This window comes from Streptomyces sp. NBC_01306 (genome assembly GCF_026340465.1).
In the GTDB taxonomy this organism is placed as follows: domain Bacteria; phylum Actinomycetota; class Actinomycetes; order Streptomycetales; family Streptomycetaceae; genus Streptomyces.
In genome coordinates, this window is record NZ_JAPEPC010000001.1 from 3,830,001 (window position 1) to 3,940,836 (window position 110,836).

Sequence of the window (110,836 nt, forward strand, 5' to 3'; positions counted from 1 at the left end):
GAACCAAGGTGGTAGTAGGTAAGCGATGGGGTGACGCAGGAAGGTAGTCCAGCCCGGGCGGTGGTTGTCCCGGGGTAAGGGTGTAGCCCGTTATCCAGGTAAATCCGGATGACATGTGGGTGAGACCTGATGCCGAGCCGATTGTGGTGAAGTGGATGATCCTATGCTGTCGAGAAAAGCCTCTAGCGAGTTTCATGGCGGCCCGTACCCTAAACCGACTCAGGTGGTCAGGTAGAGAATACCGAGGCGTTCGGGTGAACTATGGTTAAGGAACTCGGCAAAATGCCCCCGTAACTTCGGGAGAAGGGGGCCATTCTTGGTGATTGGATTTACTCCATGAGCTGGGGGTGGCCGCAGAGACCAGCGAGAAGCGACTGTTTACTAAAAACACAGGTCCGTGCGAAGCCGTAAGGCGATGTATACGGACTGACGCCTGCCCGGTGCTGGAACGTTAAGGGGACCGGTTAGTGATCTTTCGGGGTTGCGAAGCTGAGAACTTAAGCGCCAGTAAACGGCGGTGGTAACTATAACCATCCTAAGGTAGCGAAATTCCTTGTCGGGTAAGTTCCGACCTGCACGAATGGCGTAACGACTTCTCGACTGTCTCAACCATAGGCCCGGTGAAATTGCACTACGAGTAAAGATGCTCGTTTCGCGCAGAAGGACGGAAAGACCCCGGGACCTTTACTACAGTTTGATATTGGTGTTCGGTTCGGCTTGTGTAGGATAGGTGGGAGACTTTGAAGCGGCCACGCCAGTGGTTGTGGAGTCGTCGTTGAAATACCACTCTGGTCGTGCTGGATGTCTAACCTCGGTCCGTGATCCGGATCAGGGACAGTGTCTGATGGGTAGTTTAACTGGGGCGGTTGCCTCCTAAAGAGTAACGGAGGCGCCCAAAGGTTCCCTCAGCCTGGTTGGCAATCAGGTGTTGAGTGTAAGTGCACAAGGGAGCTTGACTGTGAGACCGACGGGTCGAGCAGGGACGAAAGTCGGGACTAGTGATCCGGCAGTGGCTTGTGGAAGCGCTGTCGCTCAACGGATAAAAGGTACCCCGGGGATAACAGGCTGATCTTCCCCAAGAGTCCATATCGACGGGATGGTTTGGCACCTCGATGTCGGCTCGTCGCATCCTGGGGCTGGAGTCGGTCCCAAGGGTTGGGCTGTTCGCCCATTAAAGCGGTACGCGAGCTGGGTTTAGAACGTCGTGAGACAGTTCGGTCCCTATCCTCTGCGCGCGTAGGAATATTGAGAAGGGCTGTCCCTAGTACGAGAGGACCGGGACGGACGAACCTCTGGTGTGCCAGTTGTCCTGCCAAGGGCATGGCTGGTTGGCTACGTTCGGAAAGGATAACCGCTGAAAGCATCTAAGCGGGAAGCCTGCTTCGAGATGAGTATTCCCACCCCCTTTGAGGGGTTAAGGCTCCCAGTAGACGACTGGGTTGATAGGCCAGATGTGGAAGCCCGGTAACGGGTGGAGCTGACTGGTACTAATAGGCCGAGGGCTTGTCCTCAGTTGCTCGCGTCCACTGTGTTAGTTCTGAAATAACGAACGACCGTGTTGTATCCGGTGTTGGTTAATTTCATAGTGTTTCGGTGGTCATTGCGTTAGGGAAACGCCCGGTTACATTCCGAACCCGGAAGCTAAGCCTTTCAGCGCCGATGGTACTGCAGGGGGGACCCTGTGGGAGAGTAGGACGCCGCCGAACAATTTTTAGCCTCAGCCCCGGACCGTTATGGTCCGGGGCTGAGGCATTTTTGCGTCCACGTGCAGTTCAAATTCGTGTGCAGTCCTGCGGGTCTGTCTGGCAGGATCCCGGCATGGAAGACGTCATACGGCCTGTGCGGGCTGATGAGTGGCTCAAGGTCAAGGAGCTGCGGCTGGTCGCGCTCCAGGATCCCGCAGCGCCCATTGCCTATCTCGAAACCTATGAAGCGGCCACCGCCCGCCCGGATTCCTTCTGGCAGGACCGGGCGGCCGGGGCCTCGCACGGTGGTACCGCACGGCAGTTCATCGCGGAGGGGCCCGACGGGTCGTGGTCCGGTACCGTGGTCGTGCTGGTCGAACCCGTCGGGACCGAGGGGATCTTCGGGGAAGTGAACTCCGTATCGCAGGCACATCTGGTCGGTGTGTACGTGCGGCCCGAGTTCCGTGGAGCGGGTCTCACCCAGGAGCTCTTCCGGGCGGCGATGGAGTGGGCCTGGTCGCTGGACGAGCCGCGGATCGAGCGGGTGCGGCTCTTCGTGCACCAGGCCAACGGCCGGGCTGCCGGCTTCTACCGCAAGATCGGTTTCGTACCGACCGGTTACTCCGTCCCGGCCCCCGGCGACGCGGGGGACCGTGAGCTGGAGATGGTGGTCGACCGGCCGGTGTGACGGGCCGTGCGGCGTACGAACAGGGCGCCGAGTCCCAGTATCAGGGCCCCCGCCCCGCCCGCCATCAGCGACGTCCCGGCCGAGCCGGGTGTCGAGCCGGCGGACCCGGCGGCCGCGGTGGCGCGGGTCGCGGTGTGGTGGGTGCCGGTGCTGTCGGCGTAGCCTCCCGCCTCGCCCTTCTTCGCGTACTGCGAGCCCGGCAGCTTGTCGCCGTACGCCTTGTGTACTCGGTGCCGGTACGCGGCGAGTGTCGTTCCGCGGGCGCCGACCGCGTGTACGGCCTCGGTGTCCAGGGGCAGGATCCGCGTCCCCTTCATGACGTACCAGGCGTTGATCTGCGGCTCACGGAAGACGGTGCCGCCGGGCAGTTTCGCGGCGCCCTTCGCCGCGTAGTGCGTCTCGTCGTCGCCGGTGGCGATGTTCACGACCTGCCAGGAGGCCCCCTGCGGGACGGTCCACACCGATGCCTTCCGGCCGTCGGCGGAGACCGCGGTACTGGCCAGGAAGTCCAGCCGCGCGACAGGGGCGCCGGAGCGGGCTGCGACGAAGTCCGGGGAGAGTGTGTAGACGGGCACGGCCGGGCCCTTGATCTGCGGGGCCGGGCCGGAGGCCGCCGACGGCGTTGCGGGGTGAGTGCCCGAGTCTGCGAAGAAGCGTGCCAGCGTGTGCAGAGTGGCGGGGGATGCCGCTGCGTGCTGTGCGGCGCTGCGGCCGGCCGCGGAATCGGTGAGGTGCGCGGTGGGGCCGGTGGAGTGGTCGGCCGCGGAGGCCCCGGGGGCGAGGGCGAGTGCCGCGGTGGCCGCGGCTCCGGCGAGGGCCGCTCGCAGGAGGGTGCGGCCGTACGGGGCGGGGCGTGTGAGGCGTCTCTGCATGGTGGTCACGCCCCGATCCGGTAGAGCGAGTGGGTCCAGGAGAACTCGTTGTTGCTGACGTACCAGTCGTGGGCGGCCCAGTTGTAGCGGTTGTCCGACGGCCAGGGGTCGCCCCAGTAGACCCAGTCGCCGGCCGTGTCGTACCCGTAGACGACATTCATGTGCCCGCCGCCGCTCGACCACTGGATGCGGTCGGCGATGGGGCGGCCGGCGTTGATCTCGGTCTGTACGGTGGACGACTGGAGCCAGCCGGTGACATAGGAACCCGGGCTGATACCAGCCCAGTTGAGGCCGTCCTGGACGTTGGCGAGGGTGGCCTGGTCGTTGGGGCAGTTGCCGTTCTGGCTGCGGCCGAACGCGGCGTTGCAGAACTGGTTCTGGCTGTAGTCGCGGCCGTACCAGCCGGCGATGGTGTTACCCGTCGCGGCCCAGCACCAGTTGGTCTGCTGCTGCTCCTGCATGGTGATGTTGAGGCGTTTTGCTCCCGCCGCCGCTGGCACGGTCGTGGGGGTGGCTGCCGCCGTGGTGATGGGCAGGGCGAACAGGGCTGCCGCGGTGGCGATGGCGGCAAGGGACAGCCGTCTCCTGTGGGTGCGCATCGTGTTCCTCCCGGGGTGGGGGTGGATTGGAGGAGCGCGTCCGGACGCTGTGGTGAGCATCGGGTGTTGTTGCGTGCCGGTCAACGCGGTTGAATACGCGACGGCACGGCACTGTGAATGGCGCGTGGCCGGTTGTGAACGGCCCCCTTCTCCACCTGCACGGTCGGCTCCGTCCGCTGCGCTGCTCCGCTGTCCGCCGTGAATGTTCACCGGAACCGGAGGGGCACTGATGGAACGGATCACGGGGCGGGATCCGGTGGCCGCCGCCGGTTCGGAACTCGACCTGGCCCTGCACACCGGCCCTTTCCATCTCGCGCTGCGTACTGCTCTCGCCGTGCGGGGGCTGCCGCTGCACCGGGTCCAGCATCATCTGGCGAGCCGGGGGATCAAAGTCGGTGTAACGAGCCTCAGTTACTGGCAACAGGGGGTGCGGCGGCCCCGGCGGGCCGAGTCGCTGCGGGCGGTGAGCGCACTGGAGGAGGTGCTGCGGCTGCCCGCCGGTTCATTGGTACGGCTGCTTGCTGACGGGGGCGGCGGGCCTGCGGGTGGTGGGCCACGCGGTACGAGTGAACGGCCGGCCGGTCGTTCGTACCGTTCGCTGGTCGCGGGTGCCGCTGTGCTGGAGGGGCTGCTCGCCGGGATGGGGAGCCCGGCGGACGGCGGGCTCCACACAGTGGGTCACCACGAGTCGGTGCGGATCGGGGCCGACCGGCGGCTGGTCGGCCGCTCGTCGCAGCATGTCGTCCGCGCCCACCGGGACGGGGTGGACCGCTATGTGGCCATCCACCACGGGGATCCTGGATGCGACCCCGGGCGGGTGGAGGTCCTGGCCGGGGAGAACTGCCGTACGGGGCGGGTGCGGTGGGAGCGGGAGACCGGGGTGGTCGTCGCGGAGCTGCTGTTCGACGCCCGGCTGCGGGCCGGGGAGACCTATGTGTTCAGGTACGGGTTCGAGGACGGCACCGGGGGGCCGAGCAGCGAGTATGTGCGCGGATTCAGTTTCGCCGGTGGGCAGTACGTCCTGCAGGTCCGCTTCGACGAACATGCGCTTCCGGTGCGGTGCCGGCGCTTCGCGCAGGCCACGGCGGGGACGGTACGGGGAGCCCGGCGGGATCTGACGCTCAGCGGTCTGTACCGGTCCGTCCATACCGTGGAGCAGGAGGTACGGCCGGGGCGGGTGGGGATCGACTGGGACTGGGAGTAGCGCCCCTCGCGCCGGCGCCTTCGGATGGCGCCTCCCTCTGGCGCCTTCCCCGCTCCTTCCGGCGTCTCCCGTACGGAGGTTGAGCGCCGTCAGAAGGGTGTGGCGTCGGGCAGTTCCTGGTGGGGCCAGCGGTTGCGCGCCTGTTCGCGGGAGCGGAGCAGTGCCAGCGGGTGCAGACCCTGCTCGTGGCCGGATGTGAGCAGCTCCGGCAGATACGGGAACGGGGCCACCGCGGCGACATCGTCCAGGACGAGCGTCATTGGTGGGTCGAGCCGACCGTCAGTTGACCGTGCGGCCAAGCGGCGGCCGTGCTCGACCACGCTGGAGGCGAGTGCGGTGAGAAACGGCATGGCGCCGGGGCGCGTGCGCGGGTCCTCGATTGCTTCACCCACCACATAGAGAGTGCCCCCCTCGTGGATGAATGATTCCAGCGTGACCGTATCGGTTCGGTTCGGTGTGCAGGCTTCGCGGATGTGGATCGAGGAGAGTGCGCTCAGTGCACGGGCCGTCAGCTCCTGGGCGACCTCGCGGCGTTCGGGGTGGGCGGTGAGCGCCGACTCCAGCAGGCCCGCTGATCCGGAGCGCGCCCGTGCGTGGGTGCGCAGGATGCGTACCGCCTCCTGGGCCTGGCCGGCGCCCTGGGCCCAGCGGTGGACCTGCCGGAACGGGCGGCCGTCCACGGCTGCGGCGTGCAGCCAGCTGCTCAGGAGCGTCTCGGCGGTGTCGGCCATGGTCGTGTCGATGCGGGCGGTCGGACGGACCGGTGCGAGCAACGCGACGGCGCGGGCTGCGGCGGTGTCGGCGTCCTCGCAGCCGCTGGTGGGGGACCAGTGGAGGCGGGCGGGGGTGTCGCAGAGGTGGCCGGGGTCGTAGACGAGTACGGGTCCGAGCTTGGCCCGGGCGTCCTTCGTCTCCGACCAGACAGCGGGTGAGGAGGTGACGACGAGTGCGGGGCCGGCAGCGTCGCTCACGGCCTGGACAGCGGCGGCCCGGCGTACCGGGGCGGGCCCGAAGCGGACCAGGGGCACCGGGAGGAGGGCGTCGGCGGCAGCCGGGGCTGGGGCGATCGGGTCGGGGGTGGCTGTGGGGGCCGGTGCGGGGGTGGCCGGCGCTGTTCCGGCGGGGCGGTCGGTGGCGCCTGTGGGGGTGGCAGCAGCCTCGGCCAGCAGGCCGGGCTGCATGAACTGGTCGGTGTGCTCGACCTGTTGGGGATGCTGAGGCTGTTGAGCTTGTTGAGGCTGTTGGGTCTGCTCGGTGGGGACGGTCTGGTCGGTGCTCTGTGGCGCGGTCCGCTCCGGTGACCTCGGGGGCGCGACGCGTGGTGTGCCGGCTGTGGCTGTCCGGCGGGCGTTGCGTACCGCGCGCCAGCGGGTGAGCGTGCCGAGGACGAAGACGGTCAGCACCAGCAGGACCAGGACTTCGCTGATGAGCAGGCCCCAGAACAACCCGTACCCGGAGAGCCGGCCCGGTGGGGTGTCCGGCCAGGCGGCGGCGAGGTCGTGCGGGGACGCGGCCAGTTCGCGCATGGCCACCGGGGTGTGTGTCACGGTCACGCCGTCCGGCCAGGCGCCGTGGGCGAAGACGGCGGCGAGGCCCGTGGCCAGCCAGACCAGGAGGGTCAGGCCGAGCAGGAAGACGATCAGCGCGATCAGCAGCCCGTCCGGGATACCGCGTGACTGTGGCTGGGACGGCTGCTGGTGCGCTGGGTGGTGCCGGTTGTGGTGCTCGTGCTGCTGGTGGTGCCCATGGTGCGGGGTGTCGTGCATATCAGGCCACCGTCGACTCTGAGGACTCGTTCAGCTGCCGCTCGATCCTGGCCGCTCGTTCCTCCGCCTCCGTCTCCAGTTGGAGGGTCAGCGCGTCGTCGGCTTCCGGGGTGGACGACTCGGTCATGGCGCGGTCGGTGAAGACGAGGGGGCGTTCGGCCTCGGTGATCAGGTGTTTGACGACCTGGACGTTGCCGTTGACGTCCCAGACCGCGATGCCCGGGGTCAGGGTCGGGATGATCTCGACGGCCCAGCGCGGCAGGCCCAGGACGCGGCCCGTCGCCCGTGCCTCGTCGGCCTTCTGGGCGTAGATGGTCCGGGTCGACGCCATCTTCAGGATGGCCGCCGCTTCCCGGGCGGCGGCGCCGTCCACCACGTCCGAGAGGTGGTGGACCACCGCGACGAACGACAGGCCCAGGCGCCGGCCGAACTTCAGCAGGCGCTGGAAGAGCTGTGCCACGAAGGGGCTGTTGATGATGTGCCAGGCCTCTTCGACGAGGAAGATGCGCTTCTTGCGGTCGGGGCGGATCCAGGTGTGTTCCAGCCAGACACCGACGATCGCCATCAGGATGGGCATGGCGATGGAGTTGCGGTCGATGTGCGACAGGTCGAAGACGATCAGCGGGGCGTCCAGGTCGATACCGACCGAGGTCGGGCCGTCGAACATGCCGCGCAGGTCACCGTCCACCAGGCGGTCCAGGACGAGGGCGACGTCCAGGCCCCAGGCCCGTACATCGTCTATACCGACGTTCATCGCCTCCGCCGACTCCGGTTCGGGGTGGCGGAGCTGCTCGACGATGTCGGTGAGGACCGGCTGGCGGTCGGTGATGGTCTCGTTGACGTACGCGTGCGCCACCTTGAGCGCGAAGCCCGAGCGTTCGTCCAGGCCGTGGCCCATGGCGACTTCGATGATCGTACGGAGCAGGGCCAGCTGGCCCGTGGTGGCGATGGCCGGATCCAGCGGGTTGAGCCGGATGCCGTGGTCGAGCGCGGCCATCGCGTCCAGCCGGATGGGGGTTATACCCAGCTGCTGGGCGATGAGGGCCCATTCACCGGCGCCGTCCTCGCCCTGGGCGTCGAGGACGACGACCTGGCGGTCCTTGAAGCGCAGTTGGCGCAGGACGTAGGTCTTCTCCAGGGAGGATTTGCCGTTGCCGGATTCGCCGAGCACCAGCCAGTGCGGGGCGGGCAGCTGCTGTCCGTACAGCTGGAAGGGGTCGTAGATGTACCCCTTGCCCGAGTAGACCTCGCGGCCGATGATCACGCCGGAGTCGCCGAGGCCGGGGGCGGCCGTCGGCAGGTAGACCGCCTGGGCCTGGCCCGTCGACGTACGGACGGGGAGGCGCGTCGTCTCGACCTTGCCGAAGAGGAACGCGGCGAAGGCGTCGGTGACGGCTGACATCGGATCTCGCATCACAGGGCCCCTATCGGCGGATGCCGGTCGCGAACGGCAGCGTATTCACAAAGGCGCGGTGGTGCTCGCGGTCGCACCATTCGAGCTTGAGATACGACTTGCCGGCCGATGCGCGGATGGTCCGCTTGTCGCGGGCCAGTGCTTCGGGTGAGCGGGACGAGACCGTGATGTACCCGACCAGGTTGACGCCTGCCGCACCGCTGGCGAGGTCTTCGCCGCGCTGGTCGAGGCGGCCGTGGGTGGCGACGTCGCGTGGGTCGACGGTCCGGTTCATCTTGGCGGCGCGGGATGCTTCGGCCTCGTCGTTGGTCTTCTCGGTGAGCATGCGCTCGATGGCGACTTCGGTCGGTTCGAGGTCCATGCAGACCGCGACCGTACGGATCACGTCCGGGGTGTGGACGAGCAGCGGGGCGAGGAAGTTGACGCCGACGGGGGTCATCGGCCACTCCTTCACCCAGGCGGTGGCGTGGCACCAGGGTGCGCGGGTGGAGGACTCGCGGGTCTTGGCCTGGAGGTAGGTGGGTTCGACGGCGTCGAGCTCGGCGGGCCAGGCGTTGCGCTTCGTCATGGCCTGGATGTGGTCGATGGGGTGGTCCGGGTCGTACATGGAGTGCACGAGTGAGGAGAGCCGTCCCTGGCCGAGGGGCTGGCGTACCCGGATGTCCGCCTCGGCGAGGCGGGCGCAGATGTCGGTGAGTTCGCGGGCCATGACGACGGCGAGGCCGGCGTCCTTGTCGAGGCGGCGGCCTGCGGCGGGCCGGGCTGCGCGGGCCATGGCGTGGGCTTCGGAGGCCAGTTCGCGGGTGAAGTGCATACAGGCCACCAGGTACGCGCGGTGCTGCTCGCTGGAGGTGGAGACCATGGAGGCGAGCTGGTCGTACGAGTCCTGGAGCCAGCCGGGGGCGCGGGGGTCGCCGCGCTGGGCGACGTCCTTGGCGTGTGCGTCCGGGTCGGCGGGGAGGGTGCGGGCGAGGATCTGCAGGCGGGTGACGAATCCGTCGCCGTTGGCCACGTGCTTGAGCAGGGTGCCGAACCGGTCCACCAGGGCTTCCTGGTCCTCCGAGTCGCGCAGGCCGACGCCGGGGCCCTCGATCTCGATGGCGGCGGTGACGGTGCGCCGGTCGGCGTGCAGGAGTACGGCGATCTCGTCGGGGCCGAAGGGGGCCGCCAGCCAGTTGATGCGGCCGATGCCGGGCGGCGGGCCGATCTCGACCTCGCGGCCGTCGAGTGCGATGCCCGCTTCCATGGTGGGGGAGCGGTAGGCGGTGCCGCGGCGCAGGGAGCGTTTGTAGCTGCGGTTGATCTCGAACCACTTGTAGAACGTGCGGTGCTTGTACGGGACGTACACCGCGGCGAGTGCCAGCATCGGGAAGCCGGTCAGCGTCACGATGCGCAGGGGCAGGACGGGGACGAGGAGTCCGCACATCATGCCGAGGAAGGCGCCCGCGATGATCAGTGCGATCTCGCCCGTCTCGCGGTTCTTGCCGACGATCGCCGATGGCCGGGCGCGGCCGATCAGATACGTGCGGCGGGGCGCGACCGGCTGGGACTGGGTCGTCAACGCCCTCCTCCTCCTGTGCCGTTGTTGCGTGTGCTGTGGGTTCCGGAGCTGCTCGGCTTGTTACGGGGCGGGGACGCGGCGTTGGGGATCTTTCCGCCGGTTCCGCCGCCCTGGCCGCCCTGGCCGCTCTGTCCGCTGGAGCCGCCGCGGCTGCTGTGGGCCGCCACGCCTCCGGAGATGGGGTTGGCGGGGCGTCCGCCGCCGCCTCCGCCGCTCCCGCTGTCGTTTCCGCCGCCCCCGCCGCGGCTGCTGTGGGTCTTGATGCCCTGGGACACGAGCGCGGCGGGCGAGCTGATCATGGCGGCGGCCTGGGCGCCGTCGGTCGCGGACTTGCGGTTGGTGCGGGAGGCGGCGACCTCGTCACCGAAGCCGGGGACGAAGCGGTAGATCATGCCGCTGGCGAAGATGGCGAGCAGGATGATCGCGAGGCCGGAGACGACGGCGGAGAAGGAGTCGGGGCCCTTGCCGGAGGAGAGCGCGCCGGCGAGGCCGAGCACGATCACGATGACCGGTTTGACCATGATCACCGCGATCATGATGCCGGCCCAGCGGCGGACGTGGCCCCACATGTTCTTGTCGACGAGGCCCGCGTAGACGACGGTGCCGAGGAGGGCGCCGGCGTACAGGAGAGCGGCCCTGATGACGAGTTCGAGCCAGAGGACGCCGGCGGCGAGGATCGACACCAGGGAGGTGACGATCAGCATGATGGGGCCGCCGCCGATGTCGGAGCCCTTCTTGAGCGCCTCGGCGAAGGCCCCGAAGAAGACGTCGTTCTTGCCGCCGGTGGCCGATGCGATGACCTCGGTGACGCTGTCGGTCGCCGAGACCAGTGTGTAGAGGATCAGCGGGGTGAACGCGGAGGCGATGACGGTTAGCCAGAGGAAGCCGATGGCCTCGGAGAGCGCGGTGGTGAGGGGGACGCCGCGGACGGCGCGCTTGGCCACTGCGAGGAGCCAGAGGACGAGCGTGAGGATGGTGGAGGCGGCGAAGACGACGGCGTACTGGCGGAGGAAGGAGCTGTTGGTGAAGTCGACGTTGGCCGTGCTCTTCACCGCGTCGGAGAGCTTGCCGACGATCCAGGCGGCGGCGTCGGCGCAGCCCTTGGCCAGGGAGGAGAGGGGGTCCAGGGAGTCGGCAGGGGGGGTGTTGCTGGCTCCGCCGCCCGCGGTGCCTTCGCAGCGGTCACGGACGGGGCCGATGAGGAGGCTGCAGTCGTCCTTGCCCGACGACGACGGTGAAGGCGTCGGTGAGGGGGCGGCGAACGCGCGGGCGGAGAGCAGCACCGCCGCTGTCTGTACGGCGGCGAGGGCTCCCGCGACGGTGAGCGCGCGGCGTGGGTTAGCGGGCATAGGTGAACCCTCCGTACTGCTCGACTGCCTTGGCGATCTCGTCGGCGGTGGAGGCCTTGCTGTCGGTGTTCACCGGGGCCGGGCCGTCCTTCTGGGTGAAGCTCTGGACCTTCCAGTTGTCGCTCACCCACTGGAGCTTGAGCGTCATGGTGAACCAGTCGCTGGTCACCGGGCTGGTCGAGCCCACGCCGGCTGTGCCGAACACTCCCGTGCACCAGACCGCGACGGTCGCGGTGTCGCCGGACTGCTGCGTGACTTTGGTGCCGACGGGTGCGGTGCGTGAGACATAGGTCAGGCCCTTGCCGGCGTTGCCGTTGGCGTCGAGCCCGATCTTGTCCAGGAGCTGCTTGTCATAGGCCTTGTCGAGCTTGTTCTTGAACGCGTCGACCTGGTCGGGCACGAACACCTTGTTCACGATGTCCCCGCGGCGGGCGGGCTTCATGATGTCGGCCGACACCAGCACCACCGCATAGTTCGCCGCAGCGCTCTGCGCCCCCTGGCTCGTGTGGGCGAAGCCGGATGCGATGCCGCTGTTGCTGCCCGTGACCGGTTTGACGCCGGAGGCCGCTGTGGCGTTCGAGCCGGGCCGCTTCGCTCCGTTGCTGTCGTCGTCCGACGAGTCGCTGCTGCTGCCGTTGCCGCGGTTGGCGAAGGCGATGGCGGCGATGAGCAGCACCACGACGCCCACGACCGTGATGAGGGAGCGTGAGGCGCGTACGGGGCGTCTGGCGCCGCCGTACGGGTCGCCCTCGCCCTCGGGCAGGCGTGTACGGGTCTGGCCCGAGCCGCCCATGCCGTCGGAGCGGCCCGCGTCGCTGCCGTAGTTGTTCTCGTCTCCGAGACTCATGCCGCGGACGCCCCCTCAACCGTTTGCCGTGTCGTCGTGCAGTACGACGGTAACTGTGCTGGTTCCCGCGCGGGCGGGCTGTGGTGACTCGACATCAGGGATGCGCAACCTCTGGGTGGGCCGGGCACGCCCGGGGAGTGCGGGACGGATGATGCGGGGTCAGACGGCCATCCCGTACACGATGGTGAAGACGGTTCCCAGCGAGCCGATGATGAATACGCCGGTGAGCCCGGCGACGATCAGGCCCTTGCCCTGTTCCGCGCTGAAGGTGTCCCGCAGCGCGGTGGCGCCGATACGCTGCTTGGCCGCACCCCAGATCGCGATGCCGAGGCAGAGCAGGATGGCGACCGCCATCACGACCTCGACCATGATCCGTGCCTCGTTGCCGAGGCTGCCGAACGGCCCCCAGTTGGGGGCGATTCCGCCGATGATGGTGCTGATGTCGCCCTTGTCGGCTGCCAGGTTCATGTAACTCACCGCCCCTATCGGGTAGTTCGTGCCCATGCTCCAGTGCACGGGTCACGTCCTATCTTCGCTGATGAAACAGCCCCCGTGTGTAACCCGGCGGCTCTCTTTACGCACATGCCCGCGCATTTGTCCGAACATGCTGCTCTGACCTGCGACGCGGACTCGTGCTCGGTCGAACATGCATGGTTACTCTGTGTATCACGGGGGGTGACGCCGGGCAATGATGCGGCTGTCGGGGAAGAGGAGCCGTCCTGTTTGCGCCCGGCACAACGGCTGACGGCCCGTCTATTCCCTCCCGGGGCTGTTCTTCGGCCGTGCGGGTGCAGGCGTCCCGGTCCGGCCGTGTGCCTCGCACCGTGCCGTACGGGGGTGTGCTGAGGTGCCCGCGGGGCTGCCCCGCTGACCGGTCCGGCGGCCCTGGTGCCGCGGCACTCGTCACCGCGAGACTCGGAGGACATCCCATGGCTGAGCAGTCCCGGCGCACCTTTCTCCGGCAGGTTTCCGCGGGCGGCGCGGTAGTGGGTGCCGCCGCCCTGGTGCCCGCGCTGCTGCGCCGGGCGGAGGGGGCTGTGTCCGAACGGCCTGCCCGGCCCGCACGCCCCGTCCCGCACGCCGGGCCGGCCCGCAGCGCGGCGCACCGGTTCGCCGCTCCCGGTGTGCGGTACGCAGTACGGGTCAACATGCCTGCCGGGACGGTGCGTCAGCTGACTGCTTCCGGCCACCGGCTGCTGATGTTCAAGGCCGTGCAGAGCGAGCAGAGCACCGGGGGGCTGCCCGTCCTGTGGAGCTCCACGAGCACGTACACGACCCGGACCGAACTGGCCTGGACCGAGCAGTACTACGCCTTCGTCACGCCCGGTGATACCCCGGACGGTGCCCGGCTCGCGGGGGTGGACCTCACCCGGGTCTCGCCGGGGCAGACCCTCGATGTCGGTGCGGGTGCGCGCTCCACCGTCATCGGCGGGGGTACGCCCGGGGCTGTCACCATCTCGGACACCACCGCGACACCGCTCTCGTGCGGTCTGGCGCAGCCCGCCCCGGAGGGGGGCGCTCCGGTGCCGGTCTGTGCGCTGCCGCTGGCCGGACAGGGGCAGAACGTCGTCTTCCCGCTGGGGCAGGTGGTCCTGGCCTTCGCCGCCGGCCCGTCGGCGCCGGGGTCGGTGGTGGAGTCCGCTCCCGGGCCGGCGGTCCAGGTGGACCTGGACCGGATGAGCCCGGCCGACCTGTCGTACGACGTCGAGTCCGGCTGGTCCTGGGACGGTGACTTCGCCGCGGTGGTCCCGGGCGACGGATTCGTCGCCGCCCTCGTCCACCCCGCGCCCGGCGGCCGGCTGGGCGGCGGTACGGGCAGCGGTACGCGGGTCAGCGGCATCGTGCTCCGGGCGGTGCGGGAGCCGGTGGCCGCGCCGGGGGCCGAGCCGGGCTCCACCAAGGACGTGGCCGCGGCCGGCCCGCCGGCCGCCGCCGCCAGGACGGGCACCGAGACCGGTACGACGCTCACCTGCTCACTGGACCCGGACAGCCATGTCGTCCTGCACGGCACGTACGTGGTCGAGTACCGGCGGCCCGGCCGGAGCGCCGGCCGGGCGGGCGGTGAGCGGTTGCTGGTCAGGTGCACCTCTGTGCCGGCCGCGCGGGGTGGCGCGTACACCTTCAAGAAGCTGCGGCAGGGCGGCGCGGGCGGCCGGTGACGGGCAGCCCTGTTGCCGGTGTGCGGGTGCGGCGGTGACGGGGCGTTCGTGACGGCCGTGAGGTCCAACGCCCCTTGATTGGCGCCGGGTCGGCTGAAACAGTGGGCCCAGTGGACGCACTCAGACCTCACGACCCGCCGCGGATAGGCGCGCACGCACTGCTCGCCAGGCTCGGAGCGGGCGGCATGGGCCAGGTCCATCTGGGGTGTTCGCCCGGTGGGCGGCTGGTCGCGATCAAGGTCATCCGGGACGAGATCACCGACCATCCCGAGGCGCTCGGCCGCTTCCGCCGTGAGGTCGAGACCGTACGGGCGGTGCGCAGCGCGTACACCGCGAACCTGATCGACGCCTCGCTGGCCGAGCCGCCGTACTGGCTGGCGACCGAGTATGTGTCGGGCCCGACGCTCAGTCATGCCGTACGCCGTCGTGGGCCGTTCCCGGTGGCGACCTGCCGCGGAGTGTTCGCCGCGCTCGCCGAGGGGCTGGCGAGTGTCCATGCGTACGGAGTGACGCACCGGGATCTCAAGCCGCAGAACATCATCCTGTCCGCGCAGGGTCCGCAGCTGATCGACTTCGGGATCGCCCGCGGCACGGGGGACGCGGCGCTCACCGAGACGGGGCTCGCGCCCGGGACCCCCGGTTTCGCCGCGCCCGAGGTCCTGATGGCGCATCAGGTCGGACCGGCGGCGGATGTCTTCGCGCTGGGCTCGACGATGGCGTACGCGGCGACCGGGCGGGCGCCGTTCGGGGGCGGGCAGCCCGCCGGGATCGGCTACCGGGTGGTGCACGAGGAGATCGACCTGGGCGGCGTCGAGCCGGAGCTGGCCGGGCTGATCGGCCGCTGCGTGGCGAAGGACCCGGCGGCCCGCCCCTCGCTCACCGAGGTCATCGCGGCCTGCTCGGTGCGGGCGGCGCTGGTGGACGACGCGTTCTACGGGGCGCTGGCGGGGCTGGGCGAGGCGGCGCCTTCCGGGCCGGTGGATCCGGTGGTTCCGGTCGGGCCGGTGGAGCCGATCACGTCAAATCAACCCCAACGGACTACGCCAGCATCAGCTGTTCGGGTTTCCGAGTGAAGTAGGCAGTGAACCGGGGCCGAATGGGGGAGGGTTGAGGGATGCGCAAAGTCTTGGTCATGGGTGGGATCGGGTTCGGGGCGAGTCTGGGCTTCATCGGCCTGCTCGTCGTCGGAACGTACTCCGCCGCGGCCGGAATCGACAGGACCGGTTCCACCGTCGCGCTGGCCAAGGGCGCCGTGCCGGCCGCCTACCAGGCGACCGTGCAGAAGTGGGGCAACCTCTGTCCCGCGCTCAACCCCGCACTGCTCGCGGCGCAGTTGTACCAGGAGAGCGGCTGGGATCCGACGGCCAAGAGCCCGGCGAACGCGCAGGGGATGGCCCAGTTCATTCCCGGCACCTGGGCGACGCACGGTGTCGACGGCAACGGCGACGGCAAGAAGGACATCTGGGATCCGGCCGACGCGATTCCGTCAGCCGCGTCGTACGACTGCGAACTGGCCAAGTACGTGAAGAACGTGCCGGGCGATCAGAGCGACAACATGCTCGCCGCGTACAACGCGGGGTCGTACGCCGTCATCCAGCACGGCGGGGTCCCGCCGTACCGGGAGACGCAGAACTACGTCAAGGTCATCCGCACCCTGGAGAAGAGCTTCGCCAGGCCGGTCAACGGGGTGGCTCCGTCGCAGCAGGCCGCCGCGGCCATTTACTACGCGCAGCAGAAGCTCGGTACTCCGTATCTCTGGGGCGGGACCGGCACCGCGAGTCAGGGCGGGCGGTTCGACTGCTCGGGGCTGACGCAGGCCGCGTACCACAGCGTCGGGATCACGCTGCCGCGGGTGGCCAACGACCAGTACAACGCCGGGGAGCATCCGTCCCGCGATCAGCTGCTGCCGGGGGATCTGGTGTTCTTCTCGAACGACCTCTCCAACTCCCGTGCCATCCACCACGTGGGGCTGTACGTGGGCGGCGGTTACATGATCGACGCGCCGTACACCGGGTCGGTGATCCGCTTCGACAAGATCGACTCGCCGGACTACTTCGGGGCCACGCGCGTCACTCAGGATGGCGCAAATGCACTGCCCAAAAACGGATCGAAGGCCTGAGACGGTCCGTCGCCTGGCTTGAACTCGCTGTGACTCCGGCCCCTCTGAGCTGCGACGATGAGTCACTCTTCGATAACGGCCTGGTGATCATTCGGTAGAGAGCGGAACGCCGCGGGTGTGCCGGGCGTTCCCTTGTCCGGGACACCTACAAGAGTGCGCACTGACCGCGGGGGTTGGTACAGCGGCTTACACGGACGTACGCCGCGCAGTGGAGCGAAGGCAAAGGCAAGGGGCAGCGAATGGCTGGGCTCACCAACGATGGGTCGAACCTTGATGTCCAGCTGCTCTACGACATCAACGGCCTCGCGAAGTCGGCCCCCGGCTGGGCGGACCGGACCATGGAGTTCATCGGCGAGTACGGGATCCTGCTCGCGGTGGTGCTGCTGGTGCTGGGGTGCTGGTGGAGCGTGCGCAGGCGGCCGGACACCGAGTCGGCCGTGACGGCCGTCGCCGGGATCATCTGGGCGCCGCTGGCCGCCGGGATCGCTGTTCTGGTGAACGTACCGATCCGCGGATTCGTCCACCGGGCCCGGCCGTTCGTCGAGCATCAGGGGCTCGACGTCCTGGTGAAGGGCAAGACTGACTTCTCGTTCGTGAGCGATCACGCGACGCTCGCGATGGCGGTCGGGGCCGGACTCTTCGTGGCGCACCGGAAGTTCGGGCTCGCCGCGATCGGGCTCGCGCTGGCCGAGGGGTTCTGCCGGATCTTCATGGGCGTGCACTATCCGACGGATGTGGTCGGCGGGTTCGCGCTGGGGACGGCGGTGACGCTGCTGCTCTCGCCGTTCGCGATGGCGCTGCTGACCCCGGTGGTGCGGGCCGTCGCCCGGTCCGAGCGGGCGTGGATGCTGGTGCGGTCGCGGCGGACGCGGACGGTGGCGGCTGCCGCGGTGGAGATTCCGGAGGCGCGGTCGGAGTCGGGGCGGAACGATCTGGCCGCGTGACAGGTTCCGGTGCGGGGTGCGGGGTGCCGGTTGGCTGCGGGTTTTCGGGGCTCTGCCCCGGGCCCCGGTCCTCAATCGCCGGACGGGCTTGGTTTCGCCGGGCTTGAGTTTGCCCGGCTTGAGTTTGCCGGGCTTGAGTTTGGCGCGCGGGTATCCCTTGTCAGTTCCGCGTTGAACTGGGCTCCTGCCAGCAGGGCCAGGTTGGAGAGCCAGAGCCAGACCAGGAACACGACGACGCCGGCCAGCGATCCGTACAGCCTGCTGTACGTGCCGAACCCCGCCGCGTACGCCGTGAAGCCCGCCGACGCCATGAGCCAGAGCAGCGCCGCGAGTACGCCGCCGGGCAGGCCGCGGTGGGAGGTCCGGGCCGCGGGTGGTCCGGAGCGGAAGAGGAGCAGGACCAGCAGGGCCACACAGCAGAGCAGGGCCGGCCATTTGAGCAGGTTCCAGACGTCGGTTCCCGCGTTGCCCAGGCCCAGCGCGTGGCCCAGCGAGGCGGCCAGGGAGCCGCTGAGCACCAGGGCGAGCGCGCTCACCACCAGCAGCCCGAGCAGGGCCACGGCCGTCAGCAGGATGCGGTGCGCCTTGCGCAGGACGGGGCGCTCGTCCTTGACCTCGTACATGGAGTGCAGGGCGCGCCGGAAGACCGCGAGGTAGCTGGAGGCGGACCACAGCGCGCTGAACGAGCCGCCGATCAGGACGGTCAGAGCGGCGGAGCGCTGGCCCGCGACATGGCTGAGCGCCTGGTGCAGAGCGGTGCCGGATTCGGCGGGGGCCCAGGCGGTGACGTCGGCGATGAGTTCGTCGGTGGTCGTGGGGGCGACGAGGCTGATGACCGAAATGGTGACCAGGAGCGCGGGGACCAGCGCGAGGATCGCGTAGTAGGTGAGGGCGGCGGCCCAGTCGGACACGTCGTCGTTCCACAGGGAGACGGGGGTGCGGCGCAGCGCCGTCCCTCCACGTGACCAGGCGTCGGACACCGGGCGTGGGTCAGGTGCGCGGCGGCCGGGGCGGGGGATCCACGGAAGGGCGGGACTCTCGCCGGGCTCCGGTGCGGCCCGTCGCTCCATGCCCATGCATGCCTCTCCGCCGTCCGGTGCCGGTACCGGTGTTGATCCTGGTGCTGACAGTGGTGCCTACCGCTGACTCCTGCCCCCGGCCTGGGGGTTTACCCCGATCCGGCGTGGCCGGGTCAGTCGGCACAGCACAGCACAGCACAACACAACACAACACGGCACAGCGCAGCACGGCACAGCGCAGCACGGCGGGCCCGGCGCCGGGGGCGCCCCTGTCAGAGCGCCTGCGGGAAGTCGAACAGCCGCTGCGGGTCGTACTGCTTCTTCAGCCCGGCGAGTTTCGGCGCCCCCGCCCCGTAGTACGCCGACCGCCAGTCCGTCAGCTTCGGGTCGATGTAGTTCTGGTAGGCGCCCCCCGACGCGTACGGGCCCATCGCCCGGTGCGTGTCCTTGAGCCAGGCCTGCTGGGTGGTGCCCGCGGTGCCGGGCTGCCAGGACGCTATGTACTGGGCCAGCATCCGTGAACGCCGGTGCACGAACGCGGTGGCCGAGGGGGAGACCCGGTTGATCGCACCGCCGAGCGCGGTCAGCGCGACCGAGCCCGCGCCCTGGGTGGTGCCCGGACCGGCGACGGCCCGGGTCCTGGAGAGCAGGGCGTCGATGCCGTCCGCGGGGAGGATCCGGTCGTAGAAGTCCGAAGCGGCGGCGTACGTTTCGCGCCGCAGCGTTCCCGCGGTCCGGCGGCCGGGCGTCGGACCCGGCAGATGGCACTGGTCCTCGCTGAGGCTCGCGCAGCCCGCGTAGACGAGCATCGCGTCCTCGTAGCCACGCCTGCGCAGTGATACGGAACTGGCCGGGGCGCCCACCTGGTCGGCGAGGCGGTCGACCGCGTTCTGGAGGTCTCCGTACGTGCCCAGCGAGAACGCCGCGACGGAGACGCTCGGGGTACCTCCGCCCGAAGCGGCTTCCAGATGTGCCGACGACCAGATCTCGTCGGCCTGGTCGGGGCCCCACTTCTGCCAGGCGTCGATGACCGCGTGCGCCTTCGACCAGGGCCAGGACATATAGGCGGAGACGGTCCGCGGTGCCGCGTGCGTACGGAAGGTCATGGAGGTGACGACGCCGAAGTTGCCGTTGCCCGCGCCGCGCAGCGCCCAGAACAGGTCCTTGTTCTCCTTGGCGCTTGCCGTCAGGCGCTTGCCGTCGGCCGTGATCAGGGTGGCGGAGGTGAGGCTGTCGCAGGTCAGGCCGTACGCACGGGAGGCGACACCGTGGCCGCCGCCGAGGGTGAGTCCCGAGATGCCGACCGTGGGGCAGGAGCCGCCGGGGATGGCGCGGGAACTCCTGCCGAGGGTCTCGTACACGTCGACCAGCTTGGCGCCCGCGCCGATCGTGCCGTCGGCCGATATATGGGACAGCTTCGACACGTCGATGACGAGGCGGCCGTTGCCGGACGACCAGCCGGCGTAGGAGTGGCCGCCGTTGCGTATCGAGACGGGTATGTGGTGCGCACGCGCGTAGGCGAGGCACTCACGGATGTCGTCCTCGCCCGCGATGTACGCGACGGCTGCGGGCTTCAGGCTGTCGTACCGGGTGTTGTAGAGCTGACGGGCCGTGGGGTAGTCGGCGTCGCCGGGGCGGATGAGTTTGCCGTCGAGCCCGTGGGCGAGTGCGGTCCAGTCGGCGGCCGCGCGCGGCATGGAGCCGGAGCCGGTCGTGCCGGGCGGGGTGCTGCCGGGTGTGGTCCTGGTGGTGGTGGAACCGGTCGTGGAGCCCGGCGGCTTCTGGTCTGAACTGCCCGTATTGCCCGAACTGTTCGTGTTGCGGCAGGCAGCTGCGGTGGCCAGGACGGGTACGGCGGCGAGCAGAGTGCGACGTTGCATGAGTGAACCTCCCGGCGTACGAGACGAGTACCCCGGGTGTACGGGTTCCATGACGCGACCGTCCGTTCGGTCACCGGGCGGTGGGGGCGGGGTGGGAGCGGACGGGCCGACGGTGTCTCAGGTCTGTGCCGTGTGCTCCGCCGCGTCCGTACGGGCGCGTTCGCGCGAGCGGCGGGCCGGGCCGGTCCAGCCGCAGACACAGCGGGCCGTGCAGAAGGAGCCGCGTTCGGAGGTCGTGGTGGTGTGCTGCCGGGGGTTCCGCAGGGGGTCGTCGTCGCGCACCCGTCCACGGTACTGGGGCGTGACGAGGGTTCACGGAAGTCGTTAGGCGAAGGAGGCGGGCGCGGACGATTACTGGCCAGGCGTTGGGGGTTGGCAGGCGATGGTGGAGCAGTACAGAGGCAGGGCCAGGGCGCTCGCCGGTGCCGCGTTCGCTCTGGCGGGGGTGGTGGGGGCCGGTGGCTGTACGGCCGGGACCGGGGCGTCGGCCGACGACCGGAACGGCGGGCCGGAGGCGGTGCGGGAGGCCGCGCACGTCCTGGCCGGGGCCGGCAGCTCCCGGGCCAGGACGGCGATGACGATGGCGACCGGCGGGACGCGGGTGACCATCCGGGGCACCGGCGGCTTCGACTTCAGGCGGCGCAGCGGCCGGCTCCGGGTCGTCCTGCCTCCGGATGCCGCGGGGGCTGAGGAGCATCCGCCGATCACCGAACTCCTGACGCCCGCCGCGGTCTACATGAAGAACAGGGGCGCCAATGTGCCCGCCGGTGAGTGGGTACGGATCGAGCCGGCGAAACTCTCCGACGGGAACCTGGTGACCAACGGGGCGACCGATCCGCTGGTCGCGGCCGAGCTGCTGCGCGGGGCGCGCGGGGTGGCGTACGCCGGTACGGAGGAGCTGGCCGGTACGCGGGTGCGGCACTACAAGGGGATTGCCGATCTGTCGGTGGCCGCCCGGAACGCGGCGCCGCAGGCCAGGGCGGTGCTGGCCGCGGCGGCGAAAGGGTTCGCCGGACCCGGTGTGCCCTTCGACGCCTACTTCGACGCCCGGGGCCGGCTGCGCAAGGTGCGCGAGATGTTCAGCTTCGCCAACAAGGGGCAAACGGTCCAGGTGGCGTCGACGACGCTGCTCTACGACTTCGGCGCACCGGTGTCGGTGACGCTGCCGCCGCTCGGCGACATCTACGCCGGGAGCGTCGAGTAGGAGTCGGGCGGGGGTCGCGTGGGGGCCGAGAGGAACCGTCAGGAACCAGTGGGAAATGGTCCGTCCGTGCCATGCGCGGCGTGTACGCGTTTCCCTACGCTGGGAAGTCGGCTCAGAAAGGGGTGATGGCCATGGCCGGAGTGCTGACCGTCCAGGACCGTATCGCCCTCGTCGAGATCGAACTGTGCGGAGAGTTGATGATCGCGGCCGCCGCTTCGCTGGAGGAGCGGCTCAGCCAGGCCCGTATCGACGAGGTGCTGATGGTGAGGACCGCGCGGCCCGCGCGGACCGCGCCCCCGGAGGGGTGCGCCGGCACCCGCCGGGACCGCGAACGCGACCGCTGAGCGGGACGCGGCAACCGGAGGACGCAGGGTGGCCGGGGGCAGGGCTCCCGGCCGCACCGACTGCCCGGCGGCTCTGGCTCCCGCGGTCGCAGCGGTCGCAGCGGTCGCAGCGGTCGCAGCCGGGGGCAGCGGCCGCCCTGACCGTACCGACCGACGATTTTCAGCCACCGCCGACCACCACCAGTCACCGCCGACCATCACCAGTCACCACCGGCCACAGCCGGCGACCACTGGGCGGAGCGGGGGCTCAGGTGCGCAGCAGCCGGGCGATCGCCTTGGTGGCTTCCTCGACCTTCGCGTCGATCTCCTCACCGCCGCGGACCGCCGCGTCCGCCACGCAGTGCCGCAGGTGCTCCTCCAGGAGCTGGAGCGCGAAGGACTGCAGGGCCTTGGTGGAGGCCGATACCTGGGTGAGTATGTCGATGCAGTAGACGTCCTCGTCCACGAGCCGCTGGAGCCCGCGGATCTGGCCCTCGATCCGGCGCAGCCGCTTGAGGTGTTCGTCCTTCTGCTTGTGGTAGCCGTGCACGACGGGCTCGGTGCCCGGCTCCTGGCCCGTACGGTCGGGCGCGCCGGCCGCCTCGGTGGTTGTCATCGCGTCCTCCCGTTGTGGAACCGTTGTGAATGATGGTGTCTCGCTGTCCAGAAAGGTTCTTGATACCCCTCGTGGGTATATAGTACCGATCCTTCCGAAAATCGGGGCGGGCCCCGTGCTGATCACTGTGCCCCATGGGCGACACTGAACAACGCCGGTTAGCCGTGGCCGGATGATGCGCCTAGCATCAGCCTGACCGAATCCAGAGCCCCGAGGACCCCACGTGCGCTTTCGTCTGACCCCCAGGGAGACGAGCTTCTACGACATGTTCGCCGCATCCGCGGACAACATCGTCACGGGCTCGAAGCTCCTCATGGAACTGCTCGGCGCGGACGCATCCGGCCGGGTCGAGATCGCGGAGCGGATGCGGGCAGCGGAGCACGCGGGGGACGACGCGACTCACGCGATCTTCCACCAGCTCAACTCCTCCTTCATCACGCCGTTCGACCGCGAGGACATCTACAACCTCGCCTCGTGCCTCGACGACATCATGGACTTCATGGAGGAGGCCGTCGACCTCGTCGTGCTGTACCAGGTCGAGGAGCTGCCCAAGGGCGTCGAGCAGCAGATCGAGGTGCTGGCCAGGGCAGCTGTGCTGACCGCTGAGGCGATGCCGAGCCTGCGGACGATGAACAACCTGACCGAGTACTGGATCGAGGTCAACCGGCTGGAGAACCAGGCCGACCAGATCCACCGCAAGCTGCTCGCCCACCTCTTCAATGGCAAGTACGACGCCATGGAGGTCCTGAAGCTCAAGCAGATCGTGGATGTGCTGGAAGAGGCTGCCGACGCGTTCGAGCACGTGGCCAACACGGTGGAGACCATCGCGGTCAAGGAGTCCTGAACCTCGTGGACACCTTCACTCTGATCGTGACCATTGCTGTCGCGCTCGGATTCACCTACACGAACGGCTTCCACGACTCCGCCAATGCCATCGCGACCTCGGTGTCCACCCGGGCGCTGACGCCGCGTGCGGCTCTGGCGATGGCCGCTGTGATGAACCTCGCGGGCGCCTTCCTGGGCAGCGGGGTCGCCAAGACCGTCAGTGAAGGGCTGATCGCCACGCCCACCGGGCAGAAGGGGATGGGCATCCTCTTCTCCGCGCTCGTCGGCGCGATCGTCTGGAACCTGATCACCTGGTACTTCGGGCTGCCGTCCTCGTCCTCGCACGCCCTGTTCGGCGGACTGGTCGGCGCCGCGCTCGCGGGCGGCACGATGGTGCACTGGAGCGGGGTGGTCGAGAAGATCGTCATCCCGATGTTCCTGTCCCCGGTCGTCGGTCTTGTGGTCGGCTATCTGGTGATGGTCGCGATCCTGTGGTTGTTCCGTAAGTCCAACCCGCACAAGGCGAAGCGCGGATTCCGTATCGCCCAGACGGTCTCCGCCGCGGGCATGGCGCTCGGCCACGGTCTTCAGGACGCGCAGAAGACCATGGGTGTCGTCATGATGGCCCTGGTCATCTCCGGGCACGAGACCTTCAGCGACGCGATCCCCGTCTGGGTCAAGCTCGTCTGCGCGCTGATGCTCTCGCTCGGTACGTACGCGGGCGGCTGGCGCATCATGCGGACCCTCGGCCGCAAGATCATCGAGTTGGACCCGCCGCAGGGCTTCGCGGCGGAGACCACCGGTGCCGCGATCATGTTCGGCTCGTCGTACCTCTTCCAGGCGCCGATCTCGACCACGCACGTCATCACCTCGGCGATCATGGGTGTGGGAGCGACCAAGCGCCCGCGCGCGGTGCGCTGGGGCGTGGCCAAGAACATCGTCCTCGGCTGGTTCATCACCATGCCGGCCGCCGCGGTCGTCGCTGCCCTCAGCTACTGGGTCGTCCTGCTGCTGTTCTGACCGCCGGCGCACTCGCCCGGGCGGCCGTACGAAGTGGGCCCGCCCCCCGGAATCCACGGGGGGCGGGCCCTTTTTTCTGCCTTGCGGTGGCACCGCCATGCAGCACCGCAAGCCGTGGCGTCTATCCGAAGCGGCCCGAGATGTAGTCCTCGGTCGCCTGGACTGACGGGTTCGAGAAGATCCGTTCGGTCTCGTCGATCTCGATGAGCCGGCCCGGCTTGCCCACCGCCGAGAGGTTGAAGAAGGCCGTGCGGTCCGAGACGCGCGCCGCCTGCTGCATGTTGTGCGTCACGATGACGATCGTGAAGCGTTCCTTCAGCTCGCCCACCAGGTCCTCGATGGCGAGGGTGGAGATCGGGTCGAGCGCCGAGCACGGCTCGTCCATCAGCAGGACCTGCGGTTCGACCGCGATGGCGCGGGCGATGCAGAGCCGCTGCTGCTGGCCGCCGGAGAGCCCGGAGCCCGGCTTGTTGAGGCGGTCCTTGACCTCGTTCCAGAGGTTGGCGCCCCGGAGCGACTTCTCGACGATGTCGGTCAGCTCGCTCTTGCGGTACGAGCCGTTGAGGCGCAGGCCCGCCGCGACGTTGTCGAAGATCGACATGGTCGGGAAGGGGTTCGGGCGCTGGAAGACCATGCCGACCGTACGGCGTACGGCGACGGGGTCGACGTGGCTCCCGTACAGGTTCTCGTCGTCCAGCATCACCTTGCCCTCGACGCGGCCGCCCGGGGTGACCTCGTGCATCCGGTTGAGGGTGCGCAGGAAGGTCGACTTGCCGCAGCCGGACGGGCCGATGAAGGCGGTCACCGAGCGGGGTTCCACGGTCATCGAGATGTCCTCGATGGCCTTGTGGGAGCTGTAGTAGGCGGTCAGGCCGCTGATGTCGATTCGCTTGGCCATGAAAATCAGCTTCTTCTCTCGGCCTCAGCGGCCGGTCTTCGGGGCCTTCCAGCGGGCTATGCCGCGGGCGACGAGGTTCAGGATCATGACGAAGGCGATCAGCACCAGTGCCGCTGCCCAGGCCCGGTCGATCGCGGGCGGCTCGCCGAGCTTGTACTGCTCGAAGATGTAGTACGGCAGGGAGGACTGGCCGTCCTTGAAGGGGTTGGTGTTGATCATCTGGCTGCCGAACACCAGCAGCATGATCGGCGCGGTCTCCCCGGCGATGCGCGCGATGGCCAGCATCACACCGGTGGTGATACCGCCGATCGCGGTCGGCAGGACGACCTTGAGGATCATGCGCCACTTCGGTACGCCGAGGGCCAGCGCCGCTTCGCGCAGCTCGTTCGGGACGAGCTTGAGCATCTCCTCGGTGGAGCGGACCACGACCGGCATCATCAGGATCGTCAGCGCGAGCGAGCCCATCAGGCCCGAGGGCGCGGTGTCGGTCATCAGCATGATCGACAGGATGAACAGGCCGGCGACGATGGACGGGATGCCGGTCATGACGTCCACGAAGAACGTCACGGCCCTGGCCAGCGCGCCCTTGCCGTACTCCACCAGATAGACGGCCGTCAGCAGGCCGATGGGGACGGCGATCACCGTGGCGATGCCGACCTGCTCCACGGTGCCGACCAGCGCGTGGTAGACGCCGCCGCCCTGGTCGGACGAGAGGACGCCGACCATCGAGTGGGTGAGGAAGTTGACGCTGAGGTCCTTGACCCCGTGGCCGACGGTCGTCCAGAGCAGCGAGAGCAGCGGGATGACGGCCAGGATGAAGCAGACCCAGATGATGCTGGTCGCGAAGCGGTCCTTGGCCTGGCGCTTGTTCTCGACCAGCGCGGTCGTGACGTAGGAGAGCGCGAGGAAGGCGACGACGGCGATCAGGCCCCACTGGACCTTGCTGCTGAGGCCGGCGGCGGTGCCGGTGCCCACGCCGATCACGATCGCGGCGGCGGCGAAGCCGGCCGGCGCCCAGCGGGGGAGGCTGCGGGCGCTGAGGCTCGGAGCCGCGTGCACGCGCGGCGTCTGCTCCTGCCCGGTCTCTACGGCTGTGTCGCTCATGCGTTGGCCCCCGAGTACTCCTTGCGGCGGGCGATGATCAGCCGGGCCGCGCCGTTCACGAGCAGGGTGAGGACGAAGAGGACCAGGCCGGACGCGATCAGGGCGTCACGCCCCAGCGGGTTGGCCTCGTCGAACTTCGCCGCGATGTTCTGGGCGAAGGTGCCGCCGCCCGGGTCGAGCAGGTGCAGCGAAATCACATAGCTGGGCGAGAGGACCGTGGCGACGGCCATCGTCTCGCCGAGCGCCCGGCCCAGGCCCAGCATGGAGGCCGAGATGACACCCGAGCGTCCGAAGGGCAGTACGGAGAGCCGGATGACCTCCCAGCGGGTGGCGCCGAGGGCGAGCGCGGCTTCCTCGTTCATCCGCGGGACCTGGAGGAAGACCTCCCGGCTGACGCTGGTCACGATCGGCAGGATCATGATCGCCAGCAGGATGCCGACGGTCAGCATGTTCCGCGAGACGCCGGGCTGCGTCTGGTCGAAGATGTACGTCCAGCCGAAGTACTGGTCGAGCCAGACGTTGAGGCCGCCGAGGTAGGGCACCAGGATCAGGGCGCCCCAGATGCCGTAGATGATGCTGGGCACCGCGGCCAGCAGGTCCACCACGTACGCGAGTGTGGTGGCCAGCCTGCGCGGCGCGTAGTGCGAGATGAAGAGCGCGATGCCGACGGCGACGGGGACCGCGATGACCATCGCGATGACCGAGCTGATGACGGTGCCGACGAGCAGGACCGCGATGCCGAAGACCGGCGGTGTCTGCGAGGGCAGCCAGTCGAACGTCGTGAAGAAGTTGCCCTGGTCCTTCGAGATGGCGATGGAGGCGCGGTAGGTGAGGAACCCCGCGATCGCTGCCATCACCACGAGGAGCAGGACGCCCGAGCCTCTGGAGAGGCCGAGGAAGACCCGGTCGCCCAGCCGGCCGGTGGACGGGCCCGACGGGGTGTGGAGGGGGGTTTCCGGTGGAGGGGTGTCTATCTGTGCGGTGGTAGCCATGGTGGTCTTTCCGGTCTGTGTGGGGGAGCTGTGGCTCCCCTGGCGGCGGTGCACCGGATGGGGGGGCGGTGACCGGCCCGGAGGAGCGCTCCGGGCCGGACGCCGTCACTGCTGTGGAACGTGGGGAACGTGGGGAACCGGACTACGAGATCGTGGCGAGCGTCTTGCGCACCTTGGCGTTGATCTCGGTCGGGATCGGCGCGTAACCGGCGGTCGAGAGCTGCTTCTGGCCCTCGTCGCTCGCCGTGTAGTTCAGGAAGGACTTGACGGTGCCGAGGGTGTCGGACTTGTTGCCCTTGTCACAGACGATCTCGTACGTCACCAGGACGATCGGGTACGCGCCGTCGGCCTTGGTGGTGTAGTCGAGCTTGAGCGACAGGTCGGAGCCGGTGCCGACGACCTTGGCCGCGGCGATGGCCTTGGAGGCGTTGTCGGAGGTCGCTTCGACGGGGGCGCTGGCGCCCGTGTCGATCTTGACCGTGGAGATCTTCTGCGAGGTGGCGTACGAGAGCTCGAAGTAGCCGATCGAGCCGTCGACCTGCTTCACCTGCTGGGAGACACCGGCCGAACCGGCCGCGGCCTGGCCGCCGGGCGCGGGCCACGACTTGCCGACCGGGTACTTCCAGTCGCCGGGCGCCGCCGCGGTCAGGTACTTGCTCAGGTTCTCCGTGGTGCCGGAGTCCTCGGCGCGGTGGAAGGGCTGGATCGCCTTGGACGGCAGCTTCGCGCCGGGGTTGAGCTTCTTGATCGCCGGGTCGTCCCAGGTCTTGATCTTCGCCGAGAAGATCTTCGCCAGCGTGGGGGCGTCGAGGACCAGGTTGTCCACGCCCTCCAGGTGGTAGCCGACCGCGATGGGGCCGCCGACCATCGGGAGGTCGATGCCCTGGCCGCCGCCGGTGCAGACCTTCTTGGAGTCCGCGACCTCGGCGGGCTTCAGCGGCGAGTCCGAACCGGCGTAGCCGACCGTGCCCTGGTTGAAGGCGACGATGCCCTCACCGGACGAGGACGACTTGTAGTTGATGTCGACACCGGGGCAGGCGGCCATGTAGCCCTTGGCCCACAGGTCCATCGCGTTCTTCTGCGCGCTCGAACCGGAGGCGCGCAGCTGGCCCTTCGCACCGTCGCACTTGACGTCGGATGCGGCGTTCGTCTTGGTGCCGGTGCCTCCGGTCGAGCCGCTGTTGTTGTCCGAACCGCACGCCGTGAGGACCAGGGCGCCGGATACGGCGAGGGCGCCGAGCGCGGCGGCGCGAAGCCGGGTCTTGCGCTGCTGAAGCTTCACTTCGGGTGTTCCTTCCAGGAGCCGCCGGGTTTCGATTCGTTGTACGGCGGCGTGCGAAGAGGTGACCGGTGCGGCGGGGTGCCGTGCACCGTGTAAGGCCGAAATTAGGCAGATCAGGTGAAGTGGCCGACGGGGGTGAGTGAACGGAGAGTGAACCTCGGCGGACGACCGGGTGCGGGGTCCTGTGCGGTGACCGCAGGGTGACGCACCGTCCGCCGCCACAGGCCCCGTACGCCCCATGCCTCTGTACGGCACCGCTGTTTCCAGCCCTTCTGCGGCGCCTCTGTGGCCTCGCGGTGGCCCGTTGTTTCCGGGCGTTTCCGGGCCTCCTGGGCCGGTCCGGTGCGGTCCGGTGGCGTCAGCGCAGCGCGGCGTGCAGTGCGTCGAGCAGTTCCCGGTCGCGCTGCTGGGTGAGGCGGGCGCGGGCAGCGGCCGGGGAGAGCCAGCGCACCCGGTCCACCTCGCTGTTCGGGGTGAACTCTCCGGCCGTCGCCTCGGCGGCCCAGTAGCTGACCTCCTTGGGGCGGCCGTTCGCCCGGTACCGCACGGTGGGGAGGCGGGCGCCGGGGGCGCAGTCGTGGCCGGTCTCCTCGTGGACCTCGCGCAGTGCGGCGGCCAGGGTGTCCTCGCCCGGTTTCAGCTTGCCCTTCGGGTGCGACCAGTCGTCGTACTTCGGCCGGTGGACCAGGCAGATCTCCAGCCCGCCGGCCGGGGCGCGGCGCCACAGCACGCACCCCGCCGCCCGTACGGGAACCTCCGCGTCACTCGTCATGGAGCGCTCACCGCCGTGCGCTGCCAGGTCTGCTGGAAGGTGTAGCGGGCGGCTTCGACCTCGTGGCGCTGGTCGGCGTGGAGCACCCCCAGTGCGTACGCCGTCGCCGGGGCGATCCGGGGCGTACGGGCCGCCGAAGCGGCCGCCCCCGCGGCCTCGGCCGCTTCGCGGTGCTGGTCGAGGGCCTGGCCCGCGCCGTAGAGCCGCAGGTCGGGGCCCGGCCGGTCGTCCTGGCCGGCGTGCAGGGCCTCCTGCGCGTAGCGGTGCAGCCGCAGCAGCAGTCTGACCTGGTGCCAGGGGGCGTCCTGGGCGTCGCTCAGCCCCTCCGCGTTGTACGGGTGCGCGGCCCGGTGCAGCGGCAGCGCCGCCACCGCGTCCGAGAGTCTGCGGCCCGCCGTCTCGGCCGCGGGCGGCAGGGTCTCGGTGGCGTACGTGGTCGCGGCGGGCGCGAACGGCACGTCCGACGCCAGCAGGGCGACGGCGTCCGCGACCGCGTGGAAGCGGGAGGAGCCCAGCGCCTGGAGCGCCGCCGAGTGGGCGCGGGTCCTGGCCAGGGTCAGCTGCCGCTCCAGGAGCGCGCCGGCGCGCGCGGCGCCCATGGCGAGCGCGGGGTGCGGGGCCGTCCCGTCGCGCGGCCCCGGCAGCGAAGCCGTACCGGCCGAGAGCCTGCCGAGTGCTTCGAGCAGCCGGGCCAGCCGCTCGGCGTACGCGTGCTCACGGGCCAGCGTGCCGGAGAGCCAGGCCAGTTCGGACCGCAGCTGGTCGGCCCAGGCCGCGTCGAGGTGGCCGCGGAAGGTGTGCAGGGTGCCGCTGATACGGCGGGCGGACCGGCGCAGCGCGCGGGCGGCCTCCTCGTCTCCTTCCGAGTACGTGCGCAGGCTGCGCAGGAACTCCGCGGCCTGGTCGTGCAGATAGCGGGCGAGGAGCTGGCCCGCGGTCGCCGTCGGGTCAGGGCGTGGCACGACTGCGCCTCCGGGGAGCGTCAAGGGGTGGTCGCACGGCGGCGCCTCCGTGGGGCATCAAGACGCCTCCGTGGGGCGTCAAGGGGGGCATCAAGGGGTCGCACGGCGGCGCCTCCTGGCGTCTATCAGCATTTCCTGCACATGGCGCAGCGGCCGTCCCTCGGCGTCGGTCGCGTGACGCGTCCAGTTGCCGTCGGCCCCCAGGTGCCAGGAGGACGTGGTGTCGGACATCCCGGTCTCCAGGAGCCGGCTGAGCGCGGCGCGGTGGGCCGGGTCGGCGACGCGGACCAGCGCTTCGATCCTGCGGTCGAGATTGCGGTGCATCATGTCGGCGCTGCCCAGCCACACTTCGGGTTCGCCGCCGTTGCCGAAGGCGAACACCCGGGAGTGTTCGAGGAAGCGGCCCAGTATCGACCGGACCCGGACGTTCTCGGAGAGGCCGGTGACACCGGGGCGTATCGCGCAGATGCCGCGCACCCACACGTCGACGGGCACGCCGGCCTGCGCGGCCCGGTAGCAGGCGTCGATGACCGCTTCGTCGACCATGGAGTTGACCTTGATGCGGACGTAGGCGGGGCGGCCCGCGCGGTGGTGCGTGATCTCCTTGTCGATCCGGACGACCAGGCCGTCGCGCAGTGACTTGGGGGCGACGAGCAGCCGCCGGTAGGTCTCGCGCCGCGAGTAGCCGGAGAGCCGGTTGAACAGGTCGGAGAGGTCGGCGCCGACCTGCGGGTCGGCGGTGAGCAGCCCCAGGTCCTCGTACAGCCTGGCCGTCTTCGGGTGGTAGTTGCCGGTGCCGACGTGGGAGTAGCGGCGCAGCGTGTCGCCCTCCTGTCGTACGACGAGCGAGAGCTTGCAGTGCGTCTTCAGCCCCACCAGGCCGTAGACGACGTGGCAGCCCGACTCCTCCAGCTTCCTGGCCCACTTGATGTTGGCCTGCTCGTCGAAGCGGGCCTTGATCTCGACCAGGACGAGCACCTGTTTGCCGGACTCGGCCGCGTCGATCAGGGCGTCCACGATCGGTGAGTCGCCGGACGTCCGGTACAGGGTCTGCTTGATGGCGAGTACGTCCGGGTCGCCGGCGGCCTGTTCCAGGAAGGCCTGGACGGAGGTGGAGAACGAGTCGTACGGGTGGTGCAGCAGCACGTCCCGTTCCCGCAGGGCGGCGAAGATGTCGGGCGCCGAAGCGGACTCGACCTCGGCGAGGTCGCGGTGGGTGCCCGCGATGAACGGCGGGAACTTCAGCTCGGGCCGGTCCAGCGTCGCGAGGCCGAAGAGCCCGGTGAGGTCGAGCGGGCCGGGCAGCGGGTACACCTCGGCGTCGGAGACCTTCAGCTCGCGGACCAGCAGGTCGAGGATGTACGGGTCGATGGACTCCTCCACCTCCAGCCGGACGGGCGGCCCGAAGCGGCGCCGCATCAGCTCCTTCTCCAGGGCCTTGAGGAGGTTCTCGGCGTCGTCCTCCTCGACCTCCAGGTCCTCGTTCCTGGTGACCCGGAACATGTGGTGCGCCAGCACCTCCATCCCCGGGAAGAGCTCCTCCAGATGCGCCGCGATGATGTCCTCGACGGGCACGTACCGCTGGGGCGACGCCTCCAGGAACCGGGTGAGCAGCGGCGGCACCTTGACCCGGGCGAAGTGGCGGTGGCCGCTGACCGGGTTGCGGACGACCACGGCGAGGTTGAGCGAGAGACCCGAGATGTACGGGAAGGGGTGCGCGGGGTCGACGGCCAGCGGGGTCAGCACGGGGAAGATCCGCTGCCGGAAGAAGGTGAAGAGCCGGGCCTTCTCCTTGTCGGTCAGGTCGTCCCAGCGGATCAGGTGGATGTTCTCGTCGGCCAGCGCGGCCGAGACGTCCTGCTGGTAGCAGGCGGCGTGCCGGGCCATGAGCTCGCGCGACCTGGTCCAGATCTGCTCCAGCACCTCGCGGGGCTGGAAGCCGGATGCGGAGCGGGTGGCGACACCGGTCGCGATACGGCGTTTGAGGCCCGCCACCCGGACCATGAAGAACTCGTCGAGGTTGCTCGCGAAGATGGCGAGGTAATTAGCCCGTTCGAGGAGGGGGGTCGCCGGATCCTCGGCCAGTTCGAGGACCCGTTCGTTGAAGGCGAGCCAGCTCTGCTCCCGGTCGAGGAACCGGCCGGACGGCAGCTCGGCGCCGGCGCCGTCGGCGGACTCCTCGTACGCGTCGACGTCGGCGTCGATGCCCGGATCCAGGTCGGGAACGGCTGCCGCGACGGTGTGCGGACGGTGTGCTGCTATGGAACCGACGGAGGGCTGGAGGTGCTTGACCGGGACCTCTGCACTGGGCTGCTGGCTCATATGCCCATTGTTCCGCGCGGGAGGGTCGGCGGGCGCGGTGACGGGTTGCATTCCGAGAGGGTCGCAAGCGCGTCTGAATGACGGGTAACGAGGACATGACGTCCGGGAGGCGCGCCATGACGTCCGGGAGGCGCGCCATGACGTCCGGGAGGCGCGCCATGACGTCCGGGAGGCGCGCCATGACGTCCGGGAGGCGGGTGCCGGTCGGTTCGCACCGATGATTCTCCGCCCCCGGCGCAGTCAACATCAGTATCGGCATCGCGTCAGCAGCAGGAGGACCGGTATGCGCACCCTCGCGATCACCCAGAACATCACGGTCGACGGCTCGGTCGAGATGCTCACGGACTGGTTCGACCCGCAGGGCCAGGGCGCTGTGGACATGAGCGACCTCATGGAGGAGAGCCACCGGCAGGACAGCCGGGCCGACGCCCTGCTCGTCGGCCGGCGGACCTTCGAGGACTTCCGCGGCTACTGGCCGCAGCAGACCGACGACACCACCGGCATCACCGACTATCTGAACCGGGTCCAGAAGTACGTGGTGTCCGCCTCGCTCACGGATCCGCGGTGGGAGCACACGACGGTACTGAAGGGCGACCCGGTCGAGGAGGTGACCGCGCTCAAGGCGCGGGAGGGTGGCAAGGACATCGTGCTCACCGGCAGCATCACCCTGGCGCACACGATGATCGCGGCCGGCCTGGTCGACGAGTACCGCTTCTTCGTCTACCCCGTGGTCCAGGGCCGCGGCCGCCGTCTCTTCCCGGAGGGGTACGGGATCCCGCGGCTGCGGCTCCTGGAGTCGAGGGCCTTCCGCAGCGGGATCACCCTCCAGCGTTACGCCCCGGCCCCTGAGGGCTGACCCGGCGTCGCGGCGTTCAGACCGCCATCCGCTTGACGACGCGGAACACCACCAGGGCCAGCACGGCGGCCAGGGCCAGCAGGATGCCGGTCTCGACCAGCTGGAGCGGCCAGAAGTGGGACACCGGGTGCGAGGAGCGGAAGTAGCCCGCCAGGTGGTGGGCCGCCTGGCACTGCTTGTCGTCCACACAGATCGGGTCGGCGACGTGGGCGCCGCTCGTCGTGACGGCGCCCTCGCCGGTGACCATGCCGTTCATCGCCGGGTAGCCCGTGGCGAGGCTGGTGCGGACGGTCACGACCGGCCAGAGGTGGCCGCGTACGGCCTCAAGCACACTGGATACGGCCGCGGTGGCGATCAGGCTCGTCACGATCGCGGGCACGGTGCGGCGGATCAGCAGGCCGGTCAGGGCGCCGAGCGGGACCACGAGCAGGGCGGTGGCGATGCCGATGGGGCCGATGGCGTGGTAGACGCTGTCGGAATACCAGTTCAGGGCCACGTCCTCGTGCCGGCTGGTGCTCCACACCCAGCGGTAGAGGCCGTCGAGTACGACCGAACCGACGAGGGCCAGTGCGGTCGGCACGGCGAGCTTCGCCGCGAACCAGCGGACGGGGGAGACGGACTGCGTCCACAGCAGCTGGTGGGTGCCGGACTCCAGCTCGCGGGCGACGACCGGTCCGGCCACGAAGGCGGCGATCAGATAGGGGAGCAGTGCGATCACCGATGCGGCGTTCTCCACAATCCGGGTGTCCGTCCAGTACCCGCCCGCCAGGCCGCCGCCCCAGACGCGGATCGCGATCAGCAGGAGCACGGCCAGGACGAGGAGCCCGGCGGCCCCCTGGAGGGTGGATCGGTGCGTCCGGGCGGCGACCCAGTACGGTCCGCGCAGCCGCTGCGATCCGGTGCCGGCGTTGGTGTCGGCGGGGGTGCCGGGGTCGGTCACGGTGTTCTGGTGCAGGGTGCTCATGTCCTTGCCTCCGTACGGTGTTCGGCGCTCGGTGTCAGCAGGGCGGGTGCGTCGGGTGACCGCAGATGGGCGAGGAGCAGCTCCTCCAGGGACGGTTCCATGGCCTGCCAGTCACCCGACACCGGCCCGTCCCGCCGTACCAGCGCCGTCAGTTGGCGTCCTGTGGTGCGCGACTCGATGACGGTGTGCGGGTCGAGGGATGCCACAGGACCGGTCAGCAGGGTGTGGACGGCGAGCAGGTCCTCGGTCTCGCCGCCCAGCCGTACCCGGCCGGCGTCGACCAGCAGCAAGTAGTCGCAGGCGCCCTCCAGTTCGGCCAATACGTGGGAGGACATCACGATCGTCGTGCCGTGCTCGGCGGCCTCGGACATCAGAGCGCCCATCAGCTCGTGCCGGGCGAGCGGGTCGAGATCGGCCATCGGCTCGTCCAGCAGCATCAGTTCGGGCCGCTTGCCGAGGGCTAGTGCGAGGGCGACGCGGGTGCGCTGGCCACCGGAGAGGGTGCGGATGGTGTCGTTCCGGTTCAGCTTGCCGCCGGCGATGATCCGCTCGGCGGCCGCCGCGTCCCAGCGGGCCGGGTTCAGCTCGTACCCCATGCGCAGGGTCTCGGCGACGGTCAACTGCCCGACCAGCGGCTTGCTCTGGGCGACGAAGGCGATCCGTTCACGGGCGGCGGCGGCCGACGTCCCGAGCACCTGTACGGCGCCCTCGGTGGGCCGCAGCAGCCCCGCGGTGTGGGCGAGCAGCGTCGACTTGCCGGCGCCGTTGGGGCCCACGAGTGCGCAGACCCGCCCGACGGGCAGCCGGAAGGAGCAGCCCCGCAGCGCCCAGCCGCGCCGTCTCCCGTAGGTCTTGCCGAGCCCGGAGGCCTCGATGGCGGTGTCGGTCATGTGTGCATGTCCCCCTTGGAGCGGGCTGCGTCGGTGGTGGCGCGGGTGTGGATGTGGGTGTCCGAGGCGGCGGTGGTGCCCGTGGAGCCGGTGGTGGCCGTAGCGCCGGTGGTGCCGGCGGTGTCCTGGAAGCAGTCGTCGAGTACGGAGGCGCAGAGCGCTGCCGCGTCGTCCTTCTCCAGTCCGGCCGTACGGGCCCGGGCGGCCCACTCGGTCAGCTCGGCCCGCAGCGCCGAGTCCGCGGGCGGGGTGTGCCCGAGCGACTTGCGGATGAAGGTGCCCATGCCGCGCCGGGCCTCGACCAGTCCCTCGCGTTCCAGTTCGCGGTAGGCCTTCAGGACCGTGTTGGGGTTGATGGCGGTGGACTCGACCACCGCGCGTGCGGTGGGCAGCTGGTCACCGGGCTGCAACAGGCCCAGGCGCAGAGCCTGTTTGGTCTGCTGGGCGATCTGGAGATACGTCGAGACGCCGCTGCGCCGGTCGATACGGAACTCGATCACATGCCCACCCCCCTTTCACTAGTTGAGTAGTGAAAGGGTGATGCAAGGTCGGAGGCATGTCAACTCCGTGATCGGATCCGTGCTCGGATCCGGGATCGGAAACGCCCTCCCCGGGCGGCCGGGGAGGGCGGTGTGCCGTGCAGTGTTTCCGCGGGTCAGGACTGTGAGTTTCCGCAGGGCGGGGCTGTGGGATTCCGCGATTTCAGGGCTCCGGGTCTCCGTGGGTCAGGACTCCGAGCGGTACATCAGGTCGACCTCGTGCGTGGTGAAGCCCAGCCGCTCGTACACCGTGACGGCCGCCGTGTTGTCGGCGTCCACGTACAGCATCGCCGTGGGCAGCCCCTCGGCCGCGAGGTGGCGCAGCCCGGTCGCGGTCAGCGCCTTGCCGAGGCCGCCGCCCTGGGCGTCCGGGCGGATGCCGACCACGTACACCTCGCCCAGCTGCTCGTCGGCGTGCACCTTCGTCCAGTGGAAGCCGACGATCTCCCCGCCGGGGCCGCCGTCCGCATCCGCGTCCCGTACCGCCAGGAAGAACCCCTTCGGGTCGAACCAGGACTCCGCCTTCCGGTCGTCCAGGTCGCGCTGGCTCATCGACCCCTGCTCGGGGTGGTGGGCGAAGGCGGCGGCGTTCACGGCGAGCCAGGCCGCATCGTCCTGACCGGGTACGAAGGTCCGTACGGTGACGCCGTCCGGGTACACCGGCTCGGGGATGTTCAGCGGGGCCAACGGGCGCCGCAGCTGGCGCAGTTCACGGAACTTGGCCAGCCCGAGCACCTGGGCGAGGTGGCGGGCCGCCGCGTGTCCGCCGTGCGCCCAGACGCGCAGCCGCCGCCCGGAGGCGGCCAGCAGTGCGGAGCCGAGCGCGCGGCCGTTGCCCTGTCCCCGGTGGGAGGGGTGGACGACGAGTTCGGCGGCGGGTGCCTCGACGGGGTCGGTCGCCTCCAGCTGGGCGTACCCGGTGAGCGTGTCACCGACGCTGACCAGGAAGTGCTGAACCCCTTCGCGCCGCCCTCCGCGCAGCTGAAGCCGTCCCTGCTCGGAGACGGCCTGCTGCCCATCGGTCCGCGCGGCCTCGGCGAGCAGCGCGCGTACGGCTTGCTCCTGGTCGGCGGTGAGGGCGTCGAGGGTCTGGATCTGCCGGCCGGGTGCGGGGTCTGCGGGCGCATTCGTCATGGGGGCGAGCGTACAGACGCCGGGAACGTGACCCGGCGGGAAGCGACTGGATCCGACCTGACCTCTGGCCGATGCCGGGTGGCTCGTACGCCGGCTGCAACGCGGCGGCCGGCACCCGGTGGCGTCGGTCAGGCGCCGCCGGACGGCTTGCGCAGGACGTCGTCCGCGATGCGGGAGAGATCCTCCGCGCTGGGCAGCAGCCCTTGTACGCGCTCCGGCAGCCCGGCATAGGTGCTGACTGCCAGGGGTTTGCTGTATCCGCGCAGCGCGTACTCGACCATGGAGCGGTCCCGGCTCTCGGCGATGAGGATGCCGACGGTAGGACCGTCGACTTCTTTGTCACGGACCAGGTCGTCGACCACCGACACATAGAACCCGAGCTGTCCGAAGTGTTCTGGGTGGGCCTTCCGGGTCTTGAGTTCCAGCACGACGTAGCAGTGCAGTTTGCAGTGGTAGAAGAGCAGGTCGATACGGAACTCGGTGTCGCCCACCACCACGGGGTACTGGCGCCCCACGAACGCGAAGCCGACGCCCAGTTCCGTCAGGAACCGGACCAGATTGGCGACGAGCGCATCCTCCAGATCGCGCTCCGCAGGACGTCCGGTGAGTTCGGTGAAGTCGAGCCGGTAGGGATCCTTGAAAACCTCCTTCACCGCGTCGGAACTCTCGGGCAGGCTGACGTCGAAGTTATTGGCGGCGGCTCCCTTGGCACGGTGCAGCGCGGTGTGGATCATCGAGCCGAGATGGTCGCGCGACCAGCCGTGGTGGACGGCGTGCTGGGCGTAGAAGTCCAGCTCGAAGCGGGTTTCGCACTTGTCCATCAGGAGCTGGAGGTGTCCCCATGGCAATTGGGCAGCAGCTTGCTGCCCAAATTGTTCGGGCCATGTTCGAGCCAGCTGCCGCATGTACTTGACGTTGCGCGTACTGAACCCTCGCTGGTTCGGGAACTCGGTGCGCAGCTCGGCCGAGATGCGTCCGATGATCCCCGTGCCCCACTTCTCGTCCTGTTGCCGTGCCAGGATCGTCCGGCCGATCTCCCAGTACATGAGGAGCATCTCTGTGTTGACCTTCAGCTGGGCGCGGACATGGGCGCCACGCACGATCGCCTTGAGGTCATGCACCAGGTCGAAGAAGCCGGGCGGAAGAGCGGAGGCCTGGGCGGGCAAGACGCCCCTGGCCGTTTCGTCGTTCATCTGGACAGGCTCGCGCTGACCTGCGGTGCTGTGACGTTCCTGCTGATATCAATCCACCGAACGGGTGACTCCTACGGACTGCGGCCCCCGCTCGCCTGGTCGGCGGACGGGGGCCGCAGCCCGTGGCGGAAGAGCGAGATCAGGGCGCGGGGATTTCCTTCGTGATGTGTGAGGACCAGGGGCACCAGACCAGGCCGGGCAGGAAGGGGCCGCCCGCCTCGTCCAGGTGGTCCTCGACGTACGCGGGGTGCGCGTCGCAGACCTCGATGGCGTAGTCGAAGAAGCCGATGCTGTCCGGGCGGAGGTTGTAGCTCCAGCGGGGGTTGTACGGCGCGGGCCGCTTGTCGATCCGCCCGATGACGTGGGGCCTCTCGGTCGTCGCGCCGCTCACCAGGTCACGGGCGTGCTGGATGTCCTCGGGCTTGGTCAGCTTGATGATCCAGGTGCTGCGGTAGTCATGGCCGTTGGCCACCTCGAAGTAGGCGGCGTCGCCCGCTGCGGCGCGGGTGGTGGCGGTGTCCGGCTGGGCAGTGGCGGTGGCGGCGCCGGTGAGGGTGAGCATCAGGGCCGAGGCAAACAGGCCGATCTTGGTGACGCGTCGCATGGGTGCAGAGGTCCTTCCGGGAAACGCGGCCGTCCACACGGCCGCTGCATCGCTGAAAGTAGCGGATTGGCTACTCAAAGTGAGCAATGTGTGGATCTTGGTCTGAGTGGTGTCGGCGAGGGGCCGGCGTCCCGGCGCTCGGTTCTCGGTGTGCGGTTGGCGGGGCGGAGACCCGACGGGCCCTGACGGCTCGCCGCCCCTTCTTCTTTCGGCTGTCAGCCTTCAGCTCCCGGATCGGGAACTGTCAGGTCAGTCACCCGTGTTGGTCGCCCAGACGGGGCGGTGCTCGTTGTTGTAGATGACGACGTTGCCGTCGTCCTGGATGGCCAGGTAGGCGCCCTTGTGCCAGGTGCCGGACGCCCACACGGGCTCATTCGCGGAGTTGTAGACGACGAAGTTGCCGTCCTCCTGGAACACGGCGCAGTTCCCGTGCGACCAGGTGTGGGGCGCCTGCCAGGCCGGGTGACCGTCCTTGTAAAGGACGAAGTTGCCGTCCTCCTGCATACGGAGGATGGTCCGGCCGTTGCCCGACGTCCACGCACCGTTCTTACAGATCTGCGCACGCGGCCGGATGATGGTGTCACTGGTGGGACGCGCGGCGGCAACCTTGGCCGCTCCGGCCTGGCTTGTGGTCAGGGCGGGAGCCGCGAAGGCACTACCCGCACCGAGGATCAGCGAGGCCGATACGGCCGCGACACACAGAGAATTACGGAACTTCACCAGATGCTCCTTGGCGCTGACGGGTCACTTGAATAAGTAACCCTCCGTAGCCATAGGTATACAGATCGACTGCTTCGAGCAGAAGATCAGCCCGGGGCATCCACTCCAACGAGCTACGGAGTCGGCCTGCGTTGCCGACTGCACGCGCCGGAGCGTCGCATCGGTCCGAGTATGGGAAAGCAGCAGGTGAGGAGGGGCGCGCGGCGCTATCTAAGCTCGCCGGTCCCGGTCCTGGCGAGTGTGAACCAGACGGCCTTGCGGTCCGGGGTGCAGCCGCCGAGGAGGGTCCATCCCCAGGCGAACGCGAGTCGGTCGAGCAGTAACAGTCCGCGCCCGCACTCCAGTTGATCGTCCGCAGGTGAGGGAGCGAGTGCGGGAAGGAACCAGGGCGCGTTGTCCGCCACGGAGACGGTGATCTGCTTGCGGTTGACGGTCGCGTACAGCTGGATCCGGGGCGTACGGGTGTGGCGATGGGCGTTGGTCACCACCTCCGCGACGCAGAGCCGCGCGTCGTCGGTGAGGTCGCGGTGACGGCTGACGGTGAGCAGCGAGGTGACGAAGTCCCGTGCGATGCGGGGTGCGTTGGCGGTGTTGGGCAGGGCGATGCGGTAGAACTCGCCGCCCTGTGGGGGGCGTGGTGCGGCGGGGGTCATGAGGGTTCTCCCTACGCGATGCGATCCGAAACGGGTGCGCCGCTCGTTGTCCGTGGCAATGGCCGGATCGGCGCGCAGGACTCAAGGCGCGCTGAAGCGGCTGCACTTCGGGCTTGTCGACGTCGATGACGACGTTAGTGCACGAGGCTAATTAGTGTGACCAAGTCGACTCATTCACTCAACGAGGTGGACTGTCGAATGGGCACGGGCCACACTGGGTTCCGACTTAAGGAGAGGTCGATGCCATCGAGGAAGGCGCCCACGGCGCGGCAGCGCCGTCTGGGCACTGAGCTGCGGAAGATGCGTGAGCACGCGGGGTTGTCGCTCGCTCAGGCCGCAGCGCTGCTCAGTACGGACCGCACTGCGATCAGCAACACCGAGTCAGGCCGATTTGGGGTCAGTAGTGAACGGGTGCGGACCTGGGCCGGCCAGTACGAGTGCCCTGACGTGGCCTATATCGATGCTCTGGCCGACATGGCGTCGGAGCGCATAAGCGGCTGGTGGGAGGACTATCGCAACGACTTCTCCAGCGGTGCGCTCGACCTGGCCGAGCTGGAGCACCATGCCGTCGGGATCCGCTCGGTGCACATCATGTACATGCCTGGCCTGCTCCAGAATGAGGACTACGCCCGTGCCGTGTTCGCGGAAGTGGTGCCGCCACTGAGTCCGGCACGGCAGCGGCGGCAGCTGTCCCATCGGCTGAAGCGTCGAGACGTGCTCGACCGTGAAGCACCGCTCGCCTGCACGTTCCTCATCCATGAGGCCGCTCTGCGGATGACATACGGCGGCCCGAGCGTGGCCCGTAGTCAACTTGCCCATCTGCTGAAGGAATCGGACCGGGACAACGTCACTATCCGGGTGATCCCCTTCGCGGCAGGCGGTTTCCCGGAGCCCGGCAGTTCGACACAATACGTCTACGGCTCAGTCCCGCAGCTCGACACCGTTCAGATGGACACTGCGACCGGGCCTGCATTTCTGGATGCCGAGACTCGTCTCGTGAACTATCGAGCAGTGCTCGACCGGACCGAGGAGCGGTCGCTCGATCCGGAGAGTTCCCGGGACTTCATCCGAAGAATCGCACAACAAGCATGAAGGCGTGAGAACCATGGAAATCCAGTGGCGCAAGTCCTCGAAGTCGTCGGGTGCGGAGGGGAACAACTGTCTCGAACTCGCCGAGCAGGGGGGCGAGATCCTGATGCGTGAGAGCGACAACCCCGGTGTGGTCATCCACACGACCCGCGCCAAGCTGCGTGCCTTCCTCGGGGGTGCGAAGGAGGGCGAGTTCGACGACCTGGCGTGAGTCGGGCCCACTTCCGCTTCGGGCGGCCCCCACCGGCGCAGGTGGGGGCCGCCTTGTTTTGTTCCGTAGCACTCATCCGGGCGACTGGTATCACTCGTTAGACGTCAAACGCTTGATACGGGGTGGGTGCAACCGCTAGCTTCATATCGCGCCGCCAACGGGGCTACTGGTGACCTGTGTTCATGCAAAGGCGCCACAACTCCCCTTCGGTCTGCGCCGATTGAGGGGGCAAGAAGGGGCCGCCCCCTGCCTACAGCTCGTCACGCCGGCAGTAGGCAGGGGGCGGCCCCGACGTCGCGTCAGGAGGACACATCATGCGTGTCGCGCACCCCACCCGCGCCTTCTGGTACGAGCGGATCACCTACCGCACGATGGACGCCGACGACGTGGCGGACGTGGCGCGGTACGCGGCCACCGCACCGGCCGAGGCGATCCGCCGTATCCGAGCGGACGTACGCGAGCTGGCGCACGCCCTTCCGCCCATCGAGCGCCACCGCGCGCTGAGTTGGGTCGACGGAGGCGGCTGTGTCGGTGCGATCGGCGCACTGCACCGGGGTGAGCCGTGCGGGTTCTCGCTGAGTCACCGGGGGCGGTGGATCGAGTGGTCCGTGCGCCCGTACCTGGAATTCCGTGTCGACGGCGGGGCGCTGATCCCCGTCCTGGGCAGCACGTGCGGGCCGTACTGAGGTGGGCCGGTCCGGCATGGGAGCGGTTACGGGCAAGGCTTCCGGGGCCGACTGCTCAGGTGAGGGTTTCGCCGCCGTCGACGGTGATGACCTGGCCGGTGACGTAGTTGTTGGCCATGAGGAAGAGGGCCGAGGCGGCTGCTTCCTCAGCGGTGCCGAAGCGGCCGAGGGGAGTGGTCGATCCGGCGGTGGCGATCGCGTCGTCGGAGTCCAGGCCCGGCAGCGAACGCAGCAGCGGTGTGTCTATCCGGCCGAAGCGGACGGTGTTCACGCGCAGCCGTGCGGGGGCCAGCTCCACGGCGAGAACCCTGGTGAGGGTCTCCACGGCACCGGCCACCGACAGCGGGGCGGCCATCCCGGGAACGGGGCGGACCACGAGGATCCCCGAGCTGAACGTGAGCGAGCCTCCTGCCGGGAGCCGGGTCGCCGCCGTGCGGGCGGTGGTGAAGGCCGCCTGGAGCCGGGAGTCGAAGGCCGTGCGGATGTCATCGGCCGACAGTCCGGTCAGGGGGCCGATGCCGTTCATGCCTCCCGCGGTGACGAGCACATGGTCGACGTGACCCGCCCTGTCGAAGGCATCGGTGAGGGTCTGCTCGTCGCCGCCGTCGCCGGGAACGGCCAGCACGGCATCGTCGGGAGCCCCGGCCGGGCTTGCGCTGTGCAGCCGGTGGACGGCGGCCTTCAGCCGGTCGGGGTCGCGGCCGACCAGCACGACACGGGCGCCGACCGAACGCAGCAGGGTGCCCGCCGCCAGGCCGATTCCCGAGCTTCCGCCGACGAGGACGACCGTCGTACCGGAGAGGGCGCTCGGCAGCGGTGAGCGAACGGGGATGGGGGTCGGGACGGGAGTCGCAGTGCTCATGGGAGAGCCTTCCGTGAATAAACCATCTGGTTGTTTTACTCTTGTGTTCATACTGCTGCCTGGACAGAGGGCAGTCAACCGGATGGTTTAATTTGTTCATGGCCTATGACGCGGAAGACACCAGGCGGCGCATCTTCGCCGCCGCCGTCGCCGAGTTCGCCGAGCACGGTCTGGCCGGGGCCAGGGTCGACCGGATCGCCAAGGCCGCCAGGGCCAACAAGCAGGCCATCTATCTGTACTACGGCAGCAAGGAGAAGCTGTTCACCGCCATCCTCCGGGCCAAGCTGGAGGAGGTCCGGCTCTCCGTCCCCGTCGATCCCGACGCGATGGCCGAGGTGGTCGGGCAGCTCTTCGACTGGTACCAGGAGCACCCGGAGCTGATCAGGCTGCTGCTGTGGGAGGCGCTGGAGGCGGGCGACGAACCCGAGAGTGAGCAGGAGCGCCGGGACGGTTTCCGCGAGAAGGCTCGCCATCTCGTGGACGGAGGCGTGGCCCGCCATCTGCCCGAGGACGCCCGGGTCCGCGCTGCCCAGGACCTGCTGTTCACCATCATGGGGCTGATCGCGTGGAACTTCGCGGTGCCCAGGATGGCCCGCATGGCTCTGGACGAGGAGACCGACGAGGCCGCCTTCGCCCGCCGCCGCGAGACAGTGATCGAAGCCGCCCGCACACTCGCCGCCAACGCCGGACGCCCCCGGGGCGGGGTCTCGGAGTAAGGGCCGCTTTTCCATAGGGTTCTTCTTCGTTCCTCTTCGAGTTCTATTGATTTTCCGTCGGGGAATTGTGGCGCTGAGAGGCGTACTGAGAGGGTGCGTTGAGGGAAGTGCCGAGAGGCTGGGAAAGTTACTGTCGGGGGCTTTCCGGAGCTTCGAGGAATGAAGTAGTGATGTCGGGGCACTCGATGCTTCGGAGGTTAAAAAAATGATTCCTGTTCTTCTTGTTCTTGTCCTTGCGGTGATCCTTTTCGGTGCTGGTTTCGCCGTCCAGGCCCTGTGGTGGATCGCCGCTGTCGTGCTGGTCGTGTGGCTGCTGGGATTCGTCATCCGTCCCGCGGCGAGCGGTGGAAAGCGCAGCCGCTGGTACCGGTGGTAGACGGCGCCCGCCGAACAGAGTGACGCGTTGGTTTCCTCGGCAGGGAATGTGTGAAGTGTCGCGCGGCGGGGCACCCGGTGTTCCGGAGATCATTTCGCCGCTATCGGTGAATGTTTTCCCGGACTTCTGGTCCGGGGTCGCAGTAATTCGAATGAGGGAGCAGTTATGTGAGTGACAGCATCCGGGGCCGCCCGAAGCCGCGGCCGCCCCTGGCTCACTGTGTCCCTTCACCGAAGCGGGGCGGCCAGACTTTTTCTGGCCGCCCCGCTTCGGGCTGTGACCGGCCTAACATCCGGCGGTAGCCGACAAAGGGTGCAAAGCAGGGTGCTACCCCCGGTACGACTTGCGTTCGGGGGGCGCACGCGTGGTGGGATGAGCCGATGCGACCCCCCACACGCATACCCCCGCATCCGCGTAATCCCTACGACGAACTGGCACAACTCCGCGATCCGGAGCCGGGCTTCGAGCCGTACGGCTACGACGAGCGCGACCCCCTCGGGCTGGGGCTGAAGTCCGATGGCGACGAAGCCGACGGTTACGACGAAGCCGACGGTGTCGCCGGCGAGAGCCGTGACGACCCCGATGACCGCTGGTCGCCGCCCAACCACCGGGCCCGGCGCCGGTTCGCCGCCGTGTCCACCGTGGTGAAGGTCGCCGTCGCCGCCCTGGTCTGCACCGGATTCCTCTTCCTCGCCGACCGGTTCGCCGAGCTGTACGCGCAGAACAAGGCCGCCGAGAAGCTCCAGCAGTCGATGCACCTGGTGACCAGACCGGAGGTCGACATCCACGGCTTCCCGTTCCTCACCCAGGTTCTCGACAAGCACCTCGACCGGGTCGACGTGGCCGTCCCCGACGTCCCGGCCGACCGGGTCTCCCTCGCGGAGGTGCACGCCACCGCCAAGGACATCCGGATCAACGGAGACCTCCCCAGCTCCATCAAGGGCGCCGTGGTCGGCTCGATGGACGGCGACGTCTTCCTCTCGTTCGAGGACATGAACCGCGAGCTCGGCGCCTCCCAGGTCAAGTTCACCGACGAGGGGCACGACTCGATCAATGTCCACGGCGGCCTGCCTGTTGCGGGCACCGAGGTACGCGTCCAGGCCAAGGCACACGTCCAGCGGGACGGCGGCCGGGCGGTCTCCACGACGGTCGACCACATGCGGATCGAGGTGCCCGGCATCGCGACGTACACGCCCGGCAAGGACCGCGCGCACTCCGGGCTGCGGCTCGCCCCCGAGGCTGCCGCCCGGATCGCCCGCGAGGAGAGCCACATCAAGGCGCTGCTCTCCGTACCGTCCATCGTCCAGCGCATCGGCGTACCGCAGAAGCGCGTGCAGCAGGCGTTGCAGAGCGACGACCAGCTGCACAAGCTGACCGGCACACCGCGCTTCGCCCACCAGCTGATGCAGGTCAACCTGGTCGACGAGGTCGTCGCCCACCCCTGGCTGCTGCAGAAGGCGGGCATCGACCCCAAGCTGATCGCCGCCGTGATGAGCCTTCGCCCGCCGGAGCTCTCCAGTCAGTTCTCGCTCTCCTTCAAGCTGCCCAAGGCGCCCGGCGACATCAGCCTGCGCCATGTGGTGGTGGAGAAGGACGGGATCAGGGCGGACCTGGCGGGCTCCGGCCTGCACTGGGGCAAGCAGCGCTGAGGACGGGCGGGGCCCCGGTCGCCCGATGGCGGAAGGACCGGGGCCCGGTGGGGTGACGTCCGGTGGCGCGGAGCCCGGTGGGGCGGGCGCCTCACGCCTCTGCTGAGGGCGGCGCGTCCGGCGGTGGTGTCGCGGCGCCCGGGATCCGGATGACCGCCTCGGTGCCGCCGCCCGGCGCGGGGTTGAGCTCGATGTCGCCGCCGGACTGCTGGACCGTACGGGCCACGATGGAGAGGCCGAGGCCCGAGCCGGGCAGGGAACGGGCCGACGAGGACCGCCAGAACCGCTCGAAGACGTACGGGAGGTCGTCGGCGGGGATGCCGGGGCCGTGGTCCCGTACCGTCAGCCGGCCCTCTCCCAGGGTGACTTCGATGGTCCCGCCGGGCGGGCTGAACTTCACCGCGTTGTCCAGCACATTGATCACGGCCCGCTCCAGCGCGGCCGGTTCGGCCTGTACGTACCAGGGCCCGAGGTCGGCGGTGAAGGTCAGCTCCGGGCCGCGCAGCACCGCCCGGTCCAGCGCCGACTGCGCGATGTCGTGCAGCGCGACGACGTTCAGGGTCTCCGGCGCATGGGTCGCCTCGTGGCGGGACAGCTCCTGCAAGTCGCCGATGAGCGCGGCCAGTTCGGTCATCTGCGCCTTGACCGAAGCCATCAGGGCCTTGCGGTCGTCGGGCGGGATGGGGCGGCCGGTCTCCTCGCTGCGGGCGAGCAGCTCGATGTTGGTACGGAGCGAGGTGAGCGGGGTGCGCAGCTCGTGCCCGGCGTCCGCGATGAGCTGCGCCTGACGGTCGCGGGATTCGCCGAGCGCGGCCGTCATCGAGTTGAAGGACCGGGAGAGCCGGGCGATCTCGTCCTCGCCCTCGACCGGGATCCGTACGGTGAGGTCCTCCGTACGGGCCACGTGCTCGACGGCCTCGGTCAGTTCGTCGACCGGTTTGAGCCCGGCCTGCGCGATCCACAGGCCCGCCGCGCCCGCCCCGATGACACCGACACCGGAGACAGCGAGAAGCAGCAGGGCCAGTTCGCTGAGGGTGCTGCGGGTGTCCGCCAGCGGGTAGGCGACCATCTGCACGATGTCCGGGTAGGGCACCCCGGGCTGGTAGAGCACGTGCGCCGTGAGGATGCGGACGGCGTGCCCGTCGGAGTCCGTGCCGTTGCGGTACCTGGGCAGCTTGGTGTTGCCGGCTTTCGCCAGGGAACGGTCGCCGGCGGTGACCTTGATGGTGCCCGCGCCACCGCGCACACAGATGGTGCCGTCCGACTGCACGAGCTGCGCGTAGTACGGGGAGGTCTGCTGGCCGAAGTTGCCGGGCGGCTCCGGTGCGCGGCAGTCGTTGAGGTTGTTGCGCAGGGTGGTGGGGGAGACGGTCTGGGTGTAGATCTGCCCGGCGAGCTTCGAGTCGATCTCGTCGTACAGCTTCCCCTGCACCAGGAACCAGCAGATCACCGAGACCACGGCCACCGCGAACGCCACCGCGGCCGCCGTCAGCATCGCCAGCCGGGAGCGCAGCGGAAGCCGCCGGAACCAGCGCACGGGCTGGGGGAAGCTCACTCGGCGCTCCCGGTCCGCAGCGCGTAGCCCACGCCCCGCACCGTGTGCACCAGACGCGGTTCGCCGCCGCCCTCCGTCTTGCGGCGGAGGTACATCACGTACACGTCCAGCGAGTTGGACGACGGCTCGAAGTCGAAGCCCCACACCGCCTTGAGGATCTGCTCGCGGGTGAGCACCTGGCGCGGGTGGGCCAGGAACATCTCAAGCAGCGTGAACTCGGTACGGGTCAGCTCCACCCGCCGCTCACCACGCGTCACTTCGCGCGTCGAGAGGTCCATCCGCAGGTCGGCGAAGGACAGTACGTTGTCGTCGGGGGCCTCGCCCGCGGCCGCCGTGTACGAACTGCGCCGCAGCAGTGCGCGGATACGGGCGAACAGCTCGTCCAGTTCGAACGGCTTCACCAGGTAGTCGTCGGCGCCCGCGTCGAGTCCGGTGACCCGGTCGCCGACGGTGTCACGGGCGGTGAGCATCAGGATCGGGGTGGTCGACCCCGACGCCCGCAGCCTGCGGGCCGCGGTCAGGCCGTCCATGCGGGGCATCTGGATGTCGAGGACGATGAGATCCGGCGCGTACGGGGCCGCCTTCGTCAGCGCGTCCAGACCGTCGACGGCGACCTCCGTCCCGTACCCCTCGAAGGCGAGACTGCGGCGCAGCGCCTCGCGTACGGCGGGCTCGTCGTCGACGATCAGGATGCGCTGCTGGTCGTGGCCGTCCTCGGCGGGGCTCATCGGCTCTCTGTCCTCGTTTACTGGGGGGCGTCGGTCTTCGGCGTGGCGTCCCTCAGCCTCGCACGGCCGACCGTCGGCGGCGCGCGGCACGCCCCTTGGAGCGGGCGGGGGAGGGGGCGGAGGAGGCGGAGGCGGGGGCGCGTACCTCGGGGGCCCGTGCCGCTGCTTCCTGTCCGGGCTTCCCGCTCTGGTCGGTCTTTCCGGCCTGCTCGGTCTTTCCGGCCTGGTCTGCCTGGGACTGGGCCAGCGCGAGGGGGAGCCCCAGACCGGCGGGGTCCGCCCAGGAGATCGCGGTGAGCAGGGCGTGCCTGGCTCGGTTGATGGTGATGGTGACGGTGGCGGTGCCGTGCGGAGTTGCGGTCACGGGGTCCTCCTGGGTGGCGCCGGCGCGAGTGCGGCGCCGACTGGTGGTGCTGGGTGGTGCTGGTTCACGCGGGTCGCACTAGTTGCTGTTGCTGCCGCCCGCGCGCAGGTGGGCGAGGTCGGCCTTGACCGTGTTGATCGGGATGGCGAAGCCGAGGCCCACGCTCCCGGCGTCGCTCGAACTGTCGCTGCTCTGCGAACTGGCCGAGTACATCGCGGAGTTGATGCCGATGATCTCGCCGTCCATGTTGATCAGCGCACCGCCGGAGTTGCCGGGGTTGAGCGAGGCGTCGGTCTGGAGCGCCTTGTACGTGGTGGTGGAGTTGCCGGTGTCGCCGTTGAACTGCCGGCCGCCGAACTGGAACGGCCAGTTCCCGTCGCCGCCGCCCTGCTGCCCGTAGCCCTGCCCCTGGCCGTCCTGGCCCTGGCCCTGGTCCTGGCTCTGCCCCTGGCCCTCTTCCTTGGCGACGGTGACATCGCGGTTCAGCGCCGAGATGATGCCGCTGGTGACGGTGCCGGTCAGGCCCTCGGGGGAGCCGATCGCCACGACCTGGTCGCCGACGGCGACGTTGGACGAGTCACCGAGCGAGGCGGGCTTGAGGCCGGACGCGCCCTGCACCTTGATGAGTGCCAGGTCCTTGCCGGGGTCGGTGCCGACCACCTTCGCCGTGTACGTCTTGCCGTCGCTCAGGGAGACCTTGACCGTGTCGGCACCCGAGATGACGTGGTTGTTGGTGACGATCTCACCGGCGGCGGTGACGATCACGCCGGCCCCGGTGGACTGACCTGCCGTGGAAGTCGCCTTGACCTCCACGATGCTCGGTGAGACGGCCTGGGCGACACCGGAGACCGTGCCCTTGCTCGACTGCGAGACGGTGGTGCCGCTGACGGTGCCCGCGGGGTTCGCGCCGTTGCTGCCGTTGTCCATCAGGGACTCGGCGAGCGCCGCCGAACCGCCGCCGACGACCGCGGCGATGATGGCGACGGCGGCGAGGAGGGCGATCGGCCGCTTGGCGCGCCTGGAGGTGACGTGGTCCGCCGGGGCGGCCGGAGCCGGCGGCGGCCAGGCCGCTGACGGCTGGTGTGCGGGCGGCGGCGGGAAGGACCGGGCCGCGTACGCATCGTCCTGCTGCGGGTTGGGGTACTGCTCCGGGTTCTCGGTCATGTCTCATAGCCTTGCCACCGACCATGAGAGTTTCCTGAGTGCCCGCTGAGAAGCCCGACAGAACCCCGTATGCCCGATATAAAGGCCCGACATAATGGCCCGACGGGCCTGTGCGCGGGCGAGGTTGGGTGTCAGGGCCGGGCGGTCAGGATCCGGCGTCAGAACGGGGCATCAGGACCGGGCGTGAGGACCGGGCGTCAGCCGCAGCCGCAGGACCGGCGCACGACGAGCGCCGACGGGAACTGCTTCAGCCGCTCCCGCCGCGACCCCGCGACCCGGAGCGCGTCGTCCAGCACGAGATCGACCGCGGAGCGCGCCATCGCCGGGCGGTCCGAGTACACCGTCGTCAGCGGCGGGTCCGTGAGGGCCGCTTCCTTGACGTCGTCGAAGCCGGCCACCGCCAGCTCGGTGGGCACGTCGATCCGCAGCTCACGGGCGGCCCGCAGGACACCGATCGCCTGGTCGTCGGTGGAGCAGAAGATCGCCGGGGGCCGGTCGGGGCCCGCCAGCAGCTTCAGCGCGACCTGGTACGCGTCGTAGCGGTTGTACGGAGCCTGGAAGAGCCGGCCGTCGACGGAGCGGCCGGACTCCTGCATCGCGCGCCGCCAGCCCTCGACGTGGTCGGCCACCGGGTCGCCGACGGAGGGCGTCGATTCGAGGCCGCCGAGGCAGGCCACGTACGCGTAGCCGTGCTCCAGGAGGTGGCGGGTGGCGAGCTGCGCGCCGCCGATGTCGTCCGTCACGACGGCGACGTCATCGATGGCCTCGGGCCGCTCGTGCAGCAGCACCACGCGGGCGTCCCACGCCTCTATCTCCGCGGCGGCACGCTCGCTCATGCCCTGGCTGACCAGGATCAGACCGGAGACCCGCATCCCGAGGAAGGCCCGCAGATAGTGGACCTCGCGCTCGTCGACGTAGTCGGAGTTGCCGACGAGCACCATTTTCCCGCGCTCGGATGCGGCCTGCTCGACGGCGTGCGCCATCTCCGCGAAGAAGGGCTGCCGGGCGTCCGGCACGATCATCCCTATGAGATCGGTGCGCCGTGAGGCCATGGCCTGCGCCACCCGGTCCGGCCGGTACCCCAGCTCTTTGATCGCGTTGACTACCCGCTCGCGCGTGGCCGGGGCGACCGGCCTCGGTCCGTTGTTGATGACATAGCTGACGACAGCGGTCGAAGTCCCCGCCAGTCGCGCCACATCGTCCCGCGTCACCTTGGCCACGCGCGGCAGTCTACGCGGATGGACCTGCCGTTGGACCTACCGTTTTACGGGCCGGACGGCAGCCTCCCGGGAGCCCGCCGTGTCCTCCGTCCGGGTCAGTGCCCCGGAGGCCTGTTCGGCGGCCTTGGCCTGGGCTTCTTCGGCCGCGCGCTCCACCTTCTCGGGGGTGACGAAGCGGTAGCCGACGTTACGTACGGTGCCGATCAGCGACTCGTGCTCGGGGCCGAGCTTGGCGCGGAGCCGCCTTACGTGGACGTCGACCGTGCGCGTACCGCCGAAGTAGTCGTACCCCCACACCTCCTGGAGCAGCTGGGCGCGGGTGAAGACCCGGCCCGGGTGCTGGGCGAGGTACTTGATCAGCTCGAATTCCTTGAAGGTCAGGTCCAGGACCCGGCCCTTGAGCTTCGCGCTGTACGTCGTCTCGTCGACCGAGAGGTCGCCGATCCGGATCTCGGTCGGGGAGTCGTCCGAAGTGATCTGCTGGCGGCCGGTCGCGAGCCGCAGCCGCGCCTCGACCTCGGCCGGGCCCGCGGTGTCGAGCAGGACGTCGTCCACGCCCCAGTCGGCCGTGACGGCCGCGAGGCCGCCCTCGGTGACGACGAGGATCAGCGGACAGCCGGGTCCCGTGGAGTGGAGCAGCTGACAGAGACTGCGGACCTGGGGAAGGTCGCGGCGCCCGTCCACGAGGATCACATCGGCACCCGGGGTGTCGATGAGAGCCGGGCCTTCGGCGGGAGCGACCCGCACACTGTGCAGCAGAAGTCCGAGGGCGGGTAGCACCTCCGTCGACGGCTGGAGGGCGTTGGTCAGGAGCAGCAGAGAACTCATCGCGCTCCACCTGCCGTGGTCGTCATACGGTCGTGCATATATCGCTCGCCCATTACGTCGGTTCCTCCTCGGTCCCTGCGAGGACGTATGTGGCACTGCTTTTTTTCTGCGCATACCCCGCGCCCGGGGTTCGCTGCGCGGCTCCGGCGGGTTTCGTATACAACCCACCGAAAGCACAAAAGGACCTGGGGGCAACTTTGCCCAGGTCCTGATCCCCCCAGAATAGCCCACATGAGTTCTGCGTCAGAAGAGCCTTTCCGGAATGCCTCTGTTCCCTTGGTCACTCCGGGCGACCTCAGGGTGATCCTTCGTACCCGGGACGGAGTACCGGTCGAGGCGCGGTACGAGCCGTGTGTGAAGGGTCCGGGCGACACGGCGATCGTGGTCGCGCACGGGTTCACGGGGTCGGTCGACCGGCCCGCGGTGCGGCGCGCCGCGGGGGTGTTCGCGCAGCGTGCGGCCGTGGTCACGTTCTCGTTCCGGGGGCACGGGCGGTCGGGCGGGCGCTCGACGGTGGGCGACAAGGAGGTGCTCGACCTGGCGGCGGCGGTCGAGTGGGCCCACAGCCTCGGGCACAGCCGGGTGGTGACGGTCGGCTTCTCGATGGGCGGCTCGGTGGTGCTGAGACATGCGGCGCTGCACGGGGACGGGGCGGGGGGTGCCGGGGGTGCCGGTGTTGACGGTGGTGCGGGTGGGGCTGCTGGTGCCGGCTCTGCCGGGTCGCGTTCTGCCGAGTCCCGTTCTGCCGGGTCCGTGCAGGCGGTGGCCGCGGTGAGTTCTCCCGCGCGGTGGTACTACCGGGGGACGGCGCCGATGCGGCGGCTGCACTGGGTGGTCACGCGACCGCTGGGGCGGCTGGTGGGGCGGTTCGGGCTCCGGACCCGGATCCACACGGAGGAGTGGGACCCGGTACCGCTGTCACCGGTGGACGCGGTGCCGATGATCGCGCCTGCGCCGCTGCTGATCGTCCACGGGGACCGGGATCCCTACTTTCCGCTGGACCATCCTCGGATGCTGGCCGCGGCGGCCGGGGCGGGGGCCGCGGAGCTTTGGGTGGAGCCGGGGATGGGCCATGCGGAGAATGCGGCCGGGGACGAGTTGTTGGGGCGGGTGGGGGAGTGGCTGATGCGTCCGGAAGGTGCCTGACCCGGGCCGGTCTCAAGCGTTCAGGCAATCCCGTACTGCCTCGATGAGGCGGGTCGCGCGGGCGTCGCCGTAACCGATCATTTTGGTGGAGACGTAGGCGAAACCCACCCCGAATTCGTCGTCCCCGAATGCGAACTGGCCGCCCGCACCGTCGTTGCCGAAGCTCCGGGGGCCGAGCAGGGGACGCGGGGCCGTCGAGTCGAGCAGGAAGCCCGAGCCCCAGCGCTGGCCCGTGTCGAAGCCCTGCCAGGTCGGGCCCGCCGACACCTCACGTACCGCGTCCGTGACCGTGGCGGGCGTCAGCAGGCGGGCCGAACCGTCCACTCCCGTCACCGCGGCCGCGTACAGCGCGGCCAGGCCGTTCGCCGAGGAGACCGCGCCGGCTCCGGGGATCTCGGCGCTCAGCAGCTCGGGGTCGTTCCAGCCGTGGGGCTCGTCCAGTCCGGGGAAGGCGAACGCCCCGTTCATGGTCACCATGCGCATGATCAGCGATCCGGACACGCTAGGCGGCTCGGTCGGCCGGTTCCAGCGAATTCGGGGCGGGCCGGAGCCGGGGGTGCGACGGGCAGCGGCGCGGCCGCCTCTCCGCACCCGGCATCATGGACCCGCGCGACGTAAACCAATGAGGAGTACCCATGCCCGCGGGAACCATCCGCTACTGGGCCGCCGCCAAGGCCGCCGCAGGCACAGCCGAGGAGCCGTACAGCGGCGCCACCCTGGCCGAAGCACTCGACGCGGCGCGCGAGCGGCACCCCGGTGAGCTGGCGCAGGTGCTGCGGCGATGCTCGTTCCTCGTCGACGGTGATCCCGTGGGGACCCGCGGCCATGAGACGGTACGGCTTGCCGAGGGCGGCACGGTCGAGGTGCTCCCGCCGTTCGCAGGAGGGTGACCCCCCACGATGAGTGATCAGCCATATCCGTACGGGCAGCAGCAGCCGCCGCAGCAGCCCGACCCGCGGTTCTACCAGGCCCAGAACGGGCACCAGGATCCGAACGGGCACCAGGATCCGCACCCGGATGATCCGTTCAACCAGACCTGGAACGGGCAGACCTGGGACACCCAGTTCCAGCCGGTGCAGACGCCGGTGCGGCCGGACCCGGCGCAGCAGCCGCCGACACAGGACCCGTACGCGCAGCAGCAGGCTCCGTACCAGCAGGCTTCGCAGGACCCGTACGCCCAGCAGCAGGCTCCGTACCAGGAAGCCCCGTACCAGCAGGCCCCACAGGACCCGTACGCGCAGCAGCCTCCGTACCAGCAGAACCAGCAGAACCAGCCGTATCAGCAGAGCCCGGCTCCCCAGCAGCCCTACGCGTCCCCGCAGAGCCCGGCGCCCCAGCAGCACGACCCGCGGCAGCCGTACACCGGGCCCGAATCCACCTACCTTCCGCCCGCGTCGCTCCCCCTTCCGCCGGAGACGCCCGCCCCCGCTCCGTATGCCGCGCGGCCCGCGCCCGCGCCCGCCGCCGCTGAGGCGCCCGCCGCGGCGTCGCCCGCCGACGGCCCCGCATACAGCGCCCCCAGCACCGTCGGACAGGCGCGGATCACCGACGCGCAGCGGGCCCGCGCCGAGGGGCGGTCGCCGATCATCCCTCCGGGCATGCAGCCCGCCGTGCTGACGGCCGGGCTCGGGATCGTGCTCGCTGCCGCCGCGTTCGGCGGGCGGTACGCCGTGGTCGTGCCGCTGCTGGTGCTCCAGGCCGTCACAGCCGCCGGCTGGTTCCGGCTGAACGGCATGTGGCCCGCCCGGCAGGGCATCGCGCTCGCCTTCCTCGGCGGTGTCGTCGCGGACATCGCGCTGCTCGTCGCGGGCACCGGCCACGGGCCCGCCGCGATCATCGGCACGCTCGGCGTCTGGGTGCTGCTCACGCTCGTGCTCCAGCTGCGCAGCCACGCACCGGCCGACGAGCGGATGGCCGGACTGATGGCCACCATCGCCTCCTCCGCGCTCACCATCGTCGCGACGGGCATCCTCGCGGCGTCGACGGACGCGGTGACGGTCGGCTGTACGGCCGTGGCGGTCGCGGCCGTCGTCCGCGCACTCCCGCTGCCGGGCCCCGCCGGGCTCGTCGGCGCCCTGGTCGCGGCGGCGGCCGCCGGAGCCCTGGCGGGCACTGTCACCGGACTCGGGATGCAGGGCGCGCTGCTCGGGCTCGCGGCCGGCGGCTGCGCCCTGATCGGGCTGCGCGTCGCGAGCTACGACTACCCGTCCCGGTTCGTGCACATGACGGCCGGAGTGGCCCTGCCGCTCTCCGCCGCCGCACCGGCGATCTACCTCATCGGCCGACTCGTCGGCTGATCACCCCGTTAGGCTCGGGTCCGTGCCACCGGCACGGATCAGGACTCGGGTACGAGCAGAGGGACGACCGGCCATGCGAGCACTGCGGACACTGCTCATCGTCGTCGTGGTACTGGGCGGCCTCTTCGTCCTCGCCGACCGGATCGCGGTGCATGTCGCGGACAACAAGGCGGCGGACCGAATACGCAGCAGCGAGAGCCTCTCGGCCTCCCCCGACGTCGACATCAAGGGCTTCCCGTTCCTGACCCAGGTCCTCGACAAGAAGCTCGGCCGGGTCGACGTCACGCTCAAGGGCGTCGACGCGAACGCGTCCGGCCGCCACCTGCGGATCAGTGAAGTCCGGGCCGAACTGCACGACGTCACGGTCTCCAGCAACTTCAGCAGCGCGGTGGCAGCGCGCGCCAGCGGCAGCGCGCACATCTCGTACGGGGACCTCACCAAGGCCTCCGAATCCGGTGCCAAGGTCGCGTACGCGGGGAACGGCAAGGTCAAGGTCACCGGCTCGGTGGCCGTTCTGGGGCGCACGGTCAGCCGCAGCGTGATCTCGACGGTGACCATGGTGGGGACGGACCGGATCAAGGTGCACGCGGACGTGGTGCCCGGGGAGGGCATCCCCGGTCTGGAGGGTCTGGTCCGGCAGCAGACCGACTTCGACAGCGCGGTCGGCGGGCTGCCCGCCGGGCTGAAGCTCAGCGAGGTGCGGGCCACGGCGGACGGCGTCGACATCGGCGTCACGGGTACGAACGTCGCGCTGGCCGGGCAGTAGGAGGGGCGGCGGCAGTACGGGGCCGGCGGAGAGACCCATCGTGACCGGATGGTGAGACGGGGGAGTCCGGTCCTCAGATGGTGGGCAAGTACGGAACCGTGGGAATCCCGGGCCGTACGCGCGCCATTGGCACATTGTCTCGCATCGCGGACGATCGCGTCTCAGTGTGCGATACGGCGGTGACATCTCCGCCCGTACTTCCCTACGATCGACCGTATGAAGCAGCAGGCGGATCTCACGAAGCGGCGGGCAGTCGACCTGTGCCGTGTCTCCGCCATGCTCTGTCGCGCCTTCTGAGCGGGAGCTCCGACTCCCGTATCCCCCGGGTCCCCCGACCGTCTGTCGGGGCCGCCCCCCGCGGTGCCGGATGCGCTCTGTCTCCCGGCCTCCGTGGATCCGTACGCCGACACCATCGCACCATCCCGCCGCACGTCCCCGGGCTCCGCAGGAGCAGGGGATTCCCCATCCCCGGAGGAGATTCCGCATGAGCCGCAGCGACGTTCTGGTAGACGCAGACTGGGTCGAGGCCCACATCGACGACCCGCAGGTCGCCATCGTCGAGGTGGACGAGGACACCTCTGCGTACGAGAAGAACCACATCAGGAACGCGATCCGGATCGACTGGACCAAGGACCTCCAGGATCCGGTCCGCCGTGACTTCATCGACCAGGCCGGCTTCGAGAAGCTGCTGTCCGAGAAGGGCATCGGCAACGACACGACCGTCGTGCTCTACGGCGGCAACAACAACTGGTTCGCCTCGTACGCCTTCTGGTACTTCAAGCTGTACGGCCACAGCGACGTCCGGCTGCTCGACGGCGGCCGCAAGAAGTGGGAGCTCGACTCCCGCGACCTGGTCGACGCCGTGCCGTCCCGCCCGGCCACCACGTACAAGGCCAAGCCGCAGGACGAGTCGATCCGCGCCTACCGCGACGACGTGGTGGCCGCGATCAACAGCAAGAACCTGGTCGACGTCCGGTCGCCCGACGAGTTCAGCGGCAAGCTGCTCGCCCCGGCGCACCTCCCGCAGGAGCAGTCGCAGCGCCCCGGCCACGTGCCGAGCGCCCGCAACATCCCGTGGTCGAAGAACGCCAACGACGACGGCACCTTCAAGTCGGACGACGAGCTCAAGGCCCTCTACGAGGACGAGCAGGTCGACCTTGCCAAGGACACCATCGCGTACTGCCGCATCGGTGAGCGCTCCGCGCTGACCTGGTTCGTGCTGCACGAGCTGCTCGGCCAGGAGAACGTCAAGAACTACGACGGCTCGTGGACCGAGTACGGCTCCCTCGTGGGTGTGCCGATCGAGCTCGGCGCCAACAAGTAGTACCGACCTTCACCAACCTCTCAGGCCCCTCAGGAGAACAGCATGTGCGGAGCGAAGGCCGGCGGCCCGGACGCCTCGACGATCAAGCCCGGTGAGACCACGATCCAGGGCAGCGTGACCCGTGACGGCGAGCCCGTCACCGGTTATGTGCGCCTGCTGGACTCGACCGGCGAGTTCACCGCCGAGGTCCCGACCTCGGCCACCGGACAGTTCCGCTTCTACGCGGCCGAGGGCACGTGGACGCTGCGCGCCCTCGTCCCGGGCGGCACGGCAGACCGTACGGTCGTCGCGCAGACCGGCGGCCTCGCGGAGATCGCGATCGCTGTCTGACCGAGCAGGAACCGAGCAGGATCCGAGCAGGACCTGATCTGGCCGGAGGGCCGCACCCCAGGGGGTTGGACGCCACTTGGACCGGGTGCGGCCCTCCGCGCCGTCCGGGGCAGGGAAGTTCCCGAGCTCCGTCCGGGGGCGACGAGTTGCCGATCGGTCTTACGCTGGATGCATGTACTCGCGACGTCGGCGCGGCTATTTTCTGTTGATGGGCGGCTGTCTGCTGCTCTTCGTCTCAGCCTGGGCTTTCGTACGTCTCTGGTCGGTGCCTGCCGCCATCGCCATGTGTTTCGTCGCGATGGTCATCCCGCCGGTCGCGGCGATCGTCGGCAACCGGCGCGGTCCCGATGACCGCTGGTGGGACGAGCCGCCGCCCGACAGCGGGTCCGCCGACAGGCCGACGGGCAAGTCCACGGACAGGCCGACGGGCAAGCGCACGGACAAGCACTCGGACCTGCCGCCTTCGGGGGACCGTACGTCCGACGAGTGGTGGGACGAGCTGGACGGGAAGAAGCGGCGCCGGTAGGCGGGGCGGCGCACCCGGCAGCTGCCGGTCGTCCCAGACCTCAGTAGACGAGTGCCTGGACGCCGTCGGCCATCGCTTCCTGTACGAAGAGCTGGGCGCCCGCGATCCGTACGCCCTCCAGTACGTCCTGCTCCGTGATGTCGCGGCGGGCCGCACACTGCGTGCAGACGGTGATCTGCCCGCCCGCCCTGATCGAGTCGATCAGATCCGGCAGCGGCGCCGCGTGCGGCAGCTCGAACTCGGCGGCCCGGCCCGGCAGGGCGAACCACGACGACTCACCGGTGAGCCAGAGCGAGACCTCCACCCCGCTGGCCACGGCGACCGCGGCCACGGTGAACGCCTGGGAGCACCGCTCGGGGGCGTCGGATCCCGCAGTCACCTTGATCACTAGCTTCTTCTGGGCCATGGCCGAACTCTAATCGTCGGCCGCCGCCGCACCTCGCAGAGAGGGCTCGGCCCCCACCCATTAGGCTGGGACCCGGCCCTTCCTGCTTTTCACGTTCACGCGGCCGCCGTCGTCCGTGCAGTCGCTCATACAAGGAGCACCTCGTGCTTGACGCCATTTTCATCGCTCTGCTGATCCTGGTCTGCGTCGGCGTCATCGCCTTCGCCGGTCTTTCGGTGAAGAAGCTCTACCAGGGCCAGCGCTGACCGCTCGGCAACTGGCAGCCGGTAGCCCGAACCCCTCTCACAGATCGTCTGAGCCCTCATGATCGAGATTCCGTCGGACCTCCATCCGAGCCTCGTCCCGCTGGTCTTCCTCCTCGGTAAGTGGACCGGGGCCGGTGTCGCGGACTTCCCCGGTGAGGAGAAGTGCAACTTCGGCCAGGAGGTCGCCTTCACCCACGACGGCCGCGACTTCCTTGAGTACACCTCGCACACCTGGGTGCTGGATTCCGAGGGCGTGAAGGTCAGGCCGCTGGAGACCGAGTCCGGGTACTGGCGCGTGGACGAGCACCGCAAGGTCGAGGTCGTGATGGTGCGCGACCAGGGCGTCGTCGAGATCTGGTACGGCGAGCTCGCCGACCAGAAGCCGCAGATCGACCTGGTGACCGACGCGGTCGCGCGGACCGCGGCGTCCGGCCCGTACAGCGGCGGGAAGCGGCTCTACGGCTATGTGAACAGCGACCTGATGTGGGTGGGCGAGAAGGCCACGCCCGAGGTCGAGCTGCGGCCCTACATGTCCGCGCATCTGAAGAAGTCCGTCGACCCCAGCGAGTGGGCGAAGGATCTGAAGGACCTTCCTGACGACGGAATCGCCTTCTTCAAGTAGGCCGCTCCTACACTGGAGGCGTGGTGACCACTGACTGGCAGAGCGACCTCCGCAGCCGCGGGTACCGGCTGACCCCGCAGCGACAGCTCGTGCTGGAGGCCGTGGACGCGCTGGAGCACGCGACGCCCGACGACATCCTCACCGAGGTGCGGAAGACGGCGGGCGGCGTGAACATCTCCACGGTCTACCGCACCCTGGAGCTGCTTGAGGAGCTGGGCCTGGTGAGCCATGCCCATCTCGGGCACGGTGCTCCCACGTACCACCTCGCCGACCGGCACCACCACATCCATCTGGTCTGCCGGGACTGTACGGACGTCATCGAGGCCGACATCAGTGTGGCCGCGGACTTCACCGGGCAGCTCCGCGAGTCGTTCGGCTTCGAGACGGACATGAAGCACTTCGCCATCTTCGGGCGGTGCCGGAAGTGCGCGGCCAAGGCCGCCGAGGAGCAGCCCCAGGGGCAGGCCGAGGCTCAGGCCCCTGCTTCCGGCGGCGGTTCGTAGCCTTGCGGCGGGCGGTCGTACGCTTGCGGACATGAAGAGCCCGCTGTTGTCACTGCCCGGTGCCGTCCCCGCCGAAGGCCGGGACGAAGGTGTCGCCGCCCACTACGGAGACCTGTTCCGCGAACAGCGTGCGCTGTCGGACGGTACCGGCCTCGTGGACCTCTCCCACCGCGGCGTCATCACGGTCACCGGCCCTGACCGGCTGAGCTGGCTGCATCTGCTGCTCACCCAGCACGTCAGCGAGCTGCCGCAGGGCGTGGCCACCGAGGCGCTCATCCTCTCGGCCAACGGCCACATCGAGCACGCCCTCTACCTCGTGGACGACGGCGAGACGGTGTGGGCGCATGTCGAGCCGGGCACGCAGCAGGAGCTGATCGCGTACCTGGAGAGCATGAAGTTCTACTACCGGGCCGAGATCGCCGACCGCACTGAGGACATCGCGGTCGTGCATCTGCCGGCCGGTTCGATCGCCGGGGTGCCGGACGGCGTGGTCGTACGGGAGACGGCGCACGGCCGTGATCTCTTCCTGCCCCGGGAGCAGCTGGAGGCGTATGCGGCCGAGCACGGTCCGGTCGCCGGGCTCCTCGCGTACGAGGCGCTGCGCATCGAGGCGCACCGGCCGCGGGTCGGTCTGGAGACCGACCACCGGACCATCCCGCACGAGCTGGGGTGGATCGGCACCGCGGTCCATCTGGAGAAGGGCTGCTACCGGGGCCAGGAGACGGTCGCCCGTGTCCACAACCTGGGGAAGCCGCCGCGCCGGCTGGTCTTCCTGCATCTGGACGGCAGCGAGGTGCTGCTGCCGGGGCACGGTACGCCGGTCCGGCTCGCATCGGACGGCGCCGAGGGCCGCCAGCTGGGCTTCGTCACCTCGTCGGCCCGCCACCACGAACTGGGACCGATCGCGCTGGCACTGGTGAAGCGCAATGTGCCGGTGGACGCGGAGCTGCTGGCAGGGGACACCGCGGCCGCCCAGGAAGTCGTCGTGGAGCCGTAGAGCCGTGGAGCCGTGGAGCCGTGGAGCCATAGGGTTCCTGGCGGCCGGGCTCAGATCTCCAGCAGGACCGTGAACGGGCCGTCGTTCGTCAGCGAGACCCGCATGCTCGCGCCGAACCGGCCCGTCCCGACCGTCGCGCCCAGGGCGCGCAGCTGGTTCACCACCTCGTCCACGAGCGGCTCGGCCACCTCGCCGGGGGCGGCCCCGTTCCAGGTGGGACGGCGGCCCTTCCGGGCGTCTCCGTAGAGGGTGAACTGCGAAATCACCAGCAAAGGTGCATTCACGTCCGAGCACGACTTTTCGCCCGACAGGATCCGCAGCGACCAGACCTTTCGGGCTAGTTGCGCCGCTTTTTCCGCAGTGTCCTCATGAGTGACCCCCACAAGCACGCACAGACCCTCCCCGGAGATCTCACCCACGGTCTCACCAGCCACGACGACGCTCGCGCCGTCCACCCTCTGCACCACTGCACGCATACGGGCCAACCTATCCGGGGCCGAACGGGCGCGGAGAGCCAGCAGCGGCACCATCCGGAGTGGCACCATGCACGAGAGGCGGTGCACCGCACCGGTCGAGGGGACGGAATACGCATATGAGTACATCTGGCGCCGGGCAGTCGCCCGGTCCCGTATCCATGACCCGGATCAGCTCCGTGCCACGAGCACCCGCGCAGCGCGCGGGCGCCGCGCTCCCGGCGGCCACCGAGCACGACATCGGCGGGCTGCGCCTGCCCGAACTGCGCACGCTGCGCAGGGATGCCCAGCGGGACGAGGCCGACCTCAGCTACGTACGCCGGATGCTGCACGGGCGGATCGACATCCTCCGCGCCGAGCTGTCCCGGCGTACGGGACCGGAGTCCCCGGTCGTCGAGCGGCTCTCCGAGATCCTGGCCGACGTGCCGTCCTCGCACCGCTCGTCGGCCCGCCATGTGACGCTCTCGACGCCGCGCAGCGCGGAGAACAGCAAGCTGGCCGCCGACATGCTCGCCGAGGTGGAACTCTCCGACCTCTGCGCCCGTACGGACGAAGAGCTGCACACCGGAATGGGCCGCCTCGTCCGCTACGAACAGCAGGTATCCAGCCGCCGACAGCACCTCCAGCGGACCGCCGACGATTGCAGCGCGGAGATCGCCCGCAGGTACCGTGAGGGCGAAGCGCAAGTAGACGACCTGCTCACCTGAGGCGATCCTTCCGGTGAGCGGGCCCCGTTCCCGGAAGGCCGACGATGACCGCCAGCACCACCGCCCCTGTATCTCCGGTCCTCGCCGAGGTCGTGCGTTCCGGCTTCGTGGAGGGCCGGCACCGGGGCTCGCTGGTGGTGCTCGCGGCCGACGGGAGCGTCGATTACGCGCTCGGTGACCCGTCGCTGCCCGTCTTCCCGCGCTCCAGCAACAAGCCGATGCAGGCGGCCGCCATTCTGCGGGCCGGCCTCGACCTCTCCGGTGAGCGGCTGGCACTGGCCTCGGCGAGCCACTCGGGCGAGGAGTTCCAGCGGGCGCTGGTGCGCACGATGCTCAGTGAGTACCGGCTCCAGGAGAGCGATCTCCAGTGCCCCGCCGATCTCCCGCTGGACCCGGTCGAGGCCGAGGGGTATCTCGCCGCGGGCCACGGGCGTGAGCGGGTCACCATGAACTGCTCGGGCAAGCACACCGCGATGCTGGCCGTCTGCGCGCTGAACGGCTGGCCCACCGACTCCTACCTCGACCCCTCCCACCCGCTCCAGCGGCTGGTGCTGACGGTGATCGAGGAGGCGGCGGGCGAGCGGGTGGCATCGGTCGGTACGGACGGGTGCGGGGCGCCGCTGATGGCGATCAGCCTGGTCGGCCTGGCCCGTGCGTTCCGTACGTTCGTGCTGGCCCCCGAGGGGTCGCCGGAGCGCCGGGTCGCGGACGCGATGCGCGCCCACCCCGAGTACGTCGCGGGGACCCGCAGGCCCGACACATGGGTGATGCGGGCGCTGCCGGGCACGCTCTCCAAGATGGGAGCCGAGGCGGTCCAGGCGCTGGCGCTCCCCGACGGCCGGGCGCTCGCCTTCAAGGTCGACGACGGTGCGACCCGGGTGCTCGGTCCTGTGCTGGCGCGGACCCTGGAACGGATGGGCGTGGAGAGCCCGGTGCTGGCCAGGCTGGCGGACGCGCCGCTGCTCGGCGGCGCCGCGAAGGTCGGCGAAATCCGCGCGGCGGTCTGAAAGCGCCGGTCTGAAAGGACCGGTCCCGGAAGGGCTGTTCGGGAAAGTGGCTGTTCCGGAAGGGCCATTCCGGGAGCGGCAGTCCGCTGGGGCAGTGCTGCGGCGCAGTCCGGCGGCACCAGTCCGGCGGCGGCAGTCCGGTGGCGGTTTCACAGGCTCCGGTCCGAAATTCGCGCGACAGTCCGAGGAGGGGTGCTTACCGTGGCCACCATGGCAGTTGACGTCCGTACGATCTCCGATTCCGAGTACCCCGACTGGCTCCGCGCCTGTCACACCGGCTTCCTCCAGCCGCCGTCGGCCTCCGACGAGGAGGTGCGCAGCCGCCTCCCGCACACGGATCTGGCCCGCACCCGGGGCGCGTTCGACGGCGGGCGCTGTGTGGCGACCTTCCGGTCCTTCGCGCAGGAGGTCACCGTCGTCGGCGGAGCCTCGCTCCCGTCCGACGCGGTCACCCACGTCACGGTCACCCCGACGCACCGCAGGCGCGGTCTGCTCAGCCGGATGATGGCGGTGGATCTGGCGGCGGCGAAGGAGCGCGGCGAAGTGCTGGCCACGCTGATCGCCGCCGAGTACCCGATCTACGGCCGGTTCGGCTTCGGCCCGGCGACCTGGGCCACCGACTGGACGGTCGACGTGCCGCGCGCCGGACTCGACCCGCGCTGGGCCCGCCCGGAGTGTGGCGGCCGGATCGATCTGGTCGACGGTGCGGACGTACGGAAGCTCGGCCCCGAACTGCACGCCCGTTTCCGGAAGTCGCAGCCCGGCGCGGTCAGCAGGAACGAACGCTGGTGGGCCCTGCAGACGGGCCTCGACCAGGTGCCGGGCCGGCCGTGGACCGAGCCCTTCTACGCGGTGTACCGCTCGCCCCGGGGCGAGATCGACGGCCTCCTCGCGTACAAGGCCGACGACCACTGGGGCCCCGCCAAGCAGCCGCTCAACACCGCGACGGTGGAAGATCTGATCGCCGTGTCCCCGGCCGCCGAGCGCGCCCTGTGGCACTTCCTCTGCTCGGTCGACTGGGTCACGACGGTGAATGCCGGGCACCGGGGTCCGGACGATCTGCTGTCGTCGCTGCTGCCCGACCCGCGCGCGGCCAGGCTCACCCAGCACGCGGACTTCCTGTGGATCCGGCTGCTCGATGTCGTACGGGCGCTGGAGGCCCGTACGTACGAGGCGTCCGGCACCCTGGTCCTGGAGGTCACGGACCACGACGGGCTCTCGGCTGGCCGCTACCGGCTGGACGCCTCGCCCGACGGTGCGACCTGCGCGCCGACCTCCGAAGCGGCCGATGTCACGCTGGACGCGGGGGAGTTGGCGGCGCTGTATCTGGGTGAGGCCTCGGCGGTCCGGCTCGCCGCGCTGGGCCGGATCTCGGAGGAGACGGCTGGTGCGGTCGCCGTCACCGAGGCGCTGTTCCGTACGGCCGTCCGGCCGTGGTGCCCGGACGGCTTCTAGGACGACACGGCCCAGGGGTCCCGTTCAGCCTCAGCCGATCAGGGCTTTGACCTGGACGAACAGCATGAAGGCGCCCAGGCAGCTGCACGGGACGCTGCCTGCCTTCACGCCGACGGTGAGCATGCCGAATCCGACGAGACCTGCGATTCCGAACGCGGACTGAACGGTCTGCTCGATGACGAATCCGAGTCCTGCGACCAGGAGAGCTGCGGTAGGCATGGGGTTCCCTCCTTCGGGATGGTGGGGGAGCACCAGTTGCCTGCACACCGTTGTATCGGCTCGTGCCCCGTGGAGTGGTTCTCCGTGGAGAGGTTCTTGCAGTCAAGTACCAGACAAGTTGGCCTGGTTGGCCTGACGGTGGTATGCCCGCTGGTTACATGTCCGTAAACTTGTCTGGTGACTGGCCTGGTTGGTTGGCCGGAAAAGTGACCCTGCCTGTTGGGTCCTGTCTGTTTGGTCCTGTCAATTACGCCGAGGTGCCCGGTAGTTGTACGGTGGTGCGGTGGCCCCACGTGACGCAGGCAGCACAGACAGCAGGAAGTTCCAGGTCATCGCGGACGACCTGCGGACCGAGATCGCCGACGGCGTCCACCGGGTGGGCCGCCAACTGCCCTCGCAGCGCGAACTCCAGGCCACCTACGGCGTTTCGCGCGAGACCGTCGGCCGGGCACTCGAAGTACTCAGGGCCGAGGGGCTGATCTCGTCCAGCCGGGGCCGCCCCGCGACCGTGACCGAGGGCCCCGGTGCGGCGGCCGCCGCGCACCCCGTACCGTCCGCGCAGCCCGCGCAGGTCACTCTCCAGCCCAGGCTGCGGGCCGCCTTCGAGGCCGAGGAGATCACGATGGACGTGCTCTCGCTGACGTCGGAGACGATGGCCCAGCACCTCGGCGCACAGGTCGCCCGGATCAGCGACGGCGAGATCCGGCCGCAGAGCATCGCGCTGCGGCTGATGCTCCCCGACATCACCGGGATACGGCTCGCCTTCCCGCGGGGGGTCGAGGACCCCGATGACGACCGGCCGCGCAAGCGCCACCGCGACATGGTGATCAACCACGCCAGGTCGCTGCGCCACTCGCTGCTGCGACTGCGCCACCAGGGACTGGTTCCCGAGGTCTCGGTGCAGATCCGGACCGTGCCCTTCACCCCGCCGCTGAAGTTGTACCTGCTGAACAAGGACCAGCTGCTGGAGGGCTACTACACCCTGGAGCAGTGGACACCTGAGCCCATCGACGGCGTGGAGGTCACCATCCTCGACTCGCTCGGTGTGGGCGCGACGCTCTTCCCGTACACCAAGCCCGGACAGGCACTGAAGGTGGAAGCGGCGCAGAAATTCTTCGACTCCTACTGGGACCAGCTGGCCCAAGATGCGGATTTCGGCGACTGACGTGCTGCCCTCCTCCGATGCCACCTCCACCTCCACCTCCACCTCCACCTCCACCTCCACCCCTGTCCCCGCCCTCACCCCCGCCGCCGGGCTGCGGGCGCTGCTCTCCCGTGCCTCGCTGGTCCTCTGGGACTTCGACGGGCCGGTCTGCGGGCTGTTCGCCGGGCTGCGCGCCCCGGCGATCGCCGCCGAACTGCGTGCCATGGCCGCCGTGCGACTGCCGCACTGGTCGGAACCGGACGAGCCGCACGATCCCCTCGCGGTGCTCCGGCGTGCGCACGACGCCGTCCCCAGCGACCCGGACGGACTGGTCTCCGCCCTGCGCAAGCGGCTGGAGGAGCTGGAGACGGAGGCGGCGGCCACCGCGGAGCCCACGCCCGGCGCGTTCGACCTGATGGAAGCGCTGCTGGCGGCCGGCAAGCAACTGGTCATCGCGACCAACAACAGCGAGGCCGCCGCCCGCGCCTATCTCGAACTGCACGGAATCGAGAAGTACTTCGGCGCGGTCGTGGGGCGGCACGACGATCCGCGGCTGATGAAACCGCATCCGTACTGCCTGGAACGGCTGCTCGCGGAGACCGGTACGGCCGCCGCCGACGGGCTGATGATCGGGGACTCGCCTGCCGACGCTCGCGCGGCCACCTCGATCGGCGTTCCGTTCGTGGGGTACGGCACCGGGTCCGTGAAGCTGCTGCGGCTCAGGGACGCGGGCGCGGAGTACTTCGTGGCGGACCTGGCCGCCATGACGGAGGCGGTCGGGGGCTGACCCGCCCCGGCGCGGCCGGCCCGAGCGGCGGGCGCGCTGCACGGCCGGCGACTGAACTCCGGCTCGGGCAAACGGAATTGCTACGCAGGAGGCATATGCCGGTACTCCTGTCGATCCCCCCTGGGCGGGACGGCGCTTCCAGCCGAAATGCTTCCGGCGGAGCCACTCCCGCCCTCACCCCGCAAGCAGGCAGGGATCAAAACATCGATTTACTGGCTTGTTAGGTATTAAGACAAGCATTCACCCCCTTTGAAGGTCCGTCCCGGCCCGGATGATTGCACCCAACACAGGCTCTACGGAGGGTGGTTCGGCATGGCGGATTGGGTGAAGGTGGCGGGCAGTCTCACTGCCATCTCAGCGGGGTCCAGGACGACGGTGTGGGGCGTGAACGCGGCGGGCGCCATCTACCGGTACACCAACTACGACGCCACCCCCTGGATCAACATCCCCGGGGGCCTGAGTGACATCGGCGCGGGCGCCGACGGCACCGTGTGGGGCGTCAACAGCGGCAACCAGATCTACCGGTACACAGGCGATCAGAACGACCCGGGCCCGTGGAAGGGCATCTCCGGCAGCCTGGTCCGCATCGACGCGGGCTCCCGGACGAACGTGTGGGGAGTGGACTCCGCCAGTGCCATCTACCGGTACACGAACCACGACGCCAACCCGTGGATCAAGATCCCGGGGGCGCTGAGCGACATCGGAGCGGGCGCGGACGGCACGGTGTGGGGAGTGAACGGCGGGAACCAGGTCTTCCGGTACACCGGGGACCAGGACGGCTCGAACCCGTGGAAGAGCGTCAACGGCAGTCTCAAGCGCATCGCGGTGGGCTCCCGGACCAATGTGTGGGGTGTCGATCCCGCCGGCAGCATCTACCGATACACCAACAACGACGCCAGCGGCGGCAACCCGTGGATCAAGATCCCCGGCACTGCCACCGACATCGCCGCGGGCGCCGACGGCACCGTGTGGCACATCAACAGCGGCAACGAGATCTACCGGTACACCGGCGACCAGCCGAGCTGACCCCCACCCTGTGATCCCTGCGGGCCCCGGCCGGGAGGCCGGGGCCCGCAGTTGGCACAACTCCCTTTCATCCCGAGGGGTTTGAGGCCATCAGTACCCTTGGGTATGAAGGTGGGCAGCGGCCAGGGACGGCCCGCCGGCGAGCTTCCGGTCACGAGAGCGCAGGAGCCGCATGCCTGATGTAGCCCGCGGCGCCTCCGGCCGTACGGCCGACAGCTGGGACCTGCTGTACCGAGCCGCCGGTGAGGGGGAACCCCTCAGCGGCTACTACCACCGGAACTACCGCGTGGGGCTGCCACCCGACCTCGCCGCCGCGGTGTCGCTCCCCGCCGGTACGCCCGTGAAGGTGCGCGCGCCCATCCCCGAAGCGGTCCAGTTCAATCTGCGGATCTGGCCGGAGGGCGAACTGCTCCGTGCCATCGCGGGACGGGTGGACGGCAGCCCGCGGGTGCTCGCCGACCGGCCGGGCTTCACCGTGCACTCCTTCGCGCAGGGCGTGCCGCTCTCCGGCCGGTACGGGGCCGGCCGCCGCCCCGGGCGCGGCTACACGGCGCGACTGGAGGCGCTCTTCCGGCAGACGGCCGCAGTCCCGTCCCACGCGCTGCCGCCGCTTCCCGGCGGCTGGCCGGCGGACGGGGACTGCGGCGGGTTCCTGCGTACGCTCGTCGACTTCACCGAGTCCGAGGTCAAGGGCCGCAGCAGCCGGGCCCACCAGGAGCTGTTCGCCGCGCTCGGAGTGGGGGACGGCGCGCTCGGGAGGCTGCGGGAGCGGGCGGCGGGACTGGGCGAGCGGCCGTTCACGCTGCTGCACACGGACTCCCACGCCGGGAATCTGATCGTGGGGCCGGACGGAGAACTCTCTCTGATCGACTGGGAGTTGGCGCTGTACGGCGACCCGGTCTACGAGATCGCCGCCCATCTCGGACGGATGCGGTACGCCACCGGCCGCCGGCGGAGGGCCGCGCTCCGGGCGTGGCGGTCGGCGGTCGCGGTGAGCTGCCCCGGCGCGCTGAGCGGCCACCGGGGCGCGCTGCGGGTCTATCTGGACTTCGAGCGGCTGCTCTCCGTCCACATCGATGTGATCCGGCTGACGCTGGCCCTGCCGCACCGGGCGGGCCCGGTGGAGCTCATGGCGACCGCGGAGCGGATCCTCGTTCTGCTCGCCGCCGCGCGGGGGCCGCTCGGGCTGCGCAGGGTGCCGGACGCGGAACGGATCGCGGCGGCGTGTGCGGTGTGGCAGCGGAACGAGAGGGATGTCACCCGGATGTGGAACGGCCGGGCGGAGACTGGCGTCTTGACGTACGGACAGACGCATTCGCAGAGAAGTTCGCCGAGCGGTCCGCAGCCAAAACGGAACGTGGTGGAAGAGCCGCGGAAGTGGTTCGATGCAGTCAGGACCGCGAAGGGTCCGGACCTGGGGAGCCTGTCCGAGTGACTTCAGATGCGACTGACACGACTGAGACAGCCAACGCGGCTGACCCGGCTGACACGACGAGAAGCGAACAGGCGGTATCCGTGATCCGTGAGAACCTCCGAGACCGGATCACCTCGACACGGTATGTGCTGTTCGGCTTCGACGGCCCGCTCTGCCGGCTGTTCGGCCCGAGCGCCGAGCGGGCCGCTTCCGACGGGATGCGGACCTTCCTGGAGGAGCGCGGGATCACCGCTCTCGCCCCGGACGCGGACCTCGGCGGGCTCGCCGGTCCGCTCGACATCCTGCGTACGGTCGGGACGCTCCACCCGGACAGCGATCTCGTGGCCGACCTGGAGGAGTGGCTGACGCGCCAGGAGCAGCGCGCCGCCGCCGGGGCGTGGCCCACGATGTACGTGGACGGCGTCGTCCGCACCTGGGCGGCGACCGGCGGCCGGCTGGCCGTCACCACGAACCACTCGCCCCGTGCGGTGCGCGAGTACGTGACGGGCCGGGGCCTCGACGAGTGCTTCGGGCCGCACATCCACGGCCGGGCGGCGGCGGACCTCCAGCTGCTCAAGCCGCATCCGCACATGCTGGAGCAGGCACTGACGGGGCTGGGCGCGGACCGCGCGACGACGCTGGTGATCGGCGACTCGGTGCCTGACCTGCGGGCGGCCCAGGAGGTCGGCCTGCCGTTCCTCGGCTACGCCACGAACGACGCGGCCGTCGACGAGCTCGCCTCGGCGGGAGCCGACCTGGTGCTCAACACCTGGGAGCCGGTCCTGGACATCCTGTGGGGCCGGTAGCCGGTAGCCGGTAGCCGGTAGGCCGGTCCGTCGGCTGGACCCGGTGCGCTGCTGGGAGCTGCCCGCCGAACTCGCGGCTCCTTCGCAGGGGCCGGGTGCACCCCCGGAAGCAGCTATGGCGCATATTGAGGACCATGGTTGAGCAGGCGGAGGAAGAGGCCGGTCACGTGGAGCAGGCAGCGAAGGGGCGCGGGAAGGCCGCGTCCCCGTGTGCCCGCCGGTTCTCGCCGATGTCTGCGGGTGCCGGAGACGGTGCCGGTGCCGGAGACGGTCATGTGCCGGCCGTGTGAGTTCGGCCGGGTGAGTGCCGGGGACGGCCACCTGTTGGCTGCGTGAGTTTGGCTGCGTGAGTGGGGACGACATTGGACATCGTGGTGGAGTTCGACCGGGCGCCCCGGGCGGAGCACCTGTTGTGGCAGGAGCTGTGCGCCGGGCTGCCTGCCGGTACCCCGGCGCCCGGTGGGAGCCGCCCGCACCCCGGGACACTGGGCGTCGCGACCGCCCGCTCGGGCGACGGCACACTGCTCGGGTGGGCTCCCGTGTTCACCGGCCAGGATCCGGAAGCGGCGACCGTCGAGTGGCTGCTCGTCACCCGGGAGCGCGAGCGCATCGTCCAGGGCAGTGTCGCCGAGCCGGCCGGTACCGGTGACGAGGAAGCCGTCCTGGTCGCCCTCTTCCGCGCGGCGGCCAACGCGGCCCGCACGGCCGGATACCGTGCGCTGGACTGGCTGGACCGGGGCGACACCGGTGCGGAACTGGATGCCCGCGCGGCGGCCGAACTGGAGGCTTCCATCCACCGGGAGCTGGGCCGGAAGTGGGGCGTATCGGCGCTGGCCCGCTGGCAGCGCCCCGACGGTCTGCCGGCCGTACGGACCCGCCGGGCGCCCCGGGGCACGGGGTGGCAGGGCCTGGAACTGCTGACGGCCGACGGGCGCACGGCGGCCCGGATCGCCGCTGTGGTCGCGGGTCCCGAGGTGTACGTGGAGAGGGTCGGCCACCATGGCGTCGAGGGGCCCGAACTGGGCTCCCTGGTGGCGGACTTCGTGGAGCAGATCCGTGAGGACCACCCCTCGGTGGAGTCCTTCCGGGTCCGCGAGCTGGACGACGAGGTGCTCGGCGTAGCACTCAAGTCGGCCAAGCTGCGGATCAGCGAACGGTGGTGGCAGTACCGGCTGCCGCTCTAGCCGGGGTTGCCGGGCTCGGACACGCCGGGCTCAGAGCTTCCCGGACGTGACGACGACCCCGTAGAGGTCGGTGATCGTCGCGAGCGCGCTGTGGTGGATCTGGTCGGCGCTCAGCTCGGTGCCCGCTCCGGCACCTGCTCCGGCACCTGCCGGGCGGAGGGGGCGGGTGGCGCAGGCGTCGGCGACGACGGTGGGCCTGTTGCCGCGCAGGAAGGCTCCCTCGGCGGTGAACGTCACGCACATATGGGTCATGAACCCGGCGATGATGACGTCCTGGTGGCCTGCGGCGTCGACGTGCTCGCCCAGGTCGGTGCCGACGAAGGCGTTCGGGGCCGTCTTGACGACGACGGGCTCGCCCTCGACCGGGGCCACGGAGGGGTGGATCCGGCCGGTCTCCGCCCGGATGTCGTACGGGGTGCCGGGGCCGCCGTCGTGGATGACGTGGATGACCTTCGCGCCGGCCTCCCGGGCCCGCCCCAGCAGTGCGGCGGCGGAGTCGAGCGCGGCCCGCCAGCCCGTCAGCTCCATGACACCGCTGACGTAGGTGTTCTGGTAGTCGACGAGGATCAGGGTCGCATCGGCGAGCGAAGCGGGCGTCTCGTCGAGACCGTTCAGCTCGCGCAGAGTCGTCGTAGCCATGGAAGTACCACCTCAGCTGTCGTATGCGGTGTCGTACGGGATGTCGCGCTCTCGGTGAGCTGCGTCCAGAACGCTACGGTCGCCTGAGGGTGTCGGCAATGTCATCTAACATGCAGATCCAGACATCACGGCATCGCCATTGCCGTCGCTATCGCTATCGCCATTGCTGCGGCCCTCGCGGGCCGGCCGGACCGGCTGACCGGGTGGAGACCCCCATGAGCGCCCTCGCACGGCTCGTCGTCATCGTCCTCTTCGAGGGCGTCGACCTCCTCGACATCACCGGACCACCCGAGGTGTTCTCCCTCGTGCAACGGGAGACCGGCGGCGCGGCGGGATACGAGGTCGTCCTCGCCGCCGAGACCCTGGACCCCGTCACCACATCGGCGGGTGTGCGCGTACTCCCCGACATCACCTTTCAAGAGGCGTCCACGCGGAGCATCGACACCCTGCTGGTCCCCGGCGCGGTCGAATCCGACAGCCACCGCCGTGTCCACGCCCTCACCGACCCCGCCGTGGTCGGCCGGGTGAGGACGCTCGCCGCCAGGACACGGCGGGTCACATCCGTCTGTGTCGGGGCGCATCTCCTCGCCGCCGCCGGTCTGCTCGACGGCAAGCGCGCCACCACCCACTGGTCGACCGCGCAGCAGCTGGCAGCCGATCACCCGGAAGTCGAAGTCGACGCCGACCCGATCTTCATCCGCGACGGCGACGTGTGGACCGGCGCGGGGATCAGCGCCTGCCTCGACCTGGCACTCGCCCTGGTCGCCGACGATTTCGGCGAGGCCCTCGCACTGCGTGTCGCCCGGCAGCTCGTGATGTATCTGAAGCGGCCGAGTGGGCAGAGCCAGTTCAGCGTGCCCCTGGAGCCGGTCTCCACGACACGGCGCGTGGATGACCTCCGGCACCACATCATGCGCAACATCGGCGAACCGCTCACCGTGGCGGACCTCGCCGCGTACGCCCATGTCGGCGAGCGGCAGCTCACCCGGATCTTCAAGGCCGAACTCGGCACGACCCCGAGCGCCTATGTCGAGTCGGCGCGCGTCGAAGTGGCGCGCAACCAGCTCGAATCCACCGACGCGACCCTGGAACGCATCGTGTCCAGCTGCGGGTTCGGCACGACGGACACGCTGGTACGGGCATTCCGCCGGCGACTCGACACGACACCGACGGAGTACCGGCGCCGGTTCCGCGCCGACGTGGGCTGACCCGTACCACCGCGGGCCGAATCCGGCAGCCGAGGAGGTGAGCCACATCACGTTCTTTCAAGTCAGGGGTGTTCGCGGTGGCTTCTCCGCTGAGCCGTCCGCCGGTCCGTCCGCCGGTCCGTCCGCTGGGTCTGACAGTGCCGGGCGGTAATCTGGAACCCATGAAACCGCGTGATCTTGAGAACCTCGCGCAGCTGCGCCGGGCACGGGATCTGATCGACCGGGAGTACGCGCGTCCGCTCGACGTCCCGGCGATGGCCCGGCACGCGCTCATGTCGCCAGGACACTTCTCGCGGCAGTTCCGGGCGGCCTACGGCGAGACGCCGTACAGCTACCTCATGACCCGCCGCATCGAGCGGGCGATGGCGCTGCTGCGCGGCGGTACGAGTGTGACCGACGCGTGCATGGAGGTCGGCTGTACGTCGCTCGGCTCGTTCAGCTCGCGGTTCAGCGAACTCGTGGGGGAGTCGCCGACCGCGTACCGCGCCCGCGAGCACGGCGCCGTCACGGCGATGCCCCCGTGCGTGGCGAAGGTACGCACCCGCCCGGTCAGGATTCGAGAAGCGGGCCCAGCGGCGGCCGCCTAGCGTTGGTCCCATGACCATCGCGCTCCAGTACTGCCACATCACCGTCAACGACGTCGACGAGTCCCTCACCTTCTACCGTGACGCGCTCGGCCTGGAGGTGCGCAACGATGTCGCGTCGGGCGGCTTCCGCTGGGTCACCCTCGGCAGCGCCACCCAGCCCGGCCTGGAGATCGTGATCTCGGAGCCGCACGCCGGCCGGTCCCAGGCCGACGGCGACACCCTGCAGGAACTCCTCACCAAGGGCGTCCTGCCGAACATCGGCTTCCGCTCCGACGATCTCGACGCGACCTTCGAGAAGATGCTGGAGTCCGGTGCCGAGGTGCTCCAGGAGCCCATCGAGCAGCCCTGGGGCCCGCGCGACTGCGCGTTCCGTGACCCCTCCGGCAACATGGTGCGGATCTCCCAGACGCCGAAGGCGTAGCCGCGCCGAAGCCTGGCAGCAGCCCCTCAGCAGCAACTGGGCGCCTGCCAGCGGCCGATGGCAGGCGCCCATGGCAGACTCAGCGGGTGCAGATCAGGATGCTGGGTCCATTCGAGGTTCGCACGGACGACGGCGCCTTGGTCGACGTGCCGGGCGCGCGGTTGCGCGCAGTGCTGATCGCCCTCGCCCTCAAGCCGGGCCGGGCGGTCCCGAAGGCGTCGCTCGTCGACTGGATCTGGGGGGAGCGCCCGCCCGCCGACGCGACGAACGCCCTGCACCGCTTGGTGTCCCGGCTGCGGAAGGCGCTGCCGTACGGGGTGATCGAAGGGCATACGGACGGCTACCGGCTGGCGGTGGAGCCCGACACCGTCGACGCCGTACGGTTCGAACGTCTCGTCATCGCGGGCCGGGCAGCCCGCACCGAGGACGTTTCCCGGCGGGTGCGGCTGCTGCGTGAGGCCCTTGAGCTGTGGCGCGGTGACGCCATGCAGGACATCGGTCTGCGGGACAGCGACGCGTTCGACGCCGTGGTCGTCCGGCTCGACGGGTTGCGCCTGACCGCCGCCGAGGAGAGGTTCGAGGCGGAGGTCGCCATCGGGCGCGGTGCGGAGGTGGTCGCGGAGCTGACCGACCTGGTGGCCGCGCACCCGCTGCGGGAGCGGTTCGTCGCCGCGCTGATGCGCGCCCTCGCCGCGGTCGGCCGTGACAGTGAGGCGCTGCTGGCGTACCAGCGTGCGAGGGAGGCCCTGGACGACGCGCTGGGTGTCGGCCCCTCGCCCGAGCTGGCCGCGCTGCATGTCGCCCTGCTGCGGGGCGAGTTGAGTCGGGGCGTGCCGGGGCGCGCCGAGGCCGGCCGGGGAGAACCGGGGCCGGGAGAGGCGGGCCGCGGAGAACCGGGCGGCGGAGAACAGGGGCCGGGAGAGCTTGGCCGGGGGGAAGCGAGCCGTAGGACCAACCTGCGCGCCGAGCTGACCACCTTCGTCGGCAGGGGCGCCGATGTCGCAGCGGTCCGCGAGCTCATCGCCGAGCACCGGCTCACCACCGTGATCGGACCGGGCGGCTCGGGCAAGACCAGGCTGGCCACCGAGGCCGCGCGCACCCTGCTGGGCGAACTGCCGGACGGGGCCTGGCTGGTGGAGCTCGCCGCCATCGGCGCGGACGGCGAAGTGGCGCAGGCGACGCTCGCCGGACTGGGCCTGCGGGACGCCCTGCTCGGCGGGCCCCCGAACGCCGAGCTGACGGACCGGCTCATCGCCGCGATCCGCGGGCGGGAGATGCTGCTGATCCTGGACAACTGCGAGCATGTGATCGAGTCCGCGGCGGTGTTCGCCCACCGGGTGCTCGGGGAGTGCCGGCGGCTGCGGATCCTGGCGACGAGCCGGGAACCGCTCGGCATCACCGGGGAGGCGCTCTGGCAGATCGAGCCGCTGGCCCTGCCGGGGAGGGACGCGGGCCCGCGGGAGATCGAGTCCTCACCCGCCGTTCAACTGCTGCGGAACCGGGCCGGGGCGGTGCGCCGGGACCTGGTGGCCGACGACCGCACGCTGGCGACGATGGTGCGCATCTGCCGGGCGCTGGACGGGATGCCGCTGGCGATCGAACTGGCCGCGGCCGGCTTGCGCACCATGTCGGTCGACCAGCTCGCCAACCGGCTCGACGACCGGTTCCGGCTGCTGACCAGCGGAAGCCGTACCGCGCTGCCGCGCCACCGTACGCTGCGCGCGGCGGTCGACTGGAGCTGGGAACTGCTCACCGACGCCGAGCGTGCGGTCCTGCGCAGGCTCTCGGTGTTCGTCGGCGGCGCGAGCCTGGAAGCGGCCGAACGGGTCTGCGCGGGGGACACCGCGACAGACGCCGCGGGGGGCGGCGCGACAGACACCGCGGGGGACACCGCGAGGGACACCGCGAGGAACGCCGCGAGGAACGCCGCAGGGGACGTCGTCGAGCAGGGGCAGGTGCTCGAACTGCTCACCGCGCTGACCGAGAAGTCGCTGCTGCTCGCCGACGGCGACAGCGCCCCGCGCTACCGCATGATCGGCACGATCAAGGAGTACGCCGGGCACCGGCTCGCCGAGGCGGGGGAGTCGGACCTGGCGCGCCACGCGCACCTGGCCTGCTTCACCGAGCTCACCGAGACCGCGGAGCCGCACCTGCGCCGCGCCGAGCAACTGGACTGGCTGGCCACGCTCGAAGCCGAGCACGACAACATCGTTGCGGCGATGCGCGGCGCACTCGCGGCGGGCGAGGCGCAGGCGGCGATGCGGCTCGCGGCCGGCGCGGGCTGGTACTGGTGGCTCGGCGGGCGCAGGACCGAGGGCATCGAGCTGATCACAGCGGCCATCAGGACGCCGGGCGAGGTGACGGACGACGTCCGGGCCATGGTGTACGCGCTGGTCGTGCTGTTCGTGAGCTCCGGGCGGGGCGACGAACACCAGGCCGCGGAGTGGATCCACCAGGCGTACCGGTACAGCCGGAGCGGCGGACACAGCCGCCGCTACCCGCTGCTGGGGCTCGTCGACGCGCTGGAACGGATGTTGCAGGAGCCCGGCGCGTTCCTGACGGCGTTCGAGCCGCTGCTCGACGACGAGGATCCCTGGGTGCGCGCGCTGGCCCGGCTGCACCTGGGCAAGATGCGGATCATGGCCGGTCAGGGAGGTCGAGACGCAGACACCTACCTGGAGATGGCGCTCGCCGAGTTCCGGGCGCTCGGCGAGCGGTTCGGGATCTCGTTCGCCCAGACCGAGCTGGCGGACCGGATGGCCGTGCGCGGCGAGTTCGCCGACGCGTGCGCGTACTACGAGCAGGCGATCGCGGTCGTCACCGAGGTCGGCGCCACCGAGGACGTCATCCGGATGCGGTCCCGGCAGGCGCAGCTGTACTGGCTGCTCGGCGACGAGGGCGCCTGCGCGGCCGCCATCGCCGAGGCGGAGCGGTGCGCGGAGCGGGTCACCTGGCCGGACGCGCTGGCCGAGCTGGCCCTCGCGAAGGCGGAACTCGCCCGGTGGAGCGGCGATGCCGAGGAAGCGCGCCGGCAACTTGACTTCGCCACAGCGGAGTTGGGTGAGGAGGCGCGACATGCACACCATCGCGCGGTGGCGCACGACCTGCTCGGCTACCTCGCCGACGACCTCGGCGAGGCCCGGGCGCACCGCGCGGCGGCCTGCGAGGCGGCGGCCGAGGCGGGACACGTACCGCTGATCGCGCATGTGCTCGTCGGGGCCGCGGACCTGGCGCTGCGCCGCGACGAGCCCGAGCAGGCGGCGCGGCTGCTCGCGGCGAGCGCGGACGTACGCGGGCTTCCGTACCGCTCTCACCCGGACGTGGCCCGGATCGAGCAGGCCGCGCGGAGCCGCCTCGGCGACGCGCGGTTCGCCGAGGCGGCTCTGGAGGGGACGCGGTCCGACTGGTCCCAGCTGGTCGAGGTCACGCTCGCTTCTTGAACGTGGAGACCGCCCACACGTATCCGAGGACGAGGAATCCGACGCACCAGGCGAGGGCCGCGATCGCGTCGCCGCCCGACGGGTGGCCCGCGAGGAGACCGCGCAGCGTCTCGATGATCGGCGTGAAGGGCTGGTACTCGGCGAACTGCCGCACGCCTGCCCCCATCGAGTCGGCGGGTACGAACGCGCTGCTCAGGAACGGCAGCATGATCAGCGGTACGGCGGCGAGACCCGCCGACTCCGCGGTCTTCGCGGCCAGCCCCAGGGCGACGGTGAGCCAGCCGGCCGCGAAGCTGAGCAGCACGATGAGACCGATCACGCCGAGCCAGTCGAGGGCGCTCGCGTCCGGGGCGAACCCCATCGCGAAGGCCACCCCGATGATGGCCGCGCAGGCGACCAGGCAGCGCACTGCGGTGACGATGACGTGCCCGGTCAGCACGGCACCGCGGGAGACGTCCATGACCTTGAACCGGTTGATGACGCCCGTCGTCATGTCGGAGTTCACGGCTGTCGAGGTGGCCCCGAGCCCGTAACTGATGGCCATGACGAGCAGCCCCGGCGTCGCGTAGTCGATGTAGTCGACGCCGACGTCGAACGCGCCGCCGAACACCTTGACGAACATGAGCATCATCACGATCGGGAACAGGACCGCGTTGAACACCGTGGTCGGGTTCCGCAGGTTGTGCTTCAGGTTGCGGCGCAACATGATCGCCGAATCGGCCAACGGCATCGGAACAGTACTCACTGGGCCATCTCCTCAGTAGTCGCGGCGGTGTTGGTGTCGGTGCTGGTGCTGGTGCTGGTGCTGGTGCTGGTGCTGGTGCTGGTGCTGGTGCTGGTGTCGGTGTTCGCGTTCGCGTTCGCGTCCGTGCTCGTGCTCGTGTGCTCGGTCAGGGCGAGAAAGACGTCGTCGAGGTCCGGTGTGTGTACGGAGAATTCCGCGGCGTCGAGTGCGTGCTCGTCGAGCCGGTCGAGGAGCGCCCGCAGCGACCTCGACGTACCGTCGCCGGCCACCCGCAGGGTCAGTTCCTCGTCGTCCCGCGTGGACCCGGCCAGGACCCGTGCGGCCGCGTCGAGTTCGTGCAGGCCGGCGAACCGGAGCCGGACATGGGTGCCGGGGATCTGGCGCTTGAGCTCCTCGGGGGTGCCCTGGGCGACCAGGTGACCGTTGTTGAGCACCGCGATCCGGTCGGCGAGCTGGTCGGCCTCCTCCAGGTACTGGGTGGTGAGGAAGATGGTGGTGCCGTCGGCCACCAGCTCGCGGACGATGCCCCACATCGTGCGCCTGCTGCGCGGGTCGAGACCCGTCGTCGGCTCGTCCAGGAAGATGATCTGCGGGCTGCCGACCAGCGTCATCGCCAGGTCCAGCTTCCGGCGCATACCGCCGGAGTACGTCGACACCATCTTCTGCGCCGACTCCACCAGATCGAACCGTTCAAGGAGCCGCGTGACCACCCGGTCGCCGGAGCGCACGCGCTTCAGATCCGCCATCAGCTGCAGGTTCTCCCGGCCGGTCAGCAGCTCGTCCACCGCCGCGAACTGACCGGTGACGCCGATGAGCGGGCGTACGTCCCTGGTCGCGGTCGCCACGTCGTGCCCGGCGATGCGCACCGTCCCGGCGTCGGCTTTCATCAACGTCGTCAGGACGTTCACCGTTGTTGTCTTGCCCGCCCCGTTCGGGCCGAGCATGGAGAAGACCGATCCGGCGGCGACATCGAAGTCGATGCCGTCGAGCACGACTTTGTCGCCGTATGCCTTCCGCAGGCCTGAAACCGCAATCGCCGAAGTTTTCATGCCTCTACGGTCCCCACCGGGGCTGTCACCGGCCTGTCACGCCGCTGACACGCCCGCTGACACCGCTGACATCCCTCGCTGACATGGGCGGTACGCGGTACCTGAGGACCGCTGGTCCTCGCTGGTCCTGCCGGTCCGAGGCGGCACTTTGACGACAGCCCTAGGTGTATTGCCCTGTGAGGTTGGGGACGCGGGTGGCGGGTGGTTTGCCCTTGAGCGCGGTGTGTCCGCGGTGGTGATTGTAGGTGTGTAGCCAGGCGGGGTAGGCGTCGCGTCGTTCTTGTTCTGACTGGTAGGGCTTTGCGTAGGCCCACTCGTCGAGGAGGGTGCGGTTGAGGCGTTCGACCTTGCCGTTGGTCTGTGGCCGGTAGGGCCGGGTTCGCTTGTGGGCGATCCCGGCTGCCGTCAGGGTCTCGTGCCAGAGGTGGGACTTGTAGCAGGCGCCGTTGTCGGTCAGGACGCGTTCGACGGTGATCCCGCACGAGGCGAAGTAGGCGTGTGCCCGCTGCCAGAACCCGGTGGCGGTCTCTTTCTTCTCGTCGGTGAGGATCTCGCTGTAGGCGAGGCGGGAGTGGTCGTCGACGGCGGTGTGGATGTAGCTGTATCCGGTGCCGGAGCGGGTCTTGCGGCCGGCCGGGCGTCCGAGGGTCTTGTGGCCGCCGCCGTTGGGGATGTTGCCGAGCTTCTTGATGTCGACGTGTACGAGTTCGCCGGGCCGGTCGCGTTCGTAGCGGCGTATGACGCGGCCGGTGGCCCGGTCCAGATGGGCGAGCCGGGCCAGGCCGAAACGGACCAGTATCCGGTGCACGGTCGAGGGCACCAGGCCCAGCAGGTGCGCGATGCGGGCCGGTCCCCACCTTCGTGAGAGGCGGACTTTGATGACCCGGCGTTCGGTCCGGGTCGGAGTGCGCCGGGGGCTGCGGTGAGGGCGGCTGGAACGGTCACTCAGCCCGGCCTCGCCGAGTTGGCGGTAACGCCCGGCCCATCGCTGGGCGGTGGTCGGCGAGACCTGGAAACGCTCCGCTGCCCGGCGCAGAGGCCATCCGTCATCGACCACGCAGCGGGCCACCCGCAGACGTCCGGTCTCGGTCAGAGGTGCATTACGGTGAGGCATGAGGGCCTTTCGGGCTGGTGTAGACGTCGCAATCCACACCGAACCCGGAAGGCCCTCCCCCTTCAAGATCCCTTAGCCGAGATCTCGCTCACCCGTCCACAACCTCCTCGGACAGAACACCTAGGGGCGTTGTTCGCCGACCTTGCGTACGTGTGACGTCGTTGCCGTGACGGGCCGGCCGCTCCGGTCCAGCACGTGGAAGCGCGGCACTTCCCGTCCGTCGCGGTCGGTCAGGACGGAGTGGTCCTCGCCGGGGGCGAAGGCGTGGCGTTCTCCCCACTGCCTGAGCGCGGCGATGATCGTGAACAACTCGCGTCCGGCGTCCGTGAGTTGGTACGTGTGGCGCTTGGCTCCGGGGGGAGTGCTCGTGGCGAGGATGCCGTGCGCGGTGAGCTTCCGGAGCCGGTCGCTGAGGATGTTGCGGGCGACGCCGAGGCGGCCCAGAAAATCGGTGAACGACGCCGCGCCATCCATCGCGTCACGGACGATCAGCAGGCTCCACCGGTCGCCGACGAGATCGACCGCGCGCGCGACCGGGCACGCCGGGTCGGTCCACTTCTGGTCGGTCCACTTCTGGTCGGTCCACTTCGGGTCGGTCCACTTCGGGTCGGTCCGTTTGAGGTCGGTCCCCTTCTGGTCGGTCGGCACCGCGTCCATCATCGGACTCCTCCGGAATGAGTTGCAGATCAAAACCATTATGCCCTACGCTCCAAACGGTTTCAGATCGCAACCAATCGATGGGTCAATGGGGGTGGGCAGGGATGTCGTCGACGATCACAAGCGGTCAACGTCTGGTGCTGGCGTCGGTGTGCGCGGTGGCGGTGTCCACGATCTACGCGATCCAGCCGGTGCTGGAGGGTGCGGGCAGCGACCTCGGGCTGGCTGAGTCGACGCTGGGATGGCTGGTCGCGATCGGCCAACTCGGGTACTTCGCCGGGCTCGTGCTGCTGGTTCCCCTCGGGGATGTCCTCGACCGGCGCAAGCTGATCGTCGGGCATCTGATCCTCGCCGGCGCAGGTGCGACGATCACGTCTCTCGCGCCCAGCGGGGTGATCGCCGGGGCCGGTCTGGCGGTGGCGGGCCTGTTCGCGGTGGTGGTGCAGATCACGGTCGCCTACGTCGCGGCCACCTCGCCGGCAGGCGAGCGCGGCCGCAACATCGGCACGGTCACCTCGGGGGTGGTGCTCGGGATTCTCGTCGTCCGTGTGCTCGCGGGCGTGCTGGGAGACAGCGTCGGCTGGCGGGCCGTCTACGCCGTACTCGCCGTGCTCTGCATCGCCCTCGCCCTGATCGCGCACCTGACCCTGCACCCCGACGTCCGGCCTGTGCGTGCCCGCTACCGGGACGTCCTCGCCACCCCGGTACGCCTCGTCGTCACCGACCGGCTCTTCCTCAGCCGGGGACTGATCGCGTTCTTCCTGTTCGCGTCCTTCGGCACCCTGTGGAGCGGGCTGGCGCTGCCGTTGGGGGCCGCACCATGGCATCTCGGTACGTCAGCCATCGGGCTGTTCGGCCTTGCCGGCCTCATCGGCGCGGTGGCCGCCTCGCGGGCGGGCGTCTGGGCCGACGCGGGGCACGCCCGGACCGTCACCGGCTGGTCGCTGGCGCTGCTGGCCGCGTCCTGGATGCTCACCACACGGACGACACCGACTCTGTGGCTGCTCGTCATGGGCGTCGTACTGCTCGACTTCGCGGTCCAGGCCGTGCATGTGAGCAACCAGCACCTCCTCACCGCCGCGCATCCCGAACGCTCCAGCAGCGTCATCGGCGCCTACATGGCCTTCTACTCACTCGGCTCCGCCCTCGGCGCCACCACCACGACCTGGGCGTACACCTCTGCGGGGTGGTGGGCGTCCTGCGTGCTCGGCGCTGTCTACGCCGTCGCCGCGCTGGCTGTGTGGGCGCTCGCACGGCACGCCACTGCTTCCCCCCTCACCACCCCGGTCCCGGAGGAGTTCGCAGGACCATGACCCCGTCACCGTCACCGGAACCGTCACCCCGTCCGGAACCCACCGCGTCCGCGCCCCCACCCGCGATCGGACCTCCGCGCTCGCTCAGCCGGTGTGAAGGACCCGGAAGCGACCGGGTTCCGCCGGATCCCGGTCAACGACCTGGACCGGCGTCCAAGCCCATTGCCACACGCTGATGCCGGGCGTACGGGAGAACTGGATCGGCCCGCGGGTGCCTTCGACCGCGACGCCCGGCCAGGCTTCGGCGGTGCGTGCCCGGTCCGCGCCGTGCGAGCGCAGCACATCGGCGAGGACGGTGACCGTGTCGTAGCCCTCGAAGGCGACGAAGGACGGCGCTTCGCCCAGTCCCTCGCGGAGGGCCGTCCCGACCCGCACACCGAGTGGGCCGAGGCGCTCGGGCAGGTAGCGCAGGAACGGAATCGCGGCGCCGTCGTCGCCCAGCAACGCCGCCCATTCGGCGAACTCCGGCTGCCCGGCCGGAGCACCGATCATGATCTCGGCGAGGCGCTGGTCGCGGCGGACCGACTTGACGATCGGCACGGCCGGGTCGGGGTGGCCGACCAGAAGAAGGAGGGCCGTCGCACGCTGGTCGACGAGCGCGTCGCACAGGGCCGCGGGGGCGAGCGCGCGCGCGTCGAGTTCGGTGACGGTGCCGCCGCGCGGAGCGAGGTAGTCCCGCAGAATGCGGGCTCCGGACGCCCAGTAGACACTCGGCTCGGCTGCTATGGCGATGCGAGTGTGGCCCGCGCCGAGGAGGAAGTCCGCGTAGATCTGCCAGCCGTGCGACTGCGCGGGGGCGAGGCGCGCGACCCATTGCGTTGGCTCTTCGGTGAGCGCGTCGAGCACCGCTGACGAGCAGAGGAACGGCAGACCGAGGGCGTCCGCCCTGGCGGCAGCGGCGCGAGCGACGACGCTGTGGTACTCCCCGGCCACGGCAACCACGCCCAGCCGGGCCAATTCATCCACGGCCGCCGCGGCCCTCTGCGGATCAGCAGCGGTGTCCCGGACCACCAGCTCCAGTGGCCTTCCGAGGATCCCGCCGGCGTCATTGACTTCGCCAACGGCCAGCTGGAGCCCGGCGAGCAAGTGCCGGCCTGCCTCGACCCAGCCAGGCCGAGTCAGCGGAACGAGAGCGCCGATCCGGACCGATGACCCGTCAGCCCGCCCTGCTTCGGGCGACATTGGCAACGGCGATGACGACGAAGACGGCGACGGCGACGGCGACGGCGACGGCGACGACGGCGATGGTGGCGTATTCATGCGCTGGTGTCTCCTGAGTGACGATGCGGTCAGTGTCCCGATCAACCGTAGGCTGCTGCCTTTTGGACCGCGCATCAGAAGCCCATCGACTGTCCGGAGGCGGCATGACCTTGCAGATGAAGTTGAGCGCGATCACACTCGACTGCACGGATCCGTTGGCTCCTACTGCTGGAGTTCCCTGACGTCGGCGACCACGCAGCTCACGTTGTCGGGGCCGCCGGAGCCGTTGGCGAGGGCGATGAGTTCGCGGACTGTCTGCTCGGGCGCCCCGGTCCCGGAGATCACCCGGTGGATCTCTTCGGCCGGCACGACGGTCGACAGGCCGTCGGAGCAGAGCAGGTACCGGTCCCCCCGCTGGACGTCGTGCAGGCGCATGTCGGGGGTGCCGTCGGCTCCCTGGCCCAGAGCGCGTATCAGCAGTGACCGCTGGGGGTGGGAGGCGGCTTCTTCCGGGCTGAGGCGGCCTTCGTCGACCATCGACTGGACCATGGTGTGGTCGTGGGTGATCTGGAACAGCTCTCCGTCGCGCAGGAGGTAGACGCGGGAGTCGCCGATGTGGACGAGGGCGAGCTGTGATCCGGTCCAGAGCATCGCGGTGAGTGTGGTCCCGGCCTGTCCGGAGGAGGAACCGGTCCCGGCCACGCCGCGCACGGCCCGTCCGGCCTGTTCGATCGCGTCTTCTAGGACGTTGAGCAGACTGCCCGCCGGGATGCTGTCGGTTTCGAGGTGCTTGAGCGCGTCGACGGCGGCTGCGCTGGCGGGAGCTCCCTGGCTGCCGCAGCCGTCGGCGACGGCCAGCAGGCGGGGCCCGGCGTAGGCGGTGTCCTGGTTGCTCTCGCGGACGAGGCCGGTATCGGAAAGGGCGGCGTATCGGATTCCCAGGGGCTTCGCGGTCGGAGACATGACTGGGTCCTTCCAGGTCAGATGGTCGATGAGGAAGGTGGCCAGGTCCCGCCGTGTGGCGGTGTCGGCTTCGGCCTGGGCCCAGAACGCCCGGACCTCCTGGGCCGCCGGGCCTGCCTCCAGCGTGCAGATGTGCTGGATGCGGGCCAGAGGCATTCCCAGCCGCCGGAGCCAGGCGACCAGCCGGGCCTGATCCACCTGTTCCGGTGCGTAGAGCCGATAGCCGGTCACCGGGTCGACGCGAGCGGGGGTCAGCAGGCCGAGCTCGTCGTAGAGACGCAGCGCCTTCGGCGACAGGCGGGACGCCTTCGCGAACGTCCCGATGGTCAGAAACCCCATGCTCGCTCCTCCTCGTGCCGAGCACATCGCCCGGCCCCACCGATGCTGTGGCCTCCCCCAAGGTGAAGGTCAACGGCCACCCGGCCACCCGGAACCGTTCGTCCGCCGGCTGACGAGTTCCGGGGCACCCTCGGTTCGTTCGGATCAGCCCTTGACGGCCTCCGCGATCCGCTGGGCGGCCTGGGCGGCCGTGAGGTGCGTGGTGTCGACGACCTCGGCCTCGGCGTGCAGCCAGGTGCGGGCCGCCTCTGCGTACGGCTCAAGGTATTGGAGACGGAACGGGGAGTTGGGGCCGAGAACAGTGTCGTCCGCGATGCGCCCGCGGAGGGTGTCCTGGTCGGCGTGGAGCACGAAGTGCCGTACTGGAATGGCGTGTTGGGCGAGACCCGTGCTGATCTCGCGCCAGTACTGCTCGACCAGGACCGTCATGGGCATCACCAGAGTGCCGCCGGTGTAGTCGAGTACGTGGCGCGCGGTCTCGACCACGAGAGGCCGCCAGGGCGGCCAGTGCTGGAAGTTGCCCGTCCAGGGCAGCCCCGGTGTGATGTCCATGAGTGTCTCGCCGACCTTCTCGGCGTCGAACACCCGGGAATCCGGAATCAGTTGCTGCACGAGCGCACTGGTGGTCGTCTTGCCTGCGCCGTGGGTGCCGTTGAGCCATACGATCATGCGCCCAACGCTAAGGGTGGGCCGGCCGCGGGCGGGCTACGGCCACGTCACAGAACCGTATTGCCAAACCGGCAACGAGACTCGCCACGTCCGCGCCGTTGCTCGCATGATGGGGTATCGATCTTGGCGCAGGGCAGATCGAGAACCTTGGAGGATTCATGTCGCAGCAGGCCGCCACGGACGTCACGCACCGGCTGGTCTCCACGCCCGCAGGCCGGATCCACGTGGTGGAGCAGGGCGCAGGGCCGCTGGTGTTGCTCGTGCACGGTTTCCCGGAATCCTGGTACTCCTGGCGCCACCAGCTGCCGGCCCTGGCCGCGGCCGGGTACCGCGTGGCCGCGATCGATGTCCGCGGCTACGGCCGTTCCTCCAAGCCCGGCGACCCCGGGGCGTACCGGATGCTGGAGCTGGTGGAGGACAACGCCGCCGTGGTGCACGCCCTGGGCGAGCAGTCCGCGGTGGTCGTCGGCCACGACTGGGGGTCGCCCATCGCCGCCAACTCCGCCCTGGTCAGGCCGGACGTCTTCCGCGCGGTGGGGATGCTCAGTGTTCCCTACGCGCCGCGCGGCGGGCCCCGGCCCAGTGAGGTCTTCGGGCGGTTGGGTGGGGACGACGAGTTCTACGTCTCCTACTTCCAGGAGCCCGGCCGGGCCGAGGCCGAGATCGAGACCGACGTGCGCGGCTGGCTCGCGGGCCTCTACGCCGCGCTGTCCCCCGACACCGCGCCCGGGCCCGACGCGCCCGACCCGCACTTCGTCAGCAAGGGCGGCAGGATGCGCGACCGCTTCCCCACCGGTCGGCTGCCCGGCTGGCTCGGCGAGAGCGACCTGGACGTCTACGCCGGGGAGTTCGAGCGGACCGGCATGAGCGGGGCGCTCAACCGCTACCGGAACATGGACCGGGACTGGGAGGACCTCGCCGACTTCGACGGCGCCCCCATCACCCAGCCGTCCCTGTTCATCGGTGGCGGCCAGGACGCCTCCACCATGTGGATGGCCGATGCGATCAAGGCGTACTCCACCACCCTGCCCGGCCTGGTCTCCTCCCGGATCCTCGACGACTGCGGCCACTGGATCCAGCAGGAGCGCCCCGCCGAGATCAACCGGCTCCTGACCGACTGGCTCGCCTCGCTGCCCGCCTGAGGCTCTCCGGGAACGGGAGCCTGGACAGGTTCCCGTAGCCCGTGGGCCCGAGCACGAATGCCGGGTGCTGTCTCAACTGGTCCGGTCCGGCTCGGCTGTGGACTGACGGCGTGCGAAGAGGACCGCACCTGGAACGCTCTCGTCGGGCTCGATCAGCATCTGGGCCTCGACGGTGTCGTAGGAGGTCCGGGTGTCTGCCAACCAGCGGTCCGCGTTCATGGCTCGGCAGAGTAGTGCAGTGATCAGGATGACGAACCAGATCAACTGAGATCAACGGCGAATCAGACCAGGTCATATGAGACGGTGTCAGGTCCTTCGGGACGGGACAGCTGGCCTCCCACCCCCCACCTGGCCTTTCTTGAAGCGCTGCCCAGCCCGGGAAGCGGGCGATGTCAGGACTGCGCGGTCCGGAACGCGAGATACCGGCTGAAGGCTTCGTGGCTGTCGGGGGTGAAGCGCCACTCCAGCAGGGCCGACCGCAGCTCCGGCTCGGTCAGCCAGCCATGCCAGGCGACCTCATCAGGATCGGCGGCCACGGTGTCGGGCACCACGGCTTCGTGCACGCCGAGCCAGTGAGGGCTCAGACCGCTGCGGTTGAGGAACGTGAACAGCAAGCGCGGCAGCACACGGAGGCCCAGCTCTTCGGCCAGCTCCCGCGCGGCGGCCTGTTCATAGGACTCACCGACATCCACGGCGCCACCGACCTCGACCTCGTAGAGCCCGGGGAAGCGCGACAGCTGCTCCGACCGCCGGTGAACGAGGATCCGCCCGCGCTCATCACGGCACACCGTCACGGCGACCCGGTGCAGCCAGCCCTCCCGGGTGGCCTGCCGGCGGCTGACCACCACTCCCAGCACACGATCTTGATCGTCGACACGCTCCACCAGTTCGTCCGGTTCGTCCACGACGCACACCCTGGCAGAGCCCACTGGCGTGCTCGGGCTCAGCCCGGGGCAGGAGTGGCATGACACACTTTTGCAAGCGCCTGCTTGCAAAAGTTAGCAAGATGAGTGCAGCATGGCCCTATGGCATCACTCAACGTCGGCAATCTCGGTGAGTACCTGCGCGAGCAGCGGCGCACCGCGCAGCTCTCCCTGCGCCAGCTTGCTGACGCGGCCGGGGTGTCGAATCCGTATCTGAGTCAGATCGAGCGCGGCCTGCGCAAGCCCAGCGCGGACATTCTCCAGCAGCTGGCGAAGGCGCTGCGGATCTCCGCGGAGACCCTGTACGTCCAGGCCGGGATCCTTGATGAGCGGGAGCGGGACGAGCTGGAGACGCGCGCCGTCATTCTGGCCGACCCCTCCATATCCGAGCGCCAGAAGCAGGTGCTGCTCCAGATCTACGAGTCCTTCCGCAAGGAGAACGGGCTCGAACCGGATGCGCCCCGCACGGCGGACGCCGGCCGGGCGGACGGCAGTGATGCCGCGCAGCCGCCACAGCGCGCAGCGCACGCAGAACACGAAGTGCAGCAACACGAAGTGCATGAAGAAGTACGTGAAGTACGCGAAGTACGCGACGACCACGAACAGAACTGATCCGGGAGGAACCACAGTCATGGCCATCACCGATGACCTGCGTAAGACCCTCACCGACCCGACCCCCCTCTACTTCGCGGCCGGCACGGCCGACCTCGCCGTGCAGCAGGCCAAGAAGGTGCCCGCGCTGCTGGAGAAGTTCCAGGCCGAGGCGCCCGCGCGTATCGACGCGGTGCGCAACACGGACCCCAAGGACGTCCAGGACCGCGTGACCACGCAGGCCAAGGAGGCCCAGGCCACCGTCACCGCGAAGGTCAATGAGGTGATCGGGTCGTTCGACACCGATCTGAAGAAGCTGGGCGAGACCGCGCAGGACCTGGCGCTGCGGAGTGTGGGCGTGGCCGCGGAGTACGCGGTCCGGGCCCGTGAGACGTACGAGAAGGTCGCCGAGCGCGGTGAGCAGTCCGTACGGCAGTGGCGGGGCGAGGCCGCCGATGACATCGTCGTGTTCGGCGCCGTCGTCGAGCCGGATGCGCCGGCCAGGCCGAAGCCGGGGGCCAAGGCGTCCGGCAAGGCCAGGACGTCCGGCTCGACGACCGCTTCCAAGCCCAGGACCGAGACCAAGGCCGCGCCGAAGCCGGGAGCCAGGACCGAGTCGGCCAGGGCCGAGTCGCGGATCGCTCAGCCCCGGACCGCAGCCAAGCCGTCCGCGGCCGCGCCCGCCTCTTCGCCCGCGGCTTCCCCGAAGTCCGAGGTGAAGGCCGAGGCCAAGCCCGCCGCGGCCAGGAAGAGCGCCGCGCCCCGCAGCACGACGGCGAAGAAGAACACGCCGCCGGCCGGGAAGTAGGACCTCGGGAAGTAGGACCTCGGGAAGCAGGACGACGTCCGTTCGCTTCGGACGGATTCAGACTGATTCGCGACGGATTCGGACGGATCAGGCCGAGCCGGGCACCTCCTGGGTGCCCGGCTCGTTCTCCCGGTAGCTTGGCCGTGTTGATGGCCGGTCGAACAGGCGGTGGTGTGCAGTGTTGATGCAGGGTTTCGCAGGGTTGATGTCGCTGTTGAGTCTGGCGCTGATCCTCTTCAGCGGCTTCGCGCTGGTGGACGCGGTGATCCGCCGGGAGGACGCGTACCGCGCTGCGAGCAAGCAGACGAAGCCGTTCTGGCTGATCATCCTGGCCATCGCGTTCGTGGTGAACTGGCTGTTCCCGATCCTGTCGTTCCTGCCCGTCATCGGGCTGGTCGCGACGATCGTCTACATGGTGGACGTGCGTCCCGCGGTCCGGCAGATCTCGGGCGGTGGCCGCGGCCGCAGAAGCGGCGGCTCCAGCAGCGACGGACCGTACGGGCCGTACAACGGCGGGCGGTAGCCCCTACCCGGCTTGTCCCCACCCCGGCCGTAGGTGTGCCGATCCGTCCTACCGGCTCGCACCCCGTCGGCGCTCCAGCAGCAGCACCGCCACGTCGTCGGTCAGCTCGCCGCCGTTCAGGTCGCGGACCTCTGCCACCGCCGCCTCCAGCAGACTCTCGCCGCTCAGCCCCGCCGTCAGCTGCCGGTCGATCATCTCGACCATGCCCTCCTGGCCGAGCCGCTGCGTCCCCTGGCCGACCCGGCCCTCGATCAGGCCGTCCGTGTACATCAACAGATTCCAGGCGCCGCCGAGTTCGACCTGGCGGCGGGGCCAGCGGGCCTGCGGGAGCAGACCGAGCGCCGGGCCGCCGTCCTCGTGCGGGAGGAGCTGCGCGGTCCCGCCGTCGCGGGAGACCAGCGGGGCGGGATGGCCCGCCAGGCAGAGTCCGGCGCGGCGGCCGTCCGGGGCGATGTCGACCGTGCAGAGCGTGGCGAACAGCTCCTCGCTCTCCCGCTCGTGCTCCAGCACCTGCTGGAGCGTGGAGAGCAGCTGGTCCCCGCACAGTCCGGCGAACGTCAACGCCCGCCAGGCGATGCGCAGTTCGACCCCCAGCGCGGCCTCGTCGGGGCCGTGCCCGCAGACGTCGCCGATCATCGCGTGAACGGTCCCGTCAGGCGTCCGCACCACGTCGTAGAAGTCGCCCCCGAGCAGCGCGCGCGAGCGGCCCGGCCGGTATCGCGCGGCGAAGCGCAGATCCGAGCCCTCCAGGAGCGGCGTCGGGAGCAGGCCGCGCTCCAGGCGGGCGTTCTCCTGGGCGCGCAGCCGGGACTCGGCCAGCTTGTAGTGCGCGATGTCGGCGCGCTTGCGCTCCACCGCGTACCGGACGGCACGGTTCAGCAGCCTGCCGTCCAGCTCCTCGCGGAGCAGGTAGTCCTGCGCCCCGACCCGTACCGCGTCCGCCGCGCTCTCCACATGGCCCGACGTGGCCAGCGCCAGCACGGCGTGGCCCGGCGCGAGCTTCAGGACATGGCGGAGTACGGACAGCTCGTCGTCCGCGTCCGCTCCAGGCAGTGCCAGGTCGAGCAGGATGCAGTGCACGTCGTCCGTGAGCAGCCGCTCGGCCTCGGTGAGGTTCCGCGCGGTACGGACGCGTACCCGCGTCCCGGAGGCGTCGAGCAGCTCCGGGACCGTGAAAGTGCCCGCTGGATCGTTCTCGATCACCAGCAGCGTCAGGTCGGTGCTGCCGGTGGAGTCCGGTCCCCTGGTCTGGTGGGGCAGAACGGTCTGACCGTTCTCCATCGCTTCGGTTTCCTTCCCTCCCCCCGAGGGCACGGTGGAGCGCCAGTCGACGCACCACCAGACGGGGACCTTAGCGGTTGGCGGGGCCACAGCGGAATGGCGCCGGAGAAACCACCGGGGTCATATGCCCTCTCCAGGCCCGCATCCGGCGGTTTGACGGGGTGCCGACCCATGACGAACGTCACTCGTCTGCCCGGCCGGCCGGGGGTGACGCACGCCACGGACAGCGGGAAGGGGGGGGGGCAGCCGGGAAGGGCGGCGGACACGGCGGGGAAGGGCGGGGGATGCGACGGTACGACGAGCGGCGGGGAAGGGCGGGAGGTTACTTGTCGGGCCGGACCACGCCGAGGATCGGCATCGAGCCCGCACCGCCGATCGTGACGTTCCTGCCGGGCCGCGGCGCGTTCACCATCGCCCCGTCCCCGATGTACATCCCGACATGGGTCGCGTCCGAGAAGTAGATGATGAGGTCCCCGGGGCGCATGTCCTTCACCTGGACGTGCGGCAGCTGCTTCCACTGCTCCTGCGAGGTGCGCGGGATGGGGTCCCCGGCCGCCGCCCACGCCTGGGAGGTCAGCCCGGAGCAGTCGAACGATTTCGGCCCCGCCGCGCCCCACACGTACGGCTTGCCGATCTGGTCCGTGGCGAACTTGACGGCCTTCTTGCCCTCGGTGCTCGCCCGGTTGTTGATCTCCTTCAGGATGCCCGAGCTGAGCCAGGCCGTCTGGGCCTTGAACTCCTGCTCCTCCTCAAGCTTCTTGAGCCGTTCGCGTTCCTTCTTGGCCAGGCTCGATTCGAGCTTCTTGGCCGCCTCGATCTTCTGCTGGATGTCCTTCTTCTTCTTGGCCTGCTTCTTGCGGTTGGACTCCAGCTTCTGCCACTGGTCGCTGGCGTCCTGGGTGTACGCCGTCAAGTCCTTCTGGGTCTGGTCCATTTCGGCCAGCAGGTTCTTCTGCGCCTGCTGCCCCGAGCGCAGCCGGTCGGCGCCGTCGAGGAAGCTGTCCGGGTCGCCGCTGAGCATCAGCTGCGCCGCGGGCGGCAGGCCGCTGTCCCGGTACTGGGCACGGGCCTCGGCGCCCGCCTGCTTCTTCAGCGCGGTGATCTTCGACTGGCCCTTCACGATGCTCTGGGCCAGTTTCACGATCTCGGACGACTGCTTCTCGGACTGCTCCTTGGCCAGGTTGTACGCGTCCGTGGCGGACCCGGCCTGGCGGTAGAGGTCGTCGATCTTCTGACGGACGGCTTCGAGACGGTCGGTACCGGAACTCGAAGAACCGGAGCTCGAAGAACCGGAGCTCGAAGAGTCGGAGCCGCCGCCGGAACCGGACCCGCCGCCGGACCCGGACCCGCCGGATCCGGAGTCCGGAGACCCGGAGTGCGATGGCCTGGGATCGGCGTACGCGGCAGTCGGCGCGGTCAGTACGGTCACCGCGCAGACCAGCGTGATCGCGGCGGCGACACAGCGGCGTCGGTTCACGAGCTCCCCCTCCAGAGCTGATTTACCGTCAGTAACTTAGGTGGCGCTGGCGCGATAGTGCCATGCCCTGCGCGAATGCGACAGAGGCGTACAACAACTCCCCGGCCCCACCCGTGCCCCGCGTCACTCCCTGCCCGGTCCGACGAACGGACCCGGGTTCAAGTTCCCGGAAGCGGGGCCAGCGCCGCCCAGTTCACGGTGATTTCACCCTGGCGCCACCTGCGGACGTCGTCGGCCAGCGGCCAGTCGGCCGCGAGGGAGCGCACGGCGGTGATCCACCGCTGCCGGGCGCCGAGCGAGGCGTACGGGGCCGCCGCGGCCCAGGCGCGGTCGAAGTCGCGCAGAAAGGCGTGCACCGGCTCGCCGGGGACGTTCCGGTGGATCAGCGCCTTCGGCAGCCGCTCCGCCAGATCGGACGGCTGGTGCAGCGAGCCGAGCCGGGTCGCGAACGTCACCGTGCGCGGCCCGCCCGGCCCGAGCGCGACCCACACATGCCGCCGCCCGATCTCGTCACAGGTGCCCTCGACCAGCAGCCCGTCCGGTGCGAGCCGCGCGCACAGCCGCTGCCAGACGGCGGCGACCTGCTCCTCGTCGTATTGCCGCAGCACATTGGCCGCCCGGATCAGCGAGGGGCTGCGGCCGTCCAGCGGCACTTCGAAGCCGCCGTGCCGGAAGGACAGCCCCGGCCGCTCGTACGGCTTCGCTGCCGCGACCCTGGCCGGCTCGATCTCGATGCCGACGACCTCGGCCGCGGGCGCGGCGGTACGCAGCCGCTGGAGCAGTTCCACGGCGGTCCAGGGGGCCGCCCCGTACCCGAGGTCCACCGCGAGGGGATCGGCCGAGCGCCGCAGGGCGGGCCCGTGCACGGCGGCGATCCAGCGGTCCATGCGGCGCAGCCGGTTGGGGTTGGTGGTCCCGCGGGTCACGGCCCCCACTGGACGGGCACTGGCCGGACGGGCGCTGGCCGGACGGGCGCTGGCCGGACGGGCGCCCGCCGCACGGACTCCGGACCGGCTGCCGGCAGAGCTGTCACCGGGAGAGCGGCCGTCGTCGGAGCGGCGTGGGGAGGGTCGGGCCATGCGCCGAGGGTATGTGAGGGGTGTCAAGGTAATTATTCGGCAAAGCGGAAATGCGGCAGGGTATCCCGCTGTTCCAGACCTCAGACGGGGTGCGCCTGCCCTGGAGTCGACCGTGCACGCGCGAGGAGAGGACCGTCCACGTGAGCCAGTACGTGTCCCGGCTCGGGGGCCGGATCACGGGACCCGCGCGGCCCCCCAGGCTGAAGTTCGCCGGGCACCGCAAGCCGCGCAGGGTCGCCATGCTCAGCGTGCACACCTCGCCCCTGCACCAGCCGGGCACCGGCGACGCGGGCGGCATGAACGTCTACATCGTGGAGCTGGCGAAGCGGCTGGCCGCGATCAACATCGAGGTGGAGATCTTCACCCGCGCCACCGCGGGCGGCCTCCCGCCGCTGGTGGATCTCGCGCCCGGCGTGCTCGTACGCCATGTCGACGCCGGTCCCTACGAGGGCCTGGCCAAGGAGGAGCTGCCCGCCCAGCTCTGTGCCTTCACCCACGGTGTGATGCAGGCCTGGGCCGGACACCGCCCGGGCTACTACGACCTGGTGCACTCCCACTACTGGCTCTCCGGCCACGTCGGCTGGCTCGCCGCCGAGCGCTGGGGTGCGCCGCTCGTCCACGCCATGCACACCATGGCGAAGGTCAAGAACGCCGCGCTGGCCGACGGTGACACGCCCGAACCCGCCGCGCGGGTCATCGGCGAGACGCAGATCGTGCGGGCCTCCGACCGGCTCATCGCCAACACCGATGAGGAGGCCGACGAGCTGGTACGCCACTACGAGGCCGACCCCGGCAAGGTCGCCGTCGTCCACCCCGGCGTGAACCTCGACCGCTTCCGCCCCGCCGACGGGCGGTCGGCAGCCCGGGCCCGCCTCGGGCTGCCGCAGGACGCCTTCGTACCGCTCTTCGCCGGCCGCATACAGCCGCTCAAGGCCCCCGACGTCCTGCTGCGCGCGGTGGCCGTCCTGCTCGACCAGGACCCCTCGCTGCGCAAGCGCATGGTGGTGCCGGTGGTCGGCGGCCCCAGCGGCAGCGGCCTCGCCAAGCCGGAGGGCCTGCAGAAGCTGGCCGCCCGCCTCGGTATCTCGGACATCGTCCGGTTCAACCCGCCGGTCGGCCAGGACCAGCTCGCCGACTGGTTCCGGGCCGCGTCCGTGCTGGTCATGCCCTCGTACAACGAATCCTTCGGTCTGGTCGCCATCGAGGCCCAGGCGGCCGGCACCCCGGTGGTGGCCGCCGAGGTCGGCGGGCTGCCCGTCGCCGTACGCGAAGGGACGACCGGGTTCCTGATCCCCGGCCACGACCCGGCGCGGTACGCGGTGGCGCTGCGCCGCTTCATCGAGAATCCGCAGCTGGTGGACGAGATGGGCGGGGCCGCCGCGCGCCACGCCGGACGGTTCGGCTGGGACACGGCCGCGTCGGCGACCGCGGACGTCTACACGGCCGCGATGCACGAACACCGCCGTCGCGTACGCTCGCACCATGGCTGATCAGGCTGGCGAGGCTGACGTACGAGAGGTCCTGGAGCAGGCGTTCAAGGACGCCGAGCTGGAGTGGGAGAACCCGGAGCCCGGCTCCTACGTGGTGAAGCTCCCCGGCACCCGGAAGCTCTCCACCACGTGCTCGCTGATCGTCGGGAAGCATTCGCTGTCGGTCAACGCGTTCGTGATCCGGCACCCCGACGAGAACGACGCCGGGGTGCACCGGTGGCTTCTGGAGCGCAACCTCCGCCTGTACGGCGTGAGTTACGCGATCGACTCGCTCGGCGACATCTACCTCGCCGGGAAGCTGCCGCTGTCCGTGGTCACACCGGATGAGATCGACCGGCTGCTGGGGGCGGTCCTTGAGGCGGCCGACGGGCCCTTCAACACACTGCTTGAGCTGGGTTTCGCGAGTGCGATCAAGCGGGAGTACGCGTGGCGGGTGTCGCGGGGCGAGCCGACCCGGAACCTGGACGCGTTCACGCATCTGACCCGCGAGGCCGAGGGCGGGAACGGAGCCGAGGGCTGACGTCCGCGCCCGTCGCGGGGAAACGCCCCGCGACGGACGTGCACACCGGCCCCGGCCGGGCCGGCGGGACCGTCAGGAGTGGGTCCTGTTCAGGACCGTGAGGATGTCCGAGCTGGTGCCGGTCTCGGCGATCCGGGGGAAGATCTTCTCGACGCTGTTGCGGTGGGCGGCCCCGTCGCTGTCGGTGACGGCGTCGGTGGCCACGGTGACGTGGTAGCCGTGCTCGTGGGCGGCGCGTGCGGTGGACTCCACGCCGATGCTGGTGGCGACCCCGGTCAGCACGATCTGGGTGACGCCCCGGCGGCGCAGCTGCATATCGAGGTCGGTGCCGTAGAAGGCCGACCAGTTCCGCTTGGTGACCGTGATGTCCTGGTCGTGGCCGGTGAGGGCATCCACGACGTGGTCCCAGCCGGCCGGCGGGGTGTAGCCGGGGCTGGGTGTGTCGGTGCGTCCGGGCGTCCTGTCGGAGCCGTCGGCGGCGAAGGTGACGCGGACCAGGACGACCGGAAGGCCGCGGGAGCGGAAGGCGCCGGCCAGGTCCACGGTGCGGGCCAGGACATCGCCGGTGGTGTAGGGGTCACCGGGCACTGCCATGACCCCGTTCTGCAGGTCGATGACGACCAGGGCGGACTTCGGGTCAAGGGTGGTGACGGTCATGGGTGGGGCCTGCTTTCTTGACGAGCGTGCGGTGTTGAAGGGGAACAGGGGGCGGGGGACGTGGGACAGGGAACGGGGAATGAAGGGCTAGCGATTGTCCTGGCCCTGGCTGTCCTGGCCCTGGCTGTCCTTGCTCTGGTGGCTGTCCGCATGGCTGTCCGCGTGGCTGTCCGCGTGGCTGTCGTCACCGTGCCCGACGCGGGACAGCGAGCGGTCGGCCGCCGTGACGACAAGGAACAGCCCGGCGACCGCCAGCAGGAGCCAGCTGAGGTGGTGAAGTCCGCCCGTGGTGGCGCCGTGCTGGTAGAAGGCGGCGTTGGCGGCGGAGGCCAGCAGCGCGCCGACGTACATGAAGGTGCGCAGGAGACCGGCCGACGAACCCATGCGGGCCGGATCGGCCTGGGCATAGAGGGCGTTCTGGTTGGCCAGGCCATTCAGCCCCTGCGGGATGCCGACGGCCGCGCCGACGAGGGCCAGCAGCCAGACGGGGCTGGAGGTGTCGAGCAGCAGCAGTGCCGCGCAGGCGATGATCTGGACCACGGCGCCCGCCATCAGCTTGCCGCGGATTTCGGGCCTGCGACCGGTGAGGGCCGTCACGGTGACGGCGGCGGCCGACATCGGCAGCAGGAGCAGCCCGGCACCCGATGCGCTGAGGGAGCGGCCCTCCTCCAGCCACTGGGTGAAGCCGTAGAGGAAGGCGTACGACGTGGTGTAGGCCAGCAACTGGCGGCCGTAGGTGGCGAGCAGCGGCGCGTTGCCCCGCAGGATCCGCAGGTCGATGAACGGCTCCGCGCACCGCAGCTCCCGCCGGACGAACCCCGTACCCGCCGCGGCGGCGATCACCAGCAGGTACCACTGCGCGAGGCCGGGGTTCATCAGGAACAGCATGAACGCGGTGAGCGTCCCCGCGAAGAGGCCCATGCCCCAGGCGTCCAGCCGCTGGACGGGCTCGGGCGGTGCCCCCTGCTCCGGCTTCCCGCGCCGCGGCAGCCGCAGCGCTCCCAGGACGAGACAGGCCGCGGAGAGCGGCACGTTGACGCCGAAGATCAGATGCCAGCCGCCCGCGCCGATCAGCAGACCGCCCAGGGTGGGGCCGATCACCGCGATGACCTGGTTGGAGAGCGACAGTGCGGCCAGGACGCCGCTCGGGCTCTTCATGCCGGTGCGCGCCGATTCGGACCGCAGCAGGTACATGGAAGCGGGGTACGCCGCCGACGTACCGAATCCCAGCAGGACCCGGGAGACGATCAGCACTCCGAGGTTCGGAGCGAACACGCCGAGAAGCCCCGCGAGACCGACTACCGCGGTGCCGGTCAGGTAGAGAGGGCGCGCGCCGTAGGAGTCGACGAGCCGGCCGATGACCGGCTGGCCTATCGCCGTTGCCAGATACAGCGCCGATACCAGCCACGCCGTCTGCGACGGTGCCGCACCGAACGCCTTCCCGATCGGGATCAGCGCCACGGCCAGCATGGACGAGTTGATCGGGTTCAGGATCGAACCCAGGATCATCGGTGTGACCAGCTTGCGGTTGAACCCGCCGGGACCGGCCTCCCGCCGGCCGCGCACCCGCTCGGCGATGGTCGTCACGACTGTGCCACGTCGTCCAGCACGGCCATCGCCGCGATGACTGCCTCCAGTTGCTCCGGTGTCGCCTGCTCCTGAAGGGCCCGCGCGAGCCAGGTCTCGCGCGCCCGCCGGTCTCCCGAGCGCTGCTTGCGGCCCAGCTCGGTCAGGGTGATCAGCTGGCGGCGGCCGTCGTCGGGGTCGGGGTGCCGCTCCACGAGGCCGCCCTGTTCCAGCGTGGCGACGATCTTCGCGATCGACTGCGGGCGCACCCGCTCGGTCACGGCGAGATCGCTCGCCGACGCCGGTCCTTGCTTGTCCAGCCGCATCAGTACCGATGCCTGTGCCGATGTCAGATCGCCCTCGCCCTCGCCCTCCAGGGCGATGAGCCGACGGCGTACGCGGCTGGTCACCACCCACACGTCGCGCGCGGCCCGGCGTGCCGGTTCGGAGATGTCCTCGCTGTTTCCGGTCATGCGGCCACCGTAGAACGACACCCCAGGGTGTGCAACCCGAGGTGCGCAGTTTGGGGTGTTGATTTGATTCTGGGCGACTCCGCGCACGCCTCTTCCCCGCCTCCTGGCTCCCGTGGCATGCTCAGGATCGACGCACTCATGAACTCTGTTCACAGACATGAACATCCATGAAAGAGGCGGGCACCATGGGGAACATCAGCAGACGCGCACTGCTCGGCAGCGCCACGGCCGTCGCGGCCGTCATCGCGACGGGCGGGACATCCACGGCCGCACCGCGTGGCCGGACCCCGTCCACCACCCCGCTCTGGCGGGAGTTCACCCGGACCCCGTACACCCACCCGCAGATCCCGTACATCGGCGGAGCGGGCCGGCGTACGGGCGAGCGCCGCTTCCCCCGGCTCCCCGTCGTCGCCGACGTCCGCGAGTACGGCGCGGTCCCCGACGGCTCCGCCGACTCGGCGCCCGCGATCAACCGTGCCATCGCCGCCGCCGGCCGACGCGGCGGCGGCACGGTCCTCATCCCGTCCGGCACCTTCCGTATCGACGACCTCATCCGCATCGGGCACAGCAATGTCGTGCTGCGCGGCGCGGGCAGCGGCCGCACCACGCTGTACGCGACGAAGAGCCTCACCGAGCTGATCGGTCCCTACGGCTCCCGGTACGGCGGCAACAAGTCCTCGTGGTCCTGGGCGGGCGGGCTCATCTGGCTCTGCCCCGAGGCGCGGTTCGCGAGCCTGACGGCCGCCATCACCGCCGCGGCCTGGCCCTTCGAGGGCTGGACGGGCAACAAGCGCGACGAGTGGCGCACCCTCACCACCGTCGCCCCGGCCCGGCAGGGCGACCGCACGGTCACCGTCGCGGACACCGCGAAGCTCGGCCGCGGCGACCTCGTGCTGCTCCGGCTCGCGGACGACGCGGGGCACACGCTCCTGGAGCACATGTCGGGCGGCGGACCGGGCCCCGAGGCGTACGAGTGGGACGACAAGACCAAGCTGACCTCGTACGTCCCGTACGAGTGGCCGGTGCGCATCACGGCGGTGCACGGCCGCACGCTCACCCTGGAACGACCCCTCCCGCTCGACATCCGCCCCGAGTGGGACCCCCGCCTCACCACGCATGTCGCGCCGCTGACCGGGTCGGCCGTGGAGGGGCTCACCCTCCGGGCGGTCCTCACCCCGCAGTCGCCGCATCTGCTCGACAAGGGGTACAACGGCGTCGCGTTCCAGTGCGCGTACGACTGCTGGGCCGACGACGTCGTCGTACGTGACGTCGACAACGGCTTCGGGCTTGTCGCCGCGTCCGCGACCACCCTGCGCCGTACCCGCGTCGAGGGCCGGGGCTCGCACCACCCGTACTTCTGCCGGGAGGGCTCGCACGACAACCTCGTCGAGGAGTTCACGATCGCCGAGCGCACCGTGCCCGCCCCGGCGGGCACGCAGCTGCACGGCATCAACGTCGAGGGGCTCTCCAGCCACAACGTCTGGTCGCGCGGGGTGATGGAGATGGGCACCTTCGACTCGCACCGGGGCCTGCCGTTCGCCAATGTGCGGACCGACATCACCGTCAACAACGACGGCCAGCACGGCGGGGACGCCTCGGCGGGTCCGCTCTTCGGTGCCCGGTTCACCCACTGGAACATCCGGGTCACCAACGGCCGCGAGGGCCTGATGAAGATCGACGGCCTCGCCCCGTACAGCGCGAGCGTCGGGATCAGCACGGTCAGGCCGTTCGGCCAGATCGATGTGCCCGACTTCACCGGCGATCTGCATACGCGTCTTGAGGCCTACGGCGCGCCGGAATCCGTACACCCGGCCAATCTGCACGACGCCCAGCGGGCGCTGAACCCGTAGCGCGCACGCGCCCGTCCGGGGCCGGGCGTCCCCACTGGCGGGATCCCCGGTCCCGGTGGTCCGGCGTGCGAGGTCCCCGGCCCCGGTGGACTATTCCCTCATGAGCGACAAAGGGGATCCCTCCGCCTCTCCTGCGGCCACCGCCGGTAAATTCGCGCCGAACCAGACGCTGACGCTGGCCGCCATGCTGTTCGCCGTCTCGATGACGTTCATCGACCAGACGATCGTGGCCATCGCGGCGCCGGACATCATCCATGAGCTCGGCCTCTCCGCGTCCGGGATGCAGTGGGTGGTCAACGCCTATCTGCTGGCCCTGGCGGCGTTCTTCGCGCTCGGCGGGCGGCTCTCGGACATCTTCGGACACCGGCGGATTATGGTGATCGGCACGCTGGTCTTCGCCATCGCATCGGCGCTGTGCGGTGCGGTTCCCAAGGGCGGGGGCGCCGAGACCTGGCTGATTGCCTTCCGGGCGGTCCAGGGGCTGGGGGCGGCGCTGATGTTCCCCGCGGCGCTCGCCGTGGTGGTCGCGGTCTTCCCGGTGGAGCGGCGGGGACGCGCCCTGGCGCTGTTCTTCGGGCTGTCCGGCGCCCTGACGTGCGTCGGCCCGCTGCTGGGCGGCTGGCTCACCGACTGGACGTGGCGGGCGATCTTCTGGGTCAACGTACCCGTCGCCGTCATCGCCCTGGTCCTGACGGCCAGGGCCCGTATCCCCCGTAACGCGACCCGTGAGCCGCTCGATGTGCCGGGCGCGGTGCTCGTGGCCGTGGGGATGGGGCTCAGTGTCTTCGGGCTCCAGCAGGCTTCCGCCTGGGGCTGGGACAGCGCCGCCACCTGGCTCTGCATCGTGGGCGGCCTGCTGGTCCTGCTGGTGTTCGGCGCGCTGGAACTCCGCACCGGGCACCCGCTCATCAGGCTCCGGGTGTTCCGGGACCGGGCCTTCACCGTCGATGTCGTGGTGCTGTTCTTCGCGATGATCGCGTTCGTCCCGGTCTTCTTCTTCGCCTCGGTGTACGCGCAGGTGTCGCTGAGCGCGTCACCGAACCAGGCGGCCCTCTTCCTGCTGTATTTCTTCATCGGGTTCGCCATCGCCTCCCAGTGGGGCGGGCGCATCCTGGACCGGCGCGGCGCCCGCCCGGCCCTGAAACTGGGCTGCGCGCTGGGCGCCGTCGGATTCGCCCTGTGGGCGCACCGGATGACGGACCTGTCGATGCACGACCAGTGGCCCTATGCGGCCCTGGCGGGGGCGGGTATCGGATTCCTGCTCGCCCCGGCGTCCACGGACGCGGTGAACCGCGCGATCGACGCGTCGTACGGGGAGGTCACCGGGATCACGCAGACGGTGCGCTACTACGCGGCGAGCGTGGGCCTCGCGGTGTTCGGCACGGTCCTCACCCATGTCACCACCGACCGGGTCGCCGACACCCTCCGCGCCAGAGGCCTGCCGGACCGGACCGCGAAGAGCACGGCGCACAGCATCGCCGAGGCCGTCACCGGGCAGGGCGATGCGAGCGGGCCGACGGGCAGCGGCCCGGTCGCGACCGCGACCCGGCACGCGATGGGGGCGATCCGGCTGGACTTCGCCGAGGCGAACCGGGCGGTCTTCTACGGGATGGCCGGCGCGCTCGCCATCGCCTTCATCTGCTCGTACTTCCATCCGGGCACCCGGGTGACGGCGGAACCGCGGACGCCGCAGAGCCCGCAGACGCCGCAGGCGCCGCAGAGCCCGCAAGGGACCGGGGACGACGTGCGGGTGTGAGGGACCGCGGGCCGGCCGACTCCGTCCGCACCGCGGACCGGGGCGCCGCACCGCGGCCGGGTCCGCCGGGTCCGCCGGGTCCGCCCTGCGGTGGCAGCCCCCGCATCAGCACCCCGTACCCGAGCGCCGCCACCGTGCCCAGCACCGCGCACGTCCCCCACAGCCACTCCGCCCCGAACCGATCGATGATCACCCCGGACATCAGCGGGGCGACCAGCGCCGCCACCGCCCAGGACATCGTGTACATCCCCTGGTAGCGGCCCCGGCCGTGGACGGGGGAGAGGCGGACCACCAGCCCGGTCTGGGTGGGGGCGTTGACGATTTCGGCGAGGGTCCAGACGCAGACCGTCAGCGCGTACAGCCCCACCGAACCGGCGAACGCGGTGAGCCCGAACCCGTACCCGGCCACCACCGACGAGATGACCAGCAGGCGGCGCGGGTCGCGGTGCTCGATGAACCGGGTCACCGGGATCTGGAGCACCACGATCAGTACGCCGTTGACCGCGACGGCCATGCCGTAGTCGGCGCTGCTGAAACCGTCCTTGCCCATCGCCACCGGCAGCCCCACCGATGCCTGCTGGAAGATCAGCGCGACCACGAACGACAGCCCGACGACGCTCATGAACCGGCCGTCGCGCAGAACCGTCCCCAGCCGGACCGCCGATTCGGTCGCCTGCTCCACGGCCGTACGCACCGGACGGGACTCGGGCAGCTTGAGGAAGACCAGCACCGCGCAGACCAGGGTCAGGGCCGCCTCGCCCAGGAAGCCCGCGAGATAGCTGTACTGCGCGACGAAACCCGCGCCCGCCGACGAGACCGCGAACCCCAGGTTGATCGCCCAGTAATTGAGGGAGAAGGCGCGCACCCGGTCCTCGGGCTTCACGATGTCGGCCATCATCGCCTGCACGGCCGGACGCGAGGCGTTCGATGCCATGCCGACCAGGAAGGCGACACCGGCGATGGCCACCGGGTCCCGCATGAAGCCGAGCAGCGCCACCGAGAACGCCGTCGAGACCTGCGCGACCAGCAGCGTGGGCCGCCGGCCGAGCCGGTCGGTCATGACACCGGAGCCGAGCGAGGACACGACACCGCCGAGGCCGTGGAGGGAGGCGACCAGACCCGCGTACGAGGCCGAGTACCCGCGGTCCAGCGTCAGATAGAGCGCCATGAAGGTGGCGACGAACGCACCGAGCCGGTTGATCAGAGTGCTGGTCCACAGCCACCAGAACGCCCGGGGCAGCCCCGAGACGCTCTCCCGTGCGGCGCGTCTGACCCCGGTGAGACCGGCTGCGGACATCGTGTATTCCCCCTGGCTGAACTGGACGTGGACGTGAGCGCCGCACGGTTCGGATGTAAGCGGTGCTGTATATCCACGGACATTACGTTCGGCCTGTTCCGGCCTGCCACTCAATTGACGGAGGGCGTCAATCAGCGGCCGTCCTGCCGTCGATTAGGCTCGGGGTCATGGCCGACGCACCGTACAAGCTGATCCTCCTCCGCCACGGCGAGAGCGAATGGAACGCTACGAATCAGTTCACCGGTTGGGTGGACGTCAACCTGACGCAGAAGGGCGAGAAGGAGGCGGTCCGCGGCGGTGAGCTGCTCACGGACGCCGGCCTGCTCCCCGATGTCGTGCACACCTCGCTCCAGAAGCGCGCCATCCGCACCGCCCAGCTCTCGCTGGAGGCGGCGGACCGCCACTGGATCCCCGTGCACCGCTCCTGGCGGCTGAACGAGCGGCACTACGGCGCGCTCCAGGGCAAGGACAAGGCGCAGACGCTCGCCGAGTTCGGCGAGGAGCAGTTCATGCTGTGGCGCCGTTCGTACGACACCCCGCCGCCGGTCCTGGAGGACGGCGCGCCGTACTCGCAGAGCGGCGACGCGCGGTACGCGACGATCCCGCCGGAGCTGCGCCCGCGCACCGAGTGCCTGAAGGACGTCGTCGTCCGGATGCTGCCGTACTGGTACGACGGCATCGTCCCGGACCTGCTCGCCGGCCGCACGGTCCTGGTCGCCGCACACGGCAACTCGCTGCGCGCGCTGGTCAAGCACCTCGACGGCATCTCGGACGCGGACATCGCGGGCCTGAACATCCCGACGGGCATCCCCCTCGCGTACGAGCTGGACGCCGACTTCAAGCCCGTCAACCCCGGCGGCACGTACCTGGACCCGGACGCGGCTGCCGCGGCCATCGAGGCCGTCAAGAACCAGGGCAAGAAGAAGTAAGAGTAGCGATCACGCCCCTGGCCTGCGCTCCTGGCGCAGGCCAGGGGCTCTCGTTTGCTCTGAGCCCGCTGGGGCCCTCAGCGCGGCGGTTCGTCCGGCCGCAGAGCCTTGCCGGGAGGGAGGCGGTTAGGGGAGAACTCCCTGCCCCCCGGCGCCTCCCTCAGCGCGGAACCGGGCCGAGCGAGGCATTTCAGAGGGGAGCCGCGACCCCCTCTACCGGGGGCTTGCAGCAAACTGCTTACTTCTTCTTGCCCTGGGTCTGGGGGACCCGGCCTGGGAGACGACCTGACGGCGGTCACCGTGAACGCGGAATTGGGTGAACACGTCCAGCATGCTGCCCGGCCCCGGCCCCGGCCCCGGCCCCGGCCCGGCCCCGGCCCGGCCCCAGCCCCGGCCCGGCCCGGCCCGGCCCGGCCCGGCCCGGCCCGGCATCGGCTGAAAACGGGAATCTGACAGCCTCCTGACACTCTCTCCGTACCCTCCACCCCATGCGCTACCTCCCAAGCCCGTTCCGTCGGTCAACCCTCCGTCCGCGGCGCATCACCGCGGCGGCAACCGTAGGGATGTCTCTGCCGGCCGCGGCCCCTGCCCACGCGGCGGAACGCCCCGCGGCAGGCCAGGTTGCCATCGTGGGAACCGTGGTCGGCGACAACACACAGGGCGGGTTTCTCGACACCGCGGGCGCGTCCTGCGTCACCTCCTCCCACGACGGCTGCCTCCGCTACCTCGTCGGTCCGCAGTTCGGTTCGGCGATCACCAAGCCGTTGTACGACCGGGCTCAGCGGGCCTGAGTGGCGCCCCAGTCCCCCTCCGGAAGGGGTGATACGTCGAGCCGCGCGGGCAATCGCCCACCGCTCATTCCCGCCGACTGCCTCGGCGCATCGAAAGCCATCGAAATTCTCGACATCTACCTTCCACATTGGTTAGGCGAATATGAAACTTGGACGCACAGCGCGTGCGAAGTTGCTGCTGCTTGCCGCGCCCGTAACAGCCTGTGCTGTTTGGTTCACCTCGACAGAGGCGTTCGCTGCCGCCGGTGGGTCCAGTACTCAGCCTGCGCGGCAGGGGGTGAGCGAGGTGCACTACAACCTGGGCGACGAGGCCTTCCCGCCGCCCAAGTCTCTCGGATACGTGGGCAACAACGAGCTGGACGGGGCTGTTTACTACCCCGACGACATATCCTCCGGCACCCACCCTCTGATCATGATCGAGCATGGATTCTGGGACACCTGCGCCGACGCCGACGCCTCCACGTCACTCACCGCGGCGCAAGCCGCGCTGGCGAAGGACGAGCAGAGCGGTGACACGGCCGACGCGGCAAAGCAGGAGGCGATCATCAAGGCCGCCTCGGACCGGCTGTCGGCCTGGCCGTGCGCATCTGGGGTGCGGCAGATCCCCAGCTATCTCGGATACGACTACCTGGGCCGTGATCTGGCAAGCCGGGGGTTCGTCGTTGTCTCCATCGGGGCGAACGGCATCAACTCGACGTCTCCCGGCCAGGCCGACACGGTGTATCAGGAGCGCGCGGCACTGATCAACGCCCAGTTGCGCATGTGGCAGCAGTTGTCGTCAACGGGCGATGGCCCGCTGCGCGGCAGCTTCGTCGACGCCAGGTCCGGACGTCCGTCGCCGGTGAACTTCAAGAACCATGTGGACTTGCAGAACGTGGGGCTGATGGGGCATTCCATGGGCGGCGGCGGAGTGATGCAGGAGATCGCCGACAGCAGCCGTGGCACATGGCCCAAAGGCGTGTCCATCAAGGCCGCGTTCGCTCTCGCACCCACCGCAACCTGGGACGTCGATCCCATCACCAAGACATCGTTTGCGGTGATGTGGGGCACGTGCGACCAGGTGAACACCGGGGAGTACTTCAACTGGAACAAGGACGACAACAGCGCACCGATAGCCCAGTACACGGTGCACGGCGGTGTCCACGACTTCTACAACAAGCAGTGGTCACCCAGCAGCGGCCAGGTCAGCGCACATGACGACGCCGTTCCCGGGAGCAAGCCAGGCACCTGCAAGTCCCAGTTCCCCGGCGCCACCGCCCCCCAAACCGATCAGAAGGAACTCCCGGAGCAGCGGCAGCGCCTGATCACCAAGGATTACGTGAGCGCCTATTTCGCCGACCACTTGCTCGGCCGGACGCAGTACGAGCCTTACCTGACGGGCGAGAAGTCGTTCCCCGGTACGGGCGGTGCCGTCAGCACCCAGTTCGACGGGGGCAACAACTGAGCACTTTCCCACCGGGTTGACGGTCGGGTGAGAGTGAAGGGGAGCCCCGACGCTCTTGAGCCTGAGGGCCCCACACCCACACCCACACCCACACCCACACCCACACCCACACCCACACCCACACCCACACCCACACCCACACCCACACCCCAGCGCCCAGCAGAAAGCCCCCCGCCCCACGGAGACTCCGCAGGCAGGGGGCTTTTTTGCTGCACTGTGCCGTCCATGGGCCGTCAGGTGCTCGATCGAGCCGTGCCAGACCCCGAGAACGGACAGCACCCAGCTGCCGGCACCCAGTCGGGCAGGGCCGGTCTTCGGTATCAGGGGCCCACGCGCCGCCGCCCGAGCCGGTTCTGTGGGCCGTCTGCGGCAATGTGGCCCGTGCCCGCTCGCGCCTGCTGCCAGGCCCACACACCACGCTGAACACTTGGCCTGGTCACACCGCAGAGACGTGCCTGAGCGACATCGAGGGGAACGACCGATGGACAGGGCCGGACGGCCGGATCGTAGAACGCTGCTTGTCGGCGGGCTCATGGGCGCCACCGTCGCGCTTGCGGGCTGCTCGTCGACGAGGACCGCCGCGTCGACGACCGGCGCTTCGCCGGAAGCTCGGCCCACCACACCGGCCGCGGCATTCGCGAGGCTGATGGAAGGCAACAAGCGCTGGGTGAGCGGAGACCTCCAGCACCCCGACCGGGATCCGAACCGGCGTCAGCTCGTGGCTCAGGAGCAGGAGCCGTTTGGGTCGATCCTCTCGTGTATCGACTCCCGAGTGCCGCCCGAGCTCCTCTTCGATACCGGCCTGGGTGACCTTTACGTGATGCGCACGGGTGGAGAGGCGGTCGGCCCGGTGGTCACTGGTTCCATCGAGTACGGGCCCATGACGAGTGACACCCCCCTCATCGTGGTCCTCGGGCATCAGCGCTGCGGCGCCATCAAGGCGGCGTACACGTCCCTTCGTGACGGTAAACCACTGCCCGGCAACCTGCAGGCGATCGTCAAGGCCCTGCAACCTGCGTACGAGCAGGCAGTCCGGGAGGGTGGCGCCGACCCGGTCGAGACCATGGCCCGCGCCCAGGTCAGGTTGACCGCGGCCGATCTGCGCTCCAACAAGGACCTGGCCCCACTCGTGGCAAAGGGCGCCCTGGCCGTGGTCGGCGCCTATTACTCGCTCGACACCGGCAAGGTGAAGGTCCTGGCCGGCGCACCCTCCTGACCGGTCGGACGAGTCGAACGGGAGCTACGGGCGCTATCAGCGCGGTGAGGAGTGGCCGGACTGCTCCCCGTAGCGCTCCGAAACAGCTGACAGTCGGCTCCAGTTCGGCGGCGCGGCCAGCCCTGGCGGCCCTTGTTCAACTGCTTCCGGTGCTGGGCCGCCTCCCCAGTGGTGACTCTCATTTCCAGTCGGCTCTATCGGCGGCTGTGTCGTTGGCCGGGATCGGCCTTCAGCCGCAGCCGGACGCCCCGTGCCCCAGGCGTGCGCCGTTCCCACCAGTTCCCCACGCCGGGCGCCCGGTTCCCGCCGCGCAGCGTCGAGGTCGATGAATGACTGGTCCCCCCCCGCCACTGACGACTAGTCAGGCCAGTCAGGGGCAGGGGGCTTTTTTGCTGGGCCGGGCAGGTCACTGTGGCGTCTGGCACCGCCGGGGGAGAGTCACGCTTCCAGGCTTGTGCTCGAACGTCTTCATCACCAGCCACTCGTCCAACTCAGGATCGTAGAGATTCTGGATACCGAATTGCAGTACCTGCCAGAACGTCCCGCGATTACGTTGGTCGACGTAGATGTCGCCGAGCGCGAGCGGGAATCGGAGGAATTTCCCCGGAGGGCGCTGCGGCTGGACGGCGCCGACCCTCCAGTGGTTCACGTACCGCCGCGGGTTCTGCTCCAGGATCTCCCGCCCGACGAACCGCGCGGTGCTGAACACCTGGTTCAACTGGTCCAGATTGACACCTGGAATCTTTGAGCACGAATGATCGTTCAAGCCGGGCCACTTGTAGGTCAGCGTGTAGAGCGTGTTGTGGTAGATCAGATTGGTGAACCAGATGGGATATTGCGGGCCTCCCGCAACCATCTGGCTTTCGCCGTTCCTGCCCTGCCACGTGAACGGCACTGTGATGCCCAGATCCCGGACGACCCACTTTCCCTTTCCCCGGAAATTCCGGGGGAGTTGAGGCGGCTGGGGAGCGGCCCCGACCGTCCCGAGCGACGGTGCGGCCTCGGGCCGCGTGCCGGTGGCGGCCGGTGACGGGGCCGCCGCGACGACGGCGATCGCCCCGGCGACGGCGATGGAGACTGCCGCCCGACGTGTGCGTGTCCAACCCATGGTCTTCCTCAGCTGTCGTGTCGCGCGCCGTCGTGGCAGAGCCCAAACGCCGGACGCACCGGATTCCGAGTGGCGCCGCGCAGGGGCGCGGGGACGCACCGGCCCCCATGGCACTCACGGGGCCGCACCGCGATGGTCCCCCCGGTAGCGCGTGTCACTCCGTGCGGCTGCGCGCGTCACTTGTTCCGCCTACACCGTTCCACCCGCTTGATCTAAGGAGGCCATGCCCAATGGCCGGGCTGAAGCGTCCCTGTGCCGAGAAGCCAGTTGGCGAATTCAGGGCAAGAAGAAGTAATTCCGCTCGGCCGAATCCCTCTGCCTGCGATGTCCTCGCAGGCGGGGAGCTTCATGTGCGATATGCCTCTTTCATGATGAGAGAAGCACTAAAGAAGCCTTTTGCTCGTTCTGTTCCCACTGTCGTGGCGGCCTCCACCACGGCGGCGGCGCTGGCCGGGGTGCTGCTCATGTACGCCTCCGCCGACCGGGCCGGCGCGGCCCCGCCGGGGACGACCAGCGCCGGACTCGTCCAGCTGAACATCTCCGACGTGGGGCCGCTCGACCTCTCGCAGTTCGACGGGACCTACGGAACGGCCGGCTCACCGCCGCTCAACGGAGACGAGGACACCGGCGACTTCTCCGACCCGGACGGGGTGCGCGCCTATTACCAGGACGGCACCCACGCCGTCGTGACCTCGAACACCGACGCCAAGCACTACGCCAAGGTGGATGCCGCCGGAATCGAAGTGAGGCTCCATGGCGCGGACTTCATCTCGACCACCCCCAGCGGCGCGATCGGCTCCCTGAACACCTATGCGGAGTGCACCCCGCCGCCGTTCGGCCCGTACTCCCTCGGCTACGCGCACACGGACGGGCAGCAGATCGCGGTTCTTGGCCACCGGGTCGACATCGGCACTACCGATCTCACGGTCAGCGGGGCCGATCTGAACGAGCCTGACACGTTGGGGGACAGCACGCTGCGCGTGACCTTCACTCAGCACGTCGTACCGGCCGATGAGATCCAGACGCCCGGAGCGTACGAGGCCGAGGCCTGGTTCGACGTGTCGGTGGCGGGGGTGCTGCGCGACCCGGCGGGCGAGGTGGTCTACGACGGGCCGATCGCCGGGGCCCGGCTGGGCGAGGTGCACGCCCGGTGCCATCAGGAGTCCCCGTCGCCGTCGCCTTCCCCGACGGACACGGAGTCGCCCACGCCGTCGCCTTCCCCGACGGATACAGAATCCCCGTCGCCGTCGCCCACGGATACGGAGTCACCGACCCCGTCGCCCTCGCCCACGGACACCGAGTCGCCCTCGCCGTCCCCCACCGACACCGGCTCGCCCACCCCGCCCCCTTCGCCCTCCCCCTCGGACAGCGAGAGTCCGACCCCGCCGCCTTCCCCCACCGCCACCGACGGCACGAGCGGTGGCACGAGCGGCGGTACCGACGGCGGCACGGGTGGTGACACAGGCGGCTCCGACGGTGGAACCAGCGGCGGAACCAATGGCGGCAACACCGGCGGCACCACTGGTGGTGGCGGTGACAGTGACGGCGGCGCGTACGGCGACGGTGGCACCCACGGCGGCGGGCACGGCGGTGCTGGTGGCGAGCTTGCCGACACCGGTGACCAGATCGCCCTGGTGAGCGGTGCCGCCGCCATCCTCACCGCTGTCGGTGGAGTGCTGTTCGTCCGCCGCAGGCGCAGCTAGCAGGGACGTCCCTGAACCGCAGCTACCAGGGACGTCCCTGAACCCCGCGTACGGAGTCAGCCCTGCGTCGCGAAGTCGTGGATGCTGAGCTCGTCGATCTGCCCGGTCCAGCCGGTGTGCCGGACGGCCTGTGCAGGGACGGCCGCTTCACGCCGCCCGGCCGGTCGGCCCAATGACAGTGTTCCCTCGGCGGAGTCCAGGTGATCCGTTGCGATGGTGCTCACCTGGCCGTCGACGGACAGCGAGAGCTGGTTGCCACGTCGCACAAGACGCACCTCCGTCCACTGATGAGGGCGCAGGGGCCGGGGGTTGCACAGCTCCGTACGGCTGAGGCCGGTGCTCAGGCATCGGGAGGCCGGGTCCAGGAACAGCCAGGGCGCGCCGTCCATCTGCTGGAGGATCACCTGCCGTCGCTCGTTCGTCCCGGACAGGCCCGGCCGCAGCCGGCAACTGACCGAGAAGTCGGTCGTGTTCGGGTCGAACGGCGCAGGCAGGTCGACACCGCCCGCCCCGTCGAAGTCCAGGCACCCGCCATCGGTCCCGTCCGCAGTCCAGACCGCGCCGTGGATCGATCCGTCCCGGCCGAAACCGGATGAGTCGACAGCCACGCCGTCGTCGCTCCTGGTGTGGAAACGCCACCATCCGATACGCGCCGGAAGGAACTCCAACGAGACGTCGTCGACGAGGAGGGCCGCGGGGGAAGGCGCCTCGATCAGCAGAGTCGCCCGTTCCAGCTCGCCCGCCCAGGTAAGCCGGCGGGTGCCCGAGAGGAGGCTGTAGCGGTCGGTCCGGGTGTCCGTGACCGGCAAGGGGAAGCGGACGGGTTCCCGGCTGCCCGAGCTTTTTACCTCGACTGTCACGGTGGGCCTGGTCACTACCCCGTCCATGGCCCTGATCCAGGCTCCGAACAGGTACTCGCCCGGACCGCCCCCCAACAACGCGCGGGTGATGTCCTGGGCAGCGCCGACGGGTCCCGTCGCGGAGGTGAGGGAGAGCGCACGGTCTCCCCTGTGTACGGGCCGGCCGACAGGCGCAAGACGCGAGCCCGGGCGGGCGT

At 70.0% G+C, this 110,836-nt stretch carries 112 protein-coding genes, 2 rRNA genes and 1 pseudogene (2 of these 115 only partly in view); 57 read left to right on the forward strand and 58 right to left on the reverse strand.

What is annotated here, in order from left to right; genetic code table 11:
• From OG385_RS16730 to OG385_RS16740, 3 genes are all read left to right on the forward strand, one after another.
• Positions 1-1,511: ribosomal RNA gene (locus OG385_RS16730) — 23S ribosomal RNA — on the forward strand (it extends 1,612 nt beyond the left edge of the window).
• Between the two features lie 78 nt (positions 1,512-1,589).
• Positions 1,590-1,706, forward strand: a 5S ribosomal RNA gene (gene rrf, locus OG385_RS16735).
• Between the two features lie 112 nt (positions 1,707-1,818).
• Entirely contained in the window at positions 1,819-2,373 is a 555-nt protein-coding gene (locus OG385_RS16740; protein ID WP_266855441.1) for a GNAT family N-acetyltransferase, read from the forward strand.
• Here OG385_RS16740 and OG385_RS16745 read toward each other — a convergent pair.
• Together OG385_RS16745 and OG385_RS16750 are read right to left on the reverse strand one after the other, a co-directional pair.
• On the reverse strand, positions 2,304-3,245 hold the full coding sequence (locus OG385_RS16745; protein WP_266860929.1) for a hypothetical protein: 942 nt from the start codon (positions 3,243-3,245) through the stop codon (positions 2,304-2,306). The genes OG385_RS16740 and OG385_RS16745 overlap by 70 nt on opposite strands.
• A 5-nt stretch (positions 3,246-3,250) precedes the next feature.
• Positions 3,251-3,844, reverse strand: a complete 594-nt coding sequence (locus OG385_RS16750) for a papain-like cysteine protease family protein (RefSeq protein WP_266855442.1) — start codon at positions 3,842-3,844, stop codon at positions 3,251-3,253.
• Between the two features lie 229 nt (positions 3,845-4,073).
• On the opposite strand from OG385_RS16750, the gene OG385_RS16755 reads away from it, so the two are divergent.
• Entirely contained in the window at positions 4,074-5,048 is a 975-nt protein-coding gene (locus tag OG385_RS16755; protein WP_266855443.1) for a hypothetical protein, read from the forward strand.
• Between the two features lie 89 nt (positions 5,049-5,137).
• Here the strand turns inward: OG385_RS16755 and OG385_RS16760 are convergent, their stop codons facing one another.
• The 6 genes from OG385_RS16760 to OG385_RS16785 form a co-directional block, all read right to left on the reverse strand.
• Complete coding sequence (locus OG385_RS16760) at positions 5,138-6,814, reverse strand: type VI secretion protein (RefSeq protein WP_266855444.1); 1,677 nt, start codon at positions 6,812-6,814, stop codon at positions 5,138-5,140.
• Position 6,815: 1 nt separating this feature from the next.
• The gene (locus OG385_RS16765; RefSeq protein WP_266855445.1) at positions 6,816-8,228 is read right to left on the reverse strand and encodes an ATP-binding protein; all 1,413 of its coding nucleotides are present in this window, start codon (positions 8,226-8,228) and stop codon (positions 6,816-6,818) included.
• A 10-nt stretch (positions 8,229-8,238) separates the two neighbouring features.
• A complete protein-coding gene (locus tag OG385_RS16770; protein WP_266855446.1) occupies positions 8,239-9,789 on the reverse strand; it encodes an SCO6880 family protein in 1,551 nt (516 codons plus the stop codon).
• Complete coding sequence (locus tag OG385_RS16775) at positions 9,786-11,138, reverse strand: hypothetical protein (RefSeq protein WP_266855447.1); 1,353 nt, start codon at positions 11,136-11,138, stop codon at positions 9,786-9,788. Before OG385_RS16775 ends, OG385_RS16770 begins: the two co-directional genes overlap by 4 nt.
• Positions 11,128-11,985, reverse strand: a complete 858-nt coding sequence (locus OG385_RS16780; RefSeq protein ID WP_266855448.1) for a hypothetical protein — start codon at positions 11,983-11,985, stop codon at positions 11,128-11,130. Before OG385_RS16780 ends, OG385_RS16775 begins: the two co-directional genes overlap by 11 nt.
• A 159-nt stretch (positions 11,986-12,144) precedes the next feature.
• The gene (locus OG385_RS16785) at positions 12,145-12,453 is read right to left on the reverse strand and encodes a hypothetical protein (protein WP_164265700.1); all 309 of its coding nucleotides are present in this window, start codon (positions 12,451-12,453) and stop codon (positions 12,145-12,147) included.
• A 461-nt stretch (positions 12,454-12,914) separates the two neighbouring features.
• Here OG385_RS16785 and OG385_RS16790 point away from each other — a divergent pair, with 461 nt between their 5' ends.
• From OG385_RS16790 to OG385_RS16805, 4 genes are all read left to right on the forward strand, one after another.
• Positions 12,915-14,144 carry a hypothetical protein gene (locus OG385_RS16790; RefSeq protein WP_266855449.1) on the forward strand — a complete coding sequence of 410 codons (1,230 nt, stop codon included), beginning with the start codon at positions 12,915-12,917 and terminating at the stop codon, positions 14,142-14,144.
• Positions 14,145-14,254: 110 nt separating this feature from the next.
• Positions 14,255-15,217, forward strand: a complete 963-nt coding sequence (locus OG385_RS16795) for a serine/threonine-protein kinase (RefSeq protein WP_266855450.1) — start codon at positions 14,255-14,257, stop codon at positions 15,215-15,217.
• 41 nt (positions 15,218-15,258) lie between these two features.
• The gene (locus OG385_RS16800; protein ID WP_266855451.1) at positions 15,259-16,263 is read left to right on the forward strand and encodes a bifunctional lytic transglycosylase/C40 family peptidase; all 1,005 of its coding nucleotides are present in this window, start codon (positions 15,259-15,261) and stop codon (positions 16,261-16,263) included.
• A 239-nt stretch (positions 16,264-16,502) separates the two neighbouring features.
• Positions 16,503-17,207: a phosphatase PAP2 family protein gene (locus OG385_RS16805; protein WP_266855452.1), complete on the forward strand. Its 705-nt coding sequence runs from the start codon at positions 16,503-16,505 to the stop codon at positions 17,205-17,207.
• A 71-nt stretch (positions 17,208-17,278) separates the two neighbouring features.
• Here OG385_RS16805 and OG385_RS16810 read toward each other — a convergent pair whose 3' ends face one another.
• The 3 genes from OG385_RS16810 to OG385_RS16820 form a co-directional block, all read right to left on the reverse strand.
• On the reverse strand, positions 17,279-18,187 hold the full coding sequence (locus tag OG385_RS16810) for a YihY/virulence factor BrkB family protein (protein ID WP_266855453.1): 909 nt from the start codon (positions 18,185-18,187) through the stop codon (positions 17,279-17,281).
• A 311-nt stretch (positions 18,188-18,498) separates the two neighbouring features.
• Positions 18,499-20,106, reverse strand: coding sequence for an FAD-binding oxidoreductase (locus tag OG385_RS16815; RefSeq protein WP_266855454.1), 1,608 nt, complete (start codon positions 20,104-20,106; stop codon positions 18,499-18,501).
• A 117-nt stretch (positions 20,107-20,223) separates the two neighbouring features.
• Entirely contained in the window at positions 20,224-20,388 is a 165-nt protein-coding gene (locus OG385_RS16820; RefSeq protein ID WP_266855455.1) for a hypothetical protein, read from the reverse strand.
• Between the two features lie 100 nt (positions 20,389-20,488).
• Between OG385_RS16820 and OG385_RS16825 the strand changes: the two genes are divergently transcribed.
• Positions 20,489-21,310, forward strand: a complete 822-nt coding sequence (locus OG385_RS16825) for a hypothetical protein (protein WP_266855456.1) — start codon at positions 20,489-20,491, stop codon at positions 21,308-21,310.
• A gap of 131 nt (positions 21,311-21,441) precedes the next feature.
• The gene (locus OG385_RS16830; RefSeq protein ID WP_266855457.1) at positions 21,442-21,654 is read left to right on the forward strand and encodes a hypothetical protein; all 213 of its coding nucleotides are present in this window, start codon (positions 21,442-21,444) and stop codon (positions 21,652-21,654) included.
• A 247-nt stretch (positions 21,655-21,901) separates the two neighbouring features.
• Here OG385_RS16830 and OG385_RS16835 read toward each other — a convergent pair whose 3' ends face one another.
• Positions 21,902-22,249, reverse strand: coding sequence for a metal-sensitive transcriptional regulator (locus tag OG385_RS16835; RefSeq protein ID WP_266855458.1), 348 nt, complete (start codon positions 22,247-22,249; stop codon positions 21,902-21,904).
• A 223-nt stretch (positions 22,250-22,472) separates the two neighbouring features.
• Here OG385_RS16835 and OG385_RS16840 point away from each other — a divergent pair, with 223 nt between their 5' ends.
• Together OG385_RS16840 and OG385_RS16845 are read left to right on the forward strand one after the other, a co-directional pair.
• Positions 22,473-23,093 carry a DUF47 domain-containing protein gene (locus tag OG385_RS16840; protein WP_164266361.1) on the forward strand — a complete coding sequence of 207 codons (621 nt, stop codon included), beginning with the start codon at positions 22,473-22,475 and terminating at the stop codon, positions 23,091-23,093.
• Positions 23,094-23,098: 5 nt separating this feature from the next.
• Positions 23,099-24,094, forward strand: a complete 996-nt coding sequence (locus tag OG385_RS16845; RefSeq protein WP_266855459.1) for an inorganic phosphate transporter — start codon at positions 23,099-23,101, stop codon at positions 24,092-24,094.
• A 121-nt stretch (positions 24,095-24,215) separates the two neighbouring features.
• On the opposite strand, the gene pstB is transcribed toward OG385_RS16845, so the two are convergent.
• The 7 genes from pstB to OG385_RS16880 all read right to left on the reverse strand — a co-directional run bounded on the left by pstB (position 24,216) and on the right by OG385_RS16880 (position 32,426).
• Positions 24,216-24,992, reverse strand: coding sequence for a phosphate ABC transporter ATP-binding protein PstB (pstB, locus tag OG385_RS16850; protein ID WP_266855460.1), 777 nt, complete (start codon positions 24,990-24,992; stop codon positions 24,216-24,218).
• Between the two features lie 24 nt (positions 24,993-25,016).
• Positions 25,017-26,096, reverse strand: coding sequence for a phosphate ABC transporter permease PstA (gene pstA, locus OG385_RS16855; protein ID WP_266855461.1), 1,080 nt, complete (start codon positions 26,094-26,096; stop codon positions 25,017-25,019).
• Positions 26,093-27,088 carry a phosphate ABC transporter permease subunit PstC gene (gene pstC / locus OG385_RS16860; RefSeq protein WP_266855462.1) on the reverse strand — a complete coding sequence of 332 codons (996 nt, stop codon included), beginning with the start codon at positions 27,086-27,088 and terminating at the stop codon, positions 26,093-26,095. Before pstC ends, pstA begins: the two co-directional genes overlap by 4 nt.
• A 142-nt stretch (positions 27,089-27,230) precedes the next feature.
• Positions 27,231-28,370, reverse strand: a complete 1,140-nt coding sequence (pstS, locus tag OG385_RS16865) for a phosphate ABC transporter substrate-binding protein PstS (protein WP_266855463.1) — start codon at positions 28,368-28,370, stop codon at positions 27,231-27,233.
• 358 nt (positions 28,371-28,728) lie between these two features.
• A complete protein-coding gene (locus OG385_RS16870; RefSeq protein WP_266855464.1) occupies positions 28,729-29,142 on the reverse strand; it encodes an NUDIX hydrolase in 414 nt (137 codons plus the stop codon).
• Positions 29,139-30,104: a CHAD domain-containing protein gene (locus tag OG385_RS16875; protein WP_266855465.1), complete on the reverse strand. Its 966-nt coding sequence runs from the start codon at positions 30,102-30,104 to the stop codon at positions 29,139-29,141. The genes OG385_RS16870 and OG385_RS16875 overlap by 4 nt, the downstream gene beginning before the upstream one ends.
• Before the next feature lie 90 nt (positions 30,105-30,194).
• A complete protein-coding gene (locus tag OG385_RS16880) occupies positions 30,195-32,426 on the reverse strand; it encodes an RNA degradosome polyphosphate kinase (RefSeq protein WP_266855466.1) in 2,232 nt (743 codons plus the stop codon).
• A gap of 283 nt (positions 32,427-32,709) precedes the next feature.
• On the opposite strand from OG385_RS16880, the gene OG385_RS16885 reads away from it, so the two are divergent.
• A complete protein-coding gene (locus tag OG385_RS16885; RefSeq protein WP_266855467.1) occupies positions 32,710-33,282 on the forward strand; it encodes a dihydrofolate reductase family protein in 573 nt (190 codons plus the stop codon).
• Between the two features lie 16 nt (positions 33,283-33,298).
• Here OG385_RS16885 and OG385_RS16890 read toward each other — a convergent pair whose 3' ends face one another.
• The 8 genes from OG385_RS16890 to OG385_RS16925 form a co-directional block, all read right to left on the reverse strand.
• Positions 33,299-34,246, reverse strand: a complete 948-nt coding sequence (locus OG385_RS16890; RefSeq protein WP_266855468.1) for an ABC transporter permease — start codon at positions 34,244-34,246, stop codon at positions 33,299-33,301.
• Positions 34,243-35,136, reverse strand: a complete 894-nt coding sequence (locus OG385_RS16895; protein WP_266855469.1) for an ABC transporter ATP-binding protein — start codon at positions 35,134-35,136, stop codon at positions 34,243-34,245. Before OG385_RS16895 ends, OG385_RS16890 begins: the two co-directional genes overlap by 4 nt.
• Positions 35,133-35,636: a GntR family transcriptional regulator gene (locus OG385_RS16900; RefSeq protein ID WP_266855470.1), complete on the reverse strand. Its 504-nt coding sequence runs from the start codon at positions 35,634-35,636 to the stop codon at positions 35,133-35,135. The genes OG385_RS16895 and OG385_RS16900 overlap by 4 nt, the downstream gene beginning before the upstream one ends.
• Before the next feature lie 225 nt (positions 35,637-35,861).
• A complete protein-coding gene (gene mshD / locus OG385_RS16905; protein ID WP_266855471.1) occupies positions 35,862-36,809 on the reverse strand; it encodes a mycothiol synthase in 948 nt (315 codons plus the stop codon).
• Between the two features lie 128 nt (positions 36,810-36,937).
• Positions 36,938-38,002 carry a YhcG family protein gene (locus tag OG385_RS16910; RefSeq protein ID WP_266855472.1) on the reverse strand — a complete coding sequence of 355 codons (1,065 nt, stop codon included), beginning with the start codon at positions 38,000-38,002 and terminating at the stop codon, positions 36,938-36,940.
• Positions 38,003-38,141: 139 nt separating this feature from the next.
• Positions 38,142-38,606 (reverse strand): calmodulin-binding protein, encoded by a 465-nt coding sequence (locus tag OG385_RS16915; protein WP_266855473.1) that lies wholly within the window; start codon positions 38,604-38,606, stop codon positions 38,142-38,144.
• Positions 38,607-38,855: 249 nt separating this feature from the next.
• Positions 38,856-39,326, reverse strand: a complete 471-nt coding sequence (locus OG385_RS16920; RefSeq protein WP_266855474.1) for a hypothetical protein — start codon at positions 39,324-39,326, stop codon at positions 38,856-38,858.
• A 206-nt stretch (positions 39,327-39,532) separates the two neighbouring features.
• Positions 39,533-39,979: an ATP-binding protein gene (locus tag OG385_RS16925; protein ID WP_266855475.1), complete on the reverse strand. Its 447-nt coding sequence runs from the start codon at positions 39,977-39,979 to the stop codon at positions 39,533-39,535.
• Positions 39,980-40,219: 240 nt separating this feature from the next.
• Here OG385_RS16925 and OG385_RS16930 point away from each other — a divergent pair, with 240 nt between their 5' ends.
• The 3 genes from OG385_RS16930 (at position 40,220) to OG385_RS16940 (ending at position 41,965) form a co-directional block, all read left to right on the forward strand.
• Complete coding sequence (locus OG385_RS16930) at positions 40,220-41,071, forward strand: DUF5753 domain-containing protein (RefSeq protein ID WP_266855476.1); 852 nt, start codon at positions 40,220-40,222, stop codon at positions 41,069-41,071.
• A 13-nt stretch (positions 41,072-41,084) separates the two neighbouring features.
• Positions 41,085-41,279, forward strand: a complete 195-nt coding sequence (locus tag OG385_RS16935; protein WP_266860931.1) for a DUF397 domain-containing protein — start codon at positions 41,085-41,087, stop codon at positions 41,277-41,279.
• 314 nt (positions 41,280-41,593) lie between these two features.
• A complete protein-coding gene (locus OG385_RS16940) occupies positions 41,594-41,965 on the forward strand; it encodes a hypothetical protein (protein WP_266855477.1) in 372 nt (123 codons plus the stop codon).
• Between the two features lie 55 nt (positions 41,966-42,020).
• On the opposite strand, the gene OG385_RS16945 is transcribed toward OG385_RS16940, so the two are convergent.
• Positions 42,021-42,827: an SDR family oxidoreductase gene (locus OG385_RS16945; RefSeq protein WP_266855478.1), complete on the reverse strand. Its 807-nt coding sequence runs from the start codon at positions 42,825-42,827 to the stop codon at positions 42,021-42,023.
• 98 nt (positions 42,828-42,925) lie between these two features.
• Between OG385_RS16945 and OG385_RS16950 the strand changes: the two genes are divergently transcribed.
• From OG385_RS16950 to OG385_RS16960, 3 genes are all read left to right on the forward strand, one after another.
• Positions 42,926-43,543 (forward strand): TetR/AcrR family transcriptional regulator, encoded by a 618-nt coding sequence (locus OG385_RS16950; protein WP_266855479.1) that lies wholly within the window; start codon positions 42,926-42,928, stop codon positions 43,541-43,543.
• A gap of 205 nt (positions 43,544-43,748) precedes the next feature.
• Entirely contained in the window at positions 43,749-43,919 is a 171-nt protein-coding gene (locus tag OG385_RS16955) for a hydrophobic protein (protein ID WP_266855480.1), read from the forward strand.
• Positions 43,920-44,299: 380 nt separating this feature from the next.
• Positions 44,300-45,568, forward strand: coding sequence for a DUF2993 domain-containing protein (locus OG385_RS16960; protein ID WP_266855481.1), 1,269 nt, complete (start codon positions 44,300-44,302; stop codon positions 45,566-45,568).
• 91 nt (positions 45,569-45,659) lie between these two features.
• Here OG385_RS16960 and OG385_RS16965 read toward each other — a convergent pair whose 3' ends face one another.
• The 6 genes from OG385_RS16965 to OG385_RS16990 form a co-directional block, all read right to left on the reverse strand.
• Entirely contained in the window at positions 45,660-47,063 is a 1,404-nt protein-coding gene (locus OG385_RS16965; RefSeq protein ID WP_266860932.1) for a cell wall metabolism sensor histidine kinase WalK, read from the reverse strand.
• Between the two features lie 56 nt (positions 47,064-47,119).
• Positions 47,120-47,851: a response regulator transcription factor gene (locus tag OG385_RS16970; protein WP_266855482.1), complete on the reverse strand. Its 732-nt coding sequence runs from the start codon at positions 47,849-47,851 to the stop codon at positions 47,120-47,122.
• A gap of 52 nt (positions 47,852-47,903) precedes the next feature.
• Entirely contained in the window at positions 47,904-48,215 is a 312-nt protein-coding gene (locus OG385_RS16975) for a hypothetical protein (protein ID WP_266855483.1), read from the reverse strand.
• Between the two features lie 78 nt (positions 48,216-48,293).
• On the reverse strand, positions 48,294-49,379 hold the full coding sequence (locus OG385_RS16980) for a S1C family serine protease (RefSeq protein ID WP_266855484.1): 1,086 nt from the start codon (positions 49,377-49,379) through the stop codon (positions 48,294-48,296).
• Between the two features lie 197 nt (positions 49,380-49,576).
• Positions 49,577-50,599 carry a LacI family DNA-binding transcriptional regulator gene (locus OG385_RS16985; RefSeq protein WP_266855485.1) on the reverse strand — a complete coding sequence of 341 codons (1,023 nt, stop codon included), beginning with the start codon at positions 50,597-50,599 and terminating at the stop codon, positions 49,577-49,579.
• 36 nt (positions 50,600-50,635) lie between these two features.
• Positions 50,636-51,427, reverse strand: coding sequence for a response regulator transcription factor (locus OG385_RS16990; RefSeq protein WP_266855486.1), 792 nt, complete (start codon positions 51,425-51,427; stop codon positions 50,636-50,638).
• 231 nt (positions 51,428-51,658) lie between these two features.
• On the opposite strand from OG385_RS16990, the gene OG385_RS16995 reads away from it, so the two are divergent.
• The gene (locus tag OG385_RS16995; RefSeq protein ID WP_266855487.1) at positions 51,659-52,573 is read left to right on the forward strand and encodes an alpha/beta hydrolase; all 915 of its coding nucleotides are present in this window, start codon (positions 51,659-51,661) and stop codon (positions 52,571-52,573) included.
• Between the two features lie 12 nt (positions 52,574-52,585).
• Here OG385_RS16995 and OG385_RS17000 read toward each other — a convergent pair whose 3' ends face one another.
• Positions 52,586-53,050 carry a serine hydrolase gene (locus OG385_RS17000; protein ID WP_323183782.1) on the reverse strand — a complete coding sequence of 155 codons (465 nt, stop codon included), beginning with the start codon at positions 53,048-53,050 and terminating at the stop codon, positions 52,586-52,588.
• Positions 53,051-53,208: 158 nt separating this feature from the next.
• Here OG385_RS17000 and OG385_RS17005 point away from each other — a divergent pair, with 158 nt between their 5' ends.
• The 7 genes from OG385_RS17005 to OG385_RS17030 all read left to right on the forward strand — a co-directional run bounded on the left by OG385_RS17005 (position 53,209) and on the right by OG385_RS17030 (position 57,816).
• Positions 53,209-53,463: a MoaD/ThiS family protein gene (locus OG385_RS17005; RefSeq protein ID WP_266855489.1), complete on the forward strand. Its 255-nt coding sequence runs from the start codon at positions 53,209-53,211 to the stop codon at positions 53,461-53,463.
• 9 nt (positions 53,464-53,472) lie between these two features.
• Positions 53,473-54,870: a hypothetical protein gene (locus OG385_RS17010; RefSeq protein WP_266855490.1), complete on the forward strand. Its 1,398-nt coding sequence runs from the start codon at positions 53,473-53,475 to the stop codon at positions 54,868-54,870.
• 73 nt (positions 54,871-54,943) lie between these two features.
• Complete coding sequence (locus OG385_RS17015) at positions 54,944-55,636, forward strand: DUF2993 domain-containing protein (RefSeq protein ID WP_266855491.1); 693 nt, start codon at positions 54,944-54,946, stop codon at positions 55,634-55,636.
• Between the two features lie 216 nt (positions 55,637-55,852).
• Positions 55,853-55,933: a putative leader peptide gene (locus tag OG385_RS37475; protein WP_353963180.1), complete on the forward strand. Its 81-nt coding sequence runs from the start codon at positions 55,853-55,855 to the stop codon at positions 55,931-55,933.
• Between the two features lie 187 nt (positions 55,934-56,120).
• On the forward strand, positions 56,121-56,960 hold the full coding sequence (locus OG385_RS17020) for a sulfurtransferase (protein ID WP_266855492.1): 840 nt from the start codon (positions 56,121-56,123) through the stop codon (positions 56,958-56,960).
• 42 nt (positions 56,961-57,002) lie between these two features.
• Complete coding sequence (locus OG385_RS17025) at positions 57,003-57,290, forward strand: DUF1416 domain-containing protein (protein ID WP_164259678.1); 288 nt, start codon at positions 57,003-57,005, stop codon at positions 57,288-57,290.
• Positions 57,291-57,462: 172 nt separating this feature from the next.
• On the forward strand, positions 57,463-57,816 hold the full coding sequence (locus OG385_RS17030; protein ID WP_266855493.1) for a DUF3099 domain-containing protein: 354 nt from the start codon (positions 57,463-57,465) through the stop codon (positions 57,814-57,816).
• 40 nt (positions 57,817-57,856) lie between these two features.
• Here the strand turns inward: OG385_RS17030 and OG385_RS17035 are convergent, their stop codons facing one another.
• Positions 57,857-58,222 carry a DsrE family protein gene (locus OG385_RS17035; RefSeq protein WP_266855494.1) on the reverse strand — a complete coding sequence of 122 codons (366 nt, stop codon included), beginning with the start codon at positions 58,220-58,222 and terminating at the stop codon, positions 57,857-57,859.
• 303 nt (positions 58,223-58,525) lie between these two features.
• On the opposite strand from OG385_RS17035, the gene OG385_RS17040 reads away from it, so the two are divergent.
• Genes OG385_RS17040 through OG385_RS17050 form a run of 3 tightly spaced genes read left to right on the forward strand, consistent with a single transcriptional unit; the run spans position 58,526 to position 60,589 of the window.
• On the forward strand, positions 58,526-59,089 hold the full coding sequence (locus OG385_RS17040; RefSeq protein WP_266855495.1) for an FABP family protein: 564 nt from the start codon (positions 58,526-58,528) through the stop codon (positions 59,087-59,089).
• Between the two features lie 20 nt (positions 59,090-59,109).
• Positions 59,110-59,592, forward strand: coding sequence for a Fur family transcriptional regulator (locus tag OG385_RS17045; protein WP_266855496.1), 483 nt, complete (start codon positions 59,110-59,112; stop codon positions 59,590-59,592).
• 31 nt (positions 59,593-59,623) lie between these two features.
• Positions 59,624-60,589, forward strand: a complete 966-nt coding sequence (locus OG385_RS17050) for a folate-binding protein YgfZ (protein ID WP_266855497.1) — start codon at positions 59,624-59,626, stop codon at positions 60,587-60,589.
• Between the two features lie 50 nt (positions 60,590-60,639).
• On the opposite strand, the gene dtd is transcribed toward OG385_RS17050, so the two are convergent.
• Complete coding sequence (gene dtd, locus OG385_RS17055; RefSeq protein ID WP_266860933.1) at positions 60,640-61,065, reverse strand: D-aminoacyl-tRNA deacylase; 426 nt, start codon at positions 61,063-61,065, stop codon at positions 60,640-60,642.
• A 116-nt stretch (positions 61,066-61,181) separates the two neighbouring features.
• Between dtd and OG385_RS17060 the strand changes: the two genes are divergently transcribed.
• The 3 genes from OG385_RS17060 to OG385_RS17070 all read left to right on the forward strand — a co-directional run bounded on the left by OG385_RS17060 (position 61,182) and on the right by OG385_RS17070 (position 64,231).
• Positions 61,182-61,769, forward strand: coding sequence for an ABC transporter substrate-binding protein (locus tag OG385_RS17060; RefSeq protein WP_266855498.1), 588 nt, complete (start codon positions 61,182-61,184; stop codon positions 61,767-61,769).
• Between the two features lie 44 nt (positions 61,770-61,813).
• A complete protein-coding gene (locus OG385_RS17065) occupies positions 61,814-62,776 on the forward strand; it encodes an asparaginase (protein ID WP_266855499.1) in 963 nt (320 codons plus the stop codon).
• Positions 62,777-62,986: 210 nt separating this feature from the next.
• Positions 62,987-64,231 (forward strand): GNAT family N-acetyltransferase, encoded by a 1,245-nt coding sequence (locus tag OG385_RS17070; RefSeq protein ID WP_266855500.1) that lies wholly within the window; start codon positions 62,987-62,989, stop codon positions 64,229-64,231.
• Positions 64,232-64,261: 30 nt separating this feature from the next.
• Here the strand turns inward: OG385_RS17070 and OG385_RS17075 are convergent, their stop codons facing one another.
• The gene (locus tag OG385_RS17075; RefSeq protein WP_266855501.1) at positions 64,262-64,450 is read right to left on the reverse strand and encodes a hypothetical protein; all 189 of its coding nucleotides are present in this window, start codon (positions 64,448-64,450) and stop codon (positions 64,262-64,264) included.
• A 283-nt stretch (positions 64,451-64,733) separates the two neighbouring features.
• Between OG385_RS17075 and OG385_RS17080 the strand changes: the two genes are divergently transcribed.
• From OG385_RS17080 to OG385_RS17105, 6 genes are all read left to right on the forward strand, one after another.
• Positions 64,734-65,615: a winged helix-turn-helix domain-containing protein gene (locus OG385_RS17080; RefSeq protein WP_266855502.1), complete on the forward strand. Its 882-nt coding sequence runs from the start codon at positions 64,734-64,736 to the stop codon at positions 65,613-65,615.
• Entirely contained in the window at positions 65,596-66,381 is a 786-nt protein-coding gene (locus OG385_RS17085) for an HAD family hydrolase (RefSeq protein WP_266855503.1), read from the forward strand. Before OG385_RS17080 ends, OG385_RS17085 begins: the two co-directional genes overlap by 20 nt.
• Before the next feature lie 312 nt (positions 66,382-66,693).
• Positions 66,694-67,407 (forward strand): tectonin domain-containing protein, encoded by a 714-nt coding sequence (locus OG385_RS17090; RefSeq protein ID WP_266855504.1) that lies wholly within the window; start codon positions 66,694-66,696, stop codon positions 67,405-67,407.
• Positions 67,408-67,579: 172 nt separating this feature from the next.
• The gene (locus OG385_RS17095; protein ID WP_266855505.1) at positions 67,580-68,842 is read left to right on the forward strand and encodes a phosphotransferase; all 1,263 of its coding nucleotides are present in this window, start codon (positions 67,580-67,582) and stop codon (positions 68,840-68,842) included.
• Positions 68,843-68,922: 80 nt separating this feature from the next.
• Positions 68,923-69,627, forward strand: a complete 705-nt coding sequence (locus tag OG385_RS17100) for an HAD hydrolase-like protein (RefSeq protein ID WP_323183784.1) — start codon at positions 68,923-68,925, stop codon at positions 69,625-69,627.
• 350 nt (positions 69,628-69,977) lie between these two features.
• Positions 69,978-70,811, forward strand: coding sequence for a hypothetical protein (locus OG385_RS17105; protein ID WP_266855506.1), 834 nt, complete (start codon positions 69,978-69,980; stop codon positions 70,809-70,811).
• Positions 70,812-70,841: 30 nt separating this feature from the next.
• On the opposite strand, the gene OG385_RS17110 is transcribed toward OG385_RS17105, so the two are convergent.
• Entirely contained in the window at positions 70,842-71,450 is a 609-nt protein-coding gene (locus OG385_RS17110) for a cysteine hydrolase family protein (protein WP_266855507.1), read from the reverse strand.
• Positions 71,451-71,665: 215 nt separating this feature from the next.
• Between OG385_RS17110 and OG385_RS17115 the strand changes: the two genes are divergently transcribed.
• From OG385_RS17115 to OG385_RS17130, 4 genes are all read left to right on the forward strand, one after another.
• Positions 71,666-72,658: a GlxA family transcriptional regulator gene (locus tag OG385_RS17115; RefSeq protein WP_266855508.1), complete on the forward strand. Its 993-nt coding sequence runs from the start codon at positions 71,666-71,668 to the stop codon at positions 72,656-72,658.
• Positions 72,659-72,819: 161 nt separating this feature from the next.
• Positions 72,820-73,245, forward strand: coding sequence for a helix-turn-helix transcriptional regulator (locus OG385_RS17120; protein ID WP_266855509.1), 426 nt, complete (start codon positions 72,820-72,822; stop codon positions 73,243-73,245).
• Between the two features lie 10 nt (positions 73,246-73,255).
• Positions 73,256-73,666 carry a VOC family protein gene (locus OG385_RS17125; RefSeq protein ID WP_266855510.1) on the forward strand — a complete coding sequence of 137 codons (411 nt, stop codon included), beginning with the start codon at positions 73,256-73,258 and terminating at the stop codon, positions 73,664-73,666.
• A gap of 86 nt (positions 73,667-73,752) precedes the next feature.
• Positions 73,753-77,106: a BTAD domain-containing putative transcriptional regulator gene (locus OG385_RS17130; protein WP_266855511.1), complete on the forward strand. Its 3,354-nt coding sequence runs from the start codon at positions 73,753-73,755 to the stop codon at positions 77,104-77,106.
• Here the strand turns inward: OG385_RS17130 and OG385_RS17135 are convergent.
• From OG385_RS17135 to OG385_RS17150, 4 genes are all read right to left on the reverse strand, one after another.
• Positions 77,090-77,851 carry an ABC transporter permease gene (locus OG385_RS17135; protein WP_266855512.1) on the reverse strand — a complete coding sequence of 254 codons (762 nt, stop codon included), beginning with the start codon at positions 77,849-77,851 and terminating at the stop codon, positions 77,090-77,092. The genes OG385_RS17130 and OG385_RS17135 overlap by 17 nt on opposite strands.
• Positions 77,848-78,900, reverse strand: coding sequence for an ATP-binding cassette domain-containing protein (locus OG385_RS17140; RefSeq protein WP_266855513.1), 1,053 nt, complete (start codon positions 78,898-78,900; stop codon positions 77,848-77,850). Before OG385_RS17140 ends, OG385_RS17135 begins: the two co-directional genes overlap by 4 nt.
• 160 nt (positions 78,901-79,060) lie before the next feature.
• On the reverse strand, positions 79,061-80,014 hold the full coding sequence (locus tag OG385_RS17145) for an IS481 family transposase (RefSeq protein ID WP_266855514.1): 954 nt from the start codon (positions 80,012-80,014) through the stop codon (positions 79,061-79,063).
• 120 nt (positions 80,015-80,134) lie between these two features.
• Positions 80,135-80,674, reverse strand: a complete 540-nt coding sequence (locus OG385_RS17150; RefSeq protein ID WP_266855515.1) for a helix-turn-helix domain-containing protein — start codon at positions 80,672-80,674, stop codon at positions 80,135-80,137.
• 101 nt (positions 80,675-80,775) lie between these two features.
• On the opposite strand from OG385_RS17150, the gene OG385_RS17155 reads away from it, so the two are divergent.
• Entirely contained in the window at positions 80,776-81,984 is a 1,209-nt protein-coding gene (locus OG385_RS17155; protein ID WP_266855516.1) for an MFS transporter, read from the forward strand.
• An 84-nt stretch (positions 81,985-82,068) separates the two neighbouring features.
• Here OG385_RS17155 and OG385_RS17160 read toward each other — a convergent pair whose 3' ends face one another.
• From OG385_RS17160 to OG385_RS17175, 4 genes are all read right to left on the reverse strand, one after another.
• Positions 82,069-83,166, reverse strand: a complete 1,098-nt coding sequence (locus OG385_RS17160) for an ABC transporter substrate-binding protein (protein WP_266855517.1) — start codon at positions 83,164-83,166, stop codon at positions 82,069-82,071.
• On the reverse strand, positions 83,141-83,392 hold the full coding sequence (locus OG385_RS17165; protein WP_266855518.1) for a hypothetical protein: 252 nt from the start codon (positions 83,390-83,392) through the stop codon (positions 83,141-83,143). Before OG385_RS17165 ends, OG385_RS17160 begins: the two co-directional genes overlap by 26 nt.
• Before the next feature lie 14 nt (positions 83,393-83,406).
• Complete coding sequence (locus tag OG385_RS17170) at positions 83,407-84,486, reverse strand: MerR family transcriptional regulator (RefSeq protein WP_266855519.1); 1,080 nt, start codon at positions 84,484-84,486, stop codon at positions 83,407-83,409.
• A 144-nt stretch (positions 84,487-84,630) separates the two neighbouring features.
• On the reverse strand, positions 84,631-85,155 hold the full coding sequence (locus OG385_RS17175) for an ATP-binding protein (protein ID WP_266855520.1): 525 nt from the start codon (positions 85,153-85,155) through the stop codon (positions 84,631-84,633).
• A gap of 158 nt (positions 85,156-85,313) precedes the next feature.
• Between OG385_RS17175 and OG385_RS17180 the strand changes: the two genes are divergently transcribed.
• A complete protein-coding gene (locus tag OG385_RS17180) occupies positions 85,314-86,297 on the forward strand; it encodes an alpha/beta fold hydrolase (RefSeq protein ID WP_266855521.1) in 984 nt (327 codons plus the stop codon).
• 72 nt (positions 86,298-86,369) lie between these two features.
• Here the strand turns inward: OG385_RS17180 and OG385_RS17185 are convergent, their stop codons facing one another.
• Together OG385_RS17185 and OG385_RS17190 are read right to left on the reverse strand one after the other, a co-directional pair.
• Positions 86,370-86,516, reverse strand: a complete 147-nt coding sequence (locus OG385_RS17185; RefSeq protein WP_266855522.1) for a hypothetical protein — start codon at positions 86,514-86,516, stop codon at positions 86,370-86,372.
• 173 nt (positions 86,517-86,689) lie between these two features.
• Positions 86,690-87,211, reverse strand: a complete 522-nt coding sequence (locus OG385_RS17190) for an NUDIX hydrolase (RefSeq protein WP_266855523.1) — start codon at positions 87,209-87,211, stop codon at positions 86,690-86,692.
• A 111-nt stretch (positions 87,212-87,322) separates the two neighbouring features.
• Between OG385_RS17190 and OG385_RS17195 the strand changes: the two genes are divergently transcribed.
• The 3 genes from OG385_RS17195 (at position 87,323) to OG385_RS17205 (ending at position 89,142) form a co-directional block, all read left to right on the forward strand.
• Entirely contained in the window at positions 87,323-87,832 is a 510-nt protein-coding gene (locus OG385_RS17195) for a helix-turn-helix domain-containing protein (RefSeq protein WP_266855524.1), read from the forward strand.
• 19 nt (positions 87,833-87,851) lie between these two features.
• On the forward strand, positions 87,852-88,619 hold the full coding sequence (locus OG385_RS17200; RefSeq protein WP_266855525.1) for a hypothetical protein: 768 nt from the start codon (positions 87,852-87,854) through the stop codon (positions 88,617-88,619).
• A 178-nt stretch (positions 88,620-88,797) separates the two neighbouring features.
• Positions 88,798-89,142, forward strand: coding sequence for a DUF2516 family protein (locus tag OG385_RS17205; RefSeq protein WP_266855526.1), 345 nt, complete (start codon positions 88,798-88,800; stop codon positions 89,140-89,142).
• Positions 89,143-89,190: 48 nt separating this feature from the next.
• Here the strand turns inward: OG385_RS17205 and OG385_RS17210 are convergent, their stop codons facing one another.
• The 3 genes from OG385_RS17210 to OG385_RS17220 all read right to left on the reverse strand — a co-directional run bounded on the left by OG385_RS17210 (position 89,191) and on the right by OG385_RS17220 (position 92,787).
• Complete coding sequence (locus OG385_RS17210) at positions 89,191-90,423, reverse strand: PP2C family protein-serine/threonine phosphatase (protein ID WP_266855527.1); 1,233 nt, start codon at positions 90,421-90,423, stop codon at positions 89,191-89,193.
• 322 nt (positions 90,424-90,745) lie between these two features.
• Positions 90,746-91,900, reverse strand: a complete 1,155-nt coding sequence (locus OG385_RS17215) for an NlpC/P60 family protein (RefSeq protein ID WP_266855528.1) — start codon at positions 91,898-91,900, stop codon at positions 90,746-90,748.
• 158 nt (positions 91,901-92,058) lie between these two features.
• Complete coding sequence (locus tag OG385_RS17220) at positions 92,059-92,787, reverse strand: class I SAM-dependent methyltransferase (protein WP_266860935.1); 729 nt, start codon at positions 92,785-92,787, stop codon at positions 92,059-92,061.
• A 332-nt stretch (positions 92,788-93,119) separates the two neighbouring features.
• Here OG385_RS17220 and mshA point away from each other — a divergent pair, with 332 nt between their 5' ends.
• Entirely contained in the window at positions 93,120-94,469 is a 1,350-nt protein-coding gene (gene mshA / locus OG385_RS17225) for a D-inositol-3-phosphate glycosyltransferase (protein WP_266855529.1), read from the forward strand.
• On the forward strand, positions 94,462-94,989 hold the full coding sequence (locus OG385_RS17230) for a YbjN domain-containing protein (RefSeq protein ID WP_266855530.1): 528 nt from the start codon (positions 94,462-94,464) through the stop codon (positions 94,987-94,989). The genes mshA and OG385_RS17230 overlap by 8 nt, the downstream gene beginning before the upstream one ends.
• A 72-nt stretch (positions 94,990-95,061) precedes the next feature.
• Here the strand turns inward: OG385_RS17230 and OG385_RS17235 are convergent, their stop codons facing one another.
• From OG385_RS17235 to OG385_RS17245, 3 genes are all read right to left on the reverse strand, one after another.
• Positions 95,062-95,646: a hydrolase gene (locus tag OG385_RS17235; RefSeq protein ID WP_266855531.1), complete on the reverse strand. Its 585-nt coding sequence runs from the start codon at positions 95,644-95,646 to the stop codon at positions 95,062-95,064.
• 87 nt (positions 95,647-95,733) lie between these two features.
• The gene (locus tag OG385_RS17240) at positions 95,734-97,233 is read right to left on the reverse strand and encodes an MFS transporter (RefSeq protein ID WP_266855532.1); all 1,500 of its coding nucleotides are present in this window, start codon (positions 97,231-97,233) and stop codon (positions 95,734-95,736) included.
• On the reverse strand, positions 97,230-97,685 hold the full coding sequence (locus OG385_RS17245; RefSeq protein WP_266855533.1) for a MarR family winged helix-turn-helix transcriptional regulator: 456 nt from the start codon (positions 97,683-97,685) through the stop codon (positions 97,230-97,232). Before OG385_RS17245 ends, OG385_RS17240 begins: the two co-directional genes overlap by 4 nt.
• Before the next feature lie 185 nt (positions 97,686-97,870).
• Between OG385_RS17245 and OG385_RS17250 the strand changes: the two genes are divergently transcribed.
• Together OG385_RS17250 and OG385_RS17255 are read left to right on the forward strand one after the other, a co-directional pair.
• Positions 97,871-99,535, forward strand: a complete 1,665-nt coding sequence (locus tag OG385_RS17250; protein WP_266855534.1) for a glycosyl hydrolase family 28-related protein — start codon at positions 97,871-97,873, stop codon at positions 99,533-99,535.
• A gap of 100 nt (positions 99,536-99,635) precedes the next feature.
• Positions 99,636-101,213 (forward strand): annotated as a pseudogene (locus OG385_RS17255) (MFS transporter); the annotation flags it as partial.
• On the opposite strand, the gene OG385_RS17260 reads toward OG385_RS17255, so the two are convergent.
• Positions 101,170-102,588: an MFS transporter gene (locus OG385_RS17260; RefSeq protein ID WP_266855535.1), complete on the reverse strand. Its 1,419-nt coding sequence runs from the start codon at positions 102,586-102,588 to the stop codon at positions 101,170-101,172. The pseudogene OG385_RS17255 and the gene OG385_RS17260 sit on opposite strands and share 44 nt — an antisense overlap.
• Before the next feature lie 167 nt (positions 102,589-102,755).
• Between OG385_RS17260 and OG385_RS17265 the strand changes: the two genes are divergently transcribed.
• The 4 genes from OG385_RS17265 (at position 102,756) to OG385_RS17280 (ending at position 106,968) form a co-directional block, all read left to right on the forward strand.
• Positions 102,756-103,517 (forward strand): phosphoglyceromutase, encoded by a 762-nt coding sequence (locus OG385_RS17265; protein WP_266855536.1) that lies wholly within the window; start codon positions 102,756-102,758, stop codon positions 103,515-103,517.
• A 629-nt stretch (positions 103,518-104,146) separates the two neighbouring features.
• Complete coding sequence (locus tag OG385_RS17270; protein WP_266855537.1) at positions 104,147-104,308, forward strand: hypothetical protein; 162 nt, start codon at positions 104,147-104,149, stop codon at positions 104,306-104,308.
• Positions 104,309-104,585: 277 nt separating this feature from the next.
• Positions 104,586-105,752 carry an alpha/beta hydrolase gene (locus OG385_RS17275; RefSeq protein WP_266855538.1) on the forward strand — a complete coding sequence of 389 codons (1,167 nt, stop codon included), beginning with the start codon at positions 104,586-104,588 and terminating at the stop codon, positions 105,750-105,752.
• A gap of 532 nt (positions 105,753-106,284) precedes the next feature.
• Entirely contained in the window at positions 106,285-106,968 is a 684-nt protein-coding gene (locus tag OG385_RS17280; protein WP_266855539.1) for a carbonic anhydrase, read from the forward strand.
• A gap of 406 nt (positions 106,969-107,374) precedes the next feature.
• Here the strand turns inward: OG385_RS17280 and OG385_RS17285 are convergent, their stop codons facing one another.
• Complete coding sequence (locus OG385_RS17285; RefSeq protein ID WP_266855540.1) at positions 107,375-108,076, reverse strand: hypothetical protein; 702 nt, start codon at positions 108,074-108,076, stop codon at positions 107,375-107,377.
• Positions 108,077-108,495: 419 nt separating this feature from the next.
• On the opposite strand from OG385_RS17285, the gene OG385_RS17290 reads away from it, so the two are divergent.
• Positions 108,496-109,779 carry an LPXTG cell wall anchor domain-containing protein gene (locus tag OG385_RS17290; protein ID WP_266855541.1) on the forward strand — a complete coding sequence of 428 codons (1,284 nt, stop codon included), beginning with the start codon at positions 108,496-108,498 and terminating at the stop codon, positions 109,777-109,779.
• Between the two features lie 56 nt (positions 109,780-109,835).
• Here the strand turns inward: OG385_RS17290 and OG385_RS17295 are convergent, their stop codons facing one another.
• On the reverse strand, positions 109,836-110,836 hold the 3' portion of the coding sequence (locus OG385_RS17295; RefSeq protein ID WP_266855542.1) for an alpha/beta hydrolase fold domain-containing protein. Its footprint extends 988 nt past the window's final position; 1,001 of the gene's 1,989 nt are visible here — the last part of the coding sequence; the start codon falls outside the window, past its right edge; it ends in the stop codon at positions 109,836-109,838.

What these genes read in the sequence shown, in the direction of transcription:
- OG385_RS16740 (WP_266855441.1), top strand. Translation starts at nt 1,819, where the DNA reads ATGGAAGACGTCATACGGCCTGTGCGGGCTGATGAGTGGCTCAAGGTC.
- OG385_RS16745 (WP_266860929.1), bottom strand. Translation starts at nt 3,245, where the DNA reads ATGCAGAGACGCCTCACACGCCCCGCCCCGTACGGCCGCACCCTCCTG.
- OG385_RS16750 (WP_266855442.1), bottom strand. Translation starts at nt 3,844, where the DNA reads ATGCGCACCCACAGGAGACGGCTGTCCCTTGCCGCCATCGCCACCGCG.
- OG385_RS16755 (WP_266855443.1), top strand. Translation starts at nt 4,074, where the DNA reads ATGGAACGGATCACGGGGCGGGATCCGGTGGCCGCCGCCGGTTCGGAA.
- OG385_RS16760 (WP_266855444.1), bottom strand. Translation starts at nt 6,814, where the DNA reads ATGCACGACACCCCGCACCATGGGCACCACCAGCAGCACGAGCACCAC.
- OG385_RS16765 (WP_266855445.1), bottom strand. Translation starts at nt 8,228, where the DNA reads ATGCGAGATCCGATGTCAGCCGTCACCGACGCCTTCGCCGCGTTCCTC.
- OG385_RS16775 (WP_266855447.1), bottom strand. Translation starts at nt 11,138, where the DNA reads ATGCCCGCTAACCCACGCCGCGCGCTCACCGTCGCGGGAGCCCTCGCC.
- OG385_RS16780 (WP_266855448.1), bottom strand. Translation starts at nt 11,985, where the DNA reads ATGAGTCTCGGAGACGAGAACAACTACGGCAGCGACGCGGGCCGCTCC.
- OG385_RS16785 (WP_164265700.1), bottom strand. Translation starts at nt 12,453, where the DNA reads ATGAACCTGGCAGCCGACAAGGGCGACATCAGCACCATCATCGGCGGA.
- OG385_RS16790 (WP_266855449.1), top strand. Translation starts at nt 12,915, where the DNA reads ATGGCTGAGCAGTCCCGGCGCACCTTTCTCCGGCAGGTTTCCGCGGGC.
- OG385_RS16800 (WP_266855451.1), top strand. Translation starts at nt 15,259, where the DNA reads ATGCGCAAAGTCTTGGTCATGGGTGGGATCGGGTTCGGGGCGAGTCTG.
- OG385_RS16805 (WP_266855452.1), top strand. Translation starts at nt 16,503, where the DNA reads ATGGCTGGGCTCACCAACGATGGGTCGAACCTTGATGTCCAGCTGCTC.
- OG385_RS16815 (WP_266855454.1), bottom strand. Translation starts at nt 20,106, where the DNA reads ATGCAACGTCGCACTCTGCTCGCCGCCGTACCCGTCCTGGCCACCGCA.
- OG385_RS16825 (WP_266855456.1), top strand. Translation starts at nt 20,489, where the DNA reads ATGGTGGAGCAGTACAGAGGCAGGGCCAGGGCGCTCGCCGGTGCCGCG.
- OG385_RS16830 (WP_266855457.1), top strand. Translation starts at nt 21,442, where the DNA reads ATGGCCGGAGTGCTGACCGTCCAGGACCGTATCGCCCTCGTCGAGATC.
- OG385_RS16835 (WP_266855458.1), bottom strand. Translation starts at nt 22,249, where the DNA reads ATGACAACCACCGAGGCGGCCGGCGCGCCCGACCGTACGGGCCAGGAG.
- pstB (WP_266855460.1), bottom strand. Translation starts at nt 24,992, where the DNA reads ATGGCCAAGCGAATCGACATCAGCGGCCTGACCGCCTACTACAGCTCC.
- pstA (WP_266855461.1), bottom strand. Translation starts at nt 26,096, where the DNA reads ATGAGCGACACAGCCGTAGAGACCGGGCAGGAGCAGACGCCGCGCGTG.
- pstC (WP_266855462.1), bottom strand. Translation starts at nt 27,088, where the DNA reads ATGGCTACCACCGCACAGATAGACACCCCTCCACCGGAAACCCCCCTC.
- OG385_RS16870 (WP_266855464.1), bottom strand. Translation starts at nt 29,142, where the DNA reads ATGACGAGTGACGCGGAGGTTCCCGTACGGGCGGCGGGGTGCGTGCTG.
- OG385_RS16880 (WP_266855466.1), bottom strand. Translation starts at nt 32,426, where the DNA reads ATGAGCCAGCAGCCCAGTGCAGAGGTCCCGGTCAAGCACCTCCAGCCC.
- OG385_RS16885 (WP_266855467.1), top strand. Translation starts at nt 32,710, where the DNA reads ATGCGCACCCTCGCGATCACCCAGAACATCACGGTCGACGGCTCGGTC.
- OG385_RS16890 (WP_266855468.1), bottom strand. Translation starts at nt 34,246, where the DNA reads ATGAGCACCCTGCACCAGAACACCGTGACCGACCCCGGCACCCCCGCC.
- OG385_RS16895 (WP_266855469.1), bottom strand. Translation starts at nt 35,136, where the DNA reads ATGACCGACACCGCCATCGAGGCCTCCGGGCTCGGCAAGACCTACGGG.
- mshD (WP_266855471.1), bottom strand. Translation starts at nt 36,809, where the DNA reads ATGACGAATGCGCCCGCAGACCCCGCACCCGGCCGGCAGATCCAGACC.
- OG385_RS16910 (WP_266855472.1), bottom strand. Translation starts at nt 38,002, where the DNA reads ATGAACGACGAAACGGCCAGGGGCGTCTTGCCCGCCCAGGCCTCCGCT.
- OG385_RS16915 (WP_266855473.1), bottom strand. Translation starts at nt 38,606, where the DNA reads ATGCGACGCGTCACCAAGATCGGCCTGTTTGCCTCGGCCCTGATGCTC.
- OG385_RS16925 (WP_266855475.1), bottom strand. Translation starts at nt 39,979, where the DNA reads ATGACCCCCGCCGCACCACGCCCCCCACAGGGCGGCGAGTTCTACCGC.
- OG385_RS16930 (WP_266855476.1), top strand. Translation starts at nt 40,220, where the DNA reads ATGCCATCGAGGAAGGCGCCCACGGCGCGGCAGCGCCGTCTGGGCACT.
- OG385_RS16935 (WP_266860931.1), top strand. Translation starts at nt 41,085, where the DNA reads ATGGAAATCCAGTGGCGCAAGTCCTCGAAGTCGTCGGGTGCGGAGGGG.
- OG385_RS16940 (WP_266855477.1), top strand. Translation starts at nt 41,594, where the DNA reads ATGCGTGTCGCGCACCCCACCCGCGCCTTCTGGTACGAGCGGATCACC.
- OG385_RS16945 (WP_266855478.1), bottom strand. Translation starts at nt 42,827, where the DNA reads ATGAGCACTGCGACTCCCGTCCCGACCCCCATCCCCGTTCGCTCACCG.
- OG385_RS16950 (WP_266855479.1), top strand. Translation starts at nt 42,926, where the DNA reads ATGGCCTATGACGCGGAAGACACCAGGCGGCGCATCTTCGCCGCCGCC.
- OG385_RS16955 (WP_266855480.1), top strand. Translation starts at nt 43,749, where the DNA reads ATGATTCCTGTTCTTCTTGTTCTTGTCCTTGCGGTGATCCTTTTCGGT.
- OG385_RS16960 (WP_266855481.1), top strand. Translation starts at nt 44,300, where the DNA reads ATGCGACCCCCCACACGCATACCCCCGCATCCGCGTAATCCCTACGAC.
- OG385_RS16965 (WP_266860932.1), bottom strand. Translation starts at nt 47,063, where the DNA reads ATGCTGACGGCGGCCGCGGTGGCGTTCGCGGTGGCCGTGGTCTCGGTG.
- OG385_RS16970 (WP_266855482.1), bottom strand. Translation starts at nt 47,851, where the DNA reads ATGAGCCCCGCCGAGGACGGCCACGACCAGCAGCGCATCCTGATCGTC.
- OG385_RS16980 (WP_266855484.1), bottom strand. Translation starts at nt 49,379, where the DNA reads ATGACCGAGAACCCGGAGCAGTACCCCAACCCGCAGCAGGACGATGCG.
- OG385_RS16990 (WP_266855486.1), bottom strand. Translation starts at nt 51,427, where the DNA reads ATGAGTTCTCTGCTGCTCCTGACCAACGCCCTCCAGCCGTCGACGGAG.
- OG385_RS16995 (WP_266855487.1), top strand. Translation starts at nt 51,659, where the DNA reads ATGAGTTCTGCGTCAGAAGAGCCTTTCCGGAATGCCTCTGTTCCCTTG.
- OG385_RS17000 (WP_323183782.1), bottom strand. Translation starts at nt 53,050, where the DNA reads ATGGTGACCATGAACGGGGCGTTCGCCTTCCCCGGACTGGACGAGCCC.
- OG385_RS17005 (WP_266855489.1), top strand. Translation starts at nt 53,209, where the DNA reads ATGCCCGCGGGAACCATCCGCTACTGGGCCGCCGCCAAGGCCGCCGCA.
- OG385_RS17010 (WP_266855490.1), top strand. Translation starts at nt 53,473, where the DNA reads ATGAGTGATCAGCCATATCCGTACGGGCAGCAGCAGCCGCCGCAGCAG.
- OG385_RS17015 (WP_266855491.1), top strand. Translation starts at nt 54,944, where the DNA reads ATGCGAGCACTGCGGACACTGCTCATCGTCGTCGTGGTACTGGGCGGC.
- OG385_RS37475 (WP_353963180.1), top strand. Translation starts at nt 55,853, where the DNA reads ATGAAGCAGCAGGCGGATCTCACGAAGCGGCGGGCAGTCGACCTGTGC.
- OG385_RS17020 (WP_266855492.1), top strand. Translation starts at nt 56,121, where the DNA reads ATGAGCCGCAGCGACGTTCTGGTAGACGCAGACTGGGTCGAGGCCCAC.
- OG385_RS17025 (WP_164259678.1), top strand. Translation starts at nt 57,003, where the DNA reads ATGTGCGGAGCGAAGGCCGGCGGCCCGGACGCCTCGACGATCAAGCCC.
- OG385_RS17030 (WP_266855493.1), top strand. Translation starts at nt 57,463, where the DNA reads ATGTACTCGCGACGTCGGCGCGGCTATTTTCTGTTGATGGGCGGCTGT.
- OG385_RS17035 (WP_266855494.1), bottom strand. Translation starts at nt 58,222, where the DNA reads ATGGCCCAGAAGAAGCTAGTGATCAAGGTGACTGCGGGATCCGACGCC.
- OG385_RS17040 (WP_266855495.1), top strand. Translation starts at nt 58,526, where the DNA reads ATGATCGAGATTCCGTCGGACCTCCATCCGAGCCTCGTCCCGCTGGTC.
- OG385_RS17050 (WP_266855497.1), top strand. Translation starts at nt 59,624, where the DNA reads ATGAAGAGCCCGCTGTTGTCACTGCCCGGTGCCGTCCCCGCCGAAGGC.
- dtd (WP_266860933.1), bottom strand. Translation starts at nt 61,065, where the DNA reads ATGCGTGCAGTGGTGCAGAGGGTGGACGGCGCGAGCGTCGTCGTGGCT.
- OG385_RS17060 (WP_266855498.1), top strand. Translation starts at nt 61,182, where the DNA reads ATGAGTACATCTGGCGCCGGGCAGTCGCCCGGTCCCGTATCCATGACC.
- OG385_RS17065 (WP_266855499.1), top strand. Translation starts at nt 61,814, where the DNA reads ATGACCGCCAGCACCACCGCCCCTGTATCTCCGGTCCTCGCCGAGGTC.
- OG385_RS17070 (WP_266855500.1), top strand. Translation starts at nt 62,987, where the DNA reads ATGGCAGTTGACGTCCGTACGATCTCCGATTCCGAGTACCCCGACTGG.
- OG385_RS17075 (WP_266855501.1), bottom strand. Translation starts at nt 64,450, where the DNA reads ATGCCTACCGCAGCTCTCCTGGTCGCAGGACTCGGATTCGTCATCGAG.
- OG385_RS17085 (WP_266855503.1), top strand. Translation starts at nt 65,596, where the DNA reads ATGCGGATTTCGGCGACTGACGTGCTGCCCTCCTCCGATGCCACCTCC.
- OG385_RS17090 (WP_266855504.1), top strand. Translation starts at nt 66,694, where the DNA reads ATGGCGGATTGGGTGAAGGTGGCGGGCAGTCTCACTGCCATCTCAGCG.
- OG385_RS17095 (WP_266855505.1), top strand. Translation starts at nt 67,580, where the DNA reads ATGCCTGATGTAGCCCGCGGCGCCTCCGGCCGTACGGCCGACAGCTGG.
- OG385_RS17110 (WP_266855507.1), bottom strand. Translation starts at nt 71,450, where the DNA reads ATGGCTACGACGACTCTGCGCGAGCTGAACGGTCTCGACGAGACGCCC.
- OG385_RS17115 (WP_266855508.1), top strand. Translation starts at nt 71,666, where the DNA reads ATGAGCGCCCTCGCACGGCTCGTCGTCATCGTCCTCTTCGAGGGCGTC.
- OG385_RS17120 (WP_266855509.1), top strand. Translation starts at nt 72,820, where the DNA reads ATGAAACCGCGTGATCTTGAGAACCTCGCGCAGCTGCGCCGGGCACGG.
- OG385_RS17125 (WP_266855510.1), top strand. Translation starts at nt 73,256, where the DNA reads ATGACCATCGCGCTCCAGTACTGCCACATCACCGTCAACGACGTCGAC.
- OG385_RS17140 (WP_266855513.1), bottom strand. Translation starts at nt 78,900, where the DNA reads ATGAAAACTTCGGCGATTGCGGTTTCAGGCCTGCGGAAGGCATACGGC.
- OG385_RS17145 (WP_266855514.1), bottom strand. Translation starts at nt 80,014, where the DNA reads ATGCCTCACCGTAATGCACCTCTGACCGAGACCGGACGTCTGCGGGTG.
- OG385_RS17150 (WP_266855515.1), bottom strand. Translation starts at nt 80,674, where the DNA reads ATGATGGACGCGGTGCCGACCGACCAGAAGGGGACCGACCTCAAACGG.
- OG385_RS17155 (WP_266855516.1), top strand. Translation starts at nt 80,776, where the DNA reads ATGTCGTCGACGATCACAAGCGGTCAACGTCTGGTGCTGGCGTCGGTG.
- OG385_RS17160 (WP_266855517.1), bottom strand. Translation starts at nt 83,166, where the DNA reads ATGTCGCCCGAAGCAGGGCGGGCTGACGGGTCATCGGTCCGGATCGGC.
- OG385_RS17170 (WP_266855519.1), bottom strand. Translation starts at nt 84,486, where the DNA reads ATGGGGTTTCTGACCATCGGGACGTTCGCGAAGGCGTCCCGCCTGTCG.
- OG385_RS17175 (WP_266855520.1), bottom strand. Translation starts at nt 85,155, where the DNA reads ATGATCGTATGGCTCAACGGCACCCACGGCGCAGGCAAGACGACCACC.
- OG385_RS17180 (WP_266855521.1), top strand. Translation starts at nt 85,314, where the DNA reads ATGTCGCAGCAGGCCGCCACGGACGTCACGCACCGGCTGGTCTCCACG.
- OG385_RS17185 (WP_266855522.1), bottom strand. Translation starts at nt 86,516, where the DNA reads ATGAACGCGGACCGCTGGTTGGCAGACACCCGGACCTCCTACGACACC.
- OG385_RS17195 (WP_266855524.1), top strand. Translation starts at nt 87,323, where the DNA reads ATGGCATCACTCAACGTCGGCAATCTCGGTGAGTACCTGCGCGAGCAG.
- OG385_RS17200 (WP_266855525.1), top strand. Translation starts at nt 87,852, where the DNA reads ATGGCCATCACCGATGACCTGCGTAAGACCCTCACCGACCCGACCCCC.
- OG385_RS17210 (WP_266855527.1), bottom strand. Translation starts at nt 90,423, where the DNA reads ATGGAGAACGGTCAGACCGTTCTGCCCCACCAGACCAGGGGACCGGAC.
- OG385_RS17220 (WP_266860935.1), bottom strand. Translation starts at nt 92,787, where the DNA reads ATGGACCGCTGGATCGCCGCCGTGCACGGGCCCGCCCTGCGGCGCTCG.
- OG385_RS17230 (WP_266855530.1), top strand. Translation starts at nt 94,462, where the DNA reads ATGGCTGATCAGGCTGGCGAGGCTGACGTACGAGAGGTCCTGGAGCAG.
- OG385_RS17235 (WP_266855531.1), bottom strand. Translation starts at nt 95,646, where the DNA reads ATGACCGTCACCACCCTTGACCCGAAGTCCGCCCTGGTCGTCATCGAC.
- OG385_RS17245 (WP_266855533.1), bottom strand. Translation starts at nt 97,685, where the DNA reads ATGACCGGAAACAGCGAGGACATCTCCGAACCGGCACGCCGGGCCGCG.
- OG385_RS17250 (WP_266855534.1), top strand. Translation starts at nt 97,871, where the DNA reads ATGGGGAACATCAGCAGACGCGCACTGCTCGGCAGCGCCACGGCCGTC.
- OG385_RS17260 (WP_266855535.1), bottom strand. Translation starts at nt 102,588, where the DNA reads ATGTCCGCAGCCGGTCTCACCGGGGTCAGACGCGCCGCACGGGAGAGC.
- OG385_RS17265 (WP_266855536.1), top strand. Translation starts at nt 102,756, where the DNA reads ATGGCCGACGCACCGTACAAGCTGATCCTCCTCCGCCACGGCGAGAGC.
- OG385_RS17280 (WP_266855539.1), top strand. Translation starts at nt 106,285, where the DNA reads ATGGGCGCCACCGTCGCGCTTGCGGGCTGCTCGTCGACGAGGACCGCC.
- OG385_RS17285 (WP_266855540.1), bottom strand. Translation starts at nt 108,076, where the DNA reads ATGGGTTGGACACGCACACGTCGGGCGGCAGTCTCCATCGCCGTCGCC.